This is a genomic window from Dactylosporangium sp. NPDC050588 (assembly GCF_040654975.1).
Classification (GTDB): domain Bacteria; phylum Actinomycetota; class Actinomycetes; order Mycobacteriales; family Micromonosporaceae; genus Dactylosporangium; species Dactylosporangium maewongense.
The window spans coordinates 1-106509 of record NZ_JBFAJA010000044.1 but is presented as its reverse complement, the minus strand read 5'-3'; the positions used below and the strand labels follow the sequence as shown (position 1 = coordinate 106509).

General features: G+C 73.2%; 91 protein-coding genes. 45 read left to right on the top strand and 46 right to left on the bottom strand.

The window, feature by feature from the left end; translation table 11 throughout:
* Window positions 1-139 precede the first annotated feature (139 nt).
* From AB0I21_RS28935 to eccCa, 3 genes are all read right to left on the bottom strand, one after another.
* Window positions 140-418, bottom strand: coding sequence for a WXG100 family type VII secretion target (locus AB0I21_RS28935; protein ID WP_344504183.1), 279 nt, complete (start codon window positions 416-418; stop codon window positions 140-142).
* Window positions 419-442: 24 nt separating this feature from the next.
* Window positions 443-757, bottom strand: a complete 315-nt coding sequence (locus AB0I21_RS28930; protein WP_344504182.1) for a WXG100 family type VII secretion target — start codon at window positions 755-757, stop codon at window positions 443-445.
* Window positions 758-901: 144 nt separating this feature from the next.
* Entirely contained in the window at window positions 902-4867 is a 3966-nt protein-coding gene (gene eccCa, locus AB0I21_RS28925; protein ID WP_360565833.1) for a type VII secretion protein EccCa, read from the bottom strand.
* A 156-nt stretch (window positions 4868-5023) separates the two neighbouring features.
* Between eccCa and eccD the strand changes: the two genes are divergently transcribed.
* Window positions 5024-6421 carry a type VII secretion integral membrane protein EccD gene (gene eccD / locus AB0I21_RS28920; protein ID WP_360565831.1) on the top strand — a complete coding sequence of 466 codons (1398 nt, stop codon included), beginning with the start codon at window positions 5024-5026 and terminating at the stop codon, window positions 6419-6421.
* A gap of 62 nt (window positions 6422-6483) precedes the next feature.
* Here the strand turns inward: eccD and AB0I21_RS28915 are convergent, their stop codons facing one another.
* From AB0I21_RS28915 to AB0I21_RS28905, 3 genes are read right to left on the bottom strand one after another with little or no spacing between them, the layout of a single operon-like run.
* Window positions 6484-7602 (bottom strand): S8 family serine peptidase, encoded by a 1119-nt coding sequence (locus AB0I21_RS28915; RefSeq protein ID WP_360565829.1) that lies wholly within the window; start codon window positions 7600-7602, stop codon window positions 6484-6486.
* Complete coding sequence (locus AB0I21_RS28910; RefSeq protein WP_344504178.1) at window positions 7599-8270, bottom strand: hypothetical protein; 672 nt, start codon at window positions 8268-8270, stop codon at window positions 7599-7601. The genes AB0I21_RS28915 and AB0I21_RS28910 overlap by 4 nt, the downstream gene beginning before the upstream one ends.
* Window positions 8267-9505, bottom strand: a complete 1239-nt coding sequence (locus tag AB0I21_RS28905; RefSeq protein ID WP_360565827.1) for a type VII secretion protein EccE — start codon at window positions 9503-9505, stop codon at window positions 8267-8269. The genes AB0I21_RS28910 and AB0I21_RS28905 overlap by 4 nt, the downstream gene beginning before the upstream one ends.
* A gap of 448 nt (window positions 9506-9953) precedes the next feature.
* Between AB0I21_RS28905 and eccB the strand changes: the two genes are divergently transcribed.
* The 4 genes from eccB (at window position 9954) to AB0I21_RS28885 (ending at window position 14361) form a co-directional block, all read left to right on the top strand.
* The gene (gene eccB, locus AB0I21_RS28900; RefSeq protein WP_360565825.1) at window positions 9954-11549 is read left to right on the top strand and encodes a type VII secretion protein EccB; all 1596 of its coding nucleotides are present in this window, start codon (window positions 9954-9956) and stop codon (window positions 11547-11549) included.
* 45 nt (window positions 11550-11594) lie between these two features.
* Window positions 11595-11954, top strand: coding sequence for a hypothetical protein (locus AB0I21_RS28895; protein ID WP_360565823.1), 360 nt, complete (start codon window positions 11595-11597; stop codon window positions 11952-11954).
* A complete protein-coding gene (locus AB0I21_RS28890; protein WP_360565821.1) occupies window positions 11944-13179 on the top strand; it encodes a hypothetical protein in 1236 nt (411 codons plus the stop codon). Before AB0I21_RS28895 ends, AB0I21_RS28890 begins: the two co-directional genes overlap by 11 nt.
* Before the next feature lie 513 nt (window positions 13180-13692).
* On the top strand, window positions 13693-14361 hold the full coding sequence (locus AB0I21_RS28885) for a hypothetical protein (RefSeq protein WP_360565819.1): 669 nt from the start codon (window positions 13693-13695) through the stop codon (window positions 14359-14361).
* Window positions 14362-14405: 44 nt separating this feature from the next.
* Here the strand turns inward: AB0I21_RS28885 and AB0I21_RS28880 are convergent, their stop codons facing one another.
* Genes AB0I21_RS28880 through AB0I21_RS28870 form a run of 3 tightly spaced genes read right to left on the bottom strand, consistent with a single transcriptional unit; the run spans window position 14406 to window position 16674 of the window.
* Entirely contained in the window at window positions 14406-14648 is a 243-nt protein-coding gene (locus AB0I21_RS28880; RefSeq protein WP_360565818.1) for a hypothetical protein, read from the bottom strand.
* Window positions 14645-15733 carry a type VII secretion target gene (locus AB0I21_RS28875; RefSeq protein ID WP_360565817.1) on the bottom strand — a complete coding sequence of 363 codons (1089 nt, stop codon included), beginning with the start codon at window positions 15731-15733 and terminating at the stop codon, window positions 14645-14647. The genes AB0I21_RS28880 and AB0I21_RS28875 overlap by 4 nt, the downstream gene beginning before the upstream one ends.
* Window positions 15730-16674 (bottom strand): LysR substrate-binding domain-containing protein, encoded by a 945-nt coding sequence (locus tag AB0I21_RS28870; protein WP_360565815.1) that lies wholly within the window; start codon window positions 16672-16674, stop codon window positions 15730-15732. Before AB0I21_RS28870 ends, AB0I21_RS28875 begins: the two co-directional genes overlap by 4 nt.
* Window positions 16675-16785: 111 nt before the next feature.
* Between AB0I21_RS28870 and AB0I21_RS28865 the strand changes: the two genes are divergently transcribed.
* From AB0I21_RS28865 to AB0I21_RS28855, 3 genes are read left to right on the top strand one after another with little or no spacing between them, the layout of a single operon-like run.
* Window positions 16786-17463: a succinate dehydrogenase cytochrome b subunit gene (locus tag AB0I21_RS28865; RefSeq protein WP_360565838.1), complete on the top strand. Its 678-nt coding sequence runs from the start codon at window positions 16786-16788 to the stop codon at window positions 17461-17463.
* Window positions 17460-19397 carry a fumarate reductase/succinate dehydrogenase flavoprotein subunit gene (locus tag AB0I21_RS28860; protein ID WP_360565813.1) on the top strand — a complete coding sequence of 646 codons (1938 nt, stop codon included), beginning with the start codon at window positions 17460-17462 and terminating at the stop codon, window positions 19395-19397. Before AB0I21_RS28865 ends, AB0I21_RS28860 begins: the two co-directional genes overlap by 4 nt.
* The gene (locus AB0I21_RS28855) at window positions 19397-20143 is read left to right on the top strand and encodes a succinate dehydrogenase/fumarate reductase iron-sulfur subunit (RefSeq protein WP_360565811.1); all 747 of its coding nucleotides are present in this window, start codon (window positions 19397-19399) and stop codon (window positions 20141-20143) included. Before AB0I21_RS28860 ends, AB0I21_RS28855 begins: the two co-directional genes overlap by 1 nt.
* Before the next feature lie 760 nt (window positions 20144-20903).
* Here AB0I21_RS28855 and AB0I21_RS28850 read toward each other — a convergent pair.
* Window positions 20904-22454, bottom strand: a complete 1551-nt coding sequence (locus AB0I21_RS28850) for a GGDEF domain-containing protein (RefSeq protein WP_360565809.1) — start codon at window positions 22452-22454, stop codon at window positions 20904-20906.
* Between the two features lie 347 nt (window positions 22455-22801).
* Here AB0I21_RS28850 and AB0I21_RS28845 point away from each other — a divergent pair, with 347 nt between their 5' ends.
* The 3 genes from AB0I21_RS28845 to AB0I21_RS28835 are packed head-to-tail and all read left to right on the top strand — an operon-like array spanning window position 22802 to window position 25971.
* Window positions 22802-23638, top strand: coding sequence for an undecaprenyl-diphosphate phosphatase (locus AB0I21_RS28845; protein ID WP_344504165.1), 837 nt, complete (start codon window positions 22802-22804; stop codon window positions 23636-23638).
* A gap of 60 nt (window positions 23639-23698) precedes the next feature.
* Window positions 23699-24688 carry an RNA ligase family protein gene (locus AB0I21_RS28840; protein ID WP_360565807.1) on the top strand — a complete coding sequence of 330 codons (990 nt, stop codon included), beginning with the start codon at window positions 23699-23701 and terminating at the stop codon, window positions 24686-24688.
* Entirely contained in the window at window positions 24673-25971 is a 1299-nt protein-coding gene (locus AB0I21_RS28835; RefSeq protein WP_360565805.1) for an aminotransferase class V-fold PLP-dependent enzyme, read from the top strand. Before AB0I21_RS28840 ends, AB0I21_RS28835 begins: the two co-directional genes overlap by 16 nt.
* A gap of 56 nt (window positions 25972-26027) precedes the next feature.
* Here the strand turns inward: AB0I21_RS28835 and AB0I21_RS28830 are convergent, their stop codons facing one another.
* The gene (locus AB0I21_RS28830; RefSeq protein ID WP_360565803.1) at window positions 26028-26444 is read right to left on the bottom strand and encodes a hypothetical protein; all 417 of its coding nucleotides are present in this window, start codon (window positions 26442-26444) and stop codon (window positions 26028-26030) included.
* 159 nt (window positions 26445-26603) lie between these two features.
* On the opposite strand from AB0I21_RS28830, the gene AB0I21_RS28825 reads away from it, so the two are divergent.
* Entirely contained in the window at window positions 26604-26750 is a 147-nt protein-coding gene (locus tag AB0I21_RS28825) for a hypothetical protein (protein WP_344504161.1), read from the top strand.
* Here the strand turns inward: AB0I21_RS28825 and AB0I21_RS28820 are convergent.
* Window positions 26740-27636 (bottom strand): pyridoxamine 5'-phosphate oxidase family protein, encoded by an 897-nt coding sequence (locus tag AB0I21_RS28820; protein ID WP_360565801.1) that lies wholly within the window; start codon window positions 27634-27636, stop codon window positions 26740-26742. The genes AB0I21_RS28825 and AB0I21_RS28820 overlap by 11 nt on opposite strands.
* Window positions 27637-27721: 85 nt before the next feature.
* Here AB0I21_RS28820 and AB0I21_RS28815 point away from each other — a divergent pair, with 85 nt between their 5' ends.
* The 3 genes from AB0I21_RS28815 (at window position 27722) to AB0I21_RS28805 (ending at window position 29348) form a co-directional block, all read left to right on the top strand.
* A complete protein-coding gene (locus AB0I21_RS28815) occupies window positions 27722-28420 on the top strand; it encodes a CGNR zinc finger domain-containing protein (RefSeq protein ID WP_360565799.1) in 699 nt (232 codons plus the stop codon).
* On the top strand, window positions 28420-28944 hold the full coding sequence (locus AB0I21_RS28810; protein WP_360565797.1) for a DUF6886 family protein: 525 nt from the start codon (window positions 28420-28422) through the stop codon (window positions 28942-28944). Before AB0I21_RS28815 ends, AB0I21_RS28810 begins: the two co-directional genes overlap by 1 nt.
* A 98-nt stretch (window positions 28945-29042) precedes the next feature.
* Window positions 29043-29348, top strand: coding sequence for a DUF3817 domain-containing protein (locus tag AB0I21_RS28805; RefSeq protein ID WP_360565795.1), 306 nt, complete (start codon window positions 29043-29045; stop codon window positions 29346-29348).
* Window positions 29349-29361: 13 nt separating this feature from the next.
* On the opposite strand, the gene AB0I21_RS28800 is transcribed toward AB0I21_RS28805, so the two are convergent.
* The 6 genes from AB0I21_RS28800 to AB0I21_RS28775 form a co-directional block, all read right to left on the bottom strand.
* Window positions 29362-31248: a ricin-type beta-trefoil lectin domain protein gene (locus AB0I21_RS28800; RefSeq protein WP_360565793.1), complete on the bottom strand. Its 1887-nt coding sequence runs from the start codon at window positions 31246-31248 to the stop codon at window positions 29362-29364.
* Between the two features lie 93 nt (window positions 31249-31341).
* On the bottom strand, window positions 31342-32289 hold the full coding sequence (locus AB0I21_RS28795; protein WP_360565792.1) for a hypothetical protein: 948 nt from the start codon (window positions 32287-32289) through the stop codon (window positions 31342-31344).
* 22 nt (window positions 32290-32311) lie between these two features.
* Entirely contained in the window at window positions 32312-34045 is a 1734-nt protein-coding gene (locus tag AB0I21_RS28790; protein WP_360565790.1) for a glycoside hydrolase family 13 protein, read from the bottom strand.
* A complete protein-coding gene (locus AB0I21_RS28785) occupies window positions 34042-34887 on the bottom strand; it encodes a sugar ABC transporter permease (RefSeq protein WP_354897637.1) in 846 nt (281 codons plus the stop codon). Before AB0I21_RS28785 ends, AB0I21_RS28790 begins: the two co-directional genes overlap by 4 nt.
* Window positions 34884-36413: an ABC transporter permease subunit gene (locus AB0I21_RS28780; protein ID WP_354897635.1), complete on the bottom strand. Its 1530-nt coding sequence runs from the start codon at window positions 36411-36413 to the stop codon at window positions 34884-34886. Before AB0I21_RS28780 ends, AB0I21_RS28785 begins: the two co-directional genes overlap by 4 nt.
* A gap of 2 nt (window positions 36414-36415) precedes the next feature.
* Window positions 36416-37669 carry a maltose ABC transporter substrate-binding protein gene (locus AB0I21_RS28775; RefSeq protein WP_360565787.1) on the bottom strand — a complete coding sequence of 418 codons (1254 nt, stop codon included), beginning with the start codon at window positions 37667-37669 and terminating at the stop codon, window positions 36416-36418.
* Window positions 37670-37900: 231 nt separating this feature from the next.
* Here AB0I21_RS28775 and AB0I21_RS28770 point away from each other — a divergent pair, with 231 nt between their 5' ends.
* From AB0I21_RS28770 to AB0I21_RS28750, 5 genes are all read left to right on the top strand, one after another.
* Window positions 37901-38914 carry a LacI family DNA-binding transcriptional regulator gene (locus tag AB0I21_RS28770; protein ID WP_360565785.1) on the top strand — a complete coding sequence of 338 codons (1014 nt, stop codon included), beginning with the start codon at window positions 37901-37903 and terminating at the stop codon, window positions 38912-38914.
* Window positions 38915-38965: 51 nt separating this feature from the next.
* Window positions 38966-40504 (top strand): glycoside hydrolase family 13 protein, encoded by a 1539-nt coding sequence (locus tag AB0I21_RS28765; RefSeq protein WP_360565783.1) that lies wholly within the window; start codon window positions 38966-38968, stop codon window positions 40502-40504.
* A 54-nt stretch (window positions 40505-40558) separates the two neighbouring features.
* Window positions 40559-41500: a hypothetical protein gene (locus AB0I21_RS28760; protein WP_360565781.1), complete on the top strand. Its 942-nt coding sequence runs from the start codon at window positions 40559-40561 to the stop codon at window positions 41498-41500.
* Window positions 41501-41504: 4 nt separating this feature from the next.
* Window positions 41505-43109, top strand: a complete 1605-nt coding sequence (locus AB0I21_RS28755; protein ID WP_360565779.1) for an insulinase family protein — start codon at window positions 41505-41507, stop codon at window positions 43107-43109.
* Window positions 43110-43209: 100 nt separating this feature from the next.
* The gene (locus tag AB0I21_RS28750; RefSeq protein WP_360565777.1) at window positions 43210-43734 is read left to right on the top strand and encodes a hypothetical protein; all 525 of its coding nucleotides are present in this window, start codon (window positions 43210-43212) and stop codon (window positions 43732-43734) included.
* 43 nt (window positions 43735-43777) lie between these two features.
* On the opposite strand, the gene AB0I21_RS28745 is transcribed toward AB0I21_RS28750, so the two are convergent.
* Together AB0I21_RS28745 and AB0I21_RS28740 are read right to left on the bottom strand one after the other, a co-directional pair.
* The gene (locus tag AB0I21_RS28745) at window positions 43778-45877 is read right to left on the bottom strand and encodes a carbohydrate-binding module family 20 domain-containing protein (RefSeq protein ID WP_360565776.1); all 2100 of its coding nucleotides are present in this window, start codon (window positions 45875-45877) and stop codon (window positions 43778-43780) included.
* Window positions 45878-45911: 34 nt separating this feature from the next.
* Entirely contained in the window at window positions 45912-48854 is a 2943-nt protein-coding gene (locus tag AB0I21_RS28740; RefSeq protein ID WP_360565774.1) for a carbohydrate binding domain-containing protein, read from the bottom strand.
* Between the two features lie 286 nt (window positions 48855-49140).
* Here AB0I21_RS28740 and AB0I21_RS28735 point away from each other — a divergent pair, with 286 nt between their 5' ends.
* Together AB0I21_RS28735 and AB0I21_RS28730 are read left to right on the top strand one after the other, a co-directional pair.
* Window positions 49141-51195, top strand: coding sequence for a carbohydrate-binding module family 20 domain-containing protein (locus AB0I21_RS28735; RefSeq protein ID WP_360565772.1), 2055 nt, complete (start codon window positions 49141-49143; stop codon window positions 51193-51195).
* 194 nt (window positions 51196-51389) lie between these two features.
* Window positions 51390-54707, top strand: coding sequence for a family 16 glycoside hydrolase (locus AB0I21_RS28730; RefSeq protein WP_360565770.1), 3318 nt, complete (start codon window positions 51390-51392; stop codon window positions 54705-54707).
* A 3-nt stretch (window positions 54708-54710) separates the two neighbouring features.
* Here the strand turns inward: AB0I21_RS28730 and AB0I21_RS28725 are convergent, their stop codons facing one another.
* From AB0I21_RS28725 to AB0I21_RS28715, 3 genes are read right to left on the bottom strand one after another with little or no spacing between them, the layout of a single operon-like run.
* Window positions 54711-59171, bottom strand: a complete 4461-nt coding sequence (locus tag AB0I21_RS28725; RefSeq protein ID WP_360565768.1) for a hypothetical protein — start codon at window positions 59169-59171, stop codon at window positions 54711-54713.
* A 26-nt stretch (window positions 59172-59197) separates the two neighbouring features.
* Window positions 59198-59974: a hypothetical protein gene (locus tag AB0I21_RS28720; protein ID WP_360565766.1), complete on the bottom strand. Its 777-nt coding sequence runs from the start codon at window positions 59972-59974 to the stop codon at window positions 59198-59200.
* On the bottom strand, window positions 59971-61503 hold the full coding sequence (locus tag AB0I21_RS28715) for a hypothetical protein (protein ID WP_360565765.1): 1533 nt from the start codon (window positions 61501-61503) through the stop codon (window positions 59971-59973). Before AB0I21_RS28715 ends, AB0I21_RS28720 begins: the two co-directional genes overlap by 4 nt.
* 122 nt (window positions 61504-61625) lie before the next feature.
* On the opposite strand from AB0I21_RS28715, the gene AB0I21_RS28710 reads away from it, so the two are divergent.
* Entirely contained in the window at window positions 61626-61922 is a 297-nt protein-coding gene (locus AB0I21_RS28710) for a hypothetical protein (protein ID WP_344504134.1), read from the top strand.
* On the opposite strand, the gene AB0I21_RS28705 is transcribed toward AB0I21_RS28710, so the two are convergent.
* From AB0I21_RS28705 to AB0I21_RS28695, 3 genes are all read right to left on the bottom strand, one after another.
* Window positions 61919-62959 carry a hypothetical protein gene (locus tag AB0I21_RS28705; RefSeq protein ID WP_360565763.1) on the bottom strand — a complete coding sequence of 347 codons (1041 nt, stop codon included), beginning with the start codon at window positions 62957-62959 and terminating at the stop codon, window positions 61919-61921. The two genes, AB0I21_RS28710 and AB0I21_RS28705, sit on opposite strands and share 4 nt — an antisense overlap.
* Window positions 62959-63471, bottom strand: a complete 513-nt coding sequence (locus AB0I21_RS28700) for a SigE family RNA polymerase sigma factor (RefSeq protein ID WP_360565761.1) — start codon at window positions 63469-63471, stop codon at window positions 62959-62961. The genes AB0I21_RS28705 and AB0I21_RS28700 overlap by 1 nt, the downstream gene beginning before the upstream one ends.
* Before the next feature lie 61 nt (window positions 63472-63532).
* Entirely contained in the window at window positions 63533-64432 is a 900-nt protein-coding gene (locus AB0I21_RS28695; protein WP_360565760.1) for an ADP-ribosylglycohydrolase family protein, read from the bottom strand.
* Between the two features lie 40 nt (window positions 64433-64472).
* On the opposite strand from AB0I21_RS28695, the gene AB0I21_RS28690 reads away from it, so the two are divergent.
* The gene (locus AB0I21_RS28690; RefSeq protein ID WP_360565758.1) at window positions 64473-65138 is read left to right on the top strand and encodes a class I SAM-dependent methyltransferase; all 666 of its coding nucleotides are present in this window, start codon (window positions 64473-64475) and stop codon (window positions 65136-65138) included.
* Here AB0I21_RS28690 and AB0I21_RS28685 read toward each other — a convergent pair.
* From AB0I21_RS28685 to AB0I21_RS28660, 6 genes are all read right to left on the bottom strand, one after another.
* Window positions 65116-65538, bottom strand: a complete 423-nt coding sequence (locus AB0I21_RS28685; protein WP_360565756.1) for a MarR family transcriptional regulator — start codon at window positions 65536-65538, stop codon at window positions 65116-65118. The genes AB0I21_RS28690 and AB0I21_RS28685 overlap by 23 nt on opposite strands.
* Window positions 65539-65541: 3 nt before the next feature.
* Entirely contained in the window at window positions 65542-65964 is a 423-nt protein-coding gene (locus AB0I21_RS28680) for an SRPBCC family protein (protein ID WP_360565754.1), read from the bottom strand.
* 55 nt (window positions 65965-66019) lie between these two features.
* Entirely contained in the window at window positions 66020-67171 is a 1152-nt protein-coding gene (locus AB0I21_RS28675) for a serine hydrolase domain-containing protein (protein ID WP_360565752.1), read from the bottom strand.
* 78 nt (window positions 67172-67249) lie between these two features.
* Window positions 67250-68029 carry an alpha/beta hydrolase gene (locus AB0I21_RS28670; protein WP_360565750.1) on the bottom strand — a complete coding sequence of 260 codons (780 nt, stop codon included), beginning with the start codon at window positions 68027-68029 and terminating at the stop codon, window positions 67250-67252.
* Complete coding sequence (locus tag AB0I21_RS28665) at window positions 68023-68625, bottom strand: nucleoside monophosphate kinase (protein ID WP_360565748.1); 603 nt, start codon at window positions 68623-68625, stop codon at window positions 68023-68025. Before AB0I21_RS28665 ends, AB0I21_RS28670 begins: the two co-directional genes overlap by 7 nt.
* Window positions 68622-69152 carry a flavoprotein gene (locus AB0I21_RS28660; protein ID WP_360565746.1) on the bottom strand — a complete coding sequence of 177 codons (531 nt, stop codon included), beginning with the start codon at window positions 69150-69152 and terminating at the stop codon, window positions 68622-68624. Before AB0I21_RS28660 ends, AB0I21_RS28665 begins: the two co-directional genes overlap by 4 nt.
* Window positions 69153-69246: 94 nt before the next feature.
* On the opposite strand from AB0I21_RS28660, the gene AB0I21_RS28655 reads away from it, so the two are divergent.
* A complete protein-coding gene (locus AB0I21_RS28655; RefSeq protein WP_360565745.1) occupies window positions 69247-71874 on the top strand; it encodes an Hsp70 family protein in 2628 nt (875 codons plus the stop codon).
* Window positions 71875-71996: 122 nt separating this feature from the next.
* Here the strand turns inward: AB0I21_RS28655 and AB0I21_RS28650 are convergent, their stop codons facing one another.
* Window positions 71997-72209, bottom strand: a complete 213-nt coding sequence (locus AB0I21_RS28650; protein WP_360565743.1) for a hypothetical protein — start codon at window positions 72207-72209, stop codon at window positions 71997-71999.
* A 778-nt stretch (window positions 72210-72987) separates the two neighbouring features.
* A complete protein-coding gene (locus AB0I21_RS28645) occupies window positions 72988-73272 on the bottom strand; it encodes a hypothetical protein (RefSeq protein ID WP_360565741.1) in 285 nt (94 codons plus the stop codon).
* A gap of 1293 nt (window positions 73273-74565) precedes the next feature.
* On the opposite strand from AB0I21_RS28645, the gene AB0I21_RS28640 reads away from it, so the two are divergent.
* From AB0I21_RS28640 to AB0I21_RS28605, 8 genes are all read left to right on the top strand, one after another.
* On the top strand, window positions 74566-75309 hold the full coding sequence (locus AB0I21_RS28640) for an ABC transporter permease (RefSeq protein WP_360565740.1): 744 nt from the start codon (window positions 74566-74568) through the stop codon (window positions 75307-75309).
* 33 nt (window positions 75310-75342) lie between these two features.
* Window positions 75343-76374 (top strand): glycine betaine ABC transporter substrate-binding protein, encoded by a 1032-nt coding sequence (locus AB0I21_RS28635; RefSeq protein WP_360565738.1) that lies wholly within the window; start codon window positions 75343-75345, stop codon window positions 76372-76374.
* On the top strand, window positions 76358-77149 hold the full coding sequence (locus AB0I21_RS28630; RefSeq protein WP_360565736.1) for an ABC transporter ATP-binding protein: 792 nt from the start codon (window positions 76358-76360) through the stop codon (window positions 77147-77149). Before AB0I21_RS28635 ends, AB0I21_RS28630 begins: the two co-directional genes overlap by 17 nt.
* Window positions 77146-77982, top strand: coding sequence for a TauD/TfdA family dioxygenase (locus tag AB0I21_RS28625; RefSeq protein WP_360565735.1), 837 nt, complete (start codon window positions 77146-77148; stop codon window positions 77980-77982). The genes AB0I21_RS28630 and AB0I21_RS28625 overlap by 4 nt, the downstream gene beginning before the upstream one ends.
* A 4-nt stretch (window positions 77983-77986) precedes the next feature.
* Window positions 77987-78256, top strand: coding sequence for a hypothetical protein (locus AB0I21_RS28620; protein WP_360565733.1), 270 nt, complete (start codon window positions 77987-77989; stop codon window positions 78254-78256).
* Between the two features lie 18 nt (window positions 78257-78274).
* Entirely contained in the window at window positions 78275-78697 is a 423-nt protein-coding gene (locus AB0I21_RS28615) for a glutaredoxin domain-containing protein (RefSeq protein ID WP_344504118.1), read from the top strand.
* Window positions 78694-79560, top strand: coding sequence for an RNA polymerase subunit sigma-70 (locus AB0I21_RS28610; RefSeq protein ID WP_360565731.1), 867 nt, complete (start codon window positions 78694-78696; stop codon window positions 79558-79560). Before AB0I21_RS28615 ends, AB0I21_RS28610 begins: the two co-directional genes overlap by 4 nt.
* 92 nt (window positions 79561-79652) lie before the next feature.
* Complete coding sequence (locus AB0I21_RS28605; RefSeq protein WP_360565729.1) at window positions 79653-80411, top strand: SDR family oxidoreductase; 759 nt, start codon at window positions 79653-79655, stop codon at window positions 80409-80411.
* 41 nt (window positions 80412-80452) lie between these two features.
* On the opposite strand, the gene AB0I21_RS28600 is transcribed toward AB0I21_RS28605, so the two are convergent.
* Window positions 80453-81157 carry a hypothetical protein gene (locus tag AB0I21_RS28600; RefSeq protein WP_360565727.1) on the bottom strand — a complete coding sequence of 235 codons (705 nt, stop codon included), beginning with the start codon at window positions 81155-81157 and terminating at the stop codon, window positions 80453-80455.
* A gap of 9 nt (window positions 81158-81166) precedes the next feature.
* Window positions 81167-81490, bottom strand: coding sequence for a PadR family transcriptional regulator (locus AB0I21_RS28595; protein ID WP_360565725.1), 324 nt, complete (start codon window positions 81488-81490; stop codon window positions 81167-81169).
* 30 nt (window positions 81491-81520) lie between these two features.
* On the opposite strand from AB0I21_RS28595, the gene AB0I21_RS28590 reads away from it, so the two are divergent.
* The gene (locus tag AB0I21_RS28590; protein ID WP_360565723.1) at window positions 81521-82270 is read left to right on the top strand and encodes a sulfite exporter TauE/SafE family protein; all 750 of its coding nucleotides are present in this window, start codon (window positions 81521-81523) and stop codon (window positions 82268-82270) included.
* Window positions 82271-82490: 220 nt separating this feature from the next.
* Here AB0I21_RS28590 and AB0I21_RS28585 read toward each other — a convergent pair whose 3' ends face one another.
* Genes AB0I21_RS28585 through AB0I21_RS28560 form a run of 6 tightly spaced genes read right to left on the bottom strand, consistent with a single transcriptional unit; the run spans window position 82491 to window position 88979 of the window.
* Complete coding sequence (locus AB0I21_RS28585) at window positions 82491-83606, bottom strand: LLM class flavin-dependent oxidoreductase (protein WP_360565721.1); 1116 nt, start codon at window positions 83604-83606, stop codon at window positions 82491-82493.
* Window positions 83603-84643 carry an LLM class flavin-dependent oxidoreductase gene (locus tag AB0I21_RS28580; protein ID WP_360565719.1) on the bottom strand — a complete coding sequence of 347 codons (1041 nt, stop codon included), beginning with the start codon at window positions 84641-84643 and terminating at the stop codon, window positions 83603-83605. Before AB0I21_RS28580 ends, AB0I21_RS28585 begins: the two co-directional genes overlap by 4 nt.
* Window positions 84640-85722 (bottom strand): LLM class flavin-dependent oxidoreductase, encoded by a 1083-nt coding sequence (locus AB0I21_RS28575; RefSeq protein WP_360565718.1) that lies wholly within the window; start codon window positions 85720-85722, stop codon window positions 84640-84642. Before AB0I21_RS28575 ends, AB0I21_RS28580 begins: the two co-directional genes overlap by 4 nt.
* Entirely contained in the window at window positions 85715-87049 is a 1335-nt protein-coding gene (locus AB0I21_RS28570; RefSeq protein WP_360565717.1) for an NtaA/DmoA family FMN-dependent monooxygenase, read from the bottom strand. Before AB0I21_RS28570 ends, AB0I21_RS28575 begins: the two co-directional genes overlap by 8 nt.
* Entirely contained in the window at window positions 87046-88194 is a 1149-nt protein-coding gene (locus AB0I21_RS28565) for an LLM class flavin-dependent oxidoreductase (RefSeq protein ID WP_360565716.1), read from the bottom strand. Before AB0I21_RS28565 ends, AB0I21_RS28570 begins: the two co-directional genes overlap by 4 nt.
* Window positions 88191-88979: a glutathione S-transferase C-terminal domain-containing protein gene (locus tag AB0I21_RS28560; protein WP_360565714.1), complete on the bottom strand. Its 789-nt coding sequence runs from the start codon at window positions 88977-88979 to the stop codon at window positions 88191-88193. The genes AB0I21_RS28565 and AB0I21_RS28560 overlap by 4 nt, the downstream gene beginning before the upstream one ends.
* Window positions 88980-89269: 290 nt before the next feature.
* On the opposite strand from AB0I21_RS28560, the gene AB0I21_RS28555 reads away from it, so the two are divergent.
* From AB0I21_RS28555 to AB0I21_RS28515, 9 genes are all read left to right on the top strand, one after another.
* On the top strand, window positions 89270-90892 hold the full coding sequence (locus AB0I21_RS28555) for an ABC transporter substrate-binding protein (protein WP_360565712.1): 1623 nt from the start codon (window positions 89270-89272) through the stop codon (window positions 90890-90892).
* An 11-nt stretch (window positions 90893-90903) separates the two neighbouring features.
* Window positions 90904-91824, top strand: a complete 921-nt coding sequence (locus AB0I21_RS28550) for an ABC transporter permease (protein ID WP_360565710.1) — start codon at window positions 90904-90906, stop codon at window positions 91822-91824.
* Window positions 91825-91829: 5 nt separating this feature from the next.
* Complete coding sequence (locus AB0I21_RS28545) at window positions 91830-92687, top strand: ABC transporter permease (protein ID WP_360565708.1); 858 nt, start codon at window positions 91830-91832, stop codon at window positions 92685-92687.
* Window position 92688: 1 nt separating this feature from the next.
* A complete protein-coding gene (locus tag AB0I21_RS28540) occupies window positions 92689-94293 on the top strand; it encodes an ABC transporter ATP-binding protein (protein WP_360565706.1) in 1605 nt (534 codons plus the stop codon).
* 22 nt (window positions 94294-94315) lie between these two features.
* Window positions 94316-95008, top strand: coding sequence for a GNAT family N-acetyltransferase (locus AB0I21_RS28535; protein WP_360565704.1), 693 nt, complete (start codon window positions 94316-94318; stop codon window positions 95006-95008).
* Window positions 95008-95829: an LLM class flavin-dependent oxidoreductase gene (locus AB0I21_RS28530; RefSeq protein WP_360565702.1), complete on the top strand. Its 822-nt coding sequence runs from the start codon at window positions 95008-95010 to the stop codon at window positions 95827-95829. Before AB0I21_RS28535 ends, AB0I21_RS28530 begins: the two co-directional genes overlap by 1 nt.
* Window positions 95830-95911: 82 nt before the next feature.
* Complete coding sequence (locus AB0I21_RS28525; RefSeq protein WP_360565700.1) at window positions 95912-97210, top strand: LLM class flavin-dependent oxidoreductase; 1299 nt, start codon at window positions 95912-95914, stop codon at window positions 97208-97210.
* 57 nt (window positions 97211-97267) lie between these two features.
* Window positions 97268-98344 (top strand): LacI family DNA-binding transcriptional regulator, encoded by a 1077-nt coding sequence (locus AB0I21_RS28520; protein WP_360565698.1) that lies wholly within the window; start codon window positions 97268-97270, stop codon window positions 98342-98344.
* Window positions 98345-98458: 114 nt separating this feature from the next.
* Entirely contained in the window at window positions 98459-100894 is a 2436-nt protein-coding gene (locus AB0I21_RS28515) for a glycoside hydrolase family 2 protein (protein WP_360565696.1), read from the top strand.
* Here AB0I21_RS28515 and AB0I21_RS28510 read toward each other — a convergent pair.
* Window positions 100884-102041 carry a DUF6596 domain-containing protein gene (locus AB0I21_RS28510; protein WP_360565836.1) on the bottom strand — a complete coding sequence of 386 codons (1158 nt, stop codon included), beginning with the start codon at window positions 102039-102041 and terminating at the stop codon, window positions 100884-100886. The genes AB0I21_RS28515 and AB0I21_RS28510 overlap by 11 nt on opposite strands.
* Window positions 102042-102094: 53 nt before the next feature.
* On the bottom strand, window positions 102095-102451 hold the full coding sequence (locus AB0I21_RS28505; RefSeq protein WP_344504096.1) for a YciI family protein: 357 nt from the start codon (window positions 102449-102451) through the stop codon (window positions 102095-102097).
* A 158-nt stretch (window positions 102452-102609) separates the two neighbouring features.
* On the opposite strand from AB0I21_RS28505, the gene AB0I21_RS28500 reads away from it, so the two are divergent.
* On the top strand, window positions 102610-103002 hold the full coding sequence (locus AB0I21_RS28500) for a hypothetical protein (protein WP_360565694.1): 393 nt from the start codon (window positions 102610-102612) through the stop codon (window positions 103000-103002).
* Window positions 102999-103877, top strand: coding sequence for a hypothetical protein (locus AB0I21_RS28495; protein ID WP_360565692.1), 879 nt, complete (start codon window positions 102999-103001; stop codon window positions 103875-103877). The genes AB0I21_RS28500 and AB0I21_RS28495 overlap by 4 nt, the downstream gene beginning before the upstream one ends.
* A 42-nt stretch (window positions 103878-103919) precedes the next feature.
* Here the strand turns inward: AB0I21_RS28495 and AB0I21_RS28490 are convergent, their stop codons facing one another.
* Both AB0I21_RS28490 and AB0I21_RS28485 read right to left on the bottom strand, forming a co-directional pair.
* Window positions 103920-105134 (bottom strand): M48 family metallopeptidase, encoded by a 1215-nt coding sequence (locus AB0I21_RS28490; protein ID WP_360565690.1) that lies wholly within the window; start codon window positions 105132-105134, stop codon window positions 103920-103922.
* 102 nt (window positions 105135-105236) lie between these two features.
* A complete protein-coding gene (locus AB0I21_RS28485) occupies window positions 105237-106418 on the bottom strand; it encodes an ROK family protein (protein WP_360565688.1) in 1182 nt (393 codons plus the stop codon).
* Between the last annotated feature and the right edge of the window lie 91 nt (window positions 106419-106509).

Here is a 106509-nt window from a genome sequence, read left to right as displayed (position 1 = left end):
AGCGAGTTGCCCAGGTACGTGCCGAGCGGGATCTCCTGCCAGATCCGGCCGTAGTTGCCCCACTGGAGCTCCTCGGGGATCCATTGGATCGGCCGCGGTGCCACGCCGATCCGACCAGATGCAGCGGTCGTGGCTACAATTACCAGACCTGAGCGTTGTTCATCTCGGTCGTGATGTAGTTGGCGCGGGCGATCCCCACGGCGCCACCGATCTCGTTGAGCAGGTTGTTCATGTCCTGGACGGCCGAGTCCCACTTCGCCTGGTGGGCGTTGTAGGCCTCGCGGTCCTTACCGTCCCAGGTCATGTTCTGCAGCCGCTGGCGCAGCGTGTCCAGCTCGGTGTCGATCGTCTTGGAGATGCCCTGGATGGTCTGCGAAGCAGTCTCCATCTGGGCGTAGTTCGTCTGGAAGTACGACATCCCTAGTCCCTGCCTCTCAGGCCGTCAGTAGTTGAGTGAGTTGCCGTACTTGTTCATCATCGCCGCCTGCTGCTCCTCGTTGGCCTGGTGCGTGTTGGCACCCTTGTCGAGGAGGTCGGCGATGTCGCTGAGGGCGGTGAGCAGCTTCACCGAGTCCTGGTCCCAGCGGGTCATCACCTGCGCGAAGCCGGACGAGGCCTCACCCTTCCACGCGGCGACGAGATCATCGATCGCGCCCCGCAGGTCGTTCAGCTTGCCGTTGACGGTGTCGTGCGTGGCACGAACGTCCTTCGCGGCAGCGTGCATGGTCGCTGCATCGACTCTCGTCGGCTGCGTCACGCCAATTCACCCCTTCTCAGTCCGTCCCGCGGGACAAGGCACTTGGAAAGCCCCCGTACGGTGGCACCGCGGTCATCGACGATGGTGTTTCCCCTGCGACGGTATCGGAGACCCGCAAGATTGCGCAGCCCTGAACCGCCAACATCATGGCACAGGATCGACCCAGGCGGTCTGGACGAGCTGCCTGCCGTCGCTTCTGCGCACGAGGGTACCGCGCCCCGGCGGCTGCGGGCTGGGCCGCAGGTCACCGAACAGCGGCCCTTCCTCGCGGCTGCCGGACATCAGGAAACCGGGCGCGTCCAGCTCGCGCAGGCGCTGGATGACCGGCTCGTACAGGGCGCGTGACGCACCGCCGACCCGCCTGGTGAGGATCACGTGCAGGCCCACGTCCCGCGCCTGCGGCAGCAGCTCCATGAGCTGGGTGAGCGGGTTGTTGCCGGGCAGCGCCACCAGGTCGTAGTCGTCGACCAGGACGTACAGGTCGGGCCCCCGCCACCAGCTGCGGTTGCGCAGCTGCTCGGCGGTGACGTCCGGCCCCGGGAGGCGGTCGTTGATGGCGCCCCGGATGTTGGGCATCATCTCGTTGAGCGCCGAGTGCGACGGCGCGTAGTCCAGCAGGTACTCGCGGTCGACGACGCCGAGCAGGCCGCGGCGGAAGTCGGCGACGAACAGCCGCGCCTCGTGCGGTGTCTTCGTCTCGATGATGCTGCGGGCGATGAGCCGCAGCAGCGAGGTCTTGCCGGACTCGGCGTCGCCGAGGATCAGCAGGTGCGGCTCGGCGGCGAAGTCCAGATGCACCGGCGCGAGATGCGTCTCGTTGATACCGATCGCCACGCCGGGCACCGCGGGCCGCTGCTCGACCAGCTTCGCGAGCTCCACCCGCGGCAGCATCTTGGGCAGCAGCCGCACCGGCGGCGCGGGCTGGAACGGCCAGCTCTCACGGACCCGCCGGACCAGCTCCGCGGCGCCCGCGGCCAGGTCGTCGACGCCCTCGCCGCCCTCGATGCGGGGCAGCGCGGCGAGGAAGTGTAGCTTGTCGTGGGTGAGGCCGCGGCCGGGGGTGCGCTCCGGCACGTTGACCGCGGAGCGCCGGTCGATCTCGGACTCGGTCGGGTCACCGAGCCGCAGCTCGATGCGGGTGCCGAGCAGGTCGCGGAGGTTGGTGCGGACCTCGCCCCAGCGGTTCGCGGCGAGGACAACGTGGATGCCGAAGCCGAGGCCGCGGGCCGCGACCGAGGTGATGCGGGCCTCGAGCTCCTCGTAGTGCTCGCGGATCGCGCTCCACCCGTCGACGACCAGGAACACGTCGCCGAACGGGTCGTCGGTGACCTCGCCGGCGTTGCGGGCCCGCCGGTATGAGGCGATCGAGTCGACGGCGAGCTCGGTGAAGCGGGCCTCCCGCTCGTCGAGCAGCGCGGTCACCTCGGCGACGGTGCGCCGCACCGCCTCGCCTTCCCGCCGGCCGGCGACGCCGCTGACGTGCGGCAGGCCGGCCAGGGACCGCAGGGCGCCGCCGCCGAAGTCGAGGCAGAAGAACTGGACCTGCCACGGGCTGTGGGTGAGCGCGAGCGAGCTGATCAGCGTGCGCAGCGCGGTGCTCTTGCCCGACTGCGGGCCGCCGACGAACACGACGTTGCCGGCGGCGCCGTCCAGCTCCACGACGAGCGGGTCCCGGCGCTGCTCGAACGGCCGGTCGACCAGGCCGACCGGGGCGGACAGCCGGCCGGCGCCGGGCCAGCCGGTCGCGACGAGGCCGCGGCGCTCGTCGACGGTCAGCGCGCCGAGCAGCTCGCCGAGGGTCGCCGGCTCGCCGAGCGGCGGCAGCCACACCTGGTGCGCGGGGGCGCCGCGGCCGCGCAGCTTGCCGACGATGACGTCGAGCATGCTCTCGCCGCGGCCGGACTCGGCCTCCGGCTCCTCCTCCGGCTCGTCCGCGGGCAGCACCGGCACGGGGATGTGCTGGGTGCCGTACGGCACGATCTGCATCCGCACCGTCGCCTGCGACCTGGGCACCAGGCCCGCCTGGCGGTAGGTGCCGGACACGTACGCGGCCCGGAAGCGCGTCATCGTCGTCGTGTCGGTCTTCAGGTAGCCGTGGCCGGGGGCGCTCGGCAGCTCGTACGCGTCGGGGACGCCGAGGACGACGCGGCTCTCCACGGCCGAGAACGTGCGCAGGCCGACGCGGTAGGAGAGGTGGGTGTCCAGGCCGCGCAGGCGGCCCTCCTCGAGACGCTGGCTGGCCAGCAGCAGGTGCACGCCGAGGGACCGGCCGAGGCGGCCGATCATCACGAACAGGTCGATGAACTCCGACTTCGCCGCCAGCAGCTCGCTGAACTCGTCACAGATGATGAGCAGGCTCGGCAGCGGCGCCAGCTGCTCACCGGCGAGGCGCGCCTTCTCGTACTCGAACCGTGACACGTAGTTGCCGGCGGCGCGCAGCAGCTCCTGCCGGCGGACCATCTCGCCGTTGAGCGCGGCCTGCATGCGGTCGACCAGCGGCAGCTCGTCGGACAGGTTCGTGATGACGGCGCTGGTGTGCGGCAGCACGTCCAGCGACGCGAACGTCGCGCCACCCTTGAAGTCGACGAGGACGAAGTTGAGCTCCTCCGACGAGTGCGTGATCGCCAGGGACACGACGATGGTGCGCAGCAGCTCGCTCTTGCCGGAGCCGGTCGCGCCGATGATCAGCCCGTGCGGGCCCATGCCGTCCTGCGCGGACTCCTTGAAGTCCAGGTCGACGGGCTGCCCGTCGGGGCCGACGCCGATCGGCACCCGCAGCTTCTCCCGGTTGGGCCGGGGGCGCCAGGTGAGCAGCGGGTCGACGGCGGCGGCGTCGCCGATGCCGAGCAGGTCCGGCAGCTCGATGCTGCGCGCCAGCGGCTCCTCCGACGTCGTCTGCTGCGACAGCCGGAACGGTGCCAGCTGCCGGGCGAGGCCCTCGGCGGCGATCACGCTGAGCCGGTCCGGCCGGCCCAGCGGCGTGACCTTCTTGCCCTGGTCGGCGGCGATCTGCTCGGCGGTCACCTGCAGTGACAGCAGCCAGCGGCCCGAGTCACGCGGCACCGTGCCGGACAGGTCGACGACCGTGGTGCCCTGCAGGCCGATGCCGAGCAGCTGGCAGGTGGGTGCGACCTCGCCGCCGTCGACGACCACGACCAGGTGCGGCGCGGTGGTCAGCGGGCGCAGCTCGGGCGCGAACCTCGACCGGCTGTGCAGCTCGTCCTCGAGCACCTCCTCGAGGTCCGTCATCGAGTCGAACATGAGCCGCACCGCGCCGGCCGCGTCGGTCTGCCGGTCGTGCTGGGCGTGCGGCAGCCACTTGACCCACTCCCACTCCCCGCGCCGCTCCGGCGCAGCGACGACCGCGATCTTCACGTCGTCGGGCGAGTGCAGCGTCGCGAGCTGGCACAGCATCGACCGGACCAGATCCGTCACGACCTGCCGGTCACCGCGGGGCACGACCCGGCTGAACGAGCGCGCCGACACCGCGATCGGCAGGTCCGGCACCGTCTGCCGGGCGCGGATGAACCGCCGCAGCGCGATCGCCGTCATCGGCTCGAGGTCCTCGACCGGCTTCGTCTCCGGCGGGATGATCGAGACCGCGAGCCGCTGCGCGCCGAGCGCGATCCGCACCTGCCCGAAGTCGTCGTCGGTCGCGCGCCGCTCCCACCGGCGCTTCGACGCCGCCACCGACCACAGCACGTCCGGCGCAGGGTGCTGCCACAGCAGCGCCGCCCGCTGCTGTGCCGCGGCCCGCCGGGCCTGCCGCCGCACCTGGGCGAGGTAGCGCATGTAGTCGCGGCGCTCCGCGTCGAGCTCGGCCTTCGAGTCGCCGCCGCCGGAGTTCATCGACCCGATCGCCATGCCGATCATCGACACGCCGAAGAGCCCGCCGACGATCCACATCATGGGTCCCGAGCCGCGTCCGCCGCCGGTGTACAGGAAGGCCATCGCGCCCACGCCGCAGACCATCGGCAGGATCATCAGCAGTTGCCCGAAGCCCTTCGGCAGCCGCTCCGGAAGCTCCGGCGGCGACTCCAGCAGCAGCTCGCCGCGGGGCAGCTGAGGCCCTGGACGGCGGGGTGGCCTGCGGAAGACGACGGTGCTCACGTGTCTCCTCCTGTACGGCGCGGCGCCGTGATCGCACCCGGAGGGGCAGGGCGGGGCACCGCGTGATGCGGCCATCGTATGTAGTCTGCCCAGGACGCGATGACCCGCAGTTGCATTGCGGGCGTCGGGGCGGCTCCGATCGAAGGGATCTGTGACGTGGCCACTACGACCGGCGGCGGGATGAGCCGGGTGACGATCGTCGCACCGAAGACCCGGGTCGACCTCGCGCTGCCCTCGGACGTGCCGCTCGCCGATCTGCTGCCGACCGTGCTGCGGTACGCCGGTGACGGCCTCGCCGACGACCCCGCCGGACGGGACGGCTGGGTGCTGTCGCGGCTCGGCGGCGCGCCGATGCCCATCGACCGCACGCCGATCCAGCTGGACGTCGAGGACGGCGAGATGCTGTACCTGCGACCCCGCGGCGACGAGTTCACCGAACCCATCTTCGACGACGTCGTCGACGCCGTCGCGACCTCCACGCAGGACCGCGCCGGGCGCTGGCGGCCCGCCTCGACCCGCCGCTTCGGCCTCACCGTCGGCGTCGCCACCCTCGTCGTCGGCGCCGTCATGGTCCTGTTCTCCGGCCCGCCGCAGCTGCCCGCCGGCATCGTCGGCGTCGGCGTCGCGGCCCTGCTCCTGGCCGCCGCCGCGGTGCTGTCCCGGGCCCTGCGCAACAGCCGGACCGGCGTCGTCTTCGGGATCGTCGCGCTCGCGTACGCCGGCGTCGGCGGCCTGCTCCTGCTCGCCGGCGACCACAGCCTCACCGACCTCAGCGCCGCCAACGTCCTCGTCGCGGGCACCGCGATCCTGCTCGCCTCCGCCGTCGCCACCGTCGGCGTGGCCTCCGCCGTCGCCGTCTTCCTCGGCACCAGCATGGCGGCCGTCGCCCTGTGCGCCGCCGCCCTCGTCTGCATGATCTGGGACGCGTCCCCGGCCGCGGCGGCCGCCGTCGTCGCCGCCCTGACCTTCTCGACGCTGCCGCTGATGCCGATGCTCTCCTACCGCCTGGCCGGCCTGCCCATCCCGTCCGTGCCGACCGACGCCGCGGACATCCGCACCGACACCGAGATGGTCTCCAGCCGGCAGGTCCTCGCCCTCAGCGAGCGCGCCGACGAGATCCTCGCCGGGATGCTCGGCGCCCTCGCCGTCATCGGCGGCCTGGCGTCGCTGACCCTCGCCTGGGACGGCGGCGTGCCGGGCGCGTCCCTGGCCGCCGTGTTCGGCCTGGTCATGGTCGCCCGGGCCCGCTGGTTCATCAGCCGCCGCCAGCGCATCCCGCTGCTCGTCTCCGGCCTGGTCGCCCTCGCGGTCGTCGCCGTCGGCGCCTACGCCGCCGCCGACCAGGTGCTCCGCCTCGCCGTGGGGGTGACGGCGACGCTCGCGGTGGCGGCGGCGGTCATCGCCTACGCGGTGGCCGGCGCCGAGAAGCGCCGGTCCCCGATGTGGGGCCGCACCCTGGACATCTTCGAGACGATCCTGATCCTGGGCATCATCCCGCTCGCCTTCTGGGTCAGCGGCCTGTACGGCTGGATCCGCACCATCCGCGAGGGCTGACCGCCGCCGCACCGCACGGCCCGGCGGCGCCGCTCGTCAGTACATCGGCGTCGGGTGCTGTGTCAGGCCCTGCGGCGCAGGAGGAGCCAGCCGCCGATGCCGGCCACGAGCAGGACGAGGACGCCCGCGCCGCCGGCCAGCAGGAGCGGGCTGGGACCGCTGCCCGTCTCCTCGCCTGCGTCGCCGGCGGCGGACTGCGCGGCCAGGGGGTTCGCCGGGACGGCCGGGACGTCGGCGGTGAGGGCCTTCACCAGGTTGAGGCGGCCGTACCCGTAGTCGGGGTCGCGCCCGGGTGGGCCCGCGTCGTCGGCGGTGGCGATCAGGCGCTGGATCACGTCCTTCGCCGGCAGCTGCGGGTACTTGGCGCGGATCAGCGCGGCGGCGCCCGAGACGATCGCGGTGGCGGCGCTGGTGCCGTCGGCGGCCGGGTAGTAGCCGACGACGCGGCCGCCGCCGGACGCGGAGACCAGCGGGATCGCCACCCCCGGGGCGGTCAGGACGACCTCGGGGCCGCGGATGGCGCCGGACCAGGCGTTGCCGCTCTGGTCGACGGCGGAGACGGCCACGACACCCGGGAAGCGGGCGGGGGCGATCACGCCGCTGCCGGACGGGAACTCCGCGACGTTGCCGGTGGCGGCGACCACGACGACGTCGTGGCCGAGGGCGTAGCGGACGGCGTCCTCGGCGGTGCGGTCGATGACGGTGCCGCCGGTTGAGAGATTGATCACCTTCGCGCCGTGGTCGACCGCCCAGCGGATGCCTTCGGGGATGTTCGTCGGGCCCATCGCGGAGGACCGCGACGCGACGCGGACCGGCAGGATCTTCGACTTCGGCGCGATGCCAAGCAGGTGGTCGGCGCTGCCGCCCTTGGCCGCGATGACGCCGGCCATGCCCGAGCCGTGGCCGTCGTTGTCGGTGCGGAAGGAGCCCGCCTCACCGATGAACGACGTGCCGTCCAGCACCTGCCCGTCGAGGTCGGGATGGCTGCCGACGCCGGTGTCCAGGACCGCGACGACGACCCCGTCGCCCGCCGTGACCTGGTGCGCGGCGGCGACGTCGAGGGTCTTCAGGTACCACTCCCGGTCGCGCATCGTCTCGGCGTTCGCCGGTGTGGGCGGCACCAGTACCGGAGCGACACCCGCGGCGACCACGGCCAGGGCCGCGAACACCCGCGCCCTCACTGCGGCGCCCCGAAGAGCTGCTGCTCGATCTGCGTGGTCGCGAGCCGCAGGTACTGCCACGAGCCGGCCTCGTAGACGACGAGGCCGTCCGGCGGGGTGGCCTGCAGCGTCGCGGCCTGCATCGCGTCGAGGCGCATCAGGGTCGCCGCGGCCGCCAGCTGCCGCTCCGTGAGCCGGCGCAGGATCACCACGTCGGCCTCGAACAGGGACTGCGCCACGTACTCGCCGAACCAGCCGGCGACGGTCAGCAGCGCCTGCCACGGGCCGAGGTCCGGCACGCTCAGCGGGTGCCGTTCGGCGACGAAGAGGACCGGCGCGGCGACGGTCCCGGGCAGCTCGACCTTCTGGTACGGCGGCGCGGCGTGGAACAGGTCGGTGCGTCCGGTGACGGACTCGCCGAAGCCGGCCCACAGCGGCTCGTCCGGCGTGTGGACCACGACCCGCGCGCCGATGGCGAGCGCCCGCAGCATCAGCAGCCGCTCGACCCAGCCGCGGTCGATGAGCAGCACCCGGGTCGGCTCGGCCCGGAAGAGCTGCAGCGTCACCGGGTTCTGGTGCTGGTCGAAGCCGAGGACGATGCCGCCCGGGTCGGTGGCGAGGGAGACGCCGCCGACGACGCTCTGGTCGCCGGTGAGCTCCAGCCCTCCGCTGCCGGGTCGCCGCCTCACGGGGTGCCTCCGCCGGTCGGTGCCGACGCGTAGACGGCCGGCTGGTGCTGGCCGTGCATCGGGCGAAGCTTGATACCGAGGGTCTTGGTGTACTCGCGGACGGTGCCGACCGCCGCGGCGAGCCGGTCCGGGGCGGCCATGACCCGCACCACGGTCCGCAGCCCGACGGCGGCGCCGCGGCGGGCGGCGACGACGGACACGACGAGGTGCTCGGCCGGGACGTTCATCAGCGCCTGTACCGCGGCCGGGTCGAACGGCGCCGGCCACTGCTCGACCTCGAACGCGATGTGCTCCCGGCCCGCGGCGTGCCAGCCCTGCCAGCGCTCGCGGGCGGTGACGGGGGCGCCGTCGGGCAGCCCGTCGAGGCCGCAGGAGGCGTGCACGGCCGCGGTGAGGGCGGCGGCGTCGAGGACCTGGAACGGGACGCCGGCGGTGTTGAGCGCCTTGCCGAGCCGGCCGGCCATCGCGGCGAGCGCCCGGTGGACGCCGTCGACGCCGCCGCCCCGGTCGGCGGCCGCCTCGATCGCGTCGGCCGCGTCGAGCCGCGCCGCGACCCACGTCAGGTGCGCGGCGGGGCCGGTCTGCCGGCCGGTGGTGAGCGCGAGCAGCTCGCGGTAGGAGTTGGCGGCGGCGCTGTTGGGCGCGGGGCCGGTGGCCGGCGCGAGCGTGCGCAGGCTCGCCAGCTGCAGCGCGGACGGGCGGGCGGTGCCCTCGTCGAGCAGCCGCAGCAGGCGGTCGAGGCGCAGCGCCGGGCGCCGCCGGCCGAGGATCTCGTCGGCGCCGCCGACGGCGACGGCGATGAACCAGCCGTCGCGGTCCTGCCCGATGCCGAGCTCGGTGCCGCGGTCGTCGTAGCCGTACACCTCGAACGCGGGGGCGGGCAGGGCCGCGGCACCGGCCTTGCGGCGGCGGCGCACGGCCGCGCGCAGGCCGAGGCTCTGATACACCCAGCGCCCGCCGGACCGGCTCAGCCCGACCGCGAGCGCACCGACGGCGACGGCGGCGCCCACACCGATCGCGACGGGGTTGCCGGCGAACACGGCCGCGCCGACCGCGACGGCCGAGACCTCGATCGCGACGAGCTGGACGGTGCCGAACTCGCCGGGCCTGCCGGAGGCCGGACGCAGCCGCTGCGCCGGGGCGTTGCGCTCCGGTGGACGGCCGCCGGGGATGGGCTGGGGGGCCGGGCCGGGGCCGCCCGCGGGTGGCCTGCCCTGAGCCGTTGCCGATGTCACCTGTTCCCGTGCTCCCTCCGCTGCGACGCGCCCGCCGAGGATCCGGTCCGAGCCGAGGCGCCCACAGTGTACGGGCGGAGCCCTCGCCGCGCGGTCCGCGGTCAGCTCGCCCGCCTGGCGCCCGCACGGCGCGAGCCGCGCGGTCCACGGTCTTTGGTCAGGCCGCGCCGGGCGGTCCATGGTCCTCGGTCAGGCCGCGCCGGGGGGTCCATGGTCCTCGATCAGGCCGCGCCGGGCGGTTCACGGTCCTTGGTCAGGCCGCGCCGGGGCGGGGTCCTCGGTCAGGTCGGGCCGGGCGGTCCTTGGTCAGGTCGCCGGCGTGCGGCACCGGCGCGGTCAACGGCGCGGAGCAGGACCGGCTACGATCGCCACTCGGTGATGGGGCAGCCGGGCGCCGCTGGTGCGCGGCCGCGCACGGGGCACGGCGGCAAGGCGGGAGGCGCCAGGCATGGTCGCGCGATACGAACAGGTGCGGGCGTACCGGTTCGTCACGCGCCGGATCGTCTCGGCGATGCTGTCCGGCGAGCCCGAGAGCAACGAACTGCCGGTGCGGCGGCTCGGGATGTCACTGTTCGGCAGCCTGCTCGTCGGCATGATCGTGCTCGCCGTCGTCGGCGTCTACGGCTTCATCAACCCGTCCGGCGGCAAGCCGGAGGAGAACGACATCGTCATCGAGCGGGAGAGCGGCGCCCGGTACGTCTTCATCGAGGGCCGCCTGCACCCCGTGCTCAACTTCACGTCGGCCCGGCTGATCGTCGGCAACCCCAGCCCCAAGGTGCGGACCATGTCGCACAAGTCGCTGGTGAGCCTGCCCGTCGGCCCGCCGGTGGGCATCCGCGACGCCCCCGACCCGCCGCCGCCGAAGAACGCGCTCGTCGGCCTGCCGTGGAACGTGTGCGGCGTCAAGGTCTCCGTCGCCGGCACCGCCGGGACCCAGCTCGTGATCGGCCGCACGCCGTCCGGCGGCGTCCCCCTCGGCGACGAGGCGCTGCTGGTGACGACGTCCGCGAGCGGGGATCTGCCGCTGTACCTGCTGTGGCACGACCACCGGCTGCGCATCGCCGAGCGCACGACGCTGACCGCGCTGGAGCTCGCGTCGGTGCGGCCGATGCAGATCGACCGGGCGCTGCTGGACGCGATCACGTCCGGCCCCGACCTGGCGCCGTTGAAGCTGCCCGGCAACGGCCAGCCGAGCGCGAAGAAGGTCGCCGGCTCGGCCGCCGACGTCGGCACCGTCTACAAGCAGGGCCAGCAGTACTACGTCCTGACCAAGACCGGGCTGGCGACGATCGGCGAGGTGTCCGCGGCGCTGCTGCTGGCCAGCGGCAAGCCCGCCACGGACATCACCGCCGCGCAGGCGGCGCAGGCGCTCGGCTCGCCGGTGGAGCCGGAGGGCTTCCCGCAGGCCAAGCCGACGATCAAGGACGACACGTCGGAGACCACGGTGTGCGCGCAGTTCGGCGCGGCAGTGGGCAGCGGGCGGCAGACCCTCGGGCTGTCGCTGTTCGGGCCCGGCTCCGAGCAGCTGGCCCTGGACCCCGACCTGTCCAAGCAGCGCACCGGCACGATCGCCGACCAGGTCACGCTGCCCGAGGGCCGCGGCACGCTCGCGCAGGCGCTGCCCGGGGCGGACGGGACGGCGACCGGCACCGTGTACCTCATCACGGACCAGGGCATCCGGTACCCGCTGCAGAACAGCGGCGACGTGCAGGCGATGAAGGCACTCGGCTACGAGGGCGTCACGCCGGTCGGGGTGCCGTCGAGCCTGCTGTCGCTGATCCCGCGCGGCCCGGTGCTCGACCCGGAGGTGGCCCGCAAGTTCGTCGTGCCGGCGAGCCCGGCGCCGACGTCGGGCTCGACGAGGACACCCTCGCCGAGCAGCACGTCGAAGGCTCAGTCGTCCCCGTCGGCGACCACGCCGAAGACCCCGGCGAGCCCGTCCACCACGCGGTCGGGCAGACGGGCGCCGCAGGCCACGCGGGGCGCGCGGCGGCGACGGCGATCGGATAGGGTCGATTTCACTGGTATCGACCCAGTAGCCTGACTTCACGGCACCGAAGACAAGGACGAGGACCGAGACGGGGATCTGATGGGCGACGGCACGAACAGAGTCGACCTCCTCACCCTTGAGGAGTTCCGGAGCCGGCTCGACAGCCGGTTGACCGACGCCAAGGCGCTGGTGCGGAAGCTCAACGGCATGAGCAAGCCCGCGCTGGGCACGTTCCAGGACGCGCACGCCACCGGGGGCGACTACGACCGCGTGCACCGTCAGCACGTGGCCCGGGCCAACCGGCTGGTCTCCGCCATCGAGGCGGCGCAGAGCGCCACGGACAGCATCATCCGCAACTACAAGACCACCGAGTCGCGCAACGCGGCCACGCAGGCCGAGATCCGCCGGGCGCTGGGCGACGTGACCCTCACCCTGGAGGGCCCGACCAATGAGCAATGAGTACACGGCGCACTATGCGGGCAAGAGCCACCGTGAGCTCTACGACCAGCTCATGGCGGGCGACCCCGGTCAGGTCGAGGGCGTGTCCGCCGACTGGCACTCCGCCGAGACGACGGCCCGGCACATCGCCGGCGAGATCGACAAGGACCTGCTGAAGCTCGACTGGGCCGGCGAAGCGGGCACCGAATACCGCCAGCGCCTCGGCCTGGTGAGCGCCTTCTCCACCGGCCTCGCCGACGACCACAGCACCGTGAAGACCGCGCTGAGCTCGATCGGCGGCGCGCTGCGGGTCGCGCAGAAGAACGCGGACAACCCCGAGGACACCGACGACAACGACAGCATGTGGGGCGGCGCCGCGGGCGGTGGCGCCATCGCCGGCCTGCCCGGCGCGCTCATCGGCGGGTACCTGGGGCACCAGCGCGACGAGCAGCAGAAGAAGGAAGCGCAGCAGCGCATGGTGACGCTGATGTCCAACCTCGCCGCCGACTACGCCGTCAACAACAACGCGGTCATGGACCCGCTGCCGCCGCCGATCGGCCTGCCGGGCGGCGACCCGCACACCGAGGTCGACCCGAAGGGCGGCCCGGGCGTCCACTCCCCGTCCGGCGGCCCCGGCGTGCACGCGCCCGGCAGCGGCAAGACCAACACCACCGACACCGTCGTCCCCGTGTCGACCGGTCCCGGCGGCGGCCCCGGCGCCGACCCGTCGCAGACGCAGACCGCGGACCCGCAGACCGGCACGTCGCTGCTCGGCGTCGAGACCGGCGTCATCGGCGCCGGCGCTCTCCTCGGCGGCACCGCCCTCGCCGGCCAGATCGTCTCGGTCGGCGGCTCCGGCGGCGCGCCCGGCCTCAGCATCGGCACCAGCCTCGCCGGCACCGTCCCCGCCGGCGGCGTCCTCGGCCAGCCGGGCGCGGGCCGCAACGACGGCGGCCCGACGAGCGGCCAGCGCACCACGCCCGGCAACATGCGGGAGACGGGCCGCACCGCGGGCGCCCGCCCCGGCGGCGAGCGCGGCCCCGGCGCGGGCCGCACCAACCGCATGGGCGTCCCCGGCCGCGACGGCATGCTCGGCCAGCGCGGCGCCGCCCGCAACGGCGACGGCGACGAGGAAGACACGTACGACACCTGGCTCACCGAGGACGACATGGTGTGGAGCGACGACGAGAGCGCCCCGCCCTCGGTCCTCGGCGGCGCCGTCCCGCCTCCCCCACCGGCCAACTGACCGGTTCCACTCCTGCTGCGGCGCCCGGTCTTTTCCGGGCGCCGCACAGCACTTTCCACGACAGGTCCCGGACCTCCCCAGCGCTTCTCTTCGGAGCTCCCCCCGGATAAATCCAGGCGCAAGCGCCAGAATTTATCCGACATTTCGTATCTGTCCGAGCGATGCCTCTCCCGCACCATGCGCTGACAGCGGCGCGATGATCGAAGGACGGTAGCGGTCGTGATGGCGGTCGCGGTCGTCCTTCGATCAAGCCGGGCGGCGTGGAGATCGGCGTTGCGATTGCCGTCGAGGGCGTCATCCGGTGCTTCCACACCGTCGCTGGCTTCACAACCCACCCACATCACACCAACCGCCGGCGGCGCACCCGCCGTCGTGGTTCACGACCGACGGTGCCGGGCGGGGTCGGTGGACCCTTAGGGGCAGGTTCAGTGAGGAACCCGCATGTGGTGCCGGGGGATCCGGGGGAGGCTGTGGGCCTCGACATCCTGGTGTCCGGGATCCTGGAGGACGACGATGCGTGCTGTTCCCACCGCCGCGGTCGCGGTGTTGCTGCTGGTCTCGGTCGCCGGGTGCGGGTTCGGGCCGCGGGAGACGGCGTCGCGGCAGTACCGCGTCGAGGAGCCCGTCGCGGCGCTCGTCGTCACCGGTGACGCGGTGAACGTCACGGTCAAGACCGGTGACGGGCCGGTGACCGTGGTCGAGCGGCGGCGGTGGCCGAGTGGCGGCGCGGCGCCGCAGGCGGCGCATCGCATGGAGGCGGGCCGGCTGGAGCTGACGTCCACCGGCTGCCGGCGCTGTGAGGTCACGCTGACGGTGACGGTGCCGGCCGCGACCCGCACCGAGATCCGTATCGACGCCGGCGAAGTGACGCTGCGGGACCTGGCCGGTGACGCGTCCGCGGTGGTCGACACCGGCGAGGTCACCGGGTCGGGGCTGCGCGGCGCCACGTACCGCATGGTCGTCGACTCAGGCCGGATCGAGCTCGCCCACGCCACCTCCCCCACCGACGTCGTGGCCACCGTCGACACCGGCGAGGTCGACGTGCGGGTGCCGTCCGGCGCCACGTACGCGGTCCGCAGCGACCGTGGTCTGTCCGATGTGGACGTCGTCCGCGACGAGTCGTCGCCGCGCACCATCACCGTCAACGTCGACACCGGCCACGCCGTCGTCCACCACACCTGACCCGCGGGGCGCCCGCCGGATCACGGCCCACTCAGCCTCGCGCCTTACCTCGCCCGGGGGACGGTCCGCTGCCGGGCCTCGTTGAGGGAGGCCTCGTGAAGGGCGGCCTCGAGCGTGGCCTCCAGCGTCGCTTCCAAGGCTTCGGTGAAGGCGGGGTGGGTCGCGGCGGCGCGCAGGGTCGCCTCGCCCGACAGGACGGTCGTGGCGAAGGCGTGCAACGGGTCGTCCGGCGGGCGCAGCTCGGCCAGGCGGCGCAGGACCGCCCGGGCCACCGGGTCGGCGGTCATCGGGGGACCGCCGGGTGGCGGTACGGCGGCAGGGACGGCAGGCGGGTCACCTCGGCGCCCGCCCGCACCGCCTCGATCTGGGCCGCGATCAGGCGGAACGTGGTCTCGGCAGCGCCATACAGCCGGGAGATCTCCTGATAGAGGCGGATGGCCTGCCACGTGTAGAACCCGACGGTGGCGTAGCCGGTGAGGGCGCCGATGCCGGTCTCGATCGTGGCGGTGCCGACGACGCCGGCGACGCTGACGATGATGAGCGCGTCGATGAGCTGCTCGACGAGGCCGCCGGTCGCCTCGTAGAGCTGCCGGCACGCGTCGACGGCGAGCGGGTAGAGCCGCGCATACTCGGCGCAGGCCGGGCCGAGGGCGGTCGCGGCGCCGCCGAGCAGCAGCTGGAACTCCTGCTCGGCCTCGGCGGCGTTGCCGCGCCAGACGGCGGTGACGTCGGCGGCGCCGGTGACGAGGTTGCCGCCGATCGTGCCGGCGGCGGCGCCGATGTGCGGCCACGCGTGCATGCAGTGCTCATAGGCCCGCCAGTCGCCGCTGTACGCGGTGAGCCACGGCTCGAACGGGTCGACCCCGAACAGCCACACCGCCACCTGCCGGATCCACGCGGCGGGGCTGAGCAGGTCGGTGAGCGGGTTGAGCGTGAACGCGTCGGTCTGCGGCTCGTAGACGGGCGCTGCCAGTACAGGAGCGGCATGGGCGAACGGGGTCCGCGACGGCAGCAGGTCGGGCCGTGACTGGTGCAGCGTGCCGCGCAGCCCTCGCGGGTCGGTGGCGCCGGCATAGGTGGCGTCGAGGGCGGCCGCGGCGGTGCGGTCGGCCGCCGCGTAGCCGCCGGCGGCCCGCGCGACCTGGTCGGCGGCGCCGTCGCTGAGGTCCCGCAGCCGGCCGAGGGCGGTGGTGACCCGGTCGTAGGCCTTGCCGTGCGGGTCGGCGACGAGCATCAGCAGCCCTCGGCGGTCCCAGCTGAGCGAGCAGTGCCGTCGCGTGTAGTCCAGCGTGTCCCGGGCGTCGCCGCCCGCCCCCGCGAGCATCCCGCTCAGTGCCCGCATCCCGCTCGGATCGACGTGGAAATCGTTCACCCCGGCCTCCCCCTGACCTCGGTTGACGGGGACTCTAGCGCTTGCACGCGCCGCACCCCGGGGGTCTGCACGGTCTGTTCCAGCAGCATCGCACGCAGTGCTCGCGCCGCGTGGGACAGCACGGCGCCGCGCGGGTTGGCGAGGGCGATGGTGCGGTGCACGCCGGGCGCGGCGAGGGGCGTGGCGCGCAGCAGCGGCCGGTTCACCAGGGCCATGCTGGGCACGAGCGCGACGCCGAGGCCCGCCTCGACGAACGCGAGGACGGCGTCGAGCTCGCCGCCCTCGACCGCGTACCGCGGGGTGAACCCGGCCCGCCGGCAGGCCTCGATGGTGACGTCGCGCAGGTCGTACCCGATGCGGAACATCACCATCGGGGTGTCGCGCAGCTCACGGAGGGTGAGCATCGTCGGCAGCGGGTGCACGGAGGCGACCACGAGGTCCTCGCGCAGGAACGGCACGACGTCGAGGGCGGGGTCGGTGCCGTGCGCGGAGGCGACGATGAGGGCCAGGTCGAGCTGGTGCGCGACGAGCCCGGCGACGAGGTCCTGGGAGCCGCCCTCGTCGACGTGCAGGGCGATGTCGGGGTGGGCGGCGTGGAAGCGGCGCAGCACCGCCGGGACGAGGGACGTGCAGAGGCTGGGCGTGGCGCCGAGGCGGACCCGGCCGCGGCGCAGCCCGACGACCTCCTGCACGGCGTCGCGGGCGGCGTCGGCGTCGGCGACCATCCGGCGGGCGAGCGGCAGCAGGGTCTCGCCGGCGGTGGTGAGCATGACGCCGCCCCGGGAGCGGTCGAACAGGGGCGCGCCGAGCGTCGCCTCGAGCGTGTGAATTTGTTTACTCAGTGTCGGCTGGCTCACTCCCAGCGCCTCGGCCGAACGCGTGAAATGTCCCGATTCGGCCACTGACACGAAGTATCGGAGCTGTTGTAGCTGCACACTCATAGCCTACGGCTATCGAGACTGGGTGCTTCATGCATTGGACGAATGAAAACGGCGGTCCTTACCGTCGAACCCGTGGCGGTAGATACAGCGGTCAAGCCCATCGCGGCGCCCATGAAACCGAAGAAGCGCAGGTCGTCCGTCGGCCTGAAGCTCCTCATGGCGGGCACCGGCCTGCTGCTCGTGCTGTTCCTGTTCGCGCACATGGCCGGCAACCTGAAGATCTTCGTCGGCGCGGAGGCGTTCGACCACTACGCCCACTGGCTGCGCGACATCGGCACCCCGCTGCTGCCGCACACCTGGTACCTGTGGATCCAGCGCAGCGGGCTCACCCTCGCCGTCGTGGGCCACATCGCGGCGGCGGTGGTCCTCGCCCGGCGGGCCAGGCTCGCCCGCCCGGTCCGCTACGCGCACCGCCCCAAGGTGCAGGGCAGCTACGCGGCCCGCACGATGCGGTGGGGCGGCGTCATCATCCTGCTGTTCGTCGTGTTCCACATCCTCGACCTCACCACCGGCACGGTGAACCCGGTCGGCGACGCCCAGCACCCCTACGGCAACGTGGTCGCGGACTTCGCGCCGGCCCGCTGGTACGTGACGCTCTTCTACACCCTGGCGATCGTCGCCGTCGGCTTCCACCTGCGGCACGGCATCTTCAGCGCGCTGCGCACCCTCGGCCAGCAGACGCCGCGCGGTGAGCGCCGGGCCCGCGCGATCGCCCTCGTCCTGTCCGTCGTCCTCGTCGTCGGCTACCTGTCGGTGCCGTTCGCCGTGCTGATCGGAGCGGTCAAGTGAACTACTGGAGCGAGGGCGACCCGATCGCCGACACCGCGGCGCCCGACGGGCCGATCGAGACCCGCTGGGAGCGCCGCCAGTTCGCGGCCAAGCTGGTCAACCCGGCCAACCGCCGCAAGCTGACCGTCATCGTCGTGGGCACCGGCCTCGCCGGCGGCTCCGCGGCCGCGACGCTCGCCGAGGCCGGCTACAAGGTCCGGTCGTACTGCTACCAGGACAGCCCGCGCCGCGCCCACTCGATCGCCGCGCAGGGCGGCATCAACGCCGCGAAGAACTACCGCAACGACGGCGACTCCGTCTACCGGCTGTTCTACGACACGGTGAAGGGCGGCGACTTCCGCGCCCGCGAGTCCAATGTGTACAGGCTGGCGCAGGTCTCGGTGAACATCATCGACCAGTGCGTCGCGCAGGGCGTGCCCTTCGCCCGCGAGTACGGTGGCCTGCTGGACAACCGCTCCTTCGGCGGCACCCAGGTGTCACGGACCTTCTACGCCCGCGGCCAGACGGGCCAGCAGCTGCTGCTCGGCGCCTACCAGGCCCTGGAGCGACAGGTCGCGCTCGGCAACGTCGAGATGCACACCCGCCACGAGATGCTCGAGCTCATCGTCGTGGACGGCAAGGCCCGCGGCATCGTCGTGCGCGACCTGGTCACCGGCGAGATCTCGACGGAGTTCGCCGACGCCGTGGTGCTCGCGTCCGGCGGCTACGGCAACGTCTTCTTCCTCTCCACCAACGCCAAGGGCTGCAACGTCACCGCGTCGTGGCGGGCGCACCGCAAGGGCGCGCTGTTCGCCAACCCCTGCTACACGCAGATCCACCCGACGTGCATCCCCGAGTCCGGCACGCACCAGAGCAAGCTCACGCTGATGAGCGAGTCGCTGCGCAACGACGGCCGGGTGTGGGTGCCGGTCCGCGCCGGCGACGACCGCGTCCCCGCCGACATCCCCGAGGACGAGCGCGACTACTACCTCGAGCGGATCTACCCGTCGTTCGGCAACCTCGTCCCGCGCGACATCGCCTCCCGCGCCGCGAAGAACGTCTGCGACGAGGGGCGCGGCGTCGGCCCCGGCGGCCTCGGCGTCTACCTCGACTTCGCCGACGCGATCGCCCGGCTCGGCCGCGACGCCGTGGAGGCCAAGTACGGCAACCTGTTCGAGATGTACGAGCGGATCACCGGCGACGACCCGTACATCACCCCGATGCGCATCTATCCGGCGGTGCACTACACGATGGGCGGGCTGTGGGTCGACTACGACCTGCAGTCGACGATCCCCGGCCTGTTCGTGGTGGGTGAGGCCAACTTCTCCGACCACGGCGCGAACCGGCTCGGCGCGTCCGCGCTCATGCAGGGCCTCGCCGACGGCTACTTCGTCCTGCCGAACACCATCAACGACTACCTGGCCTCCGGTCCGTTCCCCGCGCTCTCCGCGTCCCACCCGGACGTGGCCGCGGCCCGTGCCGCCGTTTCGGAGCGCATCGCTGCACTGCTTGCCGTCGACGGCGACCGTACCGTCGACTCCTTCCACCGCGAGCTCGGCCACATCATGTGGGAGTACTGCGGCATGGAGCGCACCGAGGAGGGCCTCACCAAGGCGATCAGCCTCATCCGGTCGCTGCGCGAGGAGTTCTGGACGCGGGTGAAGGTGCCGGGGACCGGCGAGACGCTGAACCAGAACCTGGAGCGGGCCGGCCGGGTCGCGGACTTCTTCGAGCTCGCGGAGCTCATGTGCGTCGACGCGCTGCACCGTGCGGAGTCGTGCGGCGGGCACTTCCGCGCCGAGAGCCAGACCCCCGACGGCGAGGCGCTGCGGCACGACGACGAGTTCTCGTACGTCGCGGCGTGGCAGTTCACCGGGACCGGGGAGCCGCCGGTGTTGCGCAAGGAAGCGCTCGACTTCGAATACGTCCACCCGAGCCAGCGGAGCTACAAGTAATGAACCTCAAGCTGCGCGTCTGGCGCCAGACCGGCCCCACGTCCCGAGGCCGCATGGTCACCTACGACGTTACGGATATTTCGCCCGACGCCTCATTTTTGGAGATGTTGGACGTTCTGAACGAGCGCCTCATCCTCGAAGGCGAGGAGCCCATCGCGTTCGACCACGACTGCCGCGAGGGCATCTGCGGCATGTGCGGCATGATGATCAACGGCGTGGCGCACGGCCCGTCGCGCGCCACCACCACGTGCCAGCTGCACATGCGCCACTTCAAGGACGGCGAGACCATCGACGTCGAGCCGTGGCGGGCCGCCGCGTTCCCCGTCGTGAAGGACCTCGTCGTCGACCGGGGCGCCTTCGACAGCATCATCCAGGCCGGCGGCTACATCAGCGCCCCCACGGGCGCCGCCCCCGACGCCCACGCCACCCCCGTGCCGAAGGCCGACGCGGACGCCGCCTTCGAGGCCGCGACCTGCATCGGCTGCGGCGCGTGCGTCGCCGCGTGCCCCAACGGCTCCGCGATGCTCTTCACCGCCGCGAAGGTCGGCCACCTCGGCCTGCTGCCACAGGGCCAGCCCGAACGCGACACCCGCGTCGTCGGCATGCTGGCGGCCCACGACGAGGCGGGCTTCGGCGGCTGCACCAACACCGGCGAGTGCACCACCGTCTGCCCCAAGGGCATCCCGCTCACCCTCATCGGCCGCCTCAACTCCGACTACCGCAAGGCCGTCACCAAGCGCGGCTGACACCTTCCCACGCACCCGGTCGCGCCGGCCGGGGTCGCGCGCCCGGGCCGGTCCCGTGCCCGGTCGAGCCCCGTGCCCAGCCAGGGTCGCGTGAGCCGGCCTGGCCGAGCCGCGCGCCCGGCCGAGCCGCGCCCGGCCGAGCCGCGCGACCGGCTGAGGCGCATGCCCGGCTGAGGCGCATGCCCGGCGGCCGCGACGGGTCGAACCACCACGGGTAGGGGAGCACGCCAGGGTCGCACTCCATGCCGAGGGTGCGACCGGCTGAGGCGCGACCGGACAGCGGCATCCGGAGCCTGGTCCAGGCGCGACTGCGGGCCGGACCGGGGCTGGTGTTGGCGACGCAGCCTGTCGAGCACCGCACCAGCCACCAGACGCGCCAAGCCCCGGCCGGGTCAGGGCGTGCCCCGACGTCGACGTGCGCCCCCGCTACGACCATTGCCGGGTCCGGGTCGTGTGCCGGGTCCGGGTCGCGTGACCGGCGGGCAAACCCCCGGTCACGCGCGTGGGCGGGCGCGGGTGAGCGGGCGGGTCACGTCGCTCGGTCGACGGTCGTCGGACGCCGGGATGGTCGTAGCGGGGGCCGCACGTCGACGTCGGGGCGGTGCGGCTCCGCTTTCATGCAACCGTACCTCCGACCACCTAATCGATCTTCAAACGCGTCGCAGGTGCATCACGCTCCGTCCACATCGGCTGGTCCGGTGATGTCGCCTGTATGGGGCTCGTCCGATCGATGCTAAGGGTCGCGCGCGCCGGAAAGGGGTCAGGAGGGGTCGGCGAGGACGCGGTTGCGGCCGGAGCGTTTCGCCGCGTACAGGTTGCGGTCGGCATGGCTGAGCAGGGCAGCCGAAGTGATGCGGCCGTCGGGGGTGCTGGACACGCCGATGCTCACCGTCACCGGCAGGTCGCCGGTCAGCTCGGGCCACGGGTGGCGCTGGATGGCGGACCTGACCCGTTCGCAGCGGGCGACCGCCTCCTCCGCGCCGGCGCCGGGCAGCACGATCACGAACTCCTCGCCGCCGAGCCGGGCCACCGTGGCGGGCTCGTCGACGGCGCCGGCCATGACGGACGCGACGCGCTGCAGGACCAGGTCGCCGACCTCGTGCGACAGGGTGTCGTTGATCCGCTTGAAGAAGTCGATGTCGACCAGGGCCGCGGACACGGCCTCGCCGCGCTGCTCGGCGCGGCTGAGCAGGGCGGGCAGCTGCGCGTCGACGAACCGCCGGTTGTACAGGCCGGTCAGCGCGTCGCGCAGCGCCATTTCGCGGAAGCGGACCGTCTCGCGCTGACCCTCGCGGCTCTCGAACACCAGCTGCGCCAGGCGGGCCTGCTCCTCGCGTTCGGCGGAGCGGAGCGCCTGGGACTCCTCGTCGTAGCGGCACTGCTCCTCGTACGCCTCCCGGAAACGCCCACTCGCGGCGTGCAGGCGGGCGAGCTCGCGGCGGGCCCTCGCGCCGACGTCGACCATGCCGCGCTGCTCGCTCAGCGCCCGGCACCGGTCGACGGTGGCCCTGGCGCGGTCGAGCGCGCCGCCGAGCCGCTGCGCCTCGGCGAGGGTCAGCAGCACCTCGGGCAGCATGTTGCCTTCCGCGTCGCGGCGGGTGGAGGCGGGGTCGACCAGGGGCAGGAGGGTGCGCTCGGCCTCCTCGAACCGCCCCTGCAGCAGCTGTACGCGGGCGACCGTGTCCAGGTCCGGCGGGCGCAGCTGCACGCCGGTCCGTTCGACCAGGCGGCGCATCCGCTCGACCAGCTCGCCCGCGGCGTCCGCGTCGCCCGCCTGGTACGCCGCGTACGCCATGTTGTTGAGCACCGAACGGCTCAGCTCATGATCGCCGGCCGCGGCGGCGATGTCGAGCGCCTCCGCGTGGTAGGGGGCGGCGTCGGCCCGCGACACCACGTCGACGGACAGGGCGAGGATGACCAGGTGCGCGCCACGGATCAGCGGCGGCACGTGGTCCGGCAGGTGGTCCACCGACATCAGCGCGTGCCGCCGCGCCTGCGCGTTGTCGCCGAGGCAGGTGTGCAGGATCGACAGCAGGAAGTGGGTGCGCGCGAGGACGTACTGGTCGTTTTCGAGGACCGCCCACCGGTGGACCTCGTGCAGCAGCGGCGCGGACGCGGTCAGCTCCCCGCCGCGGGCGAGGGCGTCGGCGATGACGAGCCGGGCGCGAGCGGCGAGGTCGTCGCGGCCGAGCTCGACGGCGGCGCGCTCGGCGGCCTCGGCCTGCTCCCGGTCGGCGGTGCGCCGGTCGACCTCCATGCCGAGCACGACGGCGGCGACCCGGTCGGCGCTGATCACTGCTGTGCCAGTCATGACCGCCACGATCGGCACGCCGGCCCGGCACCTGAGCGCGGCACCTCGCCCGCCACCGGAGCGCAACGCCATGCGGCACCACGCCGCACCGCGCCGCGTCGCGCAAGGAAGCCGCGCAAGGAAGCCGCGCAAGGAAGCCGCGCAAGGAAGCCGCGCAAGGACGCCCCGCAAGGAAGCCCCGCAAAAACGCCCCGCAAGGAAGCCCCGCAAGGACGTCACGCCCGGAACCCGAGCGCGCCACCCGGCGCCGCGCCGCACCGCGGACGCCACGCCCGGGACCTGAGCGCGACGGCCGGGCGGGTCCGCCTAGGATCGTGCGGACGTCGGCGGCACGAAGGAGGGTCCCCGTGGAGATCTGGCAAGCGGTCGTGCTCGGCGTCGTGGAGGGCGTGACCGAGTTCCTCCCGGTCTCCTCCACGGGACACCTGACCATCACCGAGAAGCTGATGGGCATCCCGATCGACGACAAGGGCGTCACGGCGTTCACCGCGGTCATCCAGGTCGGCGCGATCATCGCCGCGATCATCTACTTCCGCACCGACATCGTCCGGTTCATCACCGGGTTCGTGAAGGGTCTGCGCAGCGCCGAGGCGCGCAAGGAGACCGGCTGGAAGATGGCGATCAACGTGATCATCGGGTCGCTGCCGATCGCGGTCGTCGGCCTGCTGTTCAAGGATCTCATCGAGGGCGAGCTGCGCAGCCTGTGGTTCGTCGCCGGGGCGCTGGTCGTGTGGAGCCTCGTCATGGTCCTCGCCGAGCACCTCGCCACACAGAAGGTCGGCGAGGCGGACGTCACCTGGAAGGACTCGCTGATCATCGGGCTGGCGCAGTGCATCGCCCTGATCCCCGGCGTGTCCCGGTCCGGCGCGACGATCAGCGTCGGCCTGCTGCGGCACCTCGACCGGGTCACCGCCACCCGCATGTCGTTCTTCCTCGGCATCCCCGCCCTCGCCGCCGCCGGCACCCTGGAGGGCGTGCAGCGCGCCGGCGAGATCAGCGAGACCGTCGGCTGGGGGCCGGCCGCGGTCGGCACGGTCGTCAGCTTCGTGGTCGCGTACGCGTCGATCGCCTGGCTGCTGAAGTTCGTCGCCAGCAACTCCATCGCCACGTTCGTCTACTACCGCGCCGCGGTCGGCGGCATCATCGTCGCCCTCCTGTGGGGCGGCGTCATCAGCGCCACGTAAGAAACCGACAGCGCGAAAACCCCGAGACCGCGGCGGGTCCGGGTCGCGATACTGCTGCACATGCGGCACGTGGCGTACCCGAAGATCCCGACCGCGCGGCAGATCGGCAGCAGCAGCCGGTCCGCCGGCGGGCCGTGGATCGCCACCGAGAAGGTCCACGGCGCGCAGCTGGTGATCGTGTCGGACGGCCAGGAGACGAAGGTCGGCAAGCGCAAGGCGTGGCTGGACGGCGACGAGCCGTTCTTCGGCTGGCAGCTGCTGCGCCCCGCGTTCGAGCAGGCGGCCCGATCCGCTCTTGCCGAGGGTGCGGCCACGGTACGGGTGTACGGCGAGCTCTACGGCGGCCACTACCCGCACCCGGACGTGCCGCCGGCGCCCGGCGCGGCCGCGGTGCAGACCGGCGTCTGGTACGCCCCCGACGTGCGGTTCGCCGTCTTCGACGTCCTCGACCACGAGCGTCCCGACGACGCCGGCGTCTACCGGACGTACGCCGGGGCCGCCCGGGTCGCCGCCGAGGCCGGTCTCGACGTGGTGCCGCTGCTCGGGCGCGGCACCCGGGCGTCCGTCGACGCCGTGCCGACCAGGTTCCAGACGCGGCTGCCGCTCGTACACCACCTGCCGCCGCTGGAAGGGAACCTCGCCGAAGGGGTCGTGCTGCGGCCCGACGCGGCGCTCGGCCCACAGGAGCGGACCGTCATCAAGGTGAAGATCGCCGAGTTCGACGAGCAGCGGTTCGGCGAGAGCCTGCCGTGGGACCCGCACGCCCGGATCCCGGGCGCCGACCTCGCGCGGGTCGCCGCCGGGCTGGTCAACGCGCCGCGCGTGGCGAGCGCCCGGTCGAAGGTCGGCGCCGGCCCGGCGCCGCGGGCAGCGAACGCCCGGTCGGAGGTCGGCGCCGGCACGCTCGTCGACGAGATCGTGCTGGACGTGCTCGTCGACCTGTCGGAGGCGTACCCGGCGGCGGTGGCGGCGCTCGACGCGGACGGGCAGGCGGCGCTCGAGGACACCGTCCGCGAGGCCGCTATCGTCGCCGTATGCCGTTCGACGTAGCACGGATCCGACAGGCCCACCCGGCGCTCGCCGAGGGGTACGCCCATTTCGACGGTGCCGCCGGCACGCTGGTCGCGGAGCCGGTGGCGCGGGCCGTCGCCGGTGTCCTCGGCGGTGCGGTGAGCAACCGGACGACCGCGTTCGCGCCGGGGCGGCGCGCCCTCGCGATCGTCGACGCGGCCCGCGTCGCCGCCGGTGACCTCCTCGGCGCGGACCCCGCGGGGGTCGTGTTCGGGCAGAGCGCCACCGCGCTGGTCTACACCGTCGCCCGCGGGCTCGCCGGGACCTGGCAGCCCGGCGACAACGTCGTCGTGACCCGCCTCGACCACGACGCCAACGTGCGGCCGTGGGTGCAGCTGGCGTCGGCGATGGGCGTGGAGGTGCGGTGGGCGGCGTTCGACCCGGCCACCGGCGCGCTGCCCTTCGCCGCGTTCGAGCCGCTCGTCGACGCGCGGACCCGGGTCGTGGCGGTGACCGCGGCCAGCAACGCCATCGGCACCGTCCCCGACGTGCCCGCGATCGCCGCGCTCGCGCACGGCTTCGGCGCCGTCGTCCACGTCGACGGGGTGCACGCGACCGCGCACCTGCCGGTCGACGTGGCCGCGCTCGGCGCCGACTACTACGTCACCAGTGCCTACAAGTGGTCCGGGCCGCACCTGGCCGCCTGCGTGGCGGCGCCGTCGCAGTGGGAGCGGACGGCGGTGCTGAAGCTGCTGCCGTCGTCCGACGCGGTGCCGGAGCGGTTCGAGCTGGGCACGCCGAGCTTCGAGCTCCTCGCCGGCTTCACGGCGGCGGTCGACTTCCTCGCAACCCTCGACGACACCGGGACACCCGACGACGCCGGGACACCCGACGACGCTGGGGTGCTCAACGACGCCGGGACGCTCAACGACGCTGGGACGCCCGACGGCGCTGGGGTGCTCGACGGCGCCACGTCGCGGCCGCGCCGGGAGCGCGTGCTGCGCTCGATGGCGGCGGTCCACTCGTACGAGACGCGGCTCTTCGAACGGCTCCTCGACGGCCTGCGGTCGATGCCCGCGGTGCGGGTGCTGCCCGCGCCCGCCGGCGGCTGCCCGACGGTGTCCTTCCGGATCGCCGGCGAGGACCCGGCGACGACCGCGGCCCGCCTGGGCGACCAGGGCATCTGCGTCTTCTCCGGCGACTACTACGCCGCCGAGTACTTCACCGCGATGGGCCTGCGCGAGACCGGCGGCGCGGTGCGCGCCGGGATCTATCACTACACGACGGCCGACGAGGTCGACCGCCTGCTCGCCGCCCTCTGACATGGCTACGGCCGGCCACCGTCGGTGGCCGGCCGCACGCCAGGGGGTTGCGGGTGCTAGTTCGAGGCGACGCCGAGCTCGGCGGTGCCGCCGCCGTTGCCGCCGTGGATCTCGGTCATCGAGGTGAAGGCGGAGTCGAGGCGGGCCTGGAGGGCGTCGAGCTGGTGGAACTCGCTGGAGGACGCCGACTCGGAGCCCTCGGCGGCGAAGACGTGGTCCGTCTCGGCGGCGGAGTGGTCGTAGGACGTGAAGTCCGACTCCTCGTACTGCGCGCCGCTCGGGTCGGTGTAGGACACCTGGTGGCCCTGGTCGAACGAGGTCGACTCGGCGGCCGCGTGGTCCTGCTCGTACACGTTGAACTGGTTGTCGTAGTTGCTCTCGCTGGCGTCGACCTGGTGCAGCTGGTCCAGCGCCTCGTGGTTCTCGCCGGTCTCGACGTGACCGTAGTCGGTGCCGCCGTCGTAGTCGCTCATGTCCATCTCCCCTGGTTGCTGTGTTGGCGTGCTGCGTTGTTGAGATAGACGGTAGGTCCGCGGGGAGCGGCGCGAATCCCGGATACGTGCCAGCGGGTGTTTCGGCTCCGGCGGCCTCGGGAACCCGCTTGCTCAACCGTTCCCCCACGGAGGTTCCCCATGTCGACACAGGCCGTCCTCTATCTCATCGCCATCATCCTGCTCGCCGTCGCGGCGCTGCCGGTGCCGTCCCGCGGCTTCAACCTGGCGATCCTCGGTGCCGCGTTCGCGCTCCTCGCCTACGCGTGGCCCGTGATCAGCGCCTGACCCCGCGCGGGTCGGGAGCGTCCGCCGCGGCGACGAGCGCGGGGTGCTCGCCGGTGACGACGGCCGCCGGGTGGAAGCGGACCCGGCGGCCGGTCACCTCGTCGGGTGCGCCGGTGCCCGGCTCGGTCCACTCGACGGCCGCGGTGCCTGACAGCTGCAGCGTGCGGCCGGTCGCGAAGTCGGGCACCAGCAGCGCCGCGGACGGGTCGGTGGCGAGGTTGCCGAGGCTGTTGAACATGTTGTTGCCCGGATAGTCCGGCCACCACAGCCCGCCCTCGCCGGCCCGCAGGAACCCGCGCGGCCCTCCCCGGTGCGAGGCGTCGGCGCCGCGGTCGGGGTGCGTGGTGCCGAGGAAGAACGTGTCGGCGCCGCGGATCGTGGCCTCGCCGTCCGCCGTGAGCGCCTCCGCCACCGTGAACGTCCCGGGCACTCCCCCGCCCGGCGTCGTCGCACTCATGAGGCGTCGGGGGTGGATGTACTGGGGGCAGTTGCCGAACGCCTCGGCGACGTCGACGGTCAGGACGCCGGTCAGGACACCGGTCAGGGTGCCGTTGACCCGCATCCGGCGGCGGGTCGCGAAGTCGATCGCGATCAGGCCCACCCGCTGGCCGGCGGGGAGGTCGTGGAGCGGGTCGCCGGGCGCGGGCACCGCCGCCACCCGCAGCGTCTGCCCGAGCCCCGCCAGGAACCCGGGCGGGCCGGTCAGCGCCGAGACCCAGAGCCTGCCGCCGCGGTCGCGGCCGGTGAGCGCGGCGAGGGTCCGCTCCGCCAGCCACCCGCCCGCACCCCGGCTCAGCCCGCCGGGCGCGAGCATGCCGCTCAGCCGGGCCGCCTCGAACCGCACGCCGGCCCGCTCCTGGACGCTGAGCTCCCCTTCATGGAACACCGTCGACCGCCTTCCTAACGGCTGACCAATCCTCCATCCATTAGTACACGACCAAATGGTTTCCGCAATGCCTTACCATTAGGACGTGGAGCCGTTGCCGGTCGAGCTGATGAACACCGTCCGGGCGGACCGTGACGGTGTGCACGACACGATCGCCGACCCGGCCGCCGCCGCACGCTGGCTGCGGGAGGCGCGCCCCAGGTCCCGCGCCGCGGCGGAAGCCAACGGCGACGCCGGGGTCGACATCGGGGTCGGCATCGCCGGCTGGGAGGCCATCGCCGAGCTGCGTGACCTCCGCGACGCCCTGCGCGTGCTGGCCGCCGCCACCACCGGCGACGACCGGGAGCCGGCCGGGCCGTCCGCCAGGGACGACCACCGCGAGCCTGCCGGGCCGTCCGCCAGGGACGAGCGCGAGCCGGCCAGGCCGTCCGCCGGGGACCTCGCCGCCGCCGTCATCGTCGTCAACCGCGCCTGCGCCCGCGCCCCCTCGTGGTCCGAGCTGCACTGGCCCGACCCCGATGACAAAGACGCCGGTCCGGAGCGGGCGGTGCGGACAGCGCACGCCCCGGCGCTCGCCGCGGTGGCCGCGATCGCGGAGGAGGCGGTGGCGCTGTTCGCCGGCCCGGACCGGGCGCTGCTGCGGGCCTGCCGCGCGCCGGGTTGCGTGCTGTACTTCATCCGCAACCATCCCCGCCGGGAGTGGTGCTCCGACGGGTGCGGCAACCGCGCCCGCGTCGCCCGGCACTACCAGCGCCACCACGGCGGATCGAAGGAGGGCGGCTGATGCGACCCGAGCCCGGGCAGGTGCTGCACTTCTCCGAGGACCCGACGATCACCAGGTTCGTGCCGCACGTGGCGGCGACCGCGCAAGAGACCGAGCCCTACGTGTGGGCCGTCGACGACCGGCGGTCGCCCGACTACTGGTTCCCGCGGCAGTGCCCGCGGGCGATGGCGTGGGCCGGGCCCGACACGACCGGCGACGACCGCGACCGCATCCTCGGCCCGGGCTGCGGCGAGCGGGTGCACGCCGTCGAGTACGGCTGGCTCGAGGCGATCCGGACCGCGCGCCTGTACGCGTACCGGCTGCCGGCGGCGCCGTTCCGGCCGCTGGGGGAGCATGCGCACGTCGCCGTCGAGCCGGTGGTGCCGCTCGGCCCGCCCGAGCCGGTCGGTGACCTCTTCGCCCTGCACGCCGCCGCCGGAATCCAGCTCAGGGTGCTGCCGGTCCTGTGGCCGTTCTGGGACGCGGTCGTGGCCAGCACGCTGCGGTTCAGCGCGATCCGGATGCACAACGCCACACCCCGCTGACGTCCGGACGCACGCCAAGACCGGCGGCGACGTGAGGCCGGTCACCGTAGAGGTGACCAGCCTCTGCCCTGGTCCGCGGCGGGGTGCAGGCTGTCGCGGTGGACAACAATGCCGCGCGGGTGTTCCGGTACGCCGCGATCGGGGAGGCCTGCTCCTGGCTCGGCCTGCTGGTCGGGATGTTCTTCAAGTACGTCGTCGTGGAGAACGAGATCGGCGTGAAGGTGTTCGGGCCGATCCACGGCGCGATGTTCGTCGCCTACCTGGTCGCGCTGGCGTGGGTGACCGTCAAGGAGCGGTGGGGCTTCGCGCGGCTCGCGGTCGGCGCGGCGGCGTCTATCCCGCCGTTCACGACGCTGCTGTTCGAATGGTGGGTCAGGCGCACGCCGGCCGTGGCCCGCGCCTGACCCGGAAAATCTGTCAGGCGGGCAGGGTCCAGCGCTGGTTCTGGCCCGTCCCGCACGCCCAGATCTGCAGCTGGGTGCCGTCCGCGGAGCTGGGCCCGGTGGCGTCCAGGCACTTGCCGAGCGCCCGGAGCGTGCCGTCGCCGGGTGCGGACCAGGTCTGGGCCGCGCTGCCGTTGCAGTCGTACAGCTGGACCTTGGTGCCGTTCGCGGAGTTGGCGGCGGCCACGTCGAGGCACTTGCCGAGGGCGCGCAGGGTGCCGTCCGTGCCGACGGTCCAGGACTGCGCGGTGGTGCCGTTGCAGGTCCACAGCTGGATCTTCGTGCCGTTGGCGGTGGCCGCGCCGGCGACGTCGACGCACTTGGCGCCGTAGCCGGTGATGGGCCCGACCCGCGTGGACGGGGTGCCGCTGTCGGCGCCGGCCCACAGGTACGTGCCGACGGTCTTCGCCGGCACGGTGCTGGCGATCTGCTGGGTGCCGACCTTCAGCGTGAAGGCCTGCGAGGCGCCGGTCTGGTTGACCACGACGGTGACGAGGGTGCCGTCGGGGTTGAGGAACGCGACGTTCGTGACGGTGCCGGTGCTGCCGTAGCCGGTGGCGACCCGCCGCGCGCCCGGCTTCACGAACTTCGAGAACTGGGCGACCATGTTGTAGTCGGGCAGCGCCCAGAACGTGTCGCGGTTGCTGGTGCTCTGCACGAGCATCGTCGGGTCGGGCGAGCCGGACCAGCGCTCGGGTGCGCGGTTCTGGTCGAGCATGCTGACCCAGCCCTCGTACAGGGTGGCGTTGTTGCGGAAGTACTGCACGATCCGGTCCGCACCCGAGGTGCCCCACACGGAGCGCTCGGTCATCAGCATGTCCTTGTCGGGGTAGGACGCCTTCACGGTGCTCATCGCGGACGGGTCGCCCGCGTAGTCGTGGAACGCGATGCCGTCCACGGAGGAGTAGGCGTCGGAGTGGGCACCGGCCGGGCCCAGGACGCCGGCGGCGTAGGAGACCGACTCGGCGAAGTTGTGGTCGAAGGCCCAGATGCGGGTGCTGAGCCCGTTGGCGGACAGCTCGGTGCGCAGCGCCTTGGCGAGCTGCCGCTCCTGGTCCGCGGAGACGAGCATGCCGGGGTAGTCCGGCGGGGAGAACAGCGGCTCGTTCTGCAGGGTGAGCGCGTGGATCGGGATGCCCTGCGCGGTGTACGCCTGCACCGCCCGCCGGTAGTACGCCGCGAGGGTCGGGATCTGGGCGGTGACGAGGCTGCCGCCGATGATGGCGTTGTTGGTCTTCATCCAGCCCGGCGCCGACCACGCGCTCGCGAACACCTTGATGTCGGGGTTGATGGCGAGGGCCTGCCGGACGGTGGCGATGATGTTGTAGTCGATGTCACGCTGGATGGAGAAGCGCGACAGCGTCGGGTCGGCGGCGCCGTCGTCGTAGGTGTAGAAGTCGTGCGACGTGAAGTCGCTGGTGCCGAAGGTGATCCGGATGACGTTGAAGCCGGCGCCGGTGGCCGGGTCGACGAGCGCGCGCAGGGCCCGGTCGCGGGCGCCGGCGCTCATCCTGGACAGGTTGTAGACCGTCGACTCCTCGAGGGAGGAGCCGACGCCGAGGATCGTCTGGAAGCGGCTGTTCGTGTCCGCGGTGATGGTGGGTGTACCGGCGGCCGCCACGACGGGCACGTCGGCCTGGCGGGACAGCTGGTAGGGCGTCCCGGCGAGGCCCGTGGCGGGGCTGGTGTACCAGTTGCCGTTCTTCGGTTCGTAGCCGGCGGTGCGGGACTCGGAGCTCCAGTAGACCTGGACGCTGGCGGCGGCGGCCTGGGCGCTGGGCACGCTCAGGCCGACGGCGGTGGCAGCGGCCGCGAGCACGGACGAGACGGACAGGGCGAGCAGCGGTCGGGTTGGGACCATGAAGGGTGCTCCTGGCGGGGGGCGGGAAGAGCCGGAAACTTCAGGACCTGAAAAAAGTCCTGACCGAACTCTCCGCAATAGGCAGCCAACCTGTCAATAGGTGGCCACGTTGAGCTTCCCGCGAGCGTCGAAGTAGCCGATGGTGTCGTGGAATCCGTCGGTGCCCACGCCGACCGCGGACGCCGACCGCAGCTCCGACGCGTACACGTAGAAGCAGGTCGGCCGGCAGCCCTGGGAGTAGCCGCGGCGCACGGACCCGTCGGTCGCGCGGAACCAGACGTACAGGTCCGCCGGGTGCGACGTGAGCCCGAGCCCGCCCGTGGCCAGCTGCTGCCCGGGCTGGATCACGGTCGAGCGGTTGGTCAGCACGGCCGAGCCGGTCGTGACGGTGCCGAGGTTGATGCTCCCGTCCGCGCCGGTCCAGCCGAGGAGCAGGCCGTTCTCCGCGCCGGAGTCGTCGAACACGAGCGCCGGGCCGTAGGGCGTGGTCTCGGCGAGGGTCACCCGGTCCTGCAGGAAGAAGCCGCCGGGGCATCCACCGGACAGCCGGGCGACGTTGATCCGGCTGTCGGTGCCGGTCCAGGCGATCCAGCGGGTGCCGGCGCCGTCGGCGGCGAGGGCCGGCGAGCGGTCGGTCCGCACCCCGGTCAGCGCGGTCCTGCACTGCAGGCCGGTGCCGCCGGTGTACGCCACCGTCAGCGTGTTGCCATTGTTGGCGGCGGACCAGGCGAGCCGGACGCCGGGACCGTCGGCGCTCAGGGCGGGCCCCTCCCCCTCCGGGGTGCGCTCGACGACGCTGTTGTCCTTGGTGAACGTGCGGCCGCCGTCCACCGACGTGCCGATGATGAGCTGCTTGCCGGAGGTGCCGGAGGTGGAGCCGGCCCACGAGGCGTAGAGGCGGCCGCCGGCCAGGGCGAGCGCGGGCCGCCCCGAGCCGGTGTGGACGGTGGTGTAGGCCGCCGCGGTGCCCGGGGACGAGCACTGGATCAGGCAGATCGCGAGCAGGGCGGCGGCGGGCAGCGCGAGACGACGCAGAGACATGACAGTCAGTGAAGGGAAGGCATCACGGTCGGTCAATCGGTGTTGCCATGAATTGCCATACCTGGAAGGTCGGCCCGTCGGCCGGGGCCTCGGCGGCGCCGCCGTAGACGTTGACCGCACCGGTGAGGGGCAGGTCCACCGGCGGGCCGGACGCCCGGCGGGCGAAGACCAGCAGGCGCTCCGACGCGGTCTCCCGCCAGAACGCGATGGTGTCGGCGTCGGCGTGCTCGACCCGCATCCCGCCGTGCCGCAGCGCGGGGTGGGCGCGGCGCAGCCCGAGCAGCGCCCGGTAGCGGGCCAGCGTGGTGTGGTCCCAGCCCGCCTCGTCGTGCCACGGCATCGGCTGCCGGGACTCCTCGCCCCACGCGCCGGTGAGGCCGATCTCGTCGCCGGCGAAGAGCATCGGCACGCCCGGCAGGGTCGCGAGGAGACCGGCGGCCACCTCGACCCGGCCGGGGCCGCCGACGACGGTCCGCACGCGCGGCGTGTCATGGGTGCTCAGCGCCGTCCAGGAGTGCGTCCACGACCGCCACGACATGCTCGCGGAGACGGCGCGCATCGCCGCGACGACGGCGTCGCCGCCGCGGGTCGGCACGCCGCCCGGGACGCCGAGGAAGTCCGGCAGCGCCAGGTCCGGCCCGCGCAGCCAGGTCCACAGTGGACGGGTGAAGCCGGCGTAGTTCATGGTGCCCTGCCAGCCGCCGAGATCGAGGTCGCCGCCCGCGCCGTGGGCGTGCTCCGCGACGAGCATCGCGTCGGGCCGCACGTCGCGCACCGCGCGGGCGACGAGCCGCGACACCTCGTGGGTGAGGTCGTCGGTGCCGTGCCGACCGGTCATGTTGGCCACGTCGACCCGCCAGCCGTCCAGGTGCTCCAGCCAGCGCTGCAACGGGTCGACGAACGCCTTGCGCAGCCCGGTGGAGTTCCAGTTGAGCTTCGGCAGGCTCGGCACCCCGTACCACGCGGCGTAGGTGCCGTCGTCGGCGTGGTAGTAGCGGTCCCGGGCCGCCGGGTCGTGGAACCACTCGTGGGCGTCGCCGGTGTGGTTGGTGGTGATGTCGCCGACGAGCCGCATCCCGCGGGCGTGCAGCGCGTCGGCGAGCCGGGCGAGGGCCGCGTCGCCGCCGAGCAGCGGGTCGACGGTGTCGAACGTCGACGCGTCGTAGCGGTGGTTGGAGCCGGCCGGGAAGAACGGGGTCAGGTAGACGGTGTCGGCGCCGAGGGACTGGATGTGGTCCAGGCGGCCGGCGATGCCGTCGAGGTCGCCGCCGTAGATCTGCCGGCTGGTGAGCTCGCCGCGGCCGACGACCGGGGCGTCCCAGCCGCACGGCACCGCCCACGGGGGCAGGGCGCGCTCGGCGTAGGCGGCCGACCGGGCGAAGCGGTCCGGGAAGATCTGGTAGATGACGGCGTCGCGGATCCAGGCCGGCGGCGCTGGGTGTGCCACCAGCCTGAAGTCCGTCGTGTCCGCGACCTCGTGGCCCGCAAGGCCGGTCGCGGTGAACCAGTCTCCGTCGACCAGGAACCGGTAGGGCGTGACGGGGTTGTGCACGGGGATCGTGGCCCGCCACCACAGCTCGTCGCCGCGGCGCTCGGCGACGGCGTCGCTGAAGCGCGGCTCGCCGTCCAGGACGGACCGGACGTGCACCTGCTTGACGCCGGGCGACGTGCGCAGGAAGACCTCGACGTCGCTGCCGGGCGCCGGGGACTGGTCCGGGACGTGCAGCTCGGATCCGTCGTGGTGGATCATCGTCATCCTTTCACCGCACCCGCGGTCAGGCCCGACACGATGTACCGCTGCAACGACTGGAAGACGAGCACCGTCGGGATCGCGGTCAGCAGCGACCCGGCGCAGAACATGCCGAAGTTCGCGTTGCGCTGCCCGGCGATCAGCCCGTACAGGCCGACGGCGAGGGTCTTGGAGTCGTCGGAGCGCAGGAAGGTGTTGGCGAGGAGGACCTCGTTGATGGTGCCGATGAAGCCGAGCAGCGCGGTGACCGCGAGGATCGGCGCGATCAGCGGCAGCGTGATGCGGAAGAACGTCTGCGCGTGGGTGGCGCCGTCCATGACCGCCGACTCGTCCAGCTCCCGCGGGACGGTGTCGAGGAACCCCTTCATCAGCCAGGTGTTCACGCCGAGCGCGCCGCCGAGGTACAGCAGCATCAGCCCCCACGGGGTGTCCAGGCCGAACGCCGGGTAGAAGTCACCGATCTCGGCGAAGATCAGGTAGATGGTGACCACCGCGAGGAACTGCGGGAACATCTGGATGAGCAGCAGCGCCATCAGCCCGACCCGCCGGCCGGCGAAGCGCATGCGGGAGAACGCGTAGGCGGCGAGGACCGAGAGGAACACGGCCGTCGCGGCGGCGATGCTGGCGATGACGACGGAGTTGACGTACCAGCGGCCGAAGGCGGTCTTGCCGAACAGGTCCGTGAAGTTCGCCGTGCTGGCCCCGGTCGGGTACAACTCGGTGGAGCTCAGCGACCCGACCGGGTTGAACGCCGCGGACACCACGAACACGATCGGGAAGAGCGAGAACACCAGGGCGGCGATCCCGACGGCGTGCCGCCAGCCGATCCTGCGCATCCACTTGGTCATGAGTAGACCTCTTCCTGCTTGCGGCTGCGCCGGAAGCCGATCAGCGACACGACGGCCACGATGGCGAAGATGTAGACCGAGATCGCCGCGGCGAAGCCGAACTGCGCGCCGGAGCCGCCGAACGCCAGCCGGTACGTGTAGGTGATGAGCAGGTCGGTCGCGCCCACGGTGGAGTCGTCGGGCGGGAACGGGCCGCCCTCGGTGGTCAGGTAGATCGCGTTGAAGTTGTTGAAGTTGAACGCGAACGAGGCGATCAGCAGCGGCGTCAGCGCGACCAGCAGCAGCGGCAGGGTCACCTGGCGGAAGCGTTGCAGCACCGACGCGCCGTCGATGGTGGCGGCCTCCGTCATCTCCTTCGGGATGGCCTGCAGCGCGCCGGTGGCGACGAGGAACATGTACGGGTACCCCATCCACAGCTGCACGAGGATGACCGCCATCCGGGCCGTCCACGGCTGGCCGAACCAGTCGACGTCGAGGCCGAAGAACCGGTTGATGAGCCCGAACTGCTGGTTGAACATGTCCCGCCAGACGAGCAGCATCGCGAATCCGGGCATCGCGTACGGCAGCACCAGCAGCACGCGGTACACGCTGCGGCCGCGCAGCCGGTCGGCGTTGAGCGCCAGGGCGCAGCCGAGGCCGAGCCCGAACGTGACGAGCACGGACCCGATCGCGAACGCGAAGTTCCACAGCAGGGTGCCGAGGAAGTGGCCGGAGATGCGGGAGTCGGTGAGGACCCGGGTGAAGTTGCTGAACCCGACCGACACCTTCCAGCCCTGCGGGAGCCGCTCGCCGTCGGCGGCGACGAAGCTGCCGGACGCGCCGTCGGCCTTCCACTGCTTGCCGCTGCCGCGGTCGGTGACGCAGTCGCAGCCGCCGTCGTAGAACTGGGTCGCCTGGCCGTTGTACGCGCGGGTCAGGCCGGACGCGCGGACGGCGCCCTCGCCGGTCGGCACGCTGAACGCGAGGATGTCGTCGTTGCGGAGGTTGGCCTCGCCGAGCGTCAGCAGCGTGTAGCCGTCGGCCTCGACGATCCGGCCGCCCTCGACGGTGAACCGCGCCGGGTGCAGGCCGGTGCCGTCGCCGACGAACGTCGCGCCGGTCTTGTCGACCAGCAGGAAGACGATGGCGCCCTCCCGGGTGGCGACGGCGAGGTCGTACTCCATGGAGCCCGGCACCTGCTTCACCGACGCGCCCTGCACGGCGGCGATCGCGTCGGCCTTGCTGCCGCGGTGCCCGTCGCCGTAGTTGGTGAACGCCGTGCTCGCGGTGTAGAGCACCGGCAGCGCCTGGAACGCGAGCAGGAAGATCGTGCCGGGGACGAGGTACTTGGCGGCGATGTGCCGCGGGGTCAGGTAGACGTAGAACAGCAGCGCGGTGGTCGCGGCGAGCACCGCGAGCCAGCCCCAGGCGTGGGCGTCGACCAGCGGGAGGGCGGCCGCGATCGCCAACGCCAGCCCGGCGCCGAGCAGGGCGATCTTGATGGTGGGGCCGGCGAGCGAGCCGCCTCCCCGCTGGGTCGTCGTCATGGTTACTTGTTGATCGCTTCGGCGATGGCCTTGCCCGCGGCGGTCAGCGTCGACTGCACGTCGGCGCCGCCGACGATCGCGGCCTCGGCCTTGCCGAACGGGTCCCACACCGCGGCCATGGCCGGGATGGCGGGGAGCACGGCGCCGCCCTTGCCGGCGTCGAGCCACTTCTGGATGTCGGGGTCGCTGCCCTTGACCTGGTCGAGCGCGGCGACGAGCGCCGGCGGCCGCGGGTTGGCCTGGTACAGCGCGACCTGGAGGTCGGGCTTGGTCAGGTAGTTGGTGATGAACTCGTTCGCGAGAGCCTTGCTACGACCCTTGCTGGCGACGTAGAACGCCTGCACGCCGACGAACGGCTGGGCGGGCTTGCCACCGGCGAACGCCGGGATCGGGGTGATGTCGTACTTGACGCCGGCCTTCTTGATGTCGGCGACCGCCCACGGGCCGGAGATGAGGAACGCGGTCTTGCCGCCGGTGAACGTGGGGATGGCGTTGTCACCGGTGATGGAGCGGGTCAGCGCGCCGCTGCCCTTCTCGCCGAGCGCGGCGATCTTCTTGAACGCCTCGATCGAGGCCGGCTTGTCCACGCCCAGGTCGGCGGGGTCGTAGTCGCCGTTCGCCTTCTGCCCGAACAGGTAGCCGCCGGCGGACGCGTACAGCGGGTACGCGTGGTAAGCGTCGCCGTTGGTGCCGACCTGCAGCGACATGATGTTGGTGACCTTGCCGGCCGTCTTCAGCGTCTGGCCGGCCTTGACGAGGTCCTCGATCGACGCGGGCGCGGTCGGCGCCAGGTCGGTGTTGCGGATCAGGGCGAGGTTCTCGATCGCGTAGGGGACGCCGTACAGCTGGCCGTTGAACGTGACGGCCTTGACCGCGACCTCGGCGAACGCCGACTTCTGCGCGTCCGGCAGCTGCACCGGGTCGATCGCGCCGTTCTGGACCAGGTTGCCGATCCAGTCGTGCGCGCCGACGACGATGTCCGGGCCCTTGCCCGACTGCGACGCGGTCACGAAGTTGGTCTGCAGGTCCTTGGAGACCGCCTGGACCTGGACGGTGACGCCGTTGTCCTTGCCGAACTTCTCGGCGAACGGCTTCAGGGCCGCGGACCGCTGGTCGTCGGCCCAGATGGTGAGGGTGCCGCCGGCCGCCTTGGAAGCGTTTGCGGAGCCGGCCTTGTCGCCGTCGCTCGTGCCGCAGCCGGTGAGTGCCAACGACAGAGCCGCAAGGGTGACGACACCCGTGATGCGGATGCGCATGGGGGAATCTCCTGTTCGGACAGGTAAATGCGGGGTGTTCAGGGTGTGGTGCGCGGTCTCCTGCAAGGAGCCACGGGGAATGCGCTTGAGCGGGGTGTGACGGGCGGATGCCGGGTCGCGATTCCAACGGCACCCGCGCGCCGTGGCCGAACGCTAGCAAGAGCTTGCGTCGAATGAAAGACCTTGCATCGACCTTTCACAAACACCGGTTCGATGCTTTACAGTCGGCCTATGTCCACCGAGCCACCCCGTGCCCGGCTCGCTGACATCGCCCGGCAGGCGGAGGTCAGCGAGGCGACGGTGTCCCGCGTGCTCAACAACCGCGCCGGCGTCAGCGCGGACACGCGGCAGGCCGTCCTCACCGCGCTCGACGTGCTCGGCTACGAGCGCCCGGAGCGGTTGCGCAAGCGCAGCGCGGGCCTCGTCGGGCTGGTCACGCCCGAGCTGGAGAACCCCATCTTCCCGCTCTTCGCCCAGATCATCGAGTCCTCGCTCGCCCAGCACGGCTTCACGCCCGTGCTGTGCACGCAGACCCCGGGCGGCGTGACCGAGGACGAGTACGTCGAGATGCTGCTGGACCGGTCCGTCGCCGGGATCATCTTCATCTCCGGCCTGCATGCCGACACCACCGCAGACCACGACCGCTACCGCAAGCTGATCGACCGGCCCCTGCCGATCGTGATGATCACCGGGCACGTCGCGGGCCTCGACGCGCCCTGCATCTCCTGCGACGACCGGCTCGCCAGCCAGACGGCGGTCGACCACCTCGCATCGCTCGGCCACACCCGCATCGGCCTCATCTCGGGCCCCGACCGGTTCTCCCCGGTGCAGCGCAAGCTCACCGGATACCGCACGGCGATGCAGCGCCACGGACTCGACGAGATGGTCGAGCTGTCCCTCTTCGGCGTCGAGGGCGGCGCCGCGGCCGCCGACCGGCTCATCGCGCGCGGCGCGACCGGCCTCGTCTGCGGCTCGGACCTCATGGCGCTCGGCGCGATCCGCGCCGCCCGCGCCCGCGGCCTGTCGGTGCCGAAGGACGTGTCCGTCGTCGGCTACGACGACTCGCTGCTCATCGCCTTCACCGACCCGCCGCTGACGACCCTGCGGCAGCCGGTCCGGGCGATGTCCAACGCCGCCGTGCGCGCCCTCGTCGACACCATCAACGGGCAGCCGACCCCGCACTCGGAGTTCCTCTTCAACCCGGAGCTCGTGGTCCGCGGCTCGACGGGCATCGTCGCCCGCTAGTTCGCTCCGCTCCCCCCCTCTTTCGCCTTTCATCGCAAGGGACCCTTCACCGTGCCTTCTTCCGACGTGCCTTCCAACTGGTGGCGCACCGCCGTCATCTACGAGATCTACGTCCGCAGCTTCGCCGACGGCAACGGCGACGGCGAGGGCGACCTCATCGGGCTGCGGGAGCGCCTGCCGTACCTGCGCGACCTCGGCGTCGACGCGATCTGGCTGACGCCGTTCTACCGCTCGCCGATGGTCGACGGCGGCTACGACGTCGCCGACTACCGCGACGTGGACCCGCTCTTCGGCTCCCTGGCGGACTTCGACGCGATGCTCGCCGCGGCGCACGCCCTGGACATCCGCGTCATCGTCGACATCGTGCCCAACCACACGTCGTCGCAGCACCCGTGGTTCACCTCGGCGCTCGCCGCCGGACCCGGGTCGCTGGAGCGCGACCGGTACATCTTCCGGCCGTCCGCCTCGTCGTCGCCGGAGGAGCCCCCGAACGACTGGGAGTCCATCTTCGGCGGCCGGGCCTGGACCCGCACCGCCGACGGCGAGTGGTACCTGCACCTGTTCGACCCCGGCCAGCCCGACCTCAACTGGGACAACGCCGACGTCCGCGCGGAGTTCGAGTCGGTACTGCGGTTCTGGCTGGACCGCGGCGTCGACGGCTTCCGCATCGACGTCGCCCACGGCATGGTGAAGGCGGCCGGCCTGCCGTCCGTGGGGCACCCGCAGCAGATCGGGCTGCTCGGCCGGGAGCCGCTGCCGTACTTCGACCAGGACGGCGTCCACGAGATCTACCGCGCCTGGCGGAAGATCCTCGACTCCTACCCCGGCGACCGGATGGCCGTCGCCGAGGCGTGGGCGTCCACCCCGCTGCGGCTGGCCCGCTACGTCGCCCCCGACGAGCTGCACCAGGCCTTCAACTTCGACTTCCTCGCCGCGCCGTGGTCCGCCGCGCAGCTGCGCGCCACGATCGACGCCTGCATCGAGGCCGCGGACAGCGTCGGCGCCCCCACCACGTGGGTCCTGTCCAACCACGACAAGGCCCGCCACGTGACCCGCTTCGGCTCGCCCGGCATCGCCCGCGCCGCGGCGCTGCTCATGCTGGCCCTGCCGGGCGCGGCCTACCTGTACCAGGGCGAGGAGCTCGGCCTGCCGGAGGTCCTGGACCTGCCCGACGACGCCCGCCAGGACCCCGTGTGGCACCGCTCCGGCGGCACCGACCCCGGCCGCGACGGCTGCCGCGTCCCGCTGCCGTGGGACGCTTCCCTGCCGGCGTACGGCTTCTCGACGACCGGCCGCTCGTGGCTGCCGCAGCCCGACTGGGCGTCCCTGGCCGCCTCGTCGCAGCAGGGCGTGCCGTCGTCGTTCCTGGAGCTGTACCGCACGGCCCTGCGCCTGCGCCGCACCTTCACCGGCCCGCTGACCTGGCACGACTCCCCCGCCGACGTATTGGACCTCAGCCGCGGCGGCGTCCGCTGCGTGGTCAACCTGTCCGGCGCCGCCGTCGCGGTCCCGGCGGGCTCCGTCGTCCTGTCCAGCGGCGACCTGCCGGACGGGACGCTGCCGCCCGACACGGCGGTCTGGCTGCGGTAGAACCGTCCCCTCAGGGGGCATCCGGGGCACGGCGGGTCGCATATGCTGCCCGCCGTGCCGTTTCACATGCCGGTGCCGGAGAGCCAGCCGGTCGACCTCTTCACCGAGCTGCGCCGTCTCGCCACCGACGCCGGCCGGGGTGACTGGCCCGCCGTGGCGGCGTTCCTCGGCGGGCTGCGGTCGCTCGACGACCTCGCGGTGGCGTGCGGCCAGATCGAGGACAAGCTCGACGACCAGGTCCTCGAGCGGGTGCCGTACGGCGACCCGGCCTGGGCGCTGGCACACACGATCCTCGGGGTCCGCACCGTGCTGCGCGGGTGGAAGATCCGCGGGACCGGCTGGGCCCGCAGCGTCACGCGGCAGCAGTGGGCGGGCTTCCACGAGCACCTCAACCGGGCCGAGCAGATCCTCATCGAGGTCACCGCGCGCGAGCCGCGGGCCGGCTACGCGTGGCTGGAGCGGATGATCATCTGCCGGGGCATCTCGCTCGGCCACGACGAGGCCCGCCGGCGCTACGACCGGCTGAGCGCGCACCACCCGTTCGCGTACATCGCCGGATACCACCTCGTGCAGCAGCTGCAGCCGAAGTGGGGCGGCTCGTGGGAGAAGGTGTCCGAGTTCGGCGCCGAGCTGCTGCGCACCGCCCCGGCCGGGTCGCTCGGGCTGCTGACGGTCCTCGCCGGGCACATGGAACGGTTCCATGCCTGCGACTCCGACGCCGAGGGCACCGCGCTCCTGCGCGCCCCGGCCGTCGTCGCGCAGATCCACCAGGTCGCCGACCAGACCGTCCGGCACCCCGCGTTCCAGGGCGGCTACCGGTTCCACACCGCGCACGACTACTTCGCGATGCTGTTCTCCCTCATCGGCGACCACGCCGCCGCGGCGCCGCACTTCCGGGCCCTGGCCGGGCGGCGCACCCCGCTGTGGGCGTCGTACTTCGACAACCCCGGGACCGCGTACGCCAACCTCCGTGACCGCGCGCTGGCGAGAGGCTGATCCCGTGCTGCACCGCACCGACGTCGACGGCGTCCCGACGCTGCTCGCGCCGAGCTCCGGCCCGATGACCGCCGGGCTGACCTTCCGGGTCGGCCTGGCCGACGAGGGCGCCGCCCGCATCGGCATCACGCACCTCGTCGAGCATCTCGCGCTGCACCGGCACGGCGTCGCCGACTACCACTACAACGGCGCCACCGGCAGCGTCGTCACGCACTTCCACATGCAGGGCAGCGAGCGCGACATCGTCACGTACCTGGAGATGGTCTGCGACTCCCTCGCCGACCTGCCGGTGCAGCGGCTGGAGACCGAGAAGGCGATCCTGCGCACCGAGGCGGCCGGGCGCGGCGGCGTCAACCGGATGCTGCCGATGTGGCGGTACGGCGCCCAGCACTACGGCCTGGTCAGCTACCCCGAGTGGGGCATCGACCGGCTCGGCCCCGACGACGTGCGGGCCTGGGCGAACGCCTGGTTCACCCAGGCGAACGCCGTGCTGTGGATCTCCGGCGACCGGATCCCGCCGGGCCTGCGGCTGCGCCTGCCGGCCGGGACGCTCCGCCCGGTGCCGGTCGCCACGACGATCCTGCCGGCGACACCGGCGTACTTCACCGGCGCCGGCGGCGGCGTCGTCTTCGACGGCGTCATGCGCCGGCACGTGGCCGGTTCGTTGTTCGCCCTGATGCTGGAGCGGGAGCTGTTCCGGTCGCTGCGGCAGGAGAGCGGCCTGTCCTACGCGGCGAGCGCCTCCTACGACCCCCGCGGCGACGGCATGGCGGTGGTCACCGCGTTCGCCGACGCGCTGCCGGAGAAGCAGGGCGCGGTCGTCGGCGGTTTCGTCGACGTCCTCGCCGGGTTCCGGGTCGGCCGGATCACCCAGACCGACCTCGACGCGGTCCGCGCGAAACGCGACGAGGCGCTGCGCCACCCCGACGCGCCCGCCGGCCGGCTGCCGGGCCTGGCCGCCGACCTGCTCACCGGCGCGCGGCTGCGCACCCTCGACCAGCTGCGCGGCCAGCTGTACGCCGTGACCCTCGCCGACGTGCACGACGCCGCCCTGCAGGTCCTCGGCTCGGGGCTGCTGCAGGTGCCGCCGGGCAGCCGCGCCGACTGGGCCGGGTTCGCTGCGGCGCCGACGACGTCCACGGACGCGGTCCCCGGGCACACGTACCGGGCGCTCGACGGCTCCGGCGCCTCGCTCGTCCTCGGCGCCGACGGGGTCAGCATCGTCGAGGGCGAGTGCCGGGCGACGGTCCGCTACCGCTCGTGCGCGGTGGTGCACGCGTGGCCGGACGGCGCGCGGCAGCTGATCGGCCTGGACGGGATCGCGGTGCTGGTCGAGCCGGCGCTGTTCGCCGCGCCCGCGGACACCACCGCCCGCATCGACCGGTCCGTGGACCCGTCGATCGTCCTGCCCATGCCGGCCCGCAACCCGGACGACATCCCCCGCCCGTCGCCGGCACCCGCCACCGGCACGTTCCCGCCGTCCACCGGCACGTTCCCGGCCCCCACCGGCGGGCACCCGCCGGCGACCGGCGTCATCCCGCGGACCATCACGATGCTCCCGCCCGATGGGGTGCTCCCGCCCGCGACCGGCAGATTCTCGCCGGCGTGATGCTGGTCCGGCTGCTCCGCTCCCGGCGCTGAGGCCCGGACCGGGGCGGCGGCCCGGCACGACGTCCGGGCCGGGTCGCCGGATCTGGAAGAATCGGCCCATGTGGGAAGCACCGTTCCTGTCGCTCCGCAAGGCGTGCGCGGTCACCGTCCTGGCCTGCGTGACCGGCGGGGTCCTGCTGGGCGTCGCCGGGCGCTTCTCGGCGGCTGACGAGCGGATCCGCACGGCGCCGCTGTGCACCGCGGAACAGGCCTTCACGCCGGCGCGGTGCCGGTTCACGTTCGACGGCACGGTCACCGACGCGACCGGCTCCCGCGCCGGTCTCGACGTCTGGGGGCGGCACTACACGGTGGACGCCATGATCAAGGGCTCACCCGAGGCCCACGTCGGCAAGGCGGTGCGGGTGACGATGTACCGCGGCGAGCCCGTGCGTGTCGAGGGCCCGTCGCTGGTGTTCGACGTCGATGGCACGCCCGCGAGCCGGGCGGACTCCTGGCGCGACTACGGCTACATCCTCCTGCTCGCCGGCGTGTTCGGCGGCGGCGGCAACGTGGTCGTCGCCCTGCTCACCCGCCCCCGGAAGACCAGGTCCAAGAGCGCCGGCCAACCTGGGACGCAGGCCTGAGCCCGGGCCCGCTGAACGGCGGACCCGGGCTGCGGCGAGGTGACTACTTCCAGGTGGCGTTGACGGTCTGGTTGGCGGTGCCCGTGTTCAGGGTGCGGTTGGCGCCGCTCTCCCAGGTGACGTTGCCGGAGCCGTCCTTCTTGATGAACTTGTACTCCACCGCCGTGTTGGACGGCAGCGTGACGGTGCCGGACCAGACCGGGTAGTTCGCGGAGGACAGGGCGATCGCGTTCGCCGTGTTCCACGAGCCCAGCGCGGGGATCGAGCCGACCACGTACACGTTCTGGCCGAGGACGGTGGTGACGGTCGCGTTGAAGGTGACCGCCGGGTTCGTCGCCGTGGAGCCGTTCCAGGTGGTGTTGACCGTGCCCGTGCCGTTCGCGGGCACGGTGTACGTGTGGTTGCCGCCCGGCTCCCAGGTGACGGCGCCGGCGCTGGTCTTGGTGATGAACTTGTACTCGACCGCGGCGCCCGCCGGGAGCGTCACGGTCTTCGTCCAGGCGGAGCCCGCGGCGGTCATGGGGATGGCGTTGGCGGTGTTCCAGGAGCCGAGCTCCGCGACGGAGCCGACCAGGTAGACGGGGTTGCCCGTGGGCGCGCCGGTCACCGTGAAGGCGACGCCCGCCGGCACCGGCGACGAGGTGGACGGCGTCGGCGACGGGGTGCCGCCGGTGACGCGGGCGTTGACGTGCAGCGCCACGGCGTCCTTGGCGTTCGCGCCGACCGTGGCCTGGCCGGAGCCGTTGACGGTCACCGTCGGGCCGCTGCACGTGCCGGAGGAGGCGGTGTAGTCGCCGTGGATGACGTCGCAGTAGACGCCCGCCGGCAGGCCGGTGCTGAAGGTGCGGGACGCGACCGACCCGCCGCCGTTGTTGATGAGCGTCCAGCCGAGCGCGCCGCGGGAGAAGGCGATCGCGTTGGAGCCGTCGCTCCACCAGTTGCCGACGGTGGTGCTGGCCTTGGTGGCGTTGTGGAAGCCGACCATGTTGCGCACGGAACGCTGCCGGTGCTGGCACTCCCAGCCGGTGCCGCAGGTGACGGCGGTGACGTAACCGCTCGAGGAAGCGGGCGGGGACGCGTCGTTGTTGGTGAAGCTGAACGAGCTCATCACGTTCGGGGTGCCGTAGTTCCACGCCAGCATGAAGACCGTGGCGAGGGTGTCGGTGCTGCCGTTCTTGTAGCTGAGGGTGGAGCCGTTGCGTTCGGTGTCGTGGTTGGACACGAACGCGGTCGCCTTGTCCGACGGGCGCAGGCCCCAGCTGGTCCCGAACGTCTGCAGGTTCGCGATGCTGCCGGTGAACTGGTTCTTCAGGTTGGTGGCGTAGTTGAACTCCAGGACCCCGCCGATGCCCTCGTAGGCGGCCATCGACAGGTTGCCGCTGCCGCCGGGCATGACCTCCTGCGCCCAGTACACGTTCTGGTTCGTCAGCTTGCCCTTGATCGCGGCGAGGTCGGCCTGCGCCATGTGCTTGGCCGCGTCGATGCGGAACCCGTCGACGCCGACGCTGATCAGGTCGTTGAGGTAGCCGGCGATCTTCGTGCGGACGTAGTCGGTCTCGGTGGCGAGGTCGGAGAGGCCGACGAGCTGGCAGTTCCAGACCTCGGTAGGAGCGTTCCAGTCGTGGATCTGGTTGTCCGACTGGGGGCAGGCGCCCGGGTTGTGGTGGAAGTCGTTGTACCCGTATCCGGCGCTCGGGTAGCTGTAGTTGTTGGTGAACGACGCCGGCCCGTACGCGGTCGTCGAGGACTGGTTGGCGCCGGTCATGTGGTTGATGACGGCGTCGACGTACACCTTGACACCCGCGGCGTGGCAGGCGTTGACCATCGCCGTGAACTGGGCCCGGGTGCCCATGCGGCTGTTGAGGTCGTAGGCGGCCGGCTGGTAGATGTCCCACCACGGGTGGCCGGCCACGCTGATCGAGTCCTCCGGCGGCGCGACCTGCACGGCGCCGTAGCCGGCGGGGCCGAGGACGTTGGTGCACTCGGTGGCGATGGACGTCCACGGCCACAGCCACAGGTTGGCGATGACGTCGTCGGAGGCGACGGACGCGTCGGCCTCACGGTCGGCGGACAGCAGCGGGTAGGCGAGCGCGCCGGTCATGGCGAGCGCGACCGCGCCGATACTCAGCAGTCGTTTCTTCACGAACGAACTCCAATGCGGGGATGCGGCAGGGGTGTCAGCGGAGGTATGGGCCGGCGGTGCCGACCTTGCCCGGCGCGGGGTTGCCGGGCAGCGACAGCACGTAGACGCGCATGGCGCCCTTGGCGGTCACGGTGGCGGTGAGGGTGCCGCCGGTGACGGTCTGCACGTCACCGGTGACGGCGTCGGTGTAGGTGCCGTTGGGGATGCCGGTGAACGTGGCGGTGCTGGAGATGGCGACGAGGACGAAGCTGTCCACGCTGCCGGCGGTGTAGCGGCGCTTGTACGCGATGCCGCCGGAGACGCCCGCGGTGGAGTACTGCCCCATCTGCAGTGCCGGCACCGCGCGGCGGATCTGGTTGAGTCGCTGGACGTGCTGCACGAGCGGCTTGCTCAGCGTCGTGGCGACCGGGCCGCTGGCGCTGGCGACGGTGCCGTAGCCGGAGGCGACGACCGTGCCCTCCACATAGGACCCGAAGTAGGCCCGGCCGGTGTTCGCCAGGGGGCACGTCGGGCCGCAGTCGATCTGCTTGCCGGCCTGGAACTCGACCTCCGAGCCGTAGTAGAGGACCGGGACGCCGCGGAACGTCCACATGAGATCCATGTTCTCGGCCCACGCGTCCGTCCCGCCGGCGTAGCGGGTGCTGGACTTGTTGGGGCCGTAGTCGTGCGAATCCACGTACACGGCGTTGTACGTGGCGTCGTTGACGCTGTCGTCGGAGTCCTTGCCGTTGTTGAAGGCGTTGGCGGCGTCACCGAAGTTCATGTGCATCCGCATGTCGATGATGTTCATGCCGGAGAACTGGCTGTGGTCCGGCGCGTGGTAGAGGTTGCCGTTCAGGAACGCGTTCGTCGACGTCGGCTGGTTGCCGGTGCCCTGCAGGTTCTCGTAGTTGAACTGCTCCAGGGCCGCGGTCGCGTCGTCCGCGCTGTAGGTGCGCCGCTCCTTCCACGTGTAGAACTGCGCGGAGTGGTTGACGGAGCCGCGGTTCCACTTGTCGTTGACGAACGCGGCGACCTCGCCGAAGACGTAGAAGTCGTTCGCCTTCGCGGCACCGTACTTCTGGACCAGGTGCTGCTGGAGGGCCGGCAGGAAGCGCCGGTTCCAGGTGACCCGCGGGATGTGCACGGCCGTGTCGATGCGGAACCCGTCGACGCCCATGTCGATGTAGGAGTTGTACGCGTCGATGAGGTACTGCTGCACGACCGGGTTCTCGGTGTTGAGGTCGGCGAGGTCGTCGTGCAGCCAGCAGGAGCGGGCGTCCTCACCTTCCCAGTTGCCGATCCAGCACTGGTGGTACAGGTCGGCGGGGAACATCTTCGCCGTCGGGCTCGGCCACTGGCAGTGGTGGTTGGCGTAGCCTTCGGGGCTGAACGTGCCGTTGGTCTGCCCGTAGTTCGGGCAGGTGTTGCCCGCCGGCGCGGTGGTGGACCACAGGTCGCCGTTGTAGGCGCGGCCGAGCGCGTTCTCCTCCAGCGGGTTGTACGTCTTGCCGGGGACCTTCTCGCTGTACATCCAGTCCCACTGCCCGTCCCGGGCGCCCCACACGGTCGGCACGTACAGGCCCTTGGCGCCCCAGCGGGAGCTGTGGTTGTAGACCACGTCCTGGTAGATCTTCAGGCCCTTGGCGTGCGCGGCGTCGATGAGGTTCTGGTAGCTGGCGCCGGGCGACTCGAGGCGCGGGTCGACGCGGAAGAAGTCCCAGCCGTGGTAGCCGTGGTAGTCGTAGTCGGACCGGTTGAGCACGACCGGGGTGATCCAGATCGCGGAGAAGCCGAGGCCCTTGATGTAGTCGAGCTTGTCGACGAGGCCCTTGAAGTCGCCGCGGAACATCGGGTCGTTGTTGGCCGCGTTGCCCGACTTCACGTGCTGGCTGCCGCCCCTGTCGTTGGAGGCGTCCCCGTCGTAGAAGCGGGCGGTGAGCACGAAGTAGATGCTCTCCTTGCGCGGGTCGCCGCCGAGCATGGAGCCGCCGGCGGGCAGCGGCGGCGCGTCGCCGGTCGTGACGGTGACGGTGCTGGACGCGCCGGAGAGGTTGCCGGCCGCGTCGACGGCCTTCACGGTGTACGAGTAGCCGGTCCTCGGCGCGAGCCCGCCGTCGATGTACCCGTTGGTGGCGGTGGTGAGCACGGTCCCGCCGGGGTTGCGGGTCACCTGGTAGCCGGTGACACCGCGGTCGTCGGTGGAGGCGGTCCAGGCGAGCGTGACCGTGACGTGGTCGGCGGTCGCGGTGACGCCGCCGGGGACGCTCGGCGGGGTCGTGTCGGGCGGGACGGCCGCGCACGGGTCGGTCGCGCCGCCGGTGACGACCCCGCCGGCGACCTTCGACGTGCCGGCGTCGATGCGGTAGTTGGCGCCGTTGTTGTTGTCCCACGTGCCGGAGCCGTTGTTGAACACCGCCTGCATGCCGGTGGCGGCGCCCAGCGCGACGGTCTTCTTCACCCAGCCGGCGCAGGCGGCCTCGTTCATCGCGACGCCCGGCACCGCGGTCCACGCCTCGCCGTTCGGGGCGTAGTGGATGTTCACCACCGGCCAGTTCCGGCCGGCGGTGGAGTAGAAGACGGTGGCGGTGTTGCCGGTCGGCGGCGGGGTCGTCGGCGTCGGCTGGCCGCCGCACGGGTTGCCGGTGCCCGCGACGCCGCCGGCCACCGTGACGTCGCCGGTGCCGAGGGCGTAGTTGCGGCCCGAGTTGTTGTCCCAGGTGCCGGCGCCGTTGTTGAACACGACCTGCAGGCCGTTGGCGGACCCGAGGTCGATGGTCTTGCTGTACCAGCCGGTGCAGGCCGGCGTCATCGGCACGCCCGGCACGGCCGTCCACGCGCCGCCGTTGGGCGCGTAGTGGATGTTGATGGTGGTCCAGGCGGCGGTGGGCTTGTAGTAGACGGTGACGGTGGTGCCCGCGGCGGCGAGGGCGGGGACGACGAGGAGGGACGCCAGCAGCGTCAGGACGGCGAGCAACAGGGCTCTTCTTCGGGACACGGGGTGCTCCTTGCGTGCATCGATGCGGCGGCGGACCGACCGACGTGACAGCCTGGCGGGGCATGGCGGCGCGTGGAGGAAGACTGATCTGGCCGATTGACACATGTCAAGCTTCTTGCAAAAATCACCAACTCCTCACCGGACAGATCCGGGCTGAGCTGCTGAAACGTCGACGCCATCTTGCAAAGATCAACAGGTCTTTACCGGCGCGTTACGGGAAGCTAGCATCAGGGCGCTCTTGCAAGACCTTGCAACTCCTGCAAGTCGCCTACAGTGGAGCGTATTCGTGAAGCGTCCCCTCATGCTCGCGGCGGTCCTCGCCCTGACCGCCGTCGGGCTCAGTGCCCCACCCGCGGCGGCGTCCCCGGACCGCGGCGACGTCACCGCACACCTCTTCCAATGGCCGTGGCGCGACGTCGCCCACGAGTGCCGCACCACCCTCGGCCCGGCCGGCTACGCCGCCGTGCAGGTCACCCCGCCCCAGGAGCACGTCGAGTTACCCGCACAGGGGTATCCGTGGTGGCAGGCGTATCAGCCGGTCAGCTACAAGCTCGACAGCCGCTACGGCAACCCCCGCGAGTTCGCCGGCATGGTCGAGGCCTGCCACCGCGCCGGCGTGAAGGTGTACGTCGACGCGGTCATCAACCACATGTCGGGCCAGACCGCCGGCGGCGTGGGCAGCGGCGGCACCCAGTTCGGCAAGTACGACTACCCCGGCCTGTACGACAGCACGGACTTCCACCACTGCGGCCGCAACGGCGACGACTGGATCCGCGACTGGAACGACGCGTGGGAGATCCAGCACTGCGAGCTGCTCGGCCTGTCCGACCTCGCGACCGAGCAGGAGGACGTGCGCGCCGACATCGCCGGCTACCTCAACGGCCTGCTGCGCCTCGGCGTCGACGGCTTCCGCATCGACGCCGCCAAGCACGTCCCGGCGGCCGACCTCGCCGCCATCAAGGCCAAGCTGAAGCGGCCCGCGTACCTCTACCAGGAGGTCCTCGGCAACGCCCCGATCCCGAAGTCCGACTACCTGCCGGTCGGCGACGTCATCGAGGACGCGTACGGCCAGCAGATCAGCCGCGTCGTGAAGTCCGGCAAGCTCAGCTGGCTCGACCAGTTCGGCGAGGCGTGGGGCTTCTCCCCGTCCGCCTCCGCCGTCGTCTACGTCGACAGCCACGACACCGAGCGCGACCAGAGCGGCGCGACCCTCACGTACAAGGACGGGCCGCTCTTCGCGCTCGGCAACGCCTTCTCCCTCGCGTGGCCCTACGGGCACCCGCTCGTGCTGTCCAGCTACGGGTTCACCAGCACCGACGCCGGGCCGCCGGGATCGTCGGCCGCCGGCGACCTGGGCGCCGTGCGCTGCGGCGGGGTCACCAGCGGCCCCGGCGGCTGGCTCTGCCAGCAACGGGACACCGCGACCACCGGCCTCGTCGGCTTCCGCAACGCCGCCGGCACCGCGCCGGTCAGCCGCTGGTGGAGCGACGGCGACAACGCGATCGCCTTCGCCCGCGAGGGCCGCGGCTACATCGTGCTCAACCGGGAGAGCACCGCCGTCACCCGCACGTTCGACACGGGGCTGCCGGCCGGCGTCTACTGCGACGTCACCCGCGGCACCGTGCGCGGCGACCGGTGCACGGGCCCGACCGTCACCATCGGCAAGGGCGGCGCGCTGACCACGACGGTGCCCGGCCTGAGCACCCTCGCGATCGACGTGCGGCACCGCGTCTCCCGGACCGTCGCGGCCCCCGCGGCGGCGGTGTCGTTCTCCGCGTACGCGGTGCTCGCCCCGGGCGAGCGCCTCGTGCTCGTCGGCAACGCCCCCGCCCTCGGCGCCTGGAACCCCGCGAACGGCGTGCGGCTGTCCTCCAGCGGCTATCCACAGTGGACCGCGCGGGTCCAGGTCCCGGCCGGCACCGCGCTGGAGTACAAGTACGTGAAGCTCGCCGCCGACGGCACGGTCACCTGGGAGAGCCGCCCCAACCGCACGGAGACCGTGCCCGCCGACGGCTGGCTGTCCACCTCGGACGGCTGGGAGGCCGGCGCCACCGTCCAGGGCGACGTGACGCTGCACGTCGCCGAGGAGCCGGGGCAGCAACTGTTCCTCGTCGGCGCCGCGCCGTCCATCGGCTCGTGGAACCCGGCGAACGCCGTGCCGCTGACGAAGGCGGCGGACGCGACGTGGACCGGCCAAGTGACCCTGCCGGGCTCGGCGGTCGTCGAGTACAAGTACATCCGCAAGGACGCCGCCGGCACCGTCACCTGGGAGAGCGACCCGAACCGTACGGTCGCCACCCCGTCGGGCGGCAGCATCGCCCTGAACGACACCTGGCGCTGACCGGCAGCACTTTCGATCCCATCGACAGAAGTCATGGACATTCGAGCAAAAGTCTTCTAGCGTGGCTGACACATCGAGGGCCGTCACCGAAAGGTGGCGGCTCGCGGTGCCCGTGTCGCCCTTCGGCGAGCGCGCGGGAGTTCTCAGGGCGGTGCACCGTGCCGCCGGACAACTCCTACCCTCTGGAGCGCTCGATGAGGAGAACCGTCCTCGGCGCGGCGGCCGCCGTCCTGATCGCGGGCCTGCTGCCCGCGACGCAGGCCCGCGCCGCCGTCCCGCCGCAGGAACCCGGCGTCACGCTGCGCGTCTTCGACGTGCAGACGCCGCTGAGCTCGATCTGCACCCTCAAGACCGGGCAGACGCCGAACATCGACAAGCTCATGCCGACGGTCGACTGGAGCACGGCCGCCGACTTCGGTCTCGAGGACCTGTTCCAGGCGCAGGTGACGGGCAACGTCAACGTCACCGCCGCCGGGTCGTACATCTTCCGGCTCACCAGCGACGACGGCTCCCGGCTGCTGGTCGACGGCGCGACCGTCATCAACCACGACGGGCTGCACGGGGCGACGGCCATGGACGGCACCGTCACCCTCAGCACCGGCTACCACGCGATCCGGATCGACTACTTCGAGCGGACCGGCGGGCAGCAGCTAACCCTCGAGTGGCGGCCGCCGGGCGCGACCGGGTTCACGGTCGTGCCGAACTCGGCGCTGAGCACCGACGCCGGGGTCGTGCGGGTGACCGCGCCCGGGCGCAAGGAGTGCGAGGGGGCCGCCGACAGCCCCGGCGACGGGCTGCCGCTGAACGCCGTGCATCCCGGGTACACCTTGACCGACCTCCGCCCGAACGGCTTCCAGCCGCAGGTGAGCGCCATGGACTGGCTGCCCGACGGGCGGCTGGCGATCACGACCTGGGGTGGCAGCAACACCACCGTCGGCGAGGTCTACCTGCTCAGCGGCGTCACCGGCGCCACGTCGCCCGCACAGGTGACCTACACCAGGATCGCGACCGGCCTGCGGGAGCCGATGGGCATCAAGTACGTCGACGGCAAGCTGTACGTGTCGCAGAAGCACGAGCTGACCGAGCTCAACGACACCGACGGCGACGGCCAGATCGACCAGTACCGCACCGTCGCGACGTGGCCGTTCGACGGCAACTTCCACGAGTTCGCGTTCGGGCTGCTGTACAAGGACGGCTACTTCTACCTGAACCTGTCGGTGTCCATCAACCAGGGCGGCGCGACCACCGACCCGCAGGGCTCACCGAACCGCGGCACCAGCCTGAAGATCAACCGCAGCACGGGCGCGGTGCAGTACGTCGCCGGCGGCCTGCGCACCCCCGACGGCATCGGCTGGGGCCCGGAGGGCGACATCTTCGTCACCGACAACCAGGGCGGCTGGCTGCCGGCCTCGAAGCTGGTGCGCATCAAGCAGGACCGGTTCTTCGGCCACTACACCAACCCCGACGGGCCGTTCGACGGCCAGCCGGTGACCGCCCCGGTGCTGTGGCTGCCGCAGAACGAGATCGCCAACTCCCCGAGCACCCCGCTGCTGCTGTCCAGCGGCCCGTTCGCCGGCCAGCTGCTGTTCGGCGACGTCACCTACGGCGGCATCCAGCGGGCGTACCTGGAGAAGGTCAACGGCGAATACCAGGGCGCGGTCTTCCGGCTCACGCAGGGCCTGGAGATGGGCGTGCTGCGGCTCAGCCAGGGCCCCGACGGCGCGCTGTACGCCGGCGGTCTCGGCGCCGGCGGCAACTGGGGCCAGGACGGCAAGCTCACCTACGGCCTGCAGAAGCTCACCCCGAACGGCGCTTCGGCGTTCGAGATCAAGGCGATGCGGGCGGTCGCCGGCGGGTTCGAGCTGGAGTACACGCAGCCGGTGTCCACCGCGACCGCCGCCCAGCTCGCCGCCCGCTACGTCGCGAAGCAGTGGCGGTATGTGCCGACGCCCGCCTACGGCGGCCCGAAGGTCGACGAGGAGACGCTGCCGGTCACGTCCGCGACGCTGTCCGCGGACCGGCTCAAGGTGACGCTGCAGCTGGCGAACCTCAAGCCCGGCCGGGTCGTGTACCTGCGCTCGCCGCGCCCCTTCACCTCCACCACCGGGGCGTCGCTGTGGAGCACCGAGGCGTGGTACACGCTGAACAGCCTCGTCGACGGCACCCTGGCGCAACCGGGCCGGCTCGAGGCGGAGCACGCCGGCCTGAGCGGCAGCGCGCACGTCGCGACCGACCACAGTGGATACACCGGGTCTGGTTTCGTCGCCGGCTACGGTACGGCCGGCGCGGCGACCACGTTCAGCGTCACGACGCAGACGGCCGGCGCGTACGACGTCAACCTGCGCTACAGCAACGGCCCCAACCCGTCGCCGGGGACGAAGACGGTGAGCCTCTACGTCAACGGCGCGAAGGTCCGCCAGGTCAGCCTCGCCAGCACCGGCGACTGGGAGACGTGGGCCAACGCGGTGGACCGGGTGACGCTGCGGACCGGCGGCAACACCATCGCGTACAAGGTGGACGGCGGCGACATCGGCCACGTGAACCTCGACAGCCTCACCGTCGGCCTGCCGCCCGGCGACCGCACCGGCACCATCACCGGCGCCGACGGCCGGTGCGTCGACGTCAGCAACGCCGACACCGCCAACGGCACCAAGGTCCAGCTGTGGGGCTGCAACGGCACGACCGCGCAGAGCTGGACCCGCACCGGCGACACCCTGCGCGCCCTCGGCAGGTGCCTGGACGTCTCCGGCGGCAACACCGCGGCCGGCACCCCGGTGCAGCTGTGGAACTGCAACGGCAGCGGCGCCCAGGTGTGGCAGGCCCAGCCCGACGGCGCGCTGCTCAACCCGCAGTCGGGCCGGTTCCTCAACGCCGGCGGCGCCGCGCTGCAGATCGGCGACGCGCGGCAGGTGTGGACGCACAACGGGGTCAGCCGGGTGCAGCTGTTCGACGGCGGCAACCTCAACGCGTTCGCCGCGTCCGATGGCAGCGCGGCGACCTGGCCCGTGTCCGGCGGGTCGGTGGAGGTGCTCGGCGGTGACCTGCGCACCAAGCAGACCTTCGGCGACTTCAAGCTGCACGTGGAGTTCTGGCTGCCGAACCTGCCGCCCGAGGTGACCGGCCAGGCCCGCGGCAACAGCGGCATCTACCTGCAGGACCGCTACGAGCTGCAGGTGCTCGACACGTACGGCAAGGCCACCCTCGCCACCAACGAGTGCGGCGCGATCTACCTGAAACGGGCACCGGACAGCAACCCGGCGACGGCGCCGGAGACGTGGCAGACCTACGACGTCACGTTCCGCGCCGCCCGCTGGAACGGCGCGACGAAGACGGAGAACGCCCGCGTCACCGTCGTGTGGAACGGCGTCGTCGTCCACAACGACGTGGCGATCGACGGCCCGACCGGCAACGGGGCCGCCGAGTCCGCGGCCGCGCTGCCGATCCGCCTGCAGGACCACAACGACCCCGGCGCCAACGTCCGCTACCGCAACATCTGGATCGAGCCCGCGTAGGGCTTACAGGAGCGTCTCCTGGTGCGGGAACGTGAGCCGGGCGGTGGTGATCCCCTCGATCACCTGGTCGTCGTTCAGCTCGCGTTCCTGCACCTGGGCGTAGTTGCGGCCGCGGTGGTGGGTGTTGCGCATCCGGACCACGTTGGGGAAGCGGCCGACGGCGCGCATGTCGCCGAGGCCGGACAGGAAGACGAGCTGGATGCCGTTCGCGGCGGCGACCCGGCGCTGCAGGTCCAGGAACGCGACGTAGTTCGCCGTGCCGAGCGGGTTGTCCATCGGCAGCACGCCCAGGCCGGGCACGTCGCCGCCGCGGTTGGCGGCGCGCAGGCGGGCGAGCATGCAGAACAGCAGCAGGCTGATCGTGACCTTCTCCCCGCCGGACCACTTGCTCATCAGCTCGACCGGCTGGCGGTCCTCGCCCAGCTCGGTCGACGGCTTCAGCACGCGGGCGGTGAAGTTGCCGCGGCCGACGACGGCGGTGGTCGCCTCCCACACCAGCGTCAGCCCGTCGGGGATGTTCTCCTGGCGGGCGACGAGCCGCTCCACGAGGCGCTCGACCCGGCTGCGCAGCGTCGCGTCGGTGGTGTCCACAGTGGAGCGTGGGCCGACGTCGAGGAAGCGGCGGTTGCGCAGGTGGTCGGCGAGACCGGGCGGCAGCTGCGCGTGGTGCTGGGCGCGCTGCAGCGTCTTGAGCCCCTCGCGGACCTCGGCGCACAGCGCGGTCACCACGAGGTGCTTGTCCTTGTCGACGGCCTCGAGCTCGCCGGCGAGCGCGTGCCGGTAGGTGCGCAGCTCCCCCGCCAGCTCCGGCGGCAGGTCGGCGGTGCGCTCGCCGCGGAACCGGTCCCGCACCTCGGCGGTGACGGCGGCGAAGCGCTCCTCGCCGGCCCAGCGGTCGACGCGGTGCACCTCGGCGGCGAGCTGGTTGCGGGCGGCGGTGACCGCCTTCTCGGCCGCCTGCAGCGCCCGCCGCGCGGCGCGTCCCGCCTCCCGCGCCGCGTCGACGTCGCCGTCGAACTCCTGCGCGGCGACGGGGTCGTGCTCGCCGAGGTCGGCCTCCAGGTCCCCGGCGAGCCCCTGGAAGTCGGCGGCACGGCGGTGCTGCGCCTCGGCCGCCCGCACGGCCGCCGCCTGCCGTTCGCGGGCCGCCCGCACGGTCTCACCGGCGGCGTCGAGGTGCTCCTGCAGGTTCTGCGGCGTCGGTACGGCCGGCGACAGCTCCTCCGGCGCCGGGCGGCTCGCGCCGCGGTCGGCGAGGTCCCGGCGGGCGGCGTCGCGCTCGGCCTCCGCCCGGGTCGCGGCCGCCCGCGCCGCGAAGTGCTCCTGCTCCGCCAGCTCGGTGTCGCGGGCGACGAGCGCCGGGTCGGCGGCCTCGGGCGTGGCGGCGAGCCGGGCGGCGGTCTCGTGCTCCTCGGCGCTGAACTGCCGCGCCTGCCGGTCGAGCGCGTCGAGCCGCCGGCCGATCTCGCTGATCGTGGCCTCGAGGGCGTCGCCGGACGAACGGCGCGTGTACGCCTCGTCGGCCGCCTGGTACGCGCTCATCGCCGCCGCGAGGCTCACCGGCCTTCCGATGCCTGCCGCCGCGCCGGCGCCTTCGCGGGCCGGCCCGGCGCCGGCCGCCGGCTCGGCGACCCGGCGGAGCTCGTCCATCCGGGCGCGGTGGCCCCTGGCGGTGCTCCGGTGCTGTTCGGCGTCCGAGGTGCAGCGGGCGGCGACGGTGGCGTGCCCGCGCTCCTGCTCCTCCGCCTGCTCCAGCTGCCCCTCCAGGTCGGTCCGGGCGGCGGGCAGCCCGCGCAGCTCGTCGCGCTGCCGGTCGGCCTCGGGCGCCCGGCGGGCCAGGTCCTGCAGCACACCGAGTCGGGTGGCCAGGATCCGGCGCCGCTCGGCGAGCAGCTGCTGGGCCTGGCGCAGCCGGCCGGCGCGGGCGTCCAGCTCCCCGCGGGCGCCGTCCAGCTCGACCGCCCGGCCCCGGGCACCGCGCAGCAGGTCGCCGATCCGCTGGTGCTCGGCGTCGAGGTGCTCGCGATGCCCCGGCGGGCACCGGTCGGCGAGCTGGCGCAGCTGGTCCTTGAGCCGCAGGTCGTGGTCGCGGGCGTCGAGCAGCTCCTGGACCCGCTCGCCCCGGTCCCGGCGGCTCTCGGCCCGGCGGTCCGCCTCCCGTGCCGCCGCGGTCCGGTCGTACATGGCGGGCGCCGGCTCCAGGACGAACCCCGGCCCCGGCTCCCCCGGCTCCCCCATGGCGGCGTCGAGGTGCGCGGTGGTGGAGACCTGGACGGCGCTGGTGGGGAAGAGCCGGGCGGCGTGCAGGGCCGCGCGGGCCCGGCCGAGGTCGGCCTCGTCGTGCAGGAGGAGGCCGCCGACGAGGTGCGGGACCCGGTCGACGAGCGTGGCCCAGCGGTCCTGCGGGACCCGGTCGGCGAGGTGGTGCCAGCCGGTGCTGGCGGGGATCCGCTCGGCGGCCAGGACGTCGGCGGCGCGGGCCAGGTCGAGGGCGGCGGGCAGCAGCCCGCGCGGCGAGGCGAGCGCCTGCACGGCCCGGTCGTCCTCGGCGTCGGCGACGGCGAGCTGGATGCGCTGCCGGTCGGCGCCGACGATCGCCTCCGACAGCTGGTCGACCAGGAGCCGCTGCTCGCCGACGGGGTCGACGGTGTCGCGTTCGGTGAGCGCGGTGAGCCGCGGATCCGTGGCCAGGGCGTCGATCTCGGCGAGCAGCGGCGTGCGGACGCTGTCGAGCGTGGCCAGCTGCCGGGTCAGCTCGGTGACGGCGGCGTGCACCGAAGCGCGTTCCCGCTCGTGCGTGGCCCGGTCCGCGTCGAGCCGCTCCGCCTCCGCCGGCAGCTCCTCCGCCAGCCGCCGCGCCGCCTCCTCGTCGGCGGCACGGGCCGCGGCCAGCGCCGCCCCCAGCCGCTCGACGGTCCCCGCCGCTTCCGCGTCCTCCTCGGCGGCACCGACGTGCCCGGCGACGCCGAGGTGGCCGGCGGTGACCGGGTCCGCGGCGGCGGGGTCGGCGGCGGTCGGGTCGGTGGCCGTGGTGAGGTGGCCGGCGGTGGCGGCGGCGCGCACGTCGTGGTCGAAGGCGGCGAGGTACTGCTCGATCGCGCGCTGCCGGCCGGTGAGGCCGCCCAGTTCGGCGCGGAGGCCGTCGGCGAGGGCTCGGGACTTCGCCTGCTGCTCGGCGGCGTCGGCGGCCTGGGTGGTGAGCGTCGCCACGGTGTCGTCGAGCTCCGCGCACGCGTCACGCAGGGCCGACAGGTACCCGGCGGCGGCCTCCGACCTGGCCTGCCGCAGCGGGGCGGCGCCCGCCTCCGCCTCCCGCTGCCGGCCCCGGGCGGCGGTCAGGCGGGAGGTGAGCTGGTCGCGGTCGACGAGGAGCGGGACGAGCTGCCAGGCACGGTGCACCCGGCGCCGGGCGAAGACGGTGGCGGCGGCGTCCTCGACGGCGGCGCGGGCGTCGGCGTGCCGGCGGGACGCGGCCTGCCACTGCTCCTCGCGCAGCAGCACGTCGAGGGTCGCCGCCCTGGTCTCCGCGTCGGTGGCGGCGAGCGCGGCGGCGCCGGCCACGGCCTCGTGCTCGCCGGCGGCGGCAGCCGCGAGCGCGGCGGCGCCGGTGAACGACGCGGCGAGGCGCACCGCCGCCTGCCGGGTGGCGGCGGCCTCGGTGGTGGCGGTGGTGACGGCGGCGCGGGACCGGTCGAGGACGTCGAGCAGGTCGACGGCCTCGTCGCAGAAGGCGACCTCGGCGCGCAGGCGCGGCTGGCGGGCGAGCCGTTCGCGGGTGCCGCGCAGGATCGTGGCGACCTTCGTCGCCGAGGTGGGCTCGGTGACGAGGCTCAGCAGGTACTGCACGAAGTCGTCGGACGTCCTGAACTTGAAGTGGTGCTCGATCCCGCCCTCGGAGGCGTTGATCCGCAGGATGGCGGTGAACAGGCCCGGGTCGAGGCCGCGGTCGTGCAGCGCCTGCGCCCACCGGTCCTGCTTGGTGGTGACGACGGCCTCGGCGCCGGCCGGCAGCGCCTCCACGGCCCGCACGAACTCCTTGAGGTCGGCGGTCGCGAACGGCAGGGACTCGATCTCGACCTCGGGCGTGAAGGCGTACCAGGTCTGCTTCAGCCGGTCGTGCCCGGCGTTGGGGTCGGCGGGCTGGACGCGGTCGGTCCACTCGTAGACGGCGCCGGTGACGAGCCGCCGGCCGGTCGGGTCGGTCCATTCGACGACGACGTGGCCGGTGTCGGCGCCGAGGACGCAGTCCTCCAGGTGCCGGCCGGTCGTGGCGGTAGCGAGGAAGTCCCGCCGGTCGGGCCGGATCAGGGCGCAGATGAGGGCGATCAGCGTCGACTTGCCGCCACCGTTGCGCATCCACAGGATGGTGTCCAGCGGCGTGCCGTCCTTGCCGGTCAGGTCGAGCCACACGTCGCGGAAGCGCGCCGCAGGTGAGCCCACCCGGTCGAGGTACACCCGCCGCATCTGCCACAGTCTCGCCGGCGCCGCCATCACACACCCTCCACAGTGGACCCACCGGAAGCCTTGACCGCGCCGGAGTCGGCCGCGGCGGTCGCGGTGCGGCGCACCGAGCGCAGCGCCTCCAGGGCCTCGCCGCCGGCCACGTCCGCGACGAGCAGCCGGAAGCGGTCGGTCAGCTGAAACGAGCCGGCGCCCATCTGCGGCACCTGCCGCGCGGCGCCCCGCTCGACGAGCCAGCCCAGGACCTCGAGGACCGCGAACTGCGTGCACCCCCGCGCCGGCCCCGGCAGCCGGTCCTTCGGCTTGAACGCGGCGGTCCGCCGGTACACCTCGGCCGCCCTGCGGGCCTGCCCGTCGACGGTGTCGGGGTCGCCGGGCAGGGCGAGGACCCGGTCGGCGGCGTCGCGGACGAACCGGTCCAGCGCCGCGACCTCCACGATCTTCACGTCGGTGGTGTCGAGGTCGACGTCGTGCGGGAACGCGTACGCGGCGATGCCCAGCACGACGAGGCCGGCGATGAGCTTGTCGTCGGCGCTCATGCTGCCGCCGCGCAGGTCGGCCATGCGCAGCGCGAACACGCTGCCCGGCTGGGTGCTCAGGACCAGGCCGGTGCGGGCGGGCGCGCCGAGCACGACGAGGCCGAGGCCCCCGGCGACGGTGTCGACCGCGTCGCGGAAGGCGGTGTTGGTGCGGTACCGCTCCAGCAGCTGACCGTAGGTGTTGCCGTCGGTGGGCCGGGCGCCGGTGCGCAGGCCGAACGCGACGAGCTCGGCCGCCGACCACACGTCCTCGATCGGGACCGTCACGGGTCCAGGCCTCCTTCGTAGCGCACCAGCAGGTCGTCGCCCCAGGCGAGGGGATGGTCGAGGCGGTCGCCGGAGCGCTCCGCGGACAGCGCCTCGGTGAGGGCCGTGAGGTCGGACTTGGCGTCGGGGTCCCCGACGTCGGGCGCGTAGGACCACAGCGCGGTCAGCAGCACCAGCTCCCGCAGGTCGTCGCCGCCGGCGGCGATCCCGGTGGCCTCGGTGGCCTCGGTGGCACTGCCCAGCAGCACCGACAGCGGGACCGGCTCGGCCGCGGCGCGGCGCAGGATGCGGGTGGCCTCGGCGACGACCGCGGGCGGGTAGGCCTGCAGGTCGACGCCCTCGACGTCGCCGGGCGTCTCGGTCTCCTGGTCGGCGGGTTCGGCCGCGCGGGGCGGGGCGAGCAGCATGTCGACGAGCCCGTCGAGGTGCAGCAGCCGCGGCACGCGCAGGCCGAGCACCCGGTCCCCGAACGTCTCGGCCACGACCCGGGCCTGCTCCGCCGGCGCGTCGAGCACGGGGTGGAACAGCTCCGGCTCGATGTTGAGCAGCCGCAGGTGGACCCGGCGGGCGAAGACCTGGCTCAGCTGGGCCTGCAGGAACACGCCCCGCGCGCCGGCGACCCGCTCCGCGAGGTCCAGGTGCACCCGGCGGATGCGGCGCAGGGTCTCCACGAGGTCGCCGGACGCCTGCCGCACTGCGCTGTCGGTCTCGGTGTCGATGCCCGCCGCGACGTGGTTGAGGACCTCGGCGTCGGCGGCGATGCGGGCCTCGACGTGCTCGCGGGCCCGCGCGAGGCGGTGCGGCACATCGGTGATCCAGTCGAACGCGCGCACGTCGCGGCGGGTCGCGTCGAGCACGTCGGCGAGGGACGCGGACATGGCCACCGACACGCGCTCGGCCTGCGTGGCGGTGCGGGCGGCGGCCTCGAAGCGCCGGTCCCGCAGCTGGCGCTGCAGCACGACGGAGAACGCGGCCTCGGCGTCGTCGACGTCCAGGTCGAGGCCGTTGAGATACAGCATGACCGCCTGGTGGGAGGCGAGCACGACCGCGCCGTCGGGGCCGTCCTGCAGCTGCAGGAGCTTGAACGCGTACTCCTCGCGGCGCGGTGGGAAGGCGTGCGCGTCGACGAACGAGTAGACGAACGCGCCCTGGTTGTCGGCGTCGTTGAGCAGGCCTTTCACGACCCAGCGGGCGGCGTCCTGGTGGTCGCCGGCCGCGCCGCCGGGGTGCATGACGGCGGCGAGCTCGGCGGTCGACTCGATCAGCTCGGCGAGGGTGATCTGCCTGGCGAACCCCATCGACGCGACCGCGATGTCGACCGCGGCGAGCGCGAGCTGGCGCAGGTCGTAGGCCTGGTGGACGCTGGCGTGGGCCGCGTTGCGGACGAGCCGGGCGACCGGGTCGGTGAGGATCAGCGCCCGCCAGCGGGCCCGCATCGACGCGTCGGCGGCCGGTGACCGGACCTCGGGCTGGTCGGAGCTGGTGACCGGGCCGCTGTCGAAGAGGTCCGGCTGCCACTCCTGCACCACGCGGTCCCGCTCCTCCCCTGTGCGCTGTCGCCGCTCTTTTGCCGCGGTCCGCAACACTATCGGCGGATTCGAGCGGCGGCCAACTCACCGGCCCCGCACGTCGGGGGGATACCCTGCTCGGTGTGCTCGTCGTGCTGTTCGTCGCCGTGGCGTACGCGGTACTGATCGCCCTCCACGCGTGGATGATCCGGCACCACCGTCTCGAGGGCGCGTACGAGCCGCGGGCGGCCAGGTGGCTCGCCGCCCGCTTCGGCCCGCTCCCCCCGCCCCGCCCGGCCGGCCCCGTCCTGGCCCGCCGCGAGGCGAAGGCGTTCGACCGGCTGCTGACCGGTGACCTGGACCCGGCCGCGTACCGCGACCTGATGGCGCTGCTGGCGGCCCAGGACGCCGTCGAGCGGCCGCTGCGGGTGCCCCGCTAGCCCGGCGGTCCGATGCTGATCGCGGTGCCCGGCTCGGCGCCGGGCACGTCGAGCGTGGCGGTGACGGTGCCGTCGGGGGTCACCACGAGCACCTTGCCGTCCCGCACGGCGAGCAGCACGTCGGCGGTCACCCACACCGCGGGTCCCGGGAAGGGCACGCTCTGCCCGGTGGTGGTGTCGAAGCGCCGCCAGCCCGCCGACGCCCCGGGCACCGAGGGGCCGGCCACGACGTACCGGCCGCCCGGCGACCACGAGAACGGGCCGGACGGCATCGCCGGCACCTGCGCGAAGCTTCCCGCCTCGCCGGTCGTGGCGTCGAAGTACTGGAGGTGGTCGACACGTTCCTCCGCCTCGCCGCCGGAGCGGTCGGCGATGGGCAGCGTGACGCCGCCGCCGTCGCGCGTCCAGGTGAAGGTGCACTCGCTGCAGTCGTACCGGTCGTGGTCGATCCAGTGCCTGCGCACCTCACCGGTCCCGGCGTCGATGACGGCGAACCCGACCTTGAACGGCTCCTTCTGGCTGATCCCGCCGACGAGGCGGTCACCGACCGCGTTCCAGCTGTAGTCGCCGACGAAGCCGGCGGTGTCGACGGTGACCGGGTTCGTGCCGCGGACGTCGCTGATCCGTACCCGCTCAGGGGCGACGACCGTGAGGACCCGCTTGCCGGCCGGCGCCGGCCACACCACCCCCGACGTGGAGACGAGCTCGCCGGTCGCCCGGTCGAGCACCCGGTCGCCGATCTTGGTCACGACCCAGCCACCGGGAAGCCCAGACCCCCACGCGAGTGTCGCCGCCGGGGACGCCGTCACCGACGCGGCCGGCACCACGGGCGCCGCGCCGTCCCGGTGCGGCAGGGCCAGCCACGGCACGGCGACGGCGGCGACCGCCACGGCCGCGGCGGCGCCGACGGCCAGGCGGCGGGTCCTGCGGATGCGCCGGCCCTTGGCCATGCTGCGGGCGGCGAGGCCGGCACCGGGGGCGTGGACCTCGCCGGCCATCTCGTCGATCGTCTCGTGGAGCAGCCGCTCGAAGCTCATCAGTGCCGCCCTCCCACTTCCACCCAGTCGAGCTGCGGCACGAGCTCGCGCAGTTTCGCCAGGCCGCGGGACGCCTGGCTGGCGACCGTGCCCACCCGGCAGGACAGGATCTCGGCGGTCTCCTCGACGCTCATGTCCTCGAAGTACCGCAGGATCAGCACCGCCCGCTGCCGGGGCGGCAGCGCCCGCAGGGCGTCGCGCAGCAGCAGCCGCAGCGCGGTGTCGGAGTCGACCTGCCGGGTGCCGGCGCGGTCCGGCGGCTCGGCGACCGTCACCTCCGCCTGCCGGCGCCGGCTGCGCCACCCCGACGCGAACTCGTTGTAGATCATCCGCCGGAGGTACGGCTCAGGCTCGTCGATGCGCCGCCACCGGGCGAACGCCTTCGCCAGGGCGTTCTGCACGAGGTCCTCGGCGGCGTGCCGGTCCCCGGTCAGCGCGTACGCCGTCTTCAGCAGCGCGTGCGCGCGCTGCTCGACGAAGGCCGAGAACTCGGCCTCCTCGGGTGTCTCCACGACGTGGCACCTCCTTCACCGCCATTGACGCCGGCGGTGCCGGAAAGTTTGCATCGCGGTCTCAGGGGGCCGCGACCCAGCCCGGCAGCTGCTCGCGGTGGGTCAGCCAGTCCTTCGGGATGCCGTCGCGGCCGACCGCCGCGGCGACGACACCGCCGGTGATCGCGGCCGTCGTGTCGACGTCGCCGCCGGCCTCCACACACGCCAGGATCGCCGCGCGGTAGTCGGCGAGGTGGGTCGCGGCGGCCCACAGCGCGAACGGCACCGTGTCCTGCGCGAGCACCTGCGAGCCGTTGCCCAGGACGTACGCGGCCTCCGCCACGCCCGCGCCCTCGTCGACGAGCCGGCGGGCCCGCTCCAGGCCGCTCTTGACCTGGCTGTCCACCTGGTACGCGAGCACCGCGTCGAACAGCTCGCCGGGCTCCAGCGGCGCGTCGACGAGCCGCCCCCAGCCCGCCTCGGCGGCCGCGACGGCGACGGCGACCGCGCCGAGGATGCCTTCGCTGTGCGCGTGGGTGACCTCGGCGCTGCGCATCGCGTCGAGCGCGGCGCTGCGCGAGTCCCCGGCGTGGAACGCCCCGAGCGGCGCGACCCGCATCGCGGCACCGTTGCCCATCGAGCCGAGGCCGTCGAACGCGTCCCGGGCCGCCTCCCGCCACGGCACGCCGTCGCGGATCCGGTGCAGGACGACGACGGCACCGCCGCCGTAGCCGCGGTACGGCTCGTACCGGCGGGAGAACGCCGACGCGAGCCTGTCCCGGTCGATGCGCCCGTGCACCGCGAGCTCGTCGACGATCGAGCAGGCCATCTCCGTGTCGTCGGTCCACGGCCAGGCGCCGGGCGGCTCCTTCGCCTCGGTGATGTGGGACAGCGTGGTGCCCGGCACGAAGAACTGGGCGCCGACCGCGTCGCCGACGGACAACCCGTCGAGGCTTTCGTAACAGAGGTCGAGTGAGGTCATATTGCGGGCAATGATGTCACGCAGATGGCATGGTTGCCTGATGTCCGAGGTCACCGCCGACGGCCGCCCCGTCGGTCTCTACGAGGTGCTGCCCGACTGCGGCGAACTGGCCTTTCTCCACTCCAAGGTCCCCCCGGGGGCGGCTATCCTGGACCTCAGCCACTCGGGCGGCCGCTTCGCGAACGGCCTCACCGGACTGGGTCACGAGATGGTGGTCGTCGACGACTCGGCCGCCATGCTGGCTCAGGTCCGCGACGCCCGCACCGTGCAGGCGGACCTCGGCGGCCTGGACCTCGGCGAGCGCTTCCCGGTGGTGCTGGCGGCGAGCGCCCGCACCAACGCCGTCGACGTCACGCTGCGCGACGAGCTGCTCGCCGCGTGCCGCCGGCACGTCACCCCCGATGGCCTGGTCGTGCTGCGCTGGCTGCCGCCGTCGTGGTTCGACATGGCGGTGATGTTCAGCGGCCGGCTCAAGCGAATGGAGATCACGTTCGAGATCGAGTCCTTCGACGGCACAGTCCTGGACAGTCGCAGCACCTACCGTCTCGGCCGCACCACCTGGGAGCAGCGCAACTCGGCCCGCCGCCTCAGCAACGCCGACATGCGCGCCGCCCTCGTCGCCGCCGGGCTGCGCTTCGACCGGCACCTGCGCGGCGGCCGCCAGTTCTTCTCCGCCGTGCCGGTCAGCGACCCGCCAGAGGCTTGAGCGTCCGGACGACGGCGGCGCTGTCGGTACCGGCGAAGAACGCCGCATCGGCGGCCTCGACGACACCGATCGCACGCTGGGCGAGCTCGGCCCCGCGCTCCGTGACCCGCAGCCGCCTCGCCCGCGTGTCGGCGGGGTCGACGGCGCGCTCGATGAGGCCCTTCTCCTCCAGCTTGCGCAGCACCTGCGACGCCATCTTCACGTCGGTGCCGGCGTGCCTGGCCAGCGCCAGCTGGTTGGGCGCCTCGCCGGCCCGGTTGAGCCACCAGGCGCTGGCCAGCAGCACGAACTGCACGTGAGTCAGCTCGAGCGGCCCGAGCGCCGCCGCGATGCCCCGCTGCCAGCGCAGCGTGACGTGCCACAGCAGGAACCCCGGGCTCTCGTCCGGCCGCAGCGCCATCCGCTACACCCCCACCCGCGCCTGCGCGATGAGGGCCGCGACGACGTCCGGGAAGTCGCCGGTGATCGCCGGCCCGAGCCGCGGCCCGACCTCACCGGCGGCCGGCCCGGTGATCTCGGTCCGGTACACGACCCTGGTCCCGCCGGCGGTCCGCTCGATGCGGTGCCCGGTCCGCACGACGAAGTCCCCGGCGTCCATCTCGTCGGTGAACCGCTCCCCCGGCACGACCTCGGTGAGCCGCATCTCGATCGGCTCGTCCTCGCCGGGTGCCGTCATCCGGAACGCGGTCCCGGCCGCGAACGGCCCGTCGATCTCGATCCGCTCGACCCCGGCGTTCCACCGCGGCCACCCGCCGACGTCACTCCAGAGCGCCCAGAGCGCCCCGGCTTCCACCGTGCTGTCGGCCGCGTACTCGTACTCCCACATAGCTCCTCCTTTAGTCTCCGCGTAGATTATCTTCGCGGAGACTAAAGGGCAACGGTCAGAGCCCCAGGAGGGCCGCGGCGATGATGCGCTGGGAGCGGACCGGCTGGTCGCTGCCGCCCATGTGCAGGGTGTTGACGGAGAAGACCAGGCGCGAGGACAGGTCCCGGGTCGCGGCCATCCCGTTGTTGTAGCCGGGGCGGTCGCCGCTCTTGCCCCACAGCGTCAGCGGGCCGACGGGCAGCTTCGTCAGGCCGGCGCTGTACACCGCGTCCTTGTCGTCCGACGGGTCGTCGTTGCCGTCGTACAGCTTGATCCCCGCGGGCACGGTGAACATCTCCGACAGCTGGGGCTCCGGCACCAGCCGGCCGCTGAACAGGGCCACCATGAACCTGTCCAGGTCCGGCGCGGTCGAGACGATCGACGCGGCGGACCACTGCAGCGACGTGTCGGCGCGGGTCACGTCGACCCAGCCGGCGGCGGTCGCCTCGTAGCCGTGGGCGTGCGGGCCGCGGACCTCGACGTCCCGGCCGGGCGCGGTGGTGCCGCGCAGGCCGAGCGGCTCGACGATCCGGCGCTGGATCTGCGACTCCCAGGTGCGGCCGGTGACCTTCTCGATCAGCAGCCCGGCCACGATGTAGTCGACGTTGCCGTACCGCTGCTTCGTGCCGGGCGTGAACGCCAGGGGCTTCGCCGTGTCGATCTGGCTGCCCTCGGCCCACCGGTCGTAGCGGTGCTCCAGGAACCACGCCGACTGCTTGTTGGGGACCTCGACGTGGTTGATGCCGCTGGTGTACGTGAGGACCTGCCGCACCGTCACGGGTGCCGTGCCGGCGGGCAGGAGGTCCGGCAGGTAGTGCTGCACGGTCCCGTCCAGGTCGAGCCGCCCCTCGGCGACCAGCTGCAGCGTGACGACCGCCGTGAACGTCTTCGTCATGCTGCCGATCCGGAACCTGCCGTCCACCGGCACCGTCCGTCCGGTGCGGACGTCGGCGATCCCGGCGGCGCCCTGCCGGCAGCCGCCGGCGTCGTGCAGCAGCAGGAGCGCCCCGGACGCCTCCGCGTCCGGCAGCCCCGCGATGGCCTCCCCCAGCGGGGTCCCGGCGGCCACGGGCGTGCACCGCTCCCCGTGCGTGCCGTGTGCCTGGGCGGGCACGGCCGTCGCGACGACGAGCGCCGCCGCGACGAGTGCGGCACCGAGTGCGCGCATATGCGGTCACCTCCAACGATAGGTGGAAATCTGTCCCTCCCACCCTTTCGCCGCAGATGCCGCACGGGCATCCGGGGTTTACCTCCGCGGCTCCCCGAGAACCGCCCCCGAGAAGCCGTCAGGGTCCTCCACCCACGGCAGGTGGCTCGCCCCCTCCAGCACCACCCTGCGCACGTCGGGCAGCGCCGCCACCAGCGAGTCGACCGCCGACCGCGGCCGCAGGTCCGCGCTACCGTCGACGACCAGCACCGGCACGCGCAGCTCCCGGCACCGCGCGGCCAGGTCCGTCTCCCGCAGCCGCCGCGCGATCTCGGCGTTGATGGCGGCGCCGCACTCCCGGTTGATGTCGAACCACGGCGTCGCCATCGCCTCGGCGTGCGCGACGGCCCGCTCCCGGTCGGGAAACTCTGCGGTCCACAGCCGCACCACCGACGCCCGGTCCCAGCCGCCCAGCACGACGCCGAGGTTGCGCCGGAACGCCGGCTTCCACGTGTCCTCGTCGTCGATGCCCGTGCCGGCGACGTACACCAGCCGCTCAACGCGATCCGGATGCCGCAGCGCGTATTCGAGGGCGAGGTGCGCACCCCACGAGTGCCCGAGCAGCGTGGCCCCGCCGCCCGCGTGCTCCTCGATGACGTCGTCGAGATCCTGGAGGCTCTGATCCAGGGTGTACGGCCCGCGCCGCTCCGACCGTCCGCAGCCACGCTGGTCCCAGCGGACGGTCCGGTGGTGCCCGGCGAACATCGCGGCAAGGTCGCCGGCCATGTCCCACAGCCCGGGCCCACCGTGACAGAACACCAGCGGCGGCCCGTCCCCGCCGACCTCCGTCCACAGTCGACACCCGTCCCGGGTCAGCACAGCGCCGCCTCGACGATCCGCTCCGGCGGCAGGGTCGCGTCGACCGGGTGCAGGATCCCCAGCGCCCGGTAGTGCTCCAGTGCCGGCGCGACCATGGACCGGTAGTTCCGCACTCTCATCACGGCGACTCCGGGGGCGTTGGACTCGGGCCGGAACAGCTCACCGGCGCAGCGGTCGCAACGGTCCGACGGGGCGTCGTCGACCTGCCACACCCGGCCACAGCCACGGCAGACCCGCTGGCCGTCGAGCCTGCGGACGACCTCCGCGTCCGGCAGCACCAGGTCGACGGCGCGGTCGAGGGTGACGCCCCGCTCGGCGAGCCCGGCGGCGTGGGCGAGGCCCCTCGGGAAGTTGGCCAGGACGAAGCCGTCGGGGTGCAGGTGCGGCAGCAGGATCGACAGGTACAGCTCGTCCGGCACGACCTCACCGGCGTTCATGAACCGGCCGGCCTCGGCCGCGAGGGCGGTGCCGGCACGGAACTCCGCCTGCACGGCATCGCGGAGGCTGACGGCACCGACGCCGAGGCGCGCGGCGATCATGTCTGCGACGGCCCACGGGTCCGTGCCGGGGACGCCGATGACGGCGAGGCGTCTCATCTGGGCAGGGCCTGCAGTGCGGCGGTGGCGGCGGGCCACGGGAACGGGGGCACCGGGGTGGTCGGGTCGCTGTCCAGGGGTGGGACGGCGGCGGGGTCGAACAGGACCGTGACGCCCCAGTCGCGCAGGGTGCGCACGCTCGCCAGGAACGCGGGGTGCCGCGACAGGCCCGCGTTGGGGGTGGGGACGGCGATGACCGGGCGGCCCAGGCCGATGCCCTCGTTGAGCAGGCCGAGGGCGAGGGTGTCACTGATCCCGGCGGCGAGCTTGTTGACCGTGTTGAAGGTGGCCGGGGCGACCACGAACGCGTCGGCCGGCGGCAGGACGTCAGGCTCGTCAGGGTTCTTGTACTGCGAGCGCACCGGATACCCGGTCTGCTCACGCAGGGCGTCGGCGTCGATGAACTTGAGGCCGTCGGGGGTCGCGACCACGCAGACGGTCCACCCGTCGCGCTGGGCGGAGGCGACGAAGTCGGGCAGGTCGGCGGCGGGGCGCCCGCCACAGGCCACGACGTACAGCACCGGCATCCGCCAACCCTAGTCGCCTGGACGCTCGTGGGCGGGCACCGGTGTTCCGCGGTGGCGTACCATTCGGCGTCCGGTCCGCTTGTGGGGGTGCTTCGTGCAGGGTCAGGTCCGCTTCGCCGTCGACCTCGGCACCTCCAACACGGTCGCGGTCGTCGACCGGGGCGACGGCACGCCGCGCCCGCTGCTCTTCGACGGCAACCCGCTGCTGCCGTCGGCCGTGTTCGCCGACGCCTCCGGCACCGTGTTCGTGGGGCGCGACGCCGAGCGGCACATGGCGACCGACGCGGCGCGCTACGAGCCGAACCCCAAGGGTCACATCGACGAGGGCCTCATCCTGCTGGGCGACCGCGAGGTGCCCGTCGTCGAGCTGCTCGCCGCGATCCTGCGCCGCGTCGCGGGCGAGGCCGCGCAGACCGGCGTCCTGGCCGGCGGCACCACGGTGCTCACCTGCCCCGCCGACTGGGGCCCGCGCCGCCGCGCCGTGCTGTCCTCGGCGGCCGACATCGCCGGGCTGGGCCGGGTGACGCTGCTGGACGAGCCGGTGGCCGCGGCCACGTACTGCATGCGGGTCCTCGGCGCCCGTGTCGCTCCCGGCCGCGCGGTCGCCGTGTTCGACTTCGGCGGCGGCACCCTCGACGTCACGGTGGCTCTTTCGGGGGGCTCCGACGCCCTGCGCGTCCTGGCGACCGGCGGCCTCGACGACCTGGGCGGCACGGACATCGACGCCGCCCTGGTCGGCCACCTCGGCCAGCAGATCGCCGCCCACGACCCCGACCTGTGGCGCCGCCTGCAGCAGCCGCGTACAGGTGCCGACTTCCGCGACCGGATGGCGTTCTGGTCGGAGGTACGCGCGGCGAAGGAGATGCTCTCCAGAGCCGCCTCCGCCCCGATCCACGTGCCGGGCGTCGACCAGGCCACCCACCTGACGCGGGAGGAGCTGGACCGGGTCGCGGGCCCCCTCGTCGACCGCGCCGTCGACGAGACCCGCCGCGTCCTGCAACGCTCCGGCGTCCCCGCCTCCCAGCTGGACGCGATCCTCCTGGTCGGCGGCTCCAGCCGGCTGCCCCTGGTGGCGAGCCGCCTGCACGCCCGCTTCGGCATGGCCCCCATCGTGCCGGAGCAGCCTGAGCTGCCGGTCGCCTTCGGCGCCCTCCTCCTCGGCAACACCGTCACTCAGGGCGCCCCTGCGGCACACCCTTCCGCCCCACCACCCACCGACCCGCCGCCGGGCTATCCACTCTCTTCACCGCCCGGCTACACGACTTCCACACCCGCCGCGGGCTATCCAGCTTCCACACCGTCTTCTGGTTACCCAGCTTCCACACCGCCTTCTGGTTACCCAGCTTCCGCCCCGCCCGCTGGCTACGCTGCTTCCTCCCCGTCTTCCGGCTACGCGGCCTCTACCCTGTCTTCTGCCTACCCAGCTTCCGGCCCGCCCGCTGGCTACGCTGCTTCCTCCCCCTCTTCCGGCTACGCGGCCTCAACCCCGTCTTCTGCCTACCCAGCTTCCGGCCCGCCCACGGGTTACCAGACTTCCGCCCCGCCTGCCGGCTACGCGGCTTCTGCCCCATCTTCTGGCTACCCGGCCTCGTCACCGTCGCCTGGCTACCCGGCTTCTGCCCCGCCTTCTGACTACGCGGCTTCCACCCCGTCCTCTGGCTACCCGGCTTCTACCCCGTCGCCTGGCTACCCGGCTTCCTCACCGTCGTCTGGCTACCCAGCTTCTGCCCCACCTGCTGGTTACGCAGCTTCGTCACCGTCTTCTGGTTTCCCGGCTTCCTCCCCGCCTGCGGGTTACCAGACTTCTGTGCCACCTGCGGGCTACCCGGCCTCCGGTGCGCCCGGGGCCTATCCGGGTGCTGGACAACCGGCGGGCCATCCCCCCTCGGCGAGCTTCCCTGCGTCCGCACCGCCCGCGGCGTATCAGACCTCCGGCCCCGGGGCGTACGCATCCCCCGCACCGACCTACCCGCCCACGCACGGCGCACCCTCGCAGGCTCCGGCCGCCCTGCAGGCTCCGGCGGTCCAGCAGGCTCCGGCGGTCCAGCAGGCTCCGGTCGTACCGCAGCAACAACGCCCACAGCGCCCCTCGGTCATCATCGGCCCGGGCGTCACCATGCAGGGCAACGTCGCGATCTACGGCGACGAGGACCTCATGCCGCAGTACGCCCGCGAAGACCCGCCGGAGCGTCCCGCAGACCCACCGCCGGCGCCGCCGCCCGCCCGTCCCCGCCGGAGCGGCTCAGGCTTCTCCATCTCCCGCTTCTTCTGGCGCCTCCGTCTCATGGCCGTGCCGCTCATCATCGTCCTCGCCCTGACCCCGTGGGGCCGCGGCCTGCTCAGCGCCGGCCGCGACAAGATCGAGCAGTGGACTGGTAATCCGCAGGCGAGCGCGCCCGCCTCGACCACCCCGACGAAGGCCGCCGCTTCCGCTGCCTCCTCCACCACTGCCGCCGCCCCCGGCCCGACCGCCAAGCTCACCCCCACCTCCGTCAAGGTCGGCACCGCCTCGGTCAAGGTCACCGGCACCGGCTTCGACAAGGGCGAACAGGTCACCATCAAAGTCAACGGCACCCAGAAGATCGTCAAGACCGCCACCTCCACGGGCACCGTCGAATGGACCATGCCGACGGCAGCCCTCACCGAGGGCAAGACCACCGTCGAACTGACCGGCTCCCGCTCCAAGCGTCCCACAAAAGCCACCCTCGAAATCACAGCCTGACTCATGGTGCGGTGACGCTCGCTGTACGTCATCGGACTGGACGATGGGTGTGAGGGTTGGGAGAATGGTGGGGCAGCGCCTATCGGGGGAGGCGGCGCATGTCACGACCGTACTTTTCTTTGTCAGCACCAGATTCCAGCCCACTGGCGACGCTGGGCCCTGTCAGCGGGGAAGCCCGCCGCGCCGCGTCCGCCGCCGAGTGGCAACGCCGCCGCGATGCGAAGCAGCAAGCCAGGGCGGAGTTCGCAGAAGCCCGCGCGCACGGCCTCGCTGCCCGCCACGCGACCAAACTGACCCGCCTCCGCAACGCCCAGATCCTGCGCGAGCTCGACCATCCCACGTCACCGCAGCCGCGCCCGTCTGGACCGCCCGCCGGCCGAGGCGGAGAAGGTGCGGGAGCAGAAGGACGAGCTCCGAGCGGCCCAGCTCCATACCCACCGCGGCCCAGACCGGCCGCCAGCACGCCACTCAGACCAACTACCGCCCCGCTGCCACCCAGACCAGCCGCCGGCACACCACCACCAAGACCAACCACCGCCCTACCTCCACCCGGGCCGGCCGCCGGCACACCATGGCCCGGACCGGTCGCGACCGCCGACCCACAGACACCCAGACCATCGGCGACAACGCGCCCATCACCACCCCATCGGACGTCAGCAGCCGGCTCATCACCCAACCCACCGACTGGGACGCGCCTGTCACCACCCAGCCGGACCTCAGCGGTCGACTCACCACCCCGACCACCAACCACCACCAGCTCGCAGCCACCTGCACCAGTCACCGCAACAGGCCCACCGCCAGCCGCTACGGGTGGGGGCGCGCGTTCGGCGACGCAACCGCGAACCAAGACTGGCGCACAGGCGCTCCGGCCAACTACCGCTCCATCGCCACCGTCATCGCCACCGCCACCCACGGTGGCGCCGATCATCGGACCGCCACCGGCTCGACCGGGTGCCAGCGTCCGTCCGCATCCGCCCAGACCGGCGACCGAAACAGGTCCACCATTGACAGCCGCGGGTTCCGCCTCGGCCCGACCGGTCGTCGACGACCGTCAGCGTTCACCTGCGCCTGCCGCAACCGGCAGTCCACGGTTGCTCGGATCGGCCGTCGCTGTTACTGGTCCGGGCATCGCTGCCGGTTCACCGTCGCGTCATCCGCCGGATTCCGCTGACTCACCGCCACCTCGCCGGGCGGCGTCGTTCGCTCGGCGTGATCTCGTCGGGTTGCCCTCTTCTGTCTGGCGCCGTCGGCCGGGCGAGCCACCGCCGCGATGGTCTTGCGCAGCGGCGAACCACGTCGGCGCTCCACCGTCGTCACGCCCGCCACCACCATCACCACCGCGGTGCGATCGCGCCCAGACAGCTGCGACCGGCAGTCAGCAGCCGCCGCTGTCGTCACACCCCAGCCACCATCGACACAGGAGCTACGACCACGACACTTCCGCTTGCCGGTTTCCGCTCGGCACCTCAGCCACCACCGGCGCCGCGGGCTGCCGACGTCACATCTTCGGCTCGGACCGGCGGCATTGGTGCCGGCCACCACCGGAAGAGCCTCCGCCGCATCGGGGGCTGGCGGCAGCAGTCCGTCGGGCCGCCCAGGTGGGCCGTCCACCTCCGCATGGATCGCCGGCCTGCGTTGGTGTTCGTTCGTCCGCGATGGGCTGGCGCTCGTCGACCACCGCGCGATTGAGCCGGGCGCCGCCGTTGTGGTTCGCTGGGCATGTCACCTGCTCCAAACGGGTCGCCGTCGTCGGCTGGACGCCGGCTGGGCCGATCGTGATCGCCGGGGCCGGGGTCTGTGCCGGCTGGGTGCGAAGTCGGTCGGGCGCGCGATCGATTACGCAAGGCCGGTTTCACGGAGCTGATTGAGGCGAGGCCGGCTGGGCGGCGTCGGTTGTGCAGAGTCGATTGGGGCGTGGTCGGTCGAGGCGGGGCCGGTTCGGTAAGGGGTTGCGCGGAGTCGATTGCGCGGAGCCGACGGGAGCAGGGCCGGTCGGGGCAGGGCGCGGGGTCGGTTGCACGAGCCGGTTGGAGCAGTGCTGGTCGGGGCGGGGTCGGTTGGGGTGGGGTCGGTTGCACGGAGCCGATTCGGCGCGGGACCGGTTGCGCAGGGCAGGCAAGCGCGGGGGTGGTTGCGGGCTGAGGCGGCCGGCGGTCGTGGGGTGTGAGGGTGTGGGGCAGAAGGCCGAGGGCGTGCTCGGTCGAGGTGGGGAGCTCCGTCAGTGGTGGGCTGAGGGCGGGCGTGAGGGTGCTGCGGGGGGTCTGTGGCGGGTGGGCTGGTGTGGGGAGGGCCGCCAGGCGTCGGCGAGGGCTTCCCGACCAGCCACGGGGGCGCTGCGATCACTGACGCGGCTGGAGCAGGAAATGCCAGGCGTCGGCGAGGGCTCCCCGACCAGCGACAGGGGGCGTTGCGATCACTGACGCGGCTGGAGCAGGAAATGCCAGGCGTCGGCGAGGGCTCCCCGATCAGCGACAGGGGGCGTTGCGATCACTGTCGTGGCTGGTGCGGGGAGGGGGCGGCGTCGTGGGCTTTCTGAGCGGTGGTGGGGCGTTGTGATTGGTGCCCCGAGGGGAGCGCTTGATTCTTCTCTACTTATACGATAGGAATTGCATACTTTACTAGAGCGAGGGTTGGGCGGGGAGGGCTGTGGCTGGGGGGTATGGGCGGCGGGTGGGGTTGCGGGTGCTCGCCGTGGTTGTGCTTGGGGTGTTGTGGCAGGTGACGGCGGTGGTCATGGACAACCCGACGTTCATTCCCTCGCCCGGTGCGGTGTGGGGCCGGCTGGTGCAGACCTCCAGTACGCATGACGGGAGTCGGGGGTACAGCGGGCACCTGCTCATCGAGCACCTCGGGGTGAGCCTGCGACGCATCCTCATCGGGTCGGTGATCGGGGTGGCCGCGGGGCTCGTCGTCGGTGTGGTGATGGGGACCGTCGGCTGGGTCCGGGTCGTCGCCGAGCCGGTCGTGACGTTCGTGCGGGCGCTGCCGCCGCTGGCGTACTTCAGCCTCTTCATCATCTGGTTCGGCATCGACGAGACGCCCAAGCTGTGGCTGCTGTCGATCGCCGCCATGCCGCCCGTCGCGGTGGCGACCGCCGCGGCCGTGCACGGGGCGCCGGCCGCGCTGGTCGAGGCGACCCGGGCGCTGGGGGCGAAGCGCTGGCAGGTGACCCGTGACGTGGTGCTGCCCAGCGCGCTGCCCGAGATCTTCACGGGGATCCGGCTCGCGGTCGGCATCGCGTACTCATCCGTCGTGGCCGCCGAGACCATCAACGGCGTGCCCGGCATCGGCGGCATGGTCCGCGACGCGCAGCGGTACTCCCAGACCGACGTCGTCGTGCTCGGCCTCTTCGCCATCGGACTGTCCGGACTGGCCATCGACGCGGTGCTGCGTCAGGCCGAGAACCGCCTCATCCCCTGGCGCGGACGCGCCTGAAAGCACGCCGAACAAAAGAGAAGGACGAACTCCTTGAAACTCCGAAGCCTGATCGCCACTGCTGCCGTCGCGCTGTCCCTGGCCGCCTGCGGCGACGGCGCCGCCAGCGGCAACACCAGCGCTGAGCAGAAGACCATCCGGATCGCGTACCAGGCGTTCCCCAGCGGCGACCTCATCGTCAAGAACCAGGGGCTGCTGGAGAAGGCGCTGCCCGACTACAAGATCACATGGACGAAGTTCGACTCCGGGGCGAGCATCAACACCGCGTTCGTCGCCAAGAGCGTCGACATCGCCGCCATCGGGTCCAGCCCCGTCGCCCGTGGGCTGTCGGCGCCGCTGAACATCCCGTACCAGGTCGCGTTCGTCCTCGACGTCGCCGGCGACAACGAGGCGCTCGTCGCCCGCAACGGATCCAACGTCAACGCGATCGCGGATCTGAAGGGCAAGAAGGTCGGCACGCCGTTCGCGTCGACCGCGCACTACAGCCTGCTCGCCGCGCTGGACAAGGCCGGCATCAAGGAGTCCGAGCTGACCATCGTCGACCTGGAGCCGCAGGACATCCAGGCCGCGTGGACCCGTGGTGACCTCGACGCCGCGTACACCTGGCTGCCGTCCCTCGACGAGCTGAAGAAGACCGGCAAGGTCCTTGTCACCAGCCGCGAGCTGGCCGCCGGCGGCAAGCCGACCCTCGACCTCGGTGTGGTGTCGACCGCGTTCGCGACCGCGCACCCCGACGCCGTCGACGCGTGGCGCAAGGCCGAGGCGAAGGCGCTCGACATCATCGCCGACGACCCGGCCGCGGCGGCCACGGCCGTCGGCAAGGAGCTCAACATCAGCGCCGAGGACGCCAAGCACCAGCTGAGCCAGGGCGTGTTCCTCAAGCCCGCCGACATCGCCAGCGGCACCTGGCTCGGCACCCCGGAGAAGGTCGGCGACCTGGCGAAGAACCTGCTCGCCGCGGCCGAGTTCCTCAAGGGCCAGAAGAAGATCGACGCCGTGCCGGACCTCGCCACGGTGGAGAAGGCCATCTACACCAAGGGTCTCCCGGGTGTCCTCCAGTCCTGAAACGATCGCGGTACAGCACGTCGAGCACCGGTACGGCGAAGTCACCGCCGTCGGCCCGATCGACCTGCACGTGCCGGCCGGCACCTTCCTGGTGCTGGTCGGTGCGTCCGGCTGTGGCAAGAGCACGCTGCTGCGGCTGATCGCGGGCTTCGAGCGGCCGACCATCGGCACGGTGCGCACCGGCGGCGAGGTCCCGGAGCCGGGCCGCGGCGCCGGCCTGGTGTTCCAGCAGCCGAGGCTGTTGCCGTGGAAGACCGTCGGCGGCAACGTCGAGCTCGCGTTGCGGTATGCCGGCGTACCTCAGAAACAACGCCGGCAACGGGTGCTGGAGCTGCTGGAGCGGGTCGGGTTGCACGACGTCGCCGGGCGGCGGGTCTGGCAGATCTCCGGCGGGCAGCAGCAGCGCGTCGCGATCGCCCGGGCGCTGGCGGTGCCGAATCCGCTGCTCCTTCTGGACGAGCCCTTCGCGGCGCTCGACGCGCTGACCAGGGAGCGGCTGCAGGAGGACCTGCGGCGGGTCACCGCGGAGACCGGGCGGACCTGCGTCTTCGTGACCCACAGCGTCGACGAGGCGGTGTTCCTCGGCAGCCGCGTGGTGGTGCTGACAAGCCGCCCCGGCCGGATCGCCCTGGACCTGGGCATCGACCTGCCCCGCACCGGCGTCGAGCCGGACGAGCTGCGAGGGCTGCCGGAGTACGCGGCGCTGCGGACCACCATCGGCCACGCCGTACGGGATGCGGCTCATGAACGAGCAAGTGAGAGGAGCACAGTGTGAAGCTCGACCACCTCGGCCCGCACTTCGGCGCCGACGTGCACGACATCGACCTCGGCCGGGCCACCGACGACGAGCTCGCCGAGGTGCGGGCCGCGCTCGTCGAGCACAAGGTGCTGTTCTTCGAAGGGCAGCGGCTCGACGACGACGGCCAGGTGCGGCTCGGCCGGCGGCTCGGCGAGCTGACCGCGTCGCACCCCGTCGTGGGTGGCGTCGACGAGGCCCACCCCGAGGTGTACGCGCTCGACAGCGCCGACAACGGCTTCGCCGACGTGTGGCACACCGACGTCACGTTCATGCCCCGCCCGCCGCTCGGCTCGATCCTGCGGGCCGTCGTGCTGCCGCCGTCGGGTGGCGACACCAACTGGGCGGACAGCCAGCTGGCCTATGCGTCGTTGTCCGCTCCTGTACGAGCCCTCGCCGACCAGCTGACCGCCGTGCACGACGGCAACCGGGAGTTCGGGTACTACCTGGCGCAGCGCCGCGGCGGCAAGGGCAGCGTGTGGGACGGCGAGGTCGTCACCCGCCTCGACCCGGTCGAGCACCCGGTGGTGCGGGTCCACCCGGAGACCGGCCGGAAGGGCCTGTTCGTCAACCCGGGGTTCACGTCGCACATCGTCGGCGTCTCGGAGGCGGAGAGCCGCGGCATCCTCGACCTGCTGTACGCGCACCTGACGAAGCCGGAGCACATCGTGCGGCACCGCTGGCGGCCCGGCGACGTCGCCATGTGGGACAACCGCAGCACCGCCCACTACGCCAACCGCGACTACGGGACCGCCCACCGCGTCATGCACCGCATCACGCTGCGCGGCGACGCCCCGGTGGGGCCACACTGAGAGCATGCCCCAGCGCGCACTCGTCCCCCTGCTGGCCGCGGTCCTGCTCGCCGGAGGTGGGTGCTCGTTCAAGGAGCGCGTCTGCGGCTCCGGCGAGCACCCGGTGAAGGCCGTCGGCAACGCCACCGGGCGCACCTGCGTCCGCGACGGCACCGACCCACCGGCCGGCTACGTCGACTACCCCGAAGGCAAGGTCCCCAGGTACGTCGACGACGAGTGGGACCGCTACTGGCGCGACAAGGTCGTCGACGAGCACGGGGCCATCGTGTCGTGACGGGTTAGGGTGTGTGCCGTGACCCGTGTATGGCTGGTGCCCCTCGCGTTCGTGGCCATCGGTGCCGTGGTCGTCGCCAACCAGCTCCGGAGCGGCTCCCCGACCGGCGCGGTGGTCTTCGGGCTGCTCTTCGCCGCGATCGGCCTCGCGTTCTCGCCGCTCGCGTTCCCGCGGCACACGCCCGCGGCCGAGGCACAGGCGTCGGGGCGGCCGGTCGTCTACTGGCGGCCCGGCTGCCAGTACTGCCTGCGCCTGCGGCTGAGTCTGCTGGGCCGGGCGCGGCACGCGGCGTGGGTCAACATCTGGCGGGACCCGGACGGCGCCGCCGCGGTGCGGGCGGTCGCCGACGGCAACGAGACCGTGCCGACCGTCGTCATCAACGGCTACGCGCAGGTGAACCCGTCCCCCGCCACGGTGCGGCAGCGTCTCCAGCCACGGTGAGCGATCGGCGGGTGACGTTCGAGGCGCTGACCGGCCCGCTGCGTGGTGAGGTGCTCGCACACTGCTACCGCATGCTGGGCTCGTTGCACGACGCCGAGGACGCGGTGCAGGAGACGTACCTGCGGGCGTGGAAGGCGTTCGAGCGGCTCGCCGACCACGACGGGGTGCGGCCCTGGCTGTTCCGCATCGCCACCAACCGCTGCCTCACCGCGCTGCGGCGGCGCGGTCGCCGCGAGCTGCCCGCCGACGCCCAGGGTGAGCCGCTGTGGTTGCAGCCGCTGCCGGACGCGCTGACCGGGATCTCGGTGGAGCTGGCGTTCGTGGCCGCCCTGCAGCACCTGCCGCCGCGCCCGCGGGCCGCGGTCCTGCTGCGCGACGTGCTCGGCTTCTCCGCCGCGGAGACCGCCGGCCTGCTCGGCACCACGGTCGCCGCCGTCAACAGCGCCGTCCAGCGGGCGCGGGCGGCCCTGCCCGCGCCCGAGCCGGTGGCCGCCGGTGACGTGGCGGCGGTCGCCGGCGCGTACCGCACGGCCTGGGAACGCGGCGACGTGGACGCGATCGTGAGCATGCTCGCCGGCGACGCGAAGTATTCGATGCCGCCGTTGCCCGAGGTGTACCGCGGCGCCGCGGCCATCCGCACGTTCCTCCTCGCCGGTCCGGCCCACCACCGGTGGCGGTTCCTGCCGGCCCGGGCCAACGGGCGGCCGGCCTTCGGCACGTACCTGCTGCGGGACGACACCTTCGTCGCGGCGAGCATCGACGTGGTCACGGTGCGCGGCGACCAGCTGAGCGACGTGGTGTCGTTCCTCGACCCGACGCTGTTCCCCGCCTTCGAGCTGCCGTCCACGCTCGCCGTCCGATGAGCAGCGCCGGCCGATGAGCGGCGCCGTCCGATGAGTTTGGCCGGCCCGCGGAGTTGTACCGGTGACAGGTACACCCACGGGAAGGAACCAGCATGCTCCTCGCAGGCAGGAACGCGATCATCTACGGCGGCGGAGGCTCGGTCGGCGGCGCCATCGCGCGGGCGTTCGGCCGGGCGGGCGCCCGGGTGTTCCTCACCGGCCGCACCCTCGCCACCCTGGACGCGGTCGCCGCCGACGTCCGCGCCTCGGGCGGGGCGGCGGACACCGCCGTCGTCGACGCGCTCGACGAGCACGCCGTCGACGCCCACGCGGCGGCGGTCTCGGCGGCGGCGGGCCGGATCGACATCGCCGTGAACGTCATCGCCGACGCCGACGTCCAGGGCAACCCGATGATCGACATGACCGTCGAGGACTACCTGGCCCCGGTCGTGCAGTCGGTGCGCTCGAAGTTCATCACCTCCCGCGCCACCGCCCGTCACATGGTCCGCGACGGCCGCGGCGGCGTCCTGCTGTTCTTCGGCGGCGCCGGCGACCCCCCGCGCGACTTCCACCTCGGCGGCCTGCAGGCGGGCTTCCAGGCCGTCGAGCACATGCGCCGCCAGCTCGCCACGGAGCTCGGCCCGCACGGCGTCCGGGTCCTGACGCTGCGCACCGGCGGCCTGCCCGACTCGATCCCCGCCGGCGCCCCGGCCCGCGAGGCCATCGAGAAGTCCATCACCGGCCAGACCCTCCTCGGCCGCGCCGCGACCCTGGCGGACGTCGGCGACGTCGCGGTGTTCGCCGCCTCGGACCTGGCCCGCACGATGACCGGCACCGCCGTCAACGTCACCTGCGGCGCCATGCTCGACTGACAGTGCGCCCGCCCCGGCTCGGGCCAGGAGCCGGGGCGGCGTCAGCTGGTGATGCCCAGCGCGCCCGTCCGCAGCACGTCGTCCGCGCTGCGCAGGAGGCGGTGGCACAGGTCGGACTCTTCGGCCCAGCCCTGCCAGACGTCGGCGTCGTCGGGGATCCGGGCGCGGAGGTGCTCGAACGAGCGGTCCGGCACGGGCGTCCCGGTGATCCAGTCCACGACGGGCGAGTCGCTGACGGCCGGGTCGGCGGTGCGCAGGACGTACCCCAGCGCCACGGCCTCGGCGCGCAGCCGGTCCGCCGAGATCAGCCAGCCGTGGTCGCCGGCCAGGACCCGGTCCAGCGGCCGCGGCAGCACGACGACCCCTTCTCCGCACGCGGCGAGCAGGTGGTCGAACGTCGCCGCGCGGTCCGGCAGGCGGTCATACGCCTGGTACAGCCCCGGCCCGTACGGCGGGTCGGCGGCCGGCGCGGTGCCGCGGACCGCGACGTGCCGGGCGAGCCAGTCGAGCCGGTCGGACCGCCGGGCGTGCGACGAGTACGCGCCCATCGACGCGCCGAGCAGGCACGGGTCCGTCCCCGGCGGCAGCGGCGGATCGATCTCGGCGACGGACCGCGGCTCCCGGTGCGGGGGCAGCCCGTGCCGCTCCAGCGTGGCGTTGACGGCGTCCAGGAACTGCCGCCGCTCCTCCAGCGGCCGGACGGTCTCGGCGCAGAGGAACAGCCCGACGCCGACGTCGAAGCCCACGCCGGCGGCCTACCGTGCCGCGGTGCCGGCGAGGACGGACTCGACGCCGGTGAGGAAGGTGTGCCACTCGGCCTGCTTCGTCACCCGGGCGCGGCGGCCGTCGGGGGTGAGGGAGTAGACGCGGCGGCGGCGCGGGACGGCGTGCTCCCAGTGGCTGACGACGAGCCCGTCACGTTCCAAACGGTGCAGCGCCGGGTAGACGGTGCCCTCCGGCAGGTCGAACGCGCCGCCCGACCGCTCCCGGAGGGTGGCGATCAGCGCATAACCGTGCACCGGGCCGGCGTCGGCCAGCACGGTCAGCAGCAACAGGTCGAGGTGCCCCCGCACATCCATACCTAGAGAGGCTAGGTATAAGATCGGTGGATGTCAACGGTGTTCCTGCTCCTCGCCGGGGTGGTCGGCGGGGTGATCGGCACCGCGGGCGGGATCGCGTCGCTGGTCGCGTTCCCGGCGCTGCTCGCCGCCGGGCTCGCGCCGGTGCAGGCCAACGTCGCGAACACGGTGGCGCTGATCAGCGGGGCGGTCGCGGCGTCGGCGGCGTCACGGCAGGAGCTGCGGGCGCACCGGCGCGGGCTGCCCGGGTGGGCCGCGCTCGCGGCGGCCGGTGGCACCGCCGGGGCGGTGCTGCTGCTGGTGACGCCGGCGGACGTGTTCGCGTGGATCGTGCCGGTGCTGGTCGCGTTCGCCGCCGTGCTGATCCTCGTCCGCCCCGTCGCCGGTTCGCCGCCCCGCGGCGGGCGGCCGGCGCGGCCCAGCGGCAGGACGTGGCCGGTGGCGGTCTTCGCGGTCGGCGTCTACAGCGGATACTTCGGCGCCGGGGCGGGCATCCTCACGCTCGCCGCCGTGCTGCACCTGGTCGACGCCGACCTGGTCCGCGCCAACGCGGTGAAGAACGCGCTGACCGCCTGCGCCGGCGTGCTGCCCGCCGTGGTGTTCGTGCTCGCCGCCGACGTCGCCTGGTGGACGGTGGTGCCCCTGGCGGCCGGCACGACGATCGGCGGGGCGATCGGCCCCGCCGTCACCCGCCGCCTCGACCCGAAGGTCCTGCGCGCCGCCGCGGCCCTCATGGGGCTCGCCCTCGCCGCGTGGCTGACCCTGCGGGCGGCACGCTGACAGGGCCGCATGAGGTCCGCCCGCACGGCGGCCCAGCGAGCGGCGCGGCCGTCGTCGCCCTCACGAAGGCCGCCCGCGCCGTCGCCCCTACGAAGCCCGCCCGCGCCGTCGCCCTCACGAAGGCCGCCCGCGCCGTCGCCCCTACGAAGCCCGCCCGCGTGGCCGGCCCTGCGGGCGGCACGCTGACCGGGTGCCGGACGGCCGGGCGCCATGCGGCGGATCAGGACTCGGGGCGCCCGCCGTGCCACTCGCGGGCGAGCAGCTCGAAGGAGCGGACCCGGTCCGCGTGGTCGTGGGTGATCGTGGTGACCAGGAGCTCGTCGGCGCCGGTGGCCCGCCGCAGCGTGCGCAGCTGGGCCGCGACCGACGCCGGATCCCCCACGAACTGGGTGTCCAGGCGGTCCTGGACGAGCGCCTGGTCCTCGTCGGTCCACGGCGCCGCGGCCGCCTCCGCCGGGGTCGGGAACGGGATCGCGCCGGCGCCGGTGCGGATGCTGCGGACCCAGTGCCGGTACGGCGACGCCAGCTGCTTCGCCACCGCCGCCGAGGGGGCGACGACCACGTCCGCGGAGACCACGACGTACGGCCGGTCGAGGACCCCGGGACGGAAGGCGGCACGGTAGGCCGCCACCGCCTCGAGGACCGCCGCCGGGGCGACGTGGTAGTTGGCGGCGAACGGCAGCCCCCGCTCCCCCGCCACCACGGCGCTCTGACCCCCGCTGGAGCCGAGGATCCACAGCTCGACCTTCGCGCCCTCGCCGGGGGTGGCGTGCACGTCGAGTCCGTCGCGGGTGTACGTGCCGGCGATGAGGGCCCGGATGTCGTCGACCACCTCGGCGAAGTCCGGCGACTGCGCACCCGGCTGCTGCAGCAGCCGCGCGAAGAGCGCGAACCGCGGCTGGGCGACCAGCCGGGAGAAGTCGAACGCCGGCGGGATCAGCAGCCCGTCCACGACCTGTGCGGGCCGGGCGGCGACAGGCGTGGGGGCGAAGGAGCCGCGCTGACCGGAGCGGCCCAGGCCGAGGTCGAGCCGACCGGGGTGCACGGCGTCGAGGAGGCCGAACTGCTCCACCACGGACAGCGCGGTCTGGTGGCCGACCTGCACGGCGCCCGAGCCGACCCGGATCCGGTCGGTGGCCGCGGCGATGAGGCCGATGAGCACGGCCGGTGCGGCGCTGGCGACGCCGGGCGCGAAGTGGTGCTCGGCGACCCAGAAACGGTGGTAGCCGAAGGACTCGGCGCGCCGGGCGAGGTCGATCGTGTTGCGCAGCGCGGCGCCCGCGTCGCTGCCGGAGCTGATCGGGGACAGGTCGAGGATGGACAGGGGCACGGTCATGACGGCACCGCCGGGGTGGGGAACGGGCGACTCGGGATCTCGCGTCGCAGTACAGGAGCGACCTCGGCCTGGAAGAGCTCCAGGGAGCCGCGGTGTTGCTTGTCGGTGAGCCCGTCGGCGTCGGCCTGGACGTGCATGACCTCGTGGCCGAGGTGGACGTGGTACCGGTGGACCTTGTCGATGATCTGCTGCGGGCTGCCGACCAGGAGCGAGCTGCGTTCGATCGCGTCCTCGATCGTGTGGAAGACCGGCTCGACGCCGACCCGCTTGAAGGTCTCCAGGCGGGCGTTGAAGATCGGCCGGTACACGGAGACGGCATCCTGGGACCGTTCGGCCACGTACAACCCGGCGGACCCGGCGCCGACGAGCGCCTTCGACGGGTCGTGCCCGTGGAATGCCAGCCGTGAACGGTAGTGGGCGACCAGGTCGGCGTAGGGCTCGACGGGGTTGGTGACGTTGGCGGAGAAGAGCGGGTCGCCGTGCAGGGCGGCCAGCTCGACGGACGCCTTGCTGGTGGCGCTGCCGTGCCAGATGCGGATCGGCTGCTGCAGGGGCCGCGGCCAGGCCTCGGCCTCCGAGAGCGGCGGCCGGAAGCGGCCGGACCAGGTGACCTTGTCCTCCCGCCACAGCCGGGTGAACAGCTCGTACCCCTCGCGGTTGCGGTCCCACTGGTCGTCCGCCGTGACGTGGAACAGGCGGGCCTGCGCGGCGCCGTTGCCCTTGCCGACGATGAGCTCCAGGCGGCCGCCGGACAGGTTGTCCAGGGTGGAGTAGTCCTCGAACGCGCGGACCGGGTCGAGGAGGCTCAGCGTCGTCACGGCCGTGAAGAGCCGGATGACGCTGGTGCGGGCGGCGATGTGGCTGAGCACGACCGGCGGCGAGGAGGAGATGAAGGGCCGCTCGTGGCGTTCGCCGACGCCGAAGCCGTCGAAGCCGAGCTGCTCGGCGAGGACCGCGTTGTCGACGACCTCGCGCAGCCGCTCGCGGGCCGGCTTCCTGCCGTCGGTGACGATGAGCGTGATGGCGAGGAACTTCACCGCAGCACTCCTTCGGCGAACGTGTACGCCTCTTCCAGGTGCGGGTAGCCGGAGAGGATGAACTCGTCGATCCCGGCCGCCCGGTATTCGGCGATGCGGGCGGCGACCTCCGCGTGGCTGCCGACGAGGGCGGTGCCGGCGCCGCCGCGGACCAGGCCGATGCCGGCCCACAGGTTGGGGGCGACGACGAGCCGGTCGCGGTCGCCGCCGTGCAGGTCGAGCATCCGGCGCTGGCCGACGGAGTCGAGGCCGCGCAGGCTCTCCTGCCGCTCGCGGATCGTCTCGTCGGACAGTCCGTCGATGAGCCGCTCCGCCGCGGACCAGGCCTCGCCGGCGGTGGCCCGGGTGATGACGTGCAGCCGGATCCCGAAGCGCACCGGCCGTTCGGCGGCGGCGCGGACCGCGGCGATCTTCTCCGCCACGAGCGCGACGGGCTCGCCCCAGGTGAGGTACACGTCGGCGTGCCGGGCGGCGAGCTTGACCGCGGCCGACGACGACCCGCCGAGATACACCGTCGGCGTGACCGGCGGCGGCTCGCGCAGCAGCCCGCCCTCGATGTCGTAGTGCCCGCCGTGATGGTCGAAGCGGGACCCGGACCAGGCGGCGCGGACCACGTCGAGGAACTCGCCGGCGCGCTCATAGCGGGCGTCGTGGTCGAGCCGGTCGCCGTAGCCGCGCTGCTCGGCGGCGCTGCCGCCGATGACGACGTTGAGCAGCAGCCGCCCCTCGGACAGTCGCTGGAACGTGGCGGCCATCTGCGCGGCGAGGACCGGGGTGATGAGCCCGGGCCGGAACGCGACGAGGAACTTGAGCCGCCGGGTCTGCGCGATCAGCGCGGCGGTGGTGAGCCACGCGTCCTCGCAGTGCGCCCCGGTCGGGGTGAGCACGCCGGCGTAGCCGAGCTGGTCGGCCGCGCGGGCGATCTGGGTCAGGTGGTCCAGGGTCGGGGCGCGGAACGTCGAGGAGCGCGGCAGCGGGGCGGCGTCCTGCGCGCCGATGATGCCGCCGTGGGTGCCGGCGCCGACGGTGTGGTCGTCGCCGCCCGTCGGCAGGAACCAGTGGAAGAGCGGGTCACTCATGTCGCAGCCCGAGGTGGCCGCGCAGGGTCGTGGTGGTGTAGTCGGCCCGGAAGACGCCGCGCTCCTGCAGCAGCGGCACGACGCCGTCGACGAACTCGTCGAGGCCGCCCGGCACGAGGTGCGGCACGAGGATGAACCCGTCGGCCGCGTCGCTCTGCACGAACTCGTCGATGGTGGCCGCGACCGTGGACGGGGTGCCGATGAAGGTCTGCCGGCCGGTCACCTCGATGATGAGGTCACGGATGCCGAGCCCCTTCTCCTCCGCCAGGGAACGCCACTGCCGGGCGGTGGCCAGGGGGTCGTCGAAGAGGCGGGTGCGGCCCTTGATGATGGAGTCGTCCTCCAGGACCGGGTCGAAGACGGGCAGCGGCCCGTCGGGGTCGTGGTCGCTGAGGTCCTTGTTCCACAGCTGTTCCAGCAGCAGGATCGCGGTCTGCGGGCTGACCTGCTGCCGCCGGATGTGGTGCGCCTTCTCCGCGGCCTCCGGCTCGGTGGCACCCAGCACGAACGTGCTGGCCGGCAGGATCTTCAGCTCGTCGGGACGCCGGCCGAACTTCGCCATGCGGCCCTTCACGTCGGCGTAGAACGCCTTGCCGGCCTCGAGGGTGCCGTGCCGGGAGAAGATGGCGTCGGCGTCGCGGGCGGCGAACTCGCGGCCGGGGTCCGAGTCGCCGGCCTGGATGATGAGCGGCCGGCCCTGCGGCGTGCGCGGCACCGTGAAGTGGCCGCGGATGTCGACATGCTGTCCACTGTGGATGAATGCGCCGGGGTCGCCGGTACGGGTGAAGGCCCCCGACACACGGTCGGCGACGACCTCGCCGTCGGGCCAGGTGTCCCACAGCTCGCGCGCGGTGTGCAGGACCTCGGCGGCGCGGGTGTAGCGGTCGGCGCGGTCGAGGTAGCCACCGCGGCGGAAGTTCTCGCCGGTGAACGCGTCGGAGGAGGTGACGACGTTCCAGCCGGCCCGGCCGCCGGACAGGTGGTCCAGGGACGCGAGCTTGCGGGCCAGCTCGTAGGGCTCGTTGAAGGTGGCGTTGACGGTGCCGGTCAGCCCGAGGTGGGTGGTGACGGCGGCGAGCCCGCCGAGGACGGTGAGCGCGTCGGGCCGGCCGACGACGTCGAGGTCGTGGATGCGACCGCGCTGCTCGCGCAGCCGCAGGCCCTCGGCGAGGAAGAAGAAGTCGAATTTGCCGCGCTCCGCGGTCTGCGCGAAGCGGCGGAACGACTCGAACGCGATCTGGCTGCCGGCGGCCGGGTCGCTCCACACGGTCGTGTTGTTCACGCCCGGGAAGTGCGCCGCGAGGATGACCTGCTTCTTCCGTGTCATGCGGTGACCTCCGTGCGGGCGTACCGGTTCCGCGCGGCGGGCAGGCCGAGGTGCCCGCGCAGGGTGGTGCTCGTGTAGCCGGTGCGGAACGCGCCCTCGGCCCGCAGCAGCGGCAGCACCTCGTCGACGATGGCCGTCAGGTCGGCGGGCAGCACCCCGGGGCGCAGCCGGAAGCCGTCGATGCCGGCGTCGCGCCACGACAGCAGCAGCGCGGCCAGCCCGGCGGCGTCACCGACGTGGATGTGGGCGTCGCTGGTGTACGGGCCGCCGTCGAGCTCGTCGAGGCGGGCCTTGCGGTCCGGGTCGAGGAACACGACGACGTCGGCGAAGACCCGCGCCGGCCGGGCGGCGGCGGCCAGCGCGGCGGCCTCCTCGACGGATTTCGGGGTCACGTAGAGGATGTCGGCGCCGAGCCCGTAGCCGAGCGGTGTGTGGGTGAGGGCGGTGACGACCGGCTGGCCCTGCGGCGGGCGCGGCGTGATCGAGGGGCCCTTGACACTGAAGTGCCGGCCGCTGAAGTCGATGTAGTGCAGCTTGTCGCGGTCGATGAACCGGCCGGTGGCGACGTCGCGGATCTCGGCGTCGTCCTCCCAGCTGTCCCACAGCCGGCGGACCACCTCGATGTGGTCGGCGGCCTCGGCGAACAGCTCCGCGATGAACGCCTGCGCGGCCGGCTCGGCGTACGCGGCAAGGTCGAGCTCGGGGAACTCGCGGCGGCCGAAGTGCGCGGCCTCGCCGGCCCGGCCCGACACCTGCACCCGCCAGCCGGCGCGGCCGGTGCTCAGGTGGTCGAGGGTGGCGAGCTGGGTGGAGACGTGGAACGGCTCGGTGTGGGTCGTGGTCACGGTCGGCACCAGCCCGATGTGGGTGGTGACCGGCGCGACCCTGGCCGCGATGAGCAGCGCGTCGAGGCGGCCCTTGACGTGGTCGGCCCGCCCGTCGAGGCCGTCGAGCCGGCCGGACTGCAGGCCGAGGGAGTCCTCGATGGTGACGAAGTCGAGCTTGCCGCGCTCGGCGATGCGGACCAGGTCCAGCCAGTACCCCGGCGAGAACAAGGCATCGGGGGAAGCCGAAGGATCGCGCCAGGCGGCCGGATGCCACCCGGCCCCGTCCAGCGCGACGGCCAGGTGCAGCTGCGAGGTCATGCGACGGCCCCTTCCGGGCGGTGCGCGGGGGCGTCCCAGTCGAGCTGATCGTTGCCGGGCGCGTCGAACGCGGTGAAGTCGGTCGTGTCGCGGAAGGCCGGCACCGTGTACAGGTCCCGGGCGTAGGCCCACAGGTGGGGGAAGGCGGCGAGCCCGGCGCCGTAGCGCACCAGCGTGACGTACAGGCGGATGTCGGCCTCGGTGATCTCGGGGCCGACGAGGTAGCGCCGGGTCGCCAGCCGCTCGTCGAGGGTGCCGAGGGCGTCCAGGAACGCGGTGCCGCCGGGTGCGCCGCGGTTGACCGCGGGGCCGAGCCACGCGTCGAGCTGCTCGATCTCCTCGCGGTGCGCCGCCGGGTAGGTGTCGATCACCGGTGTCGCCAGGTGCCGGAACCGGGTCGCGAGGTCGATGCCGATGCCCTTGCAGTCGTTGCTGAGCACCACGCCGTCCGTGCGGTCCCACAGCGTCGGGACGGAGACGTGCCCGTCGAAGTCCGACTCGGTCGCGTCGTACGCCTGCCGCAGCAGCGTGAACCCGTTGACCGGGTCGGGGCCGTAGCGCTCCCGGAAGGCCCAGCCGCGGCCGTCGCGGGCGTTGTCCACATAGGACACGCTGACGACGTCCCGCAGGCCGGCGAGCGCGTGCGCGATCGTCACGCGCTGCGACCACGGGCAGAACCAGCCCGCGTAGAGGTGGTAGCGGCCCGGCGGGGCTCCGGGATCCACGTGACCGGCGAAGCGGTACAGCGGACGGGGGTCGTCCGGGTCCTGGGGAATGCGGTACACGCCGTGGGCCGTCGTGTCGACCGGACTGGCCAGACGGCTTGAGCGGGGCAGTTTCGACATGGTGGTCCTCCGTCGATCCGGAGCGGCATAGCCAACCAATCCTACGTGGATACTAGGAATTAATCCAGAGGTACGTGACATGGCCGACAGGACCGCCCATCGACCGTTGACAGTCACGCACAGCCACTGCTGCACTGACCCGACGAGAGGCCGCTGACCCATCCGCGGTGCCGGCCCGTCGCTTCGTCGCGCACATCGAACCCGTCGCGCAACCCCACTGAGGATGTCCCATGCGTAGATTCCTTGCGTCCCTTGCCGTCGCGGCCTTACTGCTCGGTGGCTGCAACGGCGCCGCCGGGGACCCCGCCGCCGAGGCCACCGGCGCGCCCGTCCAGGGCGGCAAACTCACCTGGGCGATCGAGACCGAGCCCGTCACCTTCAACCCGCACCAGTACGCCCAGGCCAAGGCCCGCCTGCTGGTGTGGAACAGCTTCGAGGCGCTGCTCACCCACGACGACAAGGGCGGGTACCTGCCGTGGCTGGCGACCTCGTGGGAGGCGTCCGCCGACGGGCTCACCTACACGTTCAAGCTGCGCGACGGCGTCACGTTCCACGACGGCGAGAAGTTCGACGCGGCCGCGGTCAAGGCCAACCTCGACCAGCTCCTCGCGCCCGGCTACGCCCCGAGCGTCGCCGCGACCCAGCTGAAGTACTTCAAGGACGCCGAGGTCGTCGACGGCAGGACGCTCGCCGTCCACCTCAAGCAGCCCGACGTGCTCATCCTCGACTTCTTCGCCTCCCCGCAGGGCGCGCAGGTGTCGCCGAGGTCGCTGAAGAGCCCCGACCTGAAGGCCGGCGGCCCGTCGGTCGTCGGCACCGGGCCGTTCATCCTCGACCGCTACACCAAGGGCCAGGAGGTCCACTACACGAAGAACCCGGCCTACGCGTGGGCGCCCGCCAACGCCGGCCACCAGGGACCCGCCTACCTCGACGAGGTCACCTACCGGTTCCTCAAGGAGTCCAGCGTCCGCGTCGGCGCCCTGACCTCCGGCCAGGTCGACGTGATCGAGGGCGTGCCCGCCACGGAGCAGGAACTGGTCAAGAGCGACCCGAACCTCCGCTTCGCCAAGCAGCTCAACAGCGGCACGGCGTACAACCTCTACTTCAACCTGACCCACGCGCCGTTCGACGACATCCGGGTCCGGCAGGCGTTCCGCGACGCGGTCGACGTCGACGCCGTCCTGCAGGGCGTCTACCGCGGCACCGCGACCCGGGCCTGGAGCCTGCTGAGCCCGTCCAGCCCGTTCTACGAGCCCTCGGTGGAGAAGACGTACGGCAACAACCCCGCGAAGGCCAACAGCCTGCTCGACGAGGCCGGCTGGGGCACCAGGGACGGCGAGGGCTTCCGGACCAAAGACGGCAAGCGGCTCACCGCGCGGATCGTGCTGTCGGCGCCGTTCGTGCGGGACAAGCGCGACATCCTCGCCCAGGCCGTGCAGGCCGCGGTGAAGCAGAGCGCGGGCATCGACCTGCAGGTCAAGGTCGTCGACCAGGGCACCGCCGCCGACGCGATCGCCAAGGGCGAGTTCGAGGTCTTCGACAACTCCCGCGCCGACACCGACGCCGGCGCCGCGATCGGCCTGATCGTGCCGAAGGGCGCCCCGATCAACCGGCACGGCTACGTCGACCCGGAGCTGGAGAAGCTGATCAGCGAGGCGGCGGCGACCAGCGACACGGCCAGGCGCAAGGCGGCCTACTCCACCGTCCAGAAGACCCTCAACGACAAGGCCGTGCTGCTGCCCCTGTACGCGCCGGCGGACCAGGTCGCCGCGCAGCGGAAGGTCGGCGGGGTGGGCTTCGAGCCGACGGCCGGCGTGCCCGGCAGCGCCTACACCGTGTGGATCGGCAGGTAGCGATGCCGCCGATGCTGAAGCCGGTCCTGCGGCGGCTCGGCAGCGGGGTGGTGGTCCTCTGGGCCGCCGCCTCCGCGGCCTACCTCGCGCTGCGCCTCGCCCCGGGCGACACCGTCGACACCCTCGTCGGCGACGGCCCCGACACGCCGCAGATCCGCGCCCAGATCGCCCGCGACCTCGGCCTCGACCGGCCGGCGGTGGTGCAGTACCTCGGCTACCTGTGGCGGCTCCTGCACGGCGACCTCGGCCGCTCGTACGTGCTGCAACGGCCGGTCGTCGACGTCATCGGCAGCCAGGTCTGGCCCACGGTGAAGCTCACGCTGCTCGCCACCGCGTTCAGCGCCGTCATCGCGGTCGCCCTCGCCATCGTCACCACCGGCCGGGCCCGGTGGCTGCGCGGCCTCGTCTCCGGGCTCGAGCTGTCCATCGTGTCCGCTCCCGGCTTCCTCATCGGCATCCTGCTGCTGAGCGTGTTCTCGTTCCAGCTCGGCTGGTTCCCCGTCTCCGGCGACCGGGACGCGTCCGCGCTCGTCCTGCCGGCCGTGTCACTCGCGCTGCCGATCGGTGGGCTGCTCAGCCAGGTCATCCGCGAAGGCCTCGAACGCGCGCTGGAGGAGCCGTTCGCGGTGACCGCCCGCGCCCGCGGCCTGACCCGGCTCGCCCTGCTGTGGCGGCACGCCCTGCGGCACGCGCTGCTGCCCGCGGTGACGCTCGCCGGGACGCTGATCGGCTTCCTGCTCAGCGCCGCCGTCGTCGTCGAGCGGGTCTTCGGCCGGCCCGGCCTCGGCGAGGTCGCCACCGAGGCCGTCGGCAACAAGGACATCCCCGTGGTCCTCGCCGTCGTCATGCTCGCCGCCGCCATCTACGTGGTGCTCAGCACCCTCGCGGACCTGGCGTACCTGCTCATCGACCCGCGCCTGCGGAAAGGCTGACCGTCATGTCGATCGCCCTGCCCGCCGTCCCCGCCGTCGGGAAGCCGCGCGGCCGGTCCCTGCGGTGGGCGCCCGGCGCGGTGGCCGCCGGCCTGGTGCTGCTGCTCGTCGCCGTCGCGGCCGTCGCGCCGAGGCTCATCACCGGCGCCGACCCCCTGGCGGCGGACCCGTTCCACGCGCTGGAGGCGCCGAGCGGGACGCACTGGTTCGGCACCGACCAGCTCGGGCGCGACGTCTTCACCCGGGTCGTGCACGGCGCCCGCTACTCGCTGAGCAGCGGCCTCGTGTCGACGCTGCTGTCGGTGCTCGCCGGCGGGATCGCCGGGCTGCTCGCCGGGCTGGCGCCGCGCGCCGTCGACGAGGTGCTCAGCCGCGCGCTGGACGTGCTGTCCGCGTTTCCGGAGGTGCTGCTCGCGCTGCTGTTCATCGCGTTCACCGAGCCGGGCACCCCGAGCCTGGTCATGGCCATCGCCCTGGCGTTCGCGCCACGGTACGGCCGCATCGTCCGCGCCCAGACGCTGCTGGTCCGGCGGTCGGGCTACGTGGAGCAGGCAGTCACGTTCGGCCTGTCCCGGGCCCGTCTCGTGTGGCGGCACGTGCTGCCCAACGTCCTCGGGCCGCTGCCGGTCATCGCCACCATCGGGCTGGGCACCGCGATCGTCAACGCGTCCGCGCTGTCGTTCCTCGGCATGGGCCCGCAACCGCCGTCCCCCGAGTGGGGCGCGATGCTCGCCGAGAGCCGCAACTACCTGCGCGTCGCGTGGTGGGCCGCGATCCTGCCCGGCGCGACCCTGACGATCACCGTCATCTCGCTCACCGCCGTGGGCCGCCGGCTCCAGCGCCGCTTCGAAGGGAGGCGCTGACATGGCGCCGCTGGTCACCGTGGCCGATCTGCGGGTCACGTTCCCCGGGCACGGCACCGGGCCGGTGCACGCCGTGCGCGGCATCAGCTTCACCGTCGAGCGCGGCGAGTGCGTCGCCATCGTCGGCGAGAGCGGCTCCGGCAAGAGCGTCACCGCGCGCAGCCTCGTCGGGCTCGCCGGGCCCGGCGCCGACGTCCAGGCGTCCACATTGGACATCGACGGGCGCGACACGACCCGGTTCACCGACCGCGACTGGCGCCGGCTGCGCGGCCGGGTCGCCGGGCTCGTCCTGCAGGACGCGCTCGTCTCGCTCGACCCGCTCAACACCGTCGGCCAGGAGATCGGCGAGGTGCTGCGCACCCACGGCGTCGGCACCGCCGCCACCCGCGACGCGCGGATCACCGCGCTGCTCGACGCGGTGCACGTGCCGGAGCCCGCGGTCCGCGCGAAGCAGCACCCGCACCAGCTGTCCGGCGGGCTGCGCCAGCGCGCGCTGATCGCCTCGGCGATCGCCGCCGACCCGCCGCTGCTCATCGCCGACGAGCCGACCACGGCGCTGGACGTCACCGTGCAGGCGCAGCTGCTGCGGCTGCTCGCGGAGCGCCGGGCGGCCGGCTCGACGCTGCTGCTCGTCAGCCACGACCTCGCCGTCGTCGCCGGCATCGCCGACCGGGTCCTCGTCATGCACGACGGCGTCATCGTCGAGCAGGGCCCGACCGAACGGATCCTGACCGCCCCCGAGCACGACTACACCCGCATGCTCCTCGCCGCGGTGCCGACCGCCGCGTCGCGCGGCCACCGGCTGTCCTCGGCCGCCCGCGAGCCGCTGCCGCCGGCGGCGGTCGAGCCGGACCGGGTCGTGCTGCGCGCCGAGGGGCTGCACAAGCACTACGGCGCCCGGCACGCCGTCGACGACGTCAGCTTCACGCTCGCCCGCGGCGAGATCCTCGGCGTCGTCGGCGAGTCCGGCTCCGGCAAGACCACCGTGGCGCGGATCGCGCTCGGGCTCCTGGAGCCCGACGGCGGCACCGTGCACCTGGGCGACCGGCCCTGGACGGGGGTGCCCGAGCGGCGGCGCCGGCCCGACCGCCGCCGGCTGCAGGTCGTGTCGCAGGACCCGCTCAGCTCGTTCGATCCGCGGTACACCGTGGAGAAACTCATCGCGGAGCCCCTCGGGCTGCGTGGCGCGGCCCGCCGGGACCGGGTCGTGGAGCTCCTGGAGCGGGTCGGCCTGAGCGCCGCGCACCTGGGCCGCCACCCGAGGGCCCTGTCCGGCGGGCAGCGGCAGCGGGTCGCGATCGCCCGCGCCGTCGGCCCCCGCCCCGACGTCCTGGTCTGCGACGAGCCCGTGTCGGCGCTCGACGTGTCGGTCCAGGCGCAGGTCCTCGACCTGCTCGCGGACCTGCGCGCCGCCGACGGCACGGCGCTGCTGTTCATCTCCCACGACCTCGGCGTCATCCACCACCTGGCCGACCGCGTGCTCGTCATGCACGACGGCCGCGTCGTCGAGCACGGCCCGGTCGAGGACGTCTTCGCCCGGCCCGGGCACAGCTACACCCAGACCCTGCTCGCCGCGCTGCCGGCACTGCCGGCACTGGCCAGCTGACCGCTCTCCACCAGGGACAACCATGCACATTCTGGACAACCCGGCCTGGGCCGCGCTCACCGGCCCGCACGCCCGCTTCGCCGAGCGCAGCGGCGACGCCATCCGCTACCAGACCGACGTCACCCCCTTCATCACCGTCGCGCCCGGCTCCGGCACGGACGTCTGGGACGACGTGGCCGCGCTCGCCGGCGCCGGCGAGGTCGTCACGATCACCGGCACGGCGCCGCCCCCACCGCCGCACTGGGAGGTCGTCCTCGAGGCCGGCGGCGTGCAGCTGATCGACGTCGCCCTGGAGGCGCGGCCCGACCCGGAGGCCGTCATCCTGACCGCCGCCGACGTGCCCGAGATCCTCGACCTCGTCGAACGGACCCAGCCGGGGCCGTTCCGGCAGCGCACGATCGAGCTCGGCACGTACCTCGGCGTCCGCCGCGACGGGAAGCTGATCGCGCTCGCCGGGGAGCGCCTGCACCCGCCCGGCTGGACCGAGATCTCCGCCGTCTGCACCGACCCCGCGCACCGCGGGCAGGGCCTCGCGACCAGGCTCGTGCGGGCTGTCGCGCACGGCATCCGGGCCCGCGGCGAGCAGCCGTTCCTGCATGCCGCGGCAACGAACACCGGCGCGATCCGCCTGTACGAGGCGATCGGCTTCCAGCTTCGCCGCCGCACCACGTTCCGGGCGGTGCGGGTCCCGTCGCTCGTGGGAGGGCCGGCCTGATGCTCTACGCCACCGAGGTCCAGGCGCCCTCGCTCGCCGCCCTGGAGCGGGCCGTGCTCGACGCCGAGCGCGCCGGCTACGCGTTCGTGACGTTCCCCGACGCGCCGCGGCGGGCCGGGGTCGAGGCCGGGGTCCTGGCCGCCTACCTGGCGCGGCGCACCACCAGGATCGGGCTCGCGCCGACGCTGCACGTCACCACCACCGAGCCGTTCCACCTCGCCACCCAGCTCGCCGGCCTCGACCACGCGTCGCTGGGACGGGCCGGCTGGGTCGTCGGCGCCACCACGGCCGCCGGGGACCTCGCCACCGTCGGCCGCCGTCAGGTCGACGCCGGCGAGGTCGCCGACGTGGTCGAGGTCGCCCGCCGGCTGTGGGACTCGTGGGAGGACGACGCGGTCATCCGGGACGTGCCGACCGGCCGGTTCCTCGACTCGCGCAAGGTCCACCACGTCGACTTCGAAGGGTCCGGGTTCTCCGTCGTCGGGCCGCTCATCACGCCCCGCCCGCCGCAGGGGCAGGTCGTCGTCATCGGCTCCGCCTCGATCGCGGCCGAGCTGGACATTGCGCTGGTGCGGGGCTCCGGCGTCGCCGGCATCGCCGGGCGCGCCGCCGCCGCCCGCGCGACCGGGGTGCCGCTGGTCTTCGCCGACGTGCCCGCCGGCTTCGACGCCGCCGCGCTGGAGGGTGTGGTCGACGGGGTGCACTTCCACGGCGGTGCACCACCCGCCGTCGCCGCGGGTGCGCACGGCGCGACCCTGCGGGAGACGCTCGGTCTCCCCCGGCCCGGAAACCGTTACGCGACCGCGAGGAGCACCGCATGAGCGGCCAGCGAAGCGGCTCGGCCCGTGAATCAGCATGGCGGATCGGGTCAGGCCGACGCCGGAGCGAAGCGGAGGCGGCGGCATGACCCAGCTGCATCTCGGCGTGTTCTTCACCGGCGTCGGGCCCAACCTGCTGTGGACCGAGCCGGACTTCGCCGAGCACACCCACATCGACACGTTCGTCGACGTCGTGCGCACCCTGGAGCGCGGCCTGTTCGACGCGTTCTTCCTCGGCGAGGGCCTGCGGGTGCGGGAGAACCGCGGCACCGTGTACGACCTCGACGTCGCCGGACGGCCCGACGCCATCACGCAGCTCGCCGCGCTGGCCGCGGAGACGACCCACATCGGGCTGGTCGCCACCCAGAACACCACCTACAACTACCCCGCGGACCTGGCCCGGCGCCTGGCCTCGCTCGACGCCGTCTCCGGCGGCCGGGCCGGCTGGAACATCGTGACCACCGACAACGCGTGGACCGGCGCGAACTTCCGGCACGGCGGCTGGCTGCCGCACGAGCGCCGCTACGAGCGGGCGACCGAGTTCGTCGAGACCGCGAAGGCGTTGTGGCGCAACGAGCACGTCGTCCGCGACACCGACCTCGTCACGCTCGACGCGACCGGCGCGGTCCCGCCGAGCCCGCAGGGGCGGCCGGTGCTCTTCCAGGCCGGCGACTCCGACGGCGGCCGTGAGCTCGCCGCCCGCCACGCCGACGTGGTCTTCTCCGCCAACACCGACTACGACAAGGCTGCCGCCTACGCCGCGGACCTGCGGGCGCGGCTCGCCCGGCACGGCCGGTCCGCGGACTCCCTGCGGATCCTGCCCGGCGCGTCGGTCGTGCTCGGCGACACCGCGGGCGAGGCGCTGGAGCGGGCCGACTGGATCACCCGGGAACAGACCACCGGGCCGCGCGCGATCGCGTTCCTGGAGCAGTACTGGGGCAAGGACCTCTCCGGCTACGACCCCGACGGTCCGCTGCCGGACATCGACCCGGCCGACGGCGAGCTGGACCCGTCGCGCGGCACGATCCCGATCGAGCTGCGCACCGGCAAGCTGCGACGGATCGCCGAATGGCGGGCCCTCGCGGCGGAGCGCGGGCTGTCGATCCGGGACCTGGTGATCGAGGTGACGCCGCGGCACAACACGTTCGTCGGCACGCCCGGGCAGGTCGCCGACGAGTGGGCCCGCTACGTGCGGGACCGGGTCGTCGACGGGTTCAACCTCCTGCCCCAGCTGTTACGCCCTTCCGGCAGCTCCCGGCTCCTGCCGGGCACCGTCGAGGACATCGTCGACCGGCTCGTGCCACAGTTGCAGGAGCGCGGCGTGTACCGCACGGCGTACGAGGGCAGCACGCTCCGCTCGCACCTGGGCCTGCCGCCGGTGTGACCGCCCTGTGGGGATGTACCCTCACGGACAGTGCAGGGCGAGCAGGCGGGAGCACAGGTGGCCGCAGCAGCGAAGGACACCGGCGGCGAGGCGGCCGGGCAGGCGCGGGTCACGATCCGCCAGGTCGCCGTCCACGCCGGGGTGTCCGAGGCGGCCGTGTCCTACGCGCTCAACAACCGGCCCGGCGTCTCGGAGCAGACCCGGGCGCGGGTGCTCGCCGCCGCCCGGGACCTCGGCTGGGCGCCCAACATCGCCGCCCGCTCGCTGGGCACCGCCCGCGCCAACGCGGTCGGGCTGGTCCTCGTCCGGCCGCCGCGGGTGATGATCGTCGACTCCTGGTTCACGCAGATGCTCAGCGGCGTCGAGGCCGAGCTCAACCGCAACGACATCGCGCTGGTGCTGCACCTCGTCGACCGGATCGAGGACACCATCGACGTGTACCGCAAGTGGTGGGCGGGCCGGCACGTCGACGGCGTCATCCTGACCGACCTGCGCAAGGACGACCCGCGGCTCGACGCGCTCGTCGAGATCGGCCTGCCCGCCGCGGTGATCGGCGGCAAGCCCGGGCTCGACGGGTGCAGCACCGTCGACGCCGACACGGCGGGCACCGCCCGCGCCATCGTCGGCTACCTGCGGGCCCTCGGGCACCGCACGATCGCCCGCGTCGCCGGCACCGAGGAGCTCTTCCACACCGGCCAGCGCGACGCGGCGTACCTGGCGGCGCTCGCCGACTCCGGGCTCGACACCGACCGGTACCGGGTCGTCTACACCAACTACAGCGCCGTCGACGGCATGCGGGCGATGCGCGAGCTGATGAGCGGCGCGGAGCCGCCGACCGCCGTCGTGTTCGACAACGACGTGATGGCCGCCGCGTCGCTGAAGGTGGCGCACGAGATGGGCCTGTCCGTGCCGGAGGACGTTTCGGTCGTCGCCTGGGACGACTCCGACCTGTGCCAGATCACGGTCCCGGCGATCACCGCCGTGCAGCAGACCCCGGCGGAGCAGGCGGAGCTCGCCGCCCGCGCCCTGCTCACGACCATCAACGGCGGCGGCATCAGCCACGTCACGCTGCCCCCGGGCACCCTCACCGCCCGCCAGTCGACCCGGCCGCTGCGCCCCGGCCGCACCGCCTGACCGTTCGCAACCGGTTCAGCGCGCTACTGTTGACACTCCTTACACCACCAACTTAAGGTCATGCTTCGCGTACTTATCCGGTTCAGTCCGGCAGTGACCACGGGAGCACACCACATGCTTGTCCTGCGTCCCCTCCACTCGGGATGGACCCTGCGCGCACCCTCCATCGACGGCCCCGTGCCGGCGACCGTGCCGGGCTGCGTGCACACGGACCTGCTCGCCGCCGGACTGATCCCCGACCCGTACCTGGACGCGAACGAGCTGGACCTGGCGTGGATCGGCCGGTCGTCGTGGGTGTACTCGACGTCGTTCGACGCCGATGCGGAGGCCGACCGGGCCGACCGGGTCGACCTGGTCGCCGACGGCCTGGACACGGTGGCGACGGTGACGCTCAACGGCGTGCGCCTGGGCCGGACGGCGAACATGCACCGCGGCTACCGGTTCGACGTGCGCTCGCTGCTGCGACCCGTCGGCAACGTGCTCGAGGTGCACTTCGACTCGGCGTACGAGTACGCGCTGGGCGTCCGGGACGCGCTCGGAGCCCGCCCCAACGCGTATGACGAGCCCTTCCAGTACATCCGGAAGATGGCCTCGAACTTCGGCTGGGACTGGGGTCCGACCCTCGTCACCGCCGGCATCTGGCAGGCCATCGGCCTGCAGTCCTGGTCGGTGGCCCGGCTGGACTCGGTGCGGCCCGTCGTGAGCGTCGAGGGCGCCGACGGCGTGGTCGACGTGCACGTGAGCGTCGAGCGCGCCGCCGACGATCCGCTGACCGTGACCGCCTCGGTCGCCGGCGTCACGGCGTCCGCGACCGTCCCGGCCGGGGCCACCGAGGCGTCGGTGCGGGTGCGGGTGCCGGACGTGCGGCTGTGGTGGCCCCGCGGCTACGGTGACCCCGCGCGGCACGACCTGTCGGTGACCCTGTCCGCCGGCCCGGATCCGCTCGACGCGTGGCAACGCCGCATCGGCTTCCGCACGGTGGAGCTGGACACCGCCGCCGACGCCGACGGGACCGCGTTCACCCTGGTCGTCAACGGGGTGCCGGTCTTCGTGCGGGGCGTGAACTGGATTCCCGACGACGCGTTCGTCACCCGCGTCGACCGGGCCCGCTACGAGGCACGGTTCACCCAGGCCGTCGACGCCGGGGTGAACTACCTGCGGGTGTGGGGCGGCGGCCGGTACGAGAGCGAGGACTTCTACGACCTCGCCGACTCCCTCGGGCTGCTCGTCGGGCAGGACTTCCTGTTCGCGTGCGCCGCCTACCCCGAGGAGGAGCCCCTGGCGTCGGAGGTCGCCGCGGAGGCACGCGAGCAGGTCGTCCGCCTGATGCCGCACCCGAGCCTGGTCATGTGGGTCGGCAACAACGAGAACATCTGGGGCTGGCACGACTGGGACTGGCAGGCCGCACTGGAGGGCCGCACCTGGGGCGAGGGCTACTACCTGGACGTGCTGCCGGGGATCGTGCGCGAGCTGGACCCGTCCCGCCCGTACTGGCCGGGCAGCCCCTACTCCGGGACCCCGGACGTGCACCCGAACGACCCCGCGCACGGCACCACCCACATCTGGGACGTGTGGAACACCCACGACTACCGGCACTACGGCACCTACCGGCCGCGGTTCGTGGCCGAGTTCGGGTTCCAGGCGCCGCCGTCCTACGCCACCCTCCGCCGAGCCGTGTCCGACGACCCGCTGACCCCGACCTCGCCGGGCGTCCTGCACCACCAGAAGGCCGCCGACGGCAACGGCAAGCTCGCCCGCGGCCTCGCCGGCCACTTCCCCGTGCCTTCGGACCTCGTCTTCCCGGACTTCGCCGACTGGCACTGGGCGACGCAGCTCAACCAGGCCCGCGCCATCACGTTCGGGATCGAACACTTCCGCTCGCTGCGCCCCCTGTGCATGGGCACGATCCTGTGGCAGCTCAACGACAACTGGCCCGTCACGTCGTGGTCCGCCGTGGACGGCGACGGCCGCCGCAAGCCGCTCTGGTTCGCATTGCGGCGGGTGTACGCCGACCGCCTCCTCACCTTCCAGCCGCGCGACGGCGCACCGGCGCTGGTCGCCGTCAACGACTCGGCGCTGCCCTGGCAGGCCCAGCTGGACGTACAGCGGATCTCCTTCACCGGCGACATCAGGGCGAAGACCACGGTCACGCTCGACGTGCCGGCGTTCGGGTCGGTGACCCTGCCGCTGCCCGCGGACGTGGTCACGCCGGACTCGCCGTCGGCGGAGCTCATCACCGCCGACCGCGCGGTGTGGTTCTTCGCCGAGGACGTCGACCTGGCCTACCCGGCCGCCTCGGTCGACGTGACCGTCCGGCCGTTCGACGGCGGCGCCGACGTGGAGATCACCGCCCGCACGCTCGTGCGCGACCTGACCCTGTTCGCCGACCGTCTCTCCCCCTCTGCGACGGTCGACGACCAGCTCGTGACGCTGCTGCCGGGCGCCTCGGTGACCCTGCGCGTCACCGGCTCCGACCTGCCCGCACCGGACTCCCCCGCCTGGCGCACCGCCCCCGTCCTGCGCACCGCGAACGACCTCGTCACGGCGTGAGCGATGCGAGGCGTGCCGCGAGGAAGGCGCGCTCCACGTCGTTGCCGGTCAGGGCCAGGGCTTCCGCGTACGCCTCGGCGGCCTCGGGCAGCCGGCCGAGCCGCCGGAGGAAGTCGGCGCGGGCCGCGCTGAGGTAGGCGTACGTCGACAGCGACGGCGAGTCGAGCAGCGGGGCGAGCGCGGACAGCCCCGCCGCGGGACCGTCGCGCAGGCCGACGGCGACCGCGCGGTTCAGCGCGACGACCGGCGACGGCCAGAGGCGCAGGAGGACGTCGTACAGCGCGACGATCTCCTGCCAGTCGGTCGCCTCCCACGAGGGCGCCTCGGCGTGGACGGCGGCGATCGCGGCCTCGACGGCGTAGCGGGTCGGGGGGCTGCGGCGCAGCGCGAAGGTCAGCAGGTCGGTGCCCTCGCGGATCTGGCGGGCGTCCCAGCGGGTGCGGTCCTGCTCGGACAGCAGGAGCAGCCGGCCGCCGGCGTCGCGGGTGGCCCGGCGGGCGTCGATCAGCAGCATCAGCGCCAGCAGGGCGGCGACCGAGGCGTCGCCCGGCACCAGCAGCCGCAGCACCCGGGCCAGGCCGATCGCGGCGTCGACCAGGTCCTGCCGGACCAGCTGCTCGCCGACGGGCGCGGTGTGACCGGTGGTGAAGACGAGGTGGACGACCTCGAGCACGGCACCGACCCGCACGGGCAGCTCGTCCGGCGACGGCACCCGGAACGGGATGCGGGCCGCGCTGATCTTCCGCTTGGCGCGGGTCACCCGGGCGGCCATCGTCGCCTCCGGCACGAGGAACGCCCGCGCCACCTCCGCGGTCGTCAGCCCGCAGACGAGCCGCAGCGTCAGCGCGACCTGCGCCTCCCGCGACAGGGCAGGGTGGCAGCAGGTGAAGATGAGCTCCAGCCGGCCGTCGGGCGCGGGCTCCCCGGCCTCGGGCACCGGCACCAGCAGCGGCAGCGCGCGGCGCAGGGCGGACTCGCGGCGCAGGGCGTCGAGGGCGCGGTTGCGGGCGACGGTCGTGAGCCACGCGCCGGGACGGGCCGGGACGCCGTCGGCGGGCCAGGTGCGCAGGGCCTGCGCGTACGCCTCCTGGACGCACTCCTCGGCGAGGTCGAGGTCGCGGGTGACGCGCACCGTCGCGGCGAGCACGCGGGCCCACTCGCGACGGTGCGCGTCGGTGACGGCGTCGGTGACGGCGTCGCTCACCCGTGGTCCACGATCGGCCGGATCTCGACGCCGCCGTGGCCGGACGCGAGCTCCGGCAGCAGCGCCGCCAGGGAGATCGCCGCGTCGAGGTCGGCGGCCTCGATGACGTAGAAGCCGCCGAGCGCCTCCTTCGCCTCCAGGAACGGCCCGTCGGTCGTCAGCAGTCCCTCGCCGTCGTTGCCGCGCAGCGTCGTCGCCGTCGAGGACGACTCCAGCTCGTGCCCGGCGAGGACGCGGGCACCGCCGGTGGCGGCGAACGCCCGGTGCCCTTCGTCCTTGGCCCGCAGCTCCTGCGGGGTCTCGGCGTCCCAGCGCTGCTCGTCGCCGTAGATGAGAATCAGGTACTTCGCCACGTGCTGTCCCTTCCATGCGGCCGTTTACCTGTACGACGATGCGGGCGGCACCGAAATCGACAGGCGGTGCCAGGGAATTCCGCGGCGTCCCGCCCAGGCGGCGGTTCGGCTCTCGCCGGCGGTCACCGCGGTGGACCTTGCAGCTGTACAGTGCGCGCGTGTCTTTCCAACGCTACCTGTGGACGCTGGTCGCCGTCGCGGTCATCGCGGCCTACGGCATCGCGTCCGGCCGTGAGTCCGACGCGGCCGACGCGCCGTCGGCCGCCGCGCTCGCCGCGTTCCTCGGCTGCCCGCCTGCGGAGCCGAAGCACGCCACCGGGACGCGGGAGACCGTCGCCTGCAAGGAGGGCGGCTTCGACGTCACGGCGGTGACGTTCGACGACAACGCGCAGCGCGACGCCTGGGTCGAGTCGGAGCGGTTGACCGTGATCGCCAGCGGCTTCGCGGGCCTGCCCGCGGCGCTGGTCGCCGGTGACCGCTGGGCGGTCACGACCGGCGACGTGCCCGCGGCCGACCGGCTCCACGCGGTGGCGGGCGGGTGGCGGGTATGACGCAGGACGTCGCGGCGGTCCGGCCGCCGTTCCGGCTCGCCGCGGGCGGCGCGGGCGCACGGGTCGAGTGGGCCACGTGGGGCCTGCTCGCCGTGGCGGGGGTCTTCGCCGCCGTGGCCGCGGACGACCTGGCGTACGTGCTGCGGGTCCGCGCCGCGCTGCCGTCGCCCGACCTGCACGTCCTGGCGGCCGGGCAGGGGCTCGGCACGGCCGAGCTGGTGCTGTTCTTCGTCCTGCTCGCCGCCGTCTTCGGCTGGTTCCTGCTCGGCGCCGCCACCGTGCGGGAGCTCGGCGAGGAGCCCGCCGCGGTCCTGCGCACCACGACGCTCACGGTGTTCCAGATCGGCGCCGCGGCCACCCTCGTGGCCGGGGCGACGCTGCCCCACGCGGACCTGCTGGCCGCGCACGGCTTCGAGGTGCGCCTGCGGTGGATGATCCCGATCCTGGTGGCCCGGCTGACGCTGGTGGTGCTGCTCGGCGTCGCCGTGTTCGGGGTCCGCCGCCGGGTGTACGCCGCGCTGCTGCGCTCGGGGCTGGCGCCGCTGCCGAGCCGGCCGCAGGAGCGGGCGAGCCTGCTCGAGGTGTCGAAGCGCGCCGTCCCCGTCGTGCCGCCGCTGCCCGTCGCCGGCGACGCGTGGTGGTCGGAGGTGGCTGACCGGGTGGCCGCGGCGGGCACGGCGCTGCCGCTGCTGGAGCGGTCGGGCGGGGAGCGGCGCTGGCACCGGGTCGGGCCCGGGGATGACCTGACGGCGCTGCGCGAGTCGCTGCGGCCGGGCGCCACCCTCACCCTCTTCGCCACCGAACCGGCGGACCCGGACGCCACCGGCACCGACGACTTCGACGATCCCGACGCGCTGACCGCCTTGGTCCGCTAGTCCCCTGCGGGCCCGGGCCGGCGCGACCGGCCCCGCGGGACGTCAGCCGCGGAGGCGGGCGGCCAGTTTCGCGTACCACGGGCTGAGGTCGTGGTCGATCGCCGTCCACTCCTGGTCGGACGGCGCGACCCGCGGCTCGTGGACGGCCCATGACCGGACCATCCGGCGGCGCAGGCCGGTCGGCGGGTGTGAGTCCAGCAGCGCCGCCTGGTGCCTGAGGGTGAGCGTCCGCTCGGCGTCCAGGGTCGCCGCGCCGCGCAGCCGGCCGGCGGCGGCCCGCCAGGCGTGGGGGTCGGCGTGGCGGTGGTGACCGGCCGCCATCGCCGCCGGCAGGCCGCCGGCGACGACCAGGCCGTCGAACAGGCCTTCCATCGCAGCGGAGCCGGCGACCCGGGTGGCGACCTGGTCGGCGAGGTACTCGGCGCGCTGGCTGTCCCGGCCGGACAGGATCAGCAGCGCCGTGGACAGCAGCCACAGCACCGGACTCACGACGACCACCAGCGGCAGCATCCAGATGCCCATCCGGAGCGTGGAAGCGAGCATGTCGAGCAGGTTCCGCAGGACCCCGATGGCGGTGCGGACGACGACGCCGCGGCGGGGATCGTGGTTCACGAAGTGCCCGAGCTCGTGCGCGAGCAGCCCGATCCGCTCCTGCGGCTCCAGGGACGCCCACAGTGGCAGCCCGATGGACAGCGTCCGGCGCCGGCGGAGTCCGCGCACGGTGACGTACGCGTTGATGTCGTGGTCCAGTCGCACCTCGTGCGGCATCGGCGCGCCGGCCGCCGCGGCGACCCGGTCGAGGAGGGCGAACAGCGCCGGCGCCGCGGCCCGGTCGACGATCCACGGCTGCCAGTGCCGGTCGCGGCGGTGCGGCCAGGCCGCCGAGATCAGGCCGATGAGCAGGACCGGGCCGACGACCGGGCCGAACGGGATGCCGCTGAGCGTCAGGTAGACGCCGGTGACGAGCACCAGCGGCGGGAACAGCGCGAGGGGCGCGGCGAGCAGCAGCATCGCGACCCGGGCCACCGGGTTGCCGCGCCCGCCGACGTCGCGACCGGCGAGGGAGTCGTACAGGCGCCGGTTGAGCCGGAACGCCAGCCAGTGATCGGCCCGGTCACCGGCCCGCAGCCCCCACGTCCGCGGTGCCCGGCGCGCGTCGAACGCGCCGAGGTTCCACTCGCACGCGGGGCACCACGCGGGTGCCGTGCCGGTCGTGACGAGGTCGTGGTCGCAGCACGGGCACCGTTCGGGGGTCACGGCGGACCATTCTGCGGCCCCAGCGATGATCTTGTCGCTCCTCCGTACGGTCACCCGCCGGCCGATTCCGGAAGCCGGCTTCAGCGCCAGCGCCGGAGCCGGTCAGCTGTCGGCGGTTTCCAGGGGGTCGGCGAGGAGGCGCTCGAAGGCGAGCTCGGCCGCGCCGACCAGCGGGGCGTCGTCGCCGAGCAGCGGCGTCCGCAGCCGCACGTGCTCCCGGCAGGCCGGCAGCGCCATCGTCGAGAGGCGCCCCCGGACGTGGGCGGCGCCCGTCAGGTACAGCTCCCGCAGCGCGCCGCCGAAGACGACCGCCGTCGGGTTGAAGACGTTGACCAGGTTGGCGACCCCGAAGCCGAGCCAGTCCGCGGCCTGGCGCACCGCGGCGCGCGCGGGCGGGTCGCCGCGCCGGGCCGCCTCGACGGCCGCGAGGACGCCGGCGCGGTCCAGCGGCACGTGCCGGGCGATCTCGGTCTCCCAGCAGCCCCGCGAGCCGCAGCCGCAGTCGCGGCCCTGCGGGTTGACGACCATGTGCCCGACCTCGCCGCCGTGACCGCCGTGTCCGGTGACGCGCCGCCCGCCGGCGATGATCCCGGCGCTGATGCCGGCGTCGCCGTGCAGGTAGACGACGTTGTCGAGGCCGGCGGCGGCGCCCCGGGTGTGCTCGGCGAGCGCGGCGAGGTCGGCCACGTTGCCGACGAGCGGCTCCCGGTCCAGCCCCAGCTCCGACCACCCGTCGAGGCCGGGCCCGAGCAGCGCCCCGGCGGGCAGCATGCGGACGGTGCCGTCGGCGTGGCGCATCATGCGGGACACGGCGATGCCGCTGCCGACGAAGACGGCGCCGCCGGGCCCTGACGCGGACACCGTGCGCTGCATGTCGCGGACGAACCCGGCGAGCGTCGCGACGGTGTCGCGGACCGCCGTGCCGTGCGGGCGGGGCAGCTCGCGGCTGTCGAGGACCTTGCCGCCGAGCCCGACCCGCGCCGCGCGCAGCCGGTCGACCTCGATGCTCATCGCGTAGCCGTACACCCACGACGACCTCGGCCGCACGACCAGCGACGGCCGACCGGCCCGGCCGGTCTCCCGCGGCATGCCCTCGTCGATGAGCCCGGCGCCGGCGAGGTCCGCGGTGAGGGCGCCGATGGTGCTGCGGTTGAGACCGAGCTGGTTGGTCAGCTCGGCGCGGGACGTGTCGCCGCTGACGTGCACGTATCGCAGCAGCGCGCCCAGGTTCTGGCGGCGGACCGAGTCCTGGGTCGGGGTGCTCCGCTGGGGGCTCGTGGACACGGATCGCTCCTTCGCTCCCTAGAACGTCCAACATCTCCAAAAATGAGGCGTCGGGCGAAATATCCGTAACGTCGTAGGTGACCATGCGGCC

Bases quoted from the DNA above. Each gene is read 5' to 3' on its own strand.
- AB0I21_RS28935 (WP_344504183.1), bottom strand. From the start codon at position 418: ATGTCGTACTTCCAGACGAACTACGCCCAGATGGAGACTGCTTCGCAG.
- eccB (WP_360565825.1), top strand. From the start codon at position 9,954: ATGGTCGCGCGATACGAACAGGTGCGGGCGTACCGGTTCGTCACGCGC.
- AB0I21_RS28895 (WP_360565823.1), top strand. From the start codon at position 11,595: ATGGGCGACGGCACGAACAGAGTCGACCTCCTCACCCTTGAGGAGTTC.
- AB0I21_RS28890 (WP_360565821.1), top strand. From the start codon at position 11,944: ATGAGCAATGAGTACACGGCGCACTATGCGGGCAAGAGCCACCGTGAG.
- AB0I21_RS28885 (WP_360565819.1), top strand. From the start codon at position 13,693: ATGCGTGCTGTTCCCACCGCCGCGGTCGCGGTGTTGCTGCTGGTCTCG.
- AB0I21_RS28880 (WP_360565818.1), bottom strand. From the start codon at position 14,648: ATGACCGCCGACCCGGTGGCCCGGGCGGTCCTGCGCCGCCTGGCCGAG.
- AB0I21_RS28870 (WP_360565815.1), bottom strand. From the start codon at position 16,674: ATGAGTGTGCAGCTACAACAGCTCCGATACTTCGTGTCAGTGGCCGAA.
- AB0I21_RS28865 (WP_360565838.1), top strand. From the start codon at position 16,786: ATGAAACCGAAGAAGCGCAGGTCGTCCGTCGGCCTGAAGCTCCTCATG.
- AB0I21_RS28855 (WP_360565811.1), top strand. From the start codon at position 19,397: ATGAACCTCAAGCTGCGCGTCTGGCGCCAGACCGGCCCCACGTCCCGA.
- AB0I21_RS28850 (WP_360565809.1), bottom strand. From the start codon at position 22,454: ATGACTGGCACAGCAGTGATCAGCGCCGACCGGGTCGCCGCCGTCGTG.
- AB0I21_RS28840 (WP_360565807.1), top strand. From the start codon at position 23,699: ATGCGGCACGTGGCGTACCCGAAGATCCCGACCGCGCGGCAGATCGGC.
- AB0I21_RS28835 (WP_360565805.1), top strand. From the start codon at position 24,673: ATGCCGTTCGACGTAGCACGGATCCGACAGGCCCACCCGGCGCTCGCC.
- AB0I21_RS28830 (WP_360565803.1), bottom strand. From the start codon at position 26,444: ATGAGCGACTACGACGGCGGCACCGACTACGGTCACGTCGAGACCGGC.
- AB0I21_RS28825 (WP_344504161.1), top strand. From the start codon at position 26,604: ATGTCGACACAGGCCGTCCTCTATCTCATCGCCATCATCCTGCTCGCC.
- AB0I21_RS28810 (WP_360565797.1), top strand. From the start codon at position 28,420: ATGCGACCCGAGCCCGGGCAGGTGCTGCACTTCTCCGAGGACCCGACG.
- AB0I21_RS28800 (WP_360565793.1), bottom strand. From the start codon at position 31,248: ATGGTCCCAACCCGACCGCTGCTCGCCCTGTCCGTCTCGTCCGTGCTC.
- AB0I21_RS28795 (WP_360565792.1), bottom strand. From the start codon at position 32,289: ATGTCTCTGCGTCGTCTCGCGCTGCCCGCCGCCGCCCTGCTCGCGATC.
- AB0I21_RS28790 (WP_360565790.1), bottom strand. From the start codon at position 34,045: ATGACGATGATCCACCACGACGGATCCGAGCTGCACGTCCCGGACCAG.
- AB0I21_RS28785 (WP_354897637.1), bottom strand. From the start codon at position 34,887: ATGACCAAGTGGATGCGCAGGATCGGCTGGCGGCACGCCGTCGGGATC.
- AB0I21_RS28780 (WP_354897635.1), bottom strand. From the start codon at position 36,413: ATGACGACGACCCAGCGGGGAGGCGGCTCGCTCGCCGGCCCCACCATC.
- AB0I21_RS28775 (WP_360565787.1), bottom strand. From the start codon at position 37,669: ATGCGCATCCGCATCACGGGTGTCGTCACCCTTGCGGCTCTGTCGTTG.
- AB0I21_RS28770 (WP_360565785.1), top strand. From the start codon at position 37,901: ATGTCCACCGAGCCACCCCGTGCCCGGCTCGCTGACATCGCCCGGCAG.
- AB0I21_RS28750 (WP_360565777.1), top strand. From the start codon at position 43,210: ATGTGGGAAGCACCGTTCCTGTCGCTCCGCAAGGCGTGCGCGGTCACC.
- AB0I21_RS28730 (WP_360565770.1), top strand. From the start codon at position 51,390: ATGAGGAGAACCGTCCTCGGCGCGGCGGCCGCCGTCCTGATCGCGGGC.
- AB0I21_RS28725 (WP_360565768.1), bottom strand. From the start codon at position 59,171: ATGCGGCGGGTGTACCTCGACCGGGTGGGCTCACCTGCGGCGCGCTTC.
- AB0I21_RS28705 (WP_360565763.1), bottom strand. From the start codon at position 62,959: ATGAGCTTCGAGCGGCTGCTCCACGAGACGATCGACGAGATGGCCGGC.
- AB0I21_RS28695 (WP_360565760.1), bottom strand. From the start codon at position 64,432: ATGACCTCACTCGACCTCTGTTACGAAAGCCTCGACGGGTTGTCCGTC.
- AB0I21_RS28690 (WP_360565758.1), top strand. From the start codon at position 64,473: ATGTCCGAGGTCACCGCCGACGGCCGCCCCGTCGGTCTCTACGAGGTG.
- AB0I21_RS28685 (WP_360565756.1), bottom strand. From the start codon at position 65,538: ATGGCGCTGCGGCCGGACGAGAGCCCGGGGTTCCTGCTGTGGCACGTC.
- AB0I21_RS28680 (WP_360565754.1), bottom strand. From the start codon at position 65,964: ATGTGGGAGTACGAGTACGCGGCCGACAGCACGGTGGAAGCCGGGGCG.
- AB0I21_RS28675 (WP_360565752.1), bottom strand. From the start codon at position 67,171: ATGCGCGCACTCGGTGCCGCACTCGTCGCGGCGGCGCTCGTCGTCGCG.
- AB0I21_RS28665 (WP_360565748.1), bottom strand. From the start codon at position 68,625: ATGAGACGCCTCGCCGTCATCGGCGTCCCCGGCACGGACCCGTGGGCC.
- AB0I21_RS28660 (WP_360565746.1), bottom strand. From the start codon at position 69,152: ATGCCGGTGCTGTACGTCGTGGCCTGTGGCGGGCGCCCCGCCGCCGAC.
- AB0I21_RS28650 (WP_360565743.1), bottom strand. From the start codon at position 72,209: ATGGTCGAGCTCGCGCAGGATCTGGGCGTTGCGGAGGCGGGTCAGTTT.
- AB0I21_RS28620 (WP_360565733.1), top strand. From the start codon at position 77,987: ATGCCCCAGCGCGCACTCGTCCCCCTGCTGGCCGCGGTCCTGCTCGCC.
- AB0I21_RS28605 (WP_360565729.1), top strand. From the start codon at position 79,653: ATGCTCCTCGCAGGCAGGAACGCGATCATCTACGGCGGCGGAGGCTCG.
- AB0I21_RS28595 (WP_360565725.1), bottom strand. From the start codon at position 81,490: ATGGATGTGCGGGGGCACCTCGACCTGTTGCTGCTGACCGTGCTGGCC.
- AB0I21_RS28590 (WP_360565723.1), top strand. From the start codon at position 81,521: ATGTCAACGGTGTTCCTGCTCCTCGCCGGGGTGGTCGGCGGGGTGATC.
- AB0I21_RS28585 (WP_360565721.1), bottom strand. From the start codon at position 83,606: ATGACCGTGCCCCTGTCCATCCTCGACCTGTCCCCGATCAGCTCCGGC.
- AB0I21_RS28575 (WP_360565718.1), bottom strand. From the start codon at position 85,722: ATGAGTGACCCGCTCTTCCACTGGTTCCTGCCGACGGGCGGCGACGAC.
- AB0I21_RS28570 (WP_360565717.1), bottom strand. From the start codon at position 87,049: ATGACACGGAAGAAGCAGGTCATCCTCGCGGCGCACTTCCCGGGCGTG.
- AB0I21_RS28565 (WP_360565716.1), bottom strand. From the start codon at position 88,194: ATGACCTCGCAGCTGCACCTGGCCGTCGCGCTGGACGGGGCCGGGTGG.
- AB0I21_RS28555 (WP_360565712.1), top strand. From the start codon at position 89,270: ATGCGTAGATTCCTTGCGTCCCTTGCCGTCGCGGCCTTACTGCTCGGT.
- AB0I21_RS28550 (WP_360565710.1), top strand. From the start codon at position 90,904: ATGCTGAAGCCGGTCCTGCGGCGGCTCGGCAGCGGGGTGGTGGTCCTC.
- AB0I21_RS28545 (WP_360565708.1), top strand. From the start codon at position 91,830: ATGTCGATCGCCCTGCCCGCCGTCCCCGCCGTCGGGAAGCCGCGCGGC.
- AB0I21_RS28540 (WP_360565706.1), top strand. From the start codon at position 92,689: ATGGCGCCGCTGGTCACCGTGGCCGATCTGCGGGTCACGTTCCCCGGG.
- AB0I21_RS28535 (WP_360565704.1), top strand. From the start codon at position 94,316: ATGCACATTCTGGACAACCCGGCCTGGGCCGCGCTCACCGGCCCGCAC.
- AB0I21_RS28530 (WP_360565702.1), top strand. From the start codon at position 95,008: ATGCTCTACGCCACCGAGGTCCAGGCGCCCTCGCTCGCCGCCCTGGAG.
- AB0I21_RS28525 (WP_360565700.1), top strand. From the start codon at position 95,912: ATGACCCAGCTGCATCTCGGCGTGTTCTTCACCGGCGTCGGGCCCAAC.
- AB0I21_RS28515 (WP_360565696.1), top strand. From the start codon at position 98,459: ATGCTTGTCCTGCGTCCCCTCCACTCGGGATGGACCCTGCGCGCACCC.
- AB0I21_RS28495 (WP_360565692.1), top strand. From the start codon at position 102,999: ATGACGCAGGACGTCGCGGCGGTCCGGCCGCCGTTCCGGCTCGCCGCG.